The sequence below is a fragment of the Paenibacillus sp. N3/727 genome, assembly GCF_022637315.1.
Taxonomy (GTDB): domain Bacteria; phylum Bacillota; class Bacilli; order Paenibacillales; family Paenibacillaceae; genus Paenibacillus_AQ; species Paenibacillus_AQ uliginis.
The window spans coordinates 2,490,529-2,605,871 of record NZ_CP093336.1; the positions used below are offsets into that span (position 1 = coordinate 2,490,529).

At 45.1% G+C, this 115,343-nt stretch carries 113 protein-coding genes, 1 pseudogene, 1 riboswitch and 1 other annotated feature (2 of these 116 only partly in view); of the genes and pseudogenes, 94 read left to right on the forward strand and 20 right to left on the reverse strand.

Annotation, left to right across the window (positions count from 1 at the left end; translation table 11 throughout):
- A protein-coding gene (locus MNQ98_RS11230) for a DUF1405 domain-containing protein (RefSeq protein ID WP_241933240.1) crosses the window boundary here: on the forward strand, nt 1–623 show its 3' portion. 13 nt of this gene lie to the left of the window's left edge; the window shows 623 of its 636 coding nt (coding positions 14–636); its start codon lies off the left edge, out of view; the stop codon is at nt 621–623.
- 57 nt (nt 624–680) lie between these two features.
- Nucleotides 681–1,538, forward strand: a complete 858-nt coding sequence (locus MNQ98_RS11235) for a sporulation protein YpjB (RefSeq protein ID WP_241933241.1) — start codon at nt 681–683, stop codon at nt 1,536–1,538.
- A 21-nt stretch (nt 1,539–1,559) separates the two neighbouring features.
- On the opposite strand, the gene MNQ98_RS11240 is transcribed toward MNQ98_RS11235, so the two are convergent.
- A complete protein-coding gene (locus MNQ98_RS11240) occupies nt 1,560–2,429 on the reverse strand; it encodes a YitT family protein (protein WP_241933242.1) in 870 nt (289 codons plus the stop codon).
- A gap of 195 nt (nt 2,430–2,624) precedes the next feature.
- On the opposite strand from MNQ98_RS11240, the gene MNQ98_RS11245 reads away from it, so the two are divergent.
- The 23 genes from MNQ98_RS11245 to MNQ98_RS29840 all read left to right on the forward strand — a co-directional run bounded on the left by MNQ98_RS11245 (nt 2,625) and on the right by MNQ98_RS29840 (nt 24,741).
- Nucleotides 2,625–2,954 (forward strand): nucleotide pyrophosphohydrolase, encoded by a 330-nt coding sequence (locus MNQ98_RS11245; RefSeq protein ID WP_208914523.1) that lies wholly within the window; start codon nt 2,625–2,627, stop codon nt 2,952–2,954.
- A 51-nt stretch (nt 2,955–3,005) separates the two neighbouring features.
- Complete coding sequence (locus MNQ98_RS11250; protein WP_208914522.1) at nt 3,006–3,545, forward strand: tetratricopeptide repeat protein; 540 nt, start codon at nt 3,006–3,008, stop codon at nt 3,543–3,545.
- 19 nt (nt 3,546–3,564) lie between these two features.
- A complete protein-coding gene (gene dapB, locus MNQ98_RS11255) occupies nt 3,565–4,368 on the forward strand; it encodes a 4-hydroxy-tetrahydrodipicolinate reductase (RefSeq protein ID WP_241933243.1) in 804 nt (267 codons plus the stop codon).
- A 20-nt stretch (nt 4,369–4,388) separates the two neighbouring features.
- Nucleotides 4,389–4,811 carry a methylglyoxal synthase gene (mgsA, locus tag MNQ98_RS11260; RefSeq protein WP_208914521.1) on the forward strand — a complete coding sequence of 141 codons (423 nt, stop codon included), beginning with the start codon at nt 4,389–4,391 and terminating at the stop codon, nt 4,809–4,811.
- A complete protein-coding gene (gene bshB1, locus MNQ98_RS11265; protein ID WP_241933244.1) occupies nt 4,808–5,515 on the forward strand; it encodes a bacillithiol biosynthesis deacetylase BshB1 in 708 nt (235 codons plus the stop codon). The genes mgsA and bshB1 overlap by 4 nt, the downstream gene beginning before the upstream one ends.
- Nucleotides 5,516–5,548: 33 nt before the next feature.
- Nucleotides 5,549–6,715 carry an N-acetyl-alpha-D-glucosaminyl L-malate synthase BshA gene (bshA, locus tag MNQ98_RS11270; protein WP_241933245.1) on the forward strand — a complete coding sequence of 389 codons (1,167 nt, stop codon included), beginning with the start codon at nt 5,549–5,551 and terminating at the stop codon, nt 6,713–6,715.
- Nucleotides 6,716–6,756: 41 nt separating this feature from the next.
- Nucleotides 6,757–8,055 carry a CCA tRNA nucleotidyltransferase gene (locus MNQ98_RS11275; protein ID WP_347272249.1) on the forward strand — a complete coding sequence of 433 codons (1,299 nt, stop codon included), beginning with the start codon at nt 6,757–6,759 and terminating at the stop codon, nt 8,053–8,055.
- Nucleotides 8,042–9,025 carry a biotin--[acetyl-CoA-carboxylase] ligase gene (locus tag MNQ98_RS11280; protein WP_241933246.1) on the forward strand — a complete coding sequence of 328 codons (984 nt, stop codon included), beginning with the start codon at nt 8,042–8,044 and terminating at the stop codon, nt 9,023–9,025. Before MNQ98_RS11275 ends, MNQ98_RS11280 begins: the two co-directional genes overlap by 14 nt.
- Nucleotides 9,026–9,302: 277 nt before the next feature.
- A complete protein-coding gene (gene panB / locus MNQ98_RS11285; protein WP_241933247.1) occupies nt 9,303–10,181 on the forward strand; it encodes a 3-methyl-2-oxobutanoate hydroxymethyltransferase in 879 nt (292 codons plus the stop codon).
- On the forward strand, nt 10,178–11,068 hold the full coding sequence (gene panC / locus MNQ98_RS11290; RefSeq protein WP_241933248.1) for a pantoate--beta-alanine ligase: 891 nt from the start codon (nt 10,178–10,180) through the stop codon (nt 11,066–11,068). Before panB ends, panC begins: the two co-directional genes overlap by 4 nt.
- Nucleotides 11,061–11,444 carry an aspartate 1-decarboxylase gene (panD, locus tag MNQ98_RS11295; protein WP_241933249.1) on the forward strand — a complete coding sequence of 128 codons (384 nt, stop codon included), beginning with the start codon at nt 11,061–11,063 and terminating at the stop codon, nt 11,442–11,444. The genes panC and panD overlap by 8 nt, the downstream gene beginning before the upstream one ends.
- 115 nt (nt 11,445–11,559) lie before the next feature.
- Complete coding sequence (locus tag MNQ98_RS11300) at nt 11,560–12,189, forward strand: tetratricopeptide repeat protein (RefSeq protein ID WP_241933250.1); 630 nt, start codon at nt 11,560–11,562, stop codon at nt 12,187–12,189.
- 135 nt (nt 12,190–12,324) lie between these two features.
- Nucleotides 12,325–15,189 (forward strand): ATP-dependent DNA helicase DinG, encoded by a 2,865-nt coding sequence (dinG, locus tag MNQ98_RS11305; protein ID WP_241933251.1) that lies wholly within the window; start codon nt 12,325–12,327, stop codon nt 15,187–15,189.
- A gap of 45 nt (nt 15,190–15,234) precedes the next feature.
- Entirely contained in the window at nt 15,235–15,888 is a 654-nt protein-coding gene (locus MNQ98_RS11310) for a redox-sensing transcriptional repressor Rex (RefSeq protein WP_208914512.1), read from the forward strand.
- Nucleotides 15,875–17,176 (forward strand): amidohydrolase, encoded by a 1,302-nt coding sequence (locus MNQ98_RS11315; RefSeq protein WP_241933252.1) that lies wholly within the window; start codon nt 15,875–15,877, stop codon nt 17,174–17,176. The genes MNQ98_RS11310 and MNQ98_RS11315 overlap by 14 nt, the downstream gene beginning before the upstream one ends.
- A gap of 28 nt (nt 17,177–17,204) precedes the next feature.
- Nucleotides 17,205–17,723 (forward strand): cell wall elongation regulator TseB-like domain-containing protein, encoded by a 519-nt coding sequence (locus tag MNQ98_RS11320; protein WP_241933253.1) that lies wholly within the window; start codon nt 17,205–17,207, stop codon nt 17,721–17,723.
- Between the two features lie 243 nt (nt 17,724–17,966).
- On the forward strand, nt 17,967–18,500 hold the full coding sequence (locus tag MNQ98_RS11325) for a hypothetical protein (protein ID WP_241933254.1): 534 nt from the start codon (nt 17,967–17,969) through the stop codon (nt 18,498–18,500).
- Entirely contained in the window at nt 18,493–19,995 is a 1,503-nt protein-coding gene (locus tag MNQ98_RS11330; protein ID WP_241933255.1) for an AAA family ATPase, read from the forward strand. The genes MNQ98_RS11325 and MNQ98_RS11330 overlap by 8 nt, the downstream gene beginning before the upstream one ends.
- Before the next feature lie 135 nt (nt 19,996–20,130).
- Nucleotides 20,131–21,003, forward strand: a complete 873-nt coding sequence (locus MNQ98_RS11335) for a 3-hydroxyacyl-CoA dehydrogenase family protein (protein ID WP_241933256.1) — start codon at nt 20,131–20,133, stop codon at nt 21,001–21,003.
- The gene (locus tag MNQ98_RS11340) at nt 21,000–22,214 is read left to right on the forward strand and encodes an acetate/propionate family kinase (protein WP_241933257.1); all 1,215 of its coding nucleotides are present in this window, start codon (nt 21,000–21,002) and stop codon (nt 22,212–22,214) included. Before MNQ98_RS11335 ends, MNQ98_RS11340 begins: the two co-directional genes overlap by 4 nt.
- A gap of 19 nt (nt 22,215–22,233) precedes the next feature.
- On the forward strand, nt 22,234–23,529 hold the full coding sequence (gene asnS / locus MNQ98_RS11345; RefSeq protein ID WP_241933258.1) for an asparagine--tRNA ligase: 1,296 nt from the start codon (nt 22,234–22,236) through the stop codon (nt 23,527–23,529).
- A 15-nt stretch (nt 23,530–23,544) separates the two neighbouring features.
- Nucleotides 23,545–24,306 carry a DnaD domain-containing protein gene (locus MNQ98_RS11350; protein WP_241933259.1) on the forward strand — a complete coding sequence of 254 codons (762 nt, stop codon included), beginning with the start codon at nt 23,545–23,547 and terminating at the stop codon, nt 24,304–24,306.
- A gap of 297 nt (nt 24,307–24,603) precedes the next feature.
- A complete protein-coding gene (locus MNQ98_RS29840) occupies nt 24,604–24,741 on the forward strand; it encodes an IS3 family transposase (RefSeq protein WP_208914500.1) in 138 nt (45 codons plus the stop codon).
- A gap of 265 nt (nt 24,742–25,006) precedes the next feature.
- On the opposite strand, the gene MNQ98_RS11355 is transcribed toward MNQ98_RS29840, so the two are convergent.
- Nucleotides 25,007–25,165, reverse strand: a complete 159-nt coding sequence (locus MNQ98_RS11355; protein ID WP_241933260.1) for a hypothetical protein — start codon at nt 25,163–25,165, stop codon at nt 25,007–25,009.
- 628 nt (nt 25,166–25,793) lie between these two features.
- On the opposite strand from MNQ98_RS11355, the gene MNQ98_RS11360 reads away from it, so the two are divergent.
- The 16 genes from MNQ98_RS11360 to MNQ98_RS11435 all read left to right on the forward strand — a co-directional run bounded on the left by MNQ98_RS11360 (nt 25,794) and on the right by MNQ98_RS11435 (nt 38,272).
- A complete protein-coding gene (locus MNQ98_RS11360) occupies nt 25,794–26,315 on the forward strand; it encodes a GNAT family N-acetyltransferase (protein ID WP_208914499.1) in 522 nt (173 codons plus the stop codon).
- 769 nt (nt 26,316–27,084) lie between these two features.
- A complete protein-coding gene (locus tag MNQ98_RS11365) occupies nt 27,085–27,795 on the forward strand; it encodes a response regulator transcription factor (protein ID WP_241933261.1) in 711 nt (236 codons plus the stop codon).
- Nucleotides 27,792–29,192: a sensor histidine kinase gene (locus MNQ98_RS11370; RefSeq protein WP_241933262.1), complete on the forward strand. Its 1,401-nt coding sequence runs from the start codon at nt 27,792–27,794 to the stop codon at nt 29,190–29,192. Before MNQ98_RS11365 ends, MNQ98_RS11370 begins: the two co-directional genes overlap by 4 nt.
- Nucleotides 29,193–29,276: 84 nt before the next feature.
- Nucleotides 29,277–30,035, forward strand: coding sequence for a PepSY domain-containing protein (locus tag MNQ98_RS11375; RefSeq protein WP_241933263.1), 759 nt, complete (start codon nt 29,277–29,279; stop codon nt 30,033–30,035).
- Between the two features lie 147 nt (nt 30,036–30,182).
- The gene (locus MNQ98_RS11380) at nt 30,183–30,782 is read left to right on the forward strand and encodes a PepSY domain-containing protein (RefSeq protein WP_241933264.1); all 600 of its coding nucleotides are present in this window, start codon (nt 30,183–30,185) and stop codon (nt 30,780–30,782) included.
- 237 nt (nt 30,783–31,019) lie between these two features.
- Nucleotides 31,020–31,733, forward strand: a complete 714-nt coding sequence (locus tag MNQ98_RS11385) for a YjjG family noncanonical pyrimidine nucleotidase (RefSeq protein WP_241933265.1) — start codon at nt 31,020–31,022, stop codon at nt 31,731–31,733.
- Nucleotides 31,730–32,389, forward strand: a complete 660-nt coding sequence (locus MNQ98_RS11390; protein ID WP_347272250.1) for an HAD family hydrolase — start codon at nt 31,730–31,732, stop codon at nt 32,387–32,389. The genes MNQ98_RS11385 and MNQ98_RS11390 overlap by 4 nt, the downstream gene beginning before the upstream one ends.
- A 94-nt stretch (nt 32,390–32,483) precedes the next feature.
- Nucleotides 32,484–33,077: an HAD-IA family hydrolase gene (locus tag MNQ98_RS11395; protein WP_241933266.1), complete on the forward strand. Its 594-nt coding sequence runs from the start codon at nt 32,484–32,486 to the stop codon at nt 33,075–33,077.
- Between the two features lie 24 nt (nt 33,078–33,101).
- Nucleotides 33,102–33,572 (forward strand): DinB family protein, encoded by a 471-nt coding sequence (locus MNQ98_RS11400; RefSeq protein WP_241933267.1) that lies wholly within the window; start codon nt 33,102–33,104, stop codon nt 33,570–33,572.
- 506 nt (nt 33,573–34,078) lie between these two features.
- Nucleotides 34,079–35,014 (forward strand): cysteine synthase A, encoded by a 936-nt coding sequence (gene cysK, locus MNQ98_RS11405; protein WP_241933268.1) that lies wholly within the window; start codon nt 34,079–34,081, stop codon nt 35,012–35,014.
- A 124-nt stretch (nt 35,015–35,138) separates the two neighbouring features.
- Nucleotides 35,139–35,267 carry a GNAT family N-acetyltransferase gene (locus MNQ98_RS11410; protein WP_481856747.1) on the forward strand — a complete coding sequence of 43 codons (129 nt, stop codon included), beginning with the start codon at nt 35,139–35,141 and terminating at the stop codon, nt 35,265–35,267.
- 121 nt (nt 35,268–35,388) lie between these two features.
- The gene (locus MNQ98_RS11415; RefSeq protein WP_241933269.1) at nt 35,389–35,982 is read left to right on the forward strand and encodes an RNA polymerase sigma factor; all 594 of its coding nucleotides are present in this window, start codon (nt 35,389–35,391) and stop codon (nt 35,980–35,982) included.
- Nucleotides 35,979–36,437 (forward strand): hypothetical protein, encoded by a 459-nt coding sequence (locus tag MNQ98_RS11420; protein WP_241933270.1) that lies wholly within the window; start codon nt 35,979–35,981, stop codon nt 36,435–36,437. Before MNQ98_RS11415 ends, MNQ98_RS11420 begins: the two co-directional genes overlap by 4 nt.
- A 39-nt stretch (nt 36,438–36,476) precedes the next feature.
- Nucleotides 36,477–37,589 carry a hypothetical protein gene (locus MNQ98_RS11425; RefSeq protein ID WP_241933271.1) on the forward strand — a complete coding sequence of 371 codons (1,113 nt, stop codon included), beginning with the start codon at nt 36,477–36,479 and terminating at the stop codon, nt 37,587–37,589.
- Nucleotides 37,573–37,977 carry a LiaF transmembrane domain-containing protein gene (locus MNQ98_RS11430; protein WP_241933272.1) on the forward strand — a complete coding sequence of 135 codons (405 nt, stop codon included), beginning with the start codon at nt 37,573–37,575 and terminating at the stop codon, nt 37,975–37,977. Before MNQ98_RS11425 ends, MNQ98_RS11430 begins: the two co-directional genes overlap by 17 nt.
- Nucleotides 37,964–38,272, forward strand: coding sequence for a hypothetical protein (locus tag MNQ98_RS11435; RefSeq protein WP_241933273.1), 309 nt, complete (start codon nt 37,964–37,966; stop codon nt 38,270–38,272). The genes MNQ98_RS11430 and MNQ98_RS11435 overlap by 14 nt, the downstream gene beginning before the upstream one ends.
- A gap of 62 nt (nt 38,273–38,334) precedes the next feature.
- Here the strand turns inward: MNQ98_RS11435 and MNQ98_RS11440 are convergent, their stop codons facing one another.
- The 8 genes from MNQ98_RS11440 to MNQ98_RS11475 all read right to left on the reverse strand — a co-directional run bounded on the left by MNQ98_RS11440 (nt 38,335) and on the right by MNQ98_RS11475 (nt 46,114).
- A complete protein-coding gene (locus MNQ98_RS11440) occupies nt 38,335–38,628 on the reverse strand; it encodes an SdpI family protein (protein WP_241933274.1) in 294 nt (97 codons plus the stop codon).
- Nucleotides 38,629–38,733: 105 nt separating this feature from the next.
- Nucleotides 38,734–39,402, reverse strand: coding sequence for a methylthioribulose 1-phosphate dehydratase (locus MNQ98_RS11445; RefSeq protein WP_241933275.1), 669 nt, complete (start codon nt 39,400–39,402; stop codon nt 38,734–38,736).
- Nucleotides 39,403–40,080 carry a 2-hydroxy-3-keto-5-methylthiopentenyl-1-phosphate phosphatase gene (locus MNQ98_RS11450; protein ID WP_241933276.1) on the reverse strand — a complete coding sequence of 226 codons (678 nt, stop codon included), beginning with the start codon at nt 40,078–40,080 and terminating at the stop codon, nt 39,403–39,405.
- On the reverse strand, nt 40,077–41,297 hold the full coding sequence (locus MNQ98_RS11455; RefSeq protein ID WP_241933277.1) for a 2,3-diketo-5-methylthiopentyl-1-phosphate enolase: 1,221 nt from the start codon (nt 41,295–41,297) through the stop codon (nt 40,077–40,079). The genes MNQ98_RS11450 and MNQ98_RS11455 overlap by 4 nt, the downstream gene beginning before the upstream one ends.
- Complete coding sequence (gene proC / locus MNQ98_RS11460; RefSeq protein WP_241933278.1) at nt 41,294–42,163, reverse strand: pyrroline-5-carboxylate reductase; 870 nt, start codon at nt 42,161–42,163, stop codon at nt 41,294–41,296. The genes MNQ98_RS11455 and proC overlap by 4 nt, the downstream gene beginning before the upstream one ends.
- 23 nt (nt 42,164–42,186) lie before the next feature.
- Entirely contained in the window at nt 42,187–43,434 is a 1,248-nt protein-coding gene (locus tag MNQ98_RS11465) for a glutamate-5-semialdehyde dehydrogenase (RefSeq protein ID WP_241933279.1), read from the reverse strand.
- Nucleotides 43,435–43,456: 22 nt separating this feature from the next.
- A complete protein-coding gene (gene proB, locus MNQ98_RS11470; RefSeq protein ID WP_241933280.1) occupies nt 43,457–44,560 on the reverse strand; it encodes a glutamate 5-kinase in 1,104 nt (367 codons plus the stop codon).
- An 81-nt stretch (nt 44,561–44,641) separates the two neighbouring features.
- Nucleotides 44,642–44,857: a binding site (T-box leader), on the reverse strand.
- Between the two features lie 63 nt (nt 44,858–44,920).
- Nucleotides 44,921–46,114, reverse strand: a complete 1,194-nt coding sequence (locus MNQ98_RS11475; protein WP_241933281.1) for a pyridoxal phosphate-dependent aminotransferase — start codon at nt 46,112–46,114, stop codon at nt 44,921–44,923.
- A gap of 213 nt (nt 46,115–46,327) precedes the next feature.
- Here MNQ98_RS11475 and MNQ98_RS11480 point away from each other — a divergent pair, with 213 nt between their 5' ends.
- Together MNQ98_RS11480 and MNQ98_RS11485 are read left to right on the forward strand one after the other, a co-directional pair.
- Nucleotides 46,328–47,116: a carbon-nitrogen family hydrolase gene (locus MNQ98_RS11480; protein ID WP_241933282.1), complete on the forward strand. Its 789-nt coding sequence runs from the start codon at nt 46,328–46,330 to the stop codon at nt 47,114–47,116.
- A 74-nt stretch (nt 47,117–47,190) separates the two neighbouring features.
- Complete coding sequence (locus tag MNQ98_RS11485) at nt 47,191–47,376, forward strand: hypothetical protein (RefSeq protein WP_241933283.1); 186 nt, start codon at nt 47,191–47,193, stop codon at nt 47,374–47,376.
- An 87-nt stretch (nt 47,377–47,463) separates the two neighbouring features.
- On the opposite strand, the gene MNQ98_RS11490 is transcribed toward MNQ98_RS11485, so the two are convergent.
- A complete protein-coding gene (locus tag MNQ98_RS11490) occupies nt 47,464–48,399 on the reverse strand; it encodes a LysR family transcriptional regulator (protein WP_241933284.1) in 936 nt (311 codons plus the stop codon).
- 512 nt (nt 48,400–48,911) lie between these two features.
- On the opposite strand from MNQ98_RS11490, the gene leuC reads away from it, so the two are divergent.
- The 9 genes from leuC to MNQ98_RS11535 all read left to right on the forward strand — a co-directional run bounded on the left by leuC (nt 48,912) and on the right by MNQ98_RS11535 (nt 59,387).
- Entirely contained in the window at nt 48,912–50,336 is a 1,425-nt protein-coding gene (gene leuC / locus MNQ98_RS11495) for a 3-isopropylmalate dehydratase large subunit (RefSeq protein ID WP_241933904.1), read from the forward strand.
- Between the two features lie 20 nt (nt 50,337–50,356).
- Nucleotides 50,357–50,959 carry a 3-isopropylmalate dehydratase small subunit gene (leuD, locus tag MNQ98_RS11500; RefSeq protein WP_241933285.1) on the forward strand — a complete coding sequence of 201 codons (603 nt, stop codon included), beginning with the start codon at nt 50,357–50,359 and terminating at the stop codon, nt 50,957–50,959.
- Nucleotides 50,960–51,165: 206 nt separating this feature from the next.
- Nucleotides 51,166–52,617 carry an N-acetylmuramoyl-L-alanine amidase family protein gene (locus MNQ98_RS11505; RefSeq protein ID WP_241933286.1) on the forward strand — a complete coding sequence of 484 codons (1,452 nt, stop codon included), beginning with the start codon at nt 51,166–51,168 and terminating at the stop codon, nt 52,615–52,617.
- A gap of 36 nt (nt 52,618–52,653) precedes the next feature.
- Complete coding sequence (locus tag MNQ98_RS11510; protein WP_241933287.1) at nt 52,654–53,355, forward strand: GerMN domain-containing protein; 702 nt, start codon at nt 52,654–52,656, stop codon at nt 53,353–53,355.
- Nucleotides 53,356–53,567: 212 nt separating this feature from the next.
- Nucleotides 53,568–54,938, forward strand: a complete 1,371-nt coding sequence (locus MNQ98_RS11515) for an N-acetylmuramoyl-L-alanine amidase family protein (protein ID WP_241933288.1) — start codon at nt 53,568–53,570, stop codon at nt 54,936–54,938.
- 30 nt (nt 54,939–54,968) lie between these two features.
- Complete coding sequence (locus MNQ98_RS11520) at nt 54,969–55,508, forward strand: GerMN domain-containing protein (protein ID WP_241933289.1); 540 nt, start codon at nt 54,969–54,971, stop codon at nt 55,506–55,508.
- Nucleotides 55,509–55,587: 79 nt separating this feature from the next.
- Entirely contained in the window at nt 55,588–58,314 is a 2,727-nt protein-coding gene (locus MNQ98_RS11525) for an S-layer homology domain-containing protein (RefSeq protein ID WP_241933290.1), read from the forward strand.
- An 86-nt stretch (nt 58,315–58,400) separates the two neighbouring features.
- Nucleotides 58,401–59,087 carry an endonuclease III gene (gene nth, locus MNQ98_RS11530; RefSeq protein ID WP_241933291.1) on the forward strand — a complete coding sequence of 229 codons (687 nt, stop codon included), beginning with the start codon at nt 58,401–58,403 and terminating at the stop codon, nt 59,085–59,087.
- 27 nt (nt 59,088–59,114) lie between these two features.
- Entirely contained in the window at nt 59,115–59,387 is a 273-nt protein-coding gene (locus tag MNQ98_RS11535) for an NAD/NADP transhydrogenase alpha subunit (RefSeq protein ID WP_208914468.1), read from the forward strand.
- Between the two features lie 45 nt (nt 59,388–59,432).
- On the opposite strand, the pseudogene MNQ98_RS29845 reads toward MNQ98_RS11535, so the two are convergent.
- Nucleotides 59,433–59,975, reverse strand: a pseudogene (locus tag MNQ98_RS29845) (transposase); the annotation flags it as partial.
- A gap of 520 nt (nt 59,976–60,495) precedes the next feature.
- On the opposite strand from MNQ98_RS29845, the gene MNQ98_RS11545 reads away from it, so the two are divergent.
- The 22 genes from MNQ98_RS11545 to MNQ98_RS11650 all read left to right on the forward strand — a co-directional run bounded on the left by MNQ98_RS11545 (nt 60,496) and on the right by MNQ98_RS11650 (nt 90,062).
- Nucleotides 60,496–64,152, forward strand: coding sequence for a dynamin family protein (locus MNQ98_RS11545; RefSeq protein WP_241933292.1), 3,657 nt, complete (start codon nt 60,496–60,498; stop codon nt 64,150–64,152).
- A gap of 375 nt (nt 64,153–64,527) precedes the next feature.
- Nucleotides 64,528–66,306 carry an ABC transporter ATP-binding protein gene (locus tag MNQ98_RS11550; RefSeq protein ID WP_241933293.1) on the forward strand — a complete coding sequence of 593 codons (1,779 nt, stop codon included), beginning with the start codon at nt 64,528–64,530 and terminating at the stop codon, nt 66,304–66,306.
- A gap of 14 nt (nt 66,307–66,320) precedes the next feature.
- Nucleotides 66,321–68,168: an ABC transporter ATP-binding protein gene (locus MNQ98_RS11555; protein ID WP_241933905.1), complete on the forward strand. Its 1,848-nt coding sequence runs from the start codon at nt 66,321–66,323 to the stop codon at nt 68,166–68,168.
- A 134-nt stretch (nt 68,169–68,302) separates the two neighbouring features.
- Complete coding sequence (locus tag MNQ98_RS11560) at nt 68,303–68,758, forward strand: GNAT family N-acetyltransferase (RefSeq protein ID WP_241933294.1); 456 nt, start codon at nt 68,303–68,305, stop codon at nt 68,756–68,758.
- Between the two features lie 240 nt (nt 68,759–68,998).
- Nucleotides 68,999–70,111, forward strand: a complete 1,113-nt coding sequence (locus MNQ98_RS11565) for an amidohydrolase/deacetylase family metallohydrolase (protein ID WP_241933295.1) — start codon at nt 68,999–69,001, stop codon at nt 70,109–70,111.
- Nucleotides 70,077–71,180: a DgaE family pyridoxal phosphate-dependent ammonia lyase gene (locus MNQ98_RS11570; RefSeq protein WP_241933296.1), complete on the forward strand. Its 1,104-nt coding sequence runs from the start codon at nt 70,077–70,079 to the stop codon at nt 71,178–71,180. The genes MNQ98_RS11565 and MNQ98_RS11570 overlap by 35 nt, the downstream gene beginning before the upstream one ends.
- 1 nt (nt 71,181) lies before the next feature.
- Complete coding sequence (gene dagF / locus MNQ98_RS11575; RefSeq protein ID WP_241933297.1) at nt 71,182–71,937, forward strand: 2-dehydro-3-deoxy-phosphogluconate aldolase; 756 nt, start codon at nt 71,182–71,184, stop codon at nt 71,935–71,937.
- Nucleotides 71,930–72,946, forward strand: a complete 1,017-nt coding sequence (locus tag MNQ98_RS11580; protein ID WP_241933298.1) for a sugar kinase — start codon at nt 71,930–71,932, stop codon at nt 72,944–72,946. The genes dagF and MNQ98_RS11580 overlap by 8 nt, the downstream gene beginning before the upstream one ends.
- A 9-nt stretch (nt 72,947–72,955) precedes the next feature.
- Nucleotides 72,956–73,669 (forward strand): GntR family transcriptional regulator, encoded by a 714-nt coding sequence (locus tag MNQ98_RS11585; RefSeq protein WP_208914459.1) that lies wholly within the window; start codon nt 72,956–72,958, stop codon nt 73,667–73,669.
- Nucleotides 73,670–73,855: 186 nt separating this feature from the next.
- Nucleotides 73,856–74,554, forward strand: a complete 699-nt coding sequence (locus tag MNQ98_RS11590) for a CAP domain-containing protein (protein WP_241933299.1) — start codon at nt 73,856–73,858, stop codon at nt 74,552–74,554.
- A 184-nt stretch (nt 74,555–74,738) separates the two neighbouring features.
- Entirely contained in the window at nt 74,739–75,611 is an 873-nt protein-coding gene (locus tag MNQ98_RS11595; RefSeq protein ID WP_241933300.1) for a GDSL-type esterase/lipase family protein, read from the forward strand.
- Nucleotides 75,612–75,635: 24 nt separating this feature from the next.
- Nucleotides 75,636–76,607: an ABC transporter ATP-binding protein gene (locus tag MNQ98_RS11600; protein ID WP_241933301.1), complete on the forward strand. Its 972-nt coding sequence runs from the start codon at nt 75,636–75,638 to the stop codon at nt 76,605–76,607.
- Nucleotides 76,600–77,589 (forward strand): ABC transporter permease, encoded by a 990-nt coding sequence (locus tag MNQ98_RS11605; RefSeq protein WP_241933302.1) that lies wholly within the window; start codon nt 76,600–76,602, stop codon nt 77,587–77,589. The genes MNQ98_RS11600 and MNQ98_RS11605 overlap by 8 nt, the downstream gene beginning before the upstream one ends.
- Before the next feature lie 83 nt (nt 77,590–77,672).
- A complete protein-coding gene (gene parE, locus MNQ98_RS11610) occupies nt 77,673–79,652 on the forward strand; it encodes a DNA topoisomerase IV subunit B (RefSeq protein ID WP_241933303.1) in 1,980 nt (659 codons plus the stop codon).
- Between the two features lie 11 nt (nt 79,653–79,663).
- Nucleotides 79,664–82,123 carry a DNA gyrase subunit A gene (gyrA, locus tag MNQ98_RS11615; protein WP_241933304.1) on the forward strand — a complete coding sequence of 820 codons (2,460 nt, stop codon included), beginning with the start codon at nt 79,664–79,666 and terminating at the stop codon, nt 82,121–82,123.
- Between the two features lie 229 nt (nt 82,124–82,352).
- On the forward strand, nt 82,353–82,931 hold the full coding sequence (locus MNQ98_RS11620) for a GNAT family N-acetyltransferase (protein WP_241933305.1): 579 nt from the start codon (nt 82,353–82,355) through the stop codon (nt 82,929–82,931).
- A gap of 261 nt (nt 82,932–83,192) precedes the next feature.
- Nucleotides 83,193–83,615 (forward strand): MarR family winged helix-turn-helix transcriptional regulator, encoded by a 423-nt coding sequence (locus MNQ98_RS11625; protein WP_208914448.1) that lies wholly within the window; start codon nt 83,193–83,195, stop codon nt 83,613–83,615.
- Between the two features lie 259 nt (nt 83,616–83,874).
- A complete protein-coding gene (locus MNQ98_RS11630) occupies nt 83,875–84,894 on the forward strand; it encodes a LacI family DNA-binding transcriptional regulator (protein WP_241933306.1) in 1,020 nt (339 codons plus the stop codon).
- Between the two features lie 123 nt (nt 84,895–85,017).
- On the forward strand, nt 85,018–86,007 hold the full coding sequence (locus tag MNQ98_RS11635; protein WP_241933307.1) for an ABC transporter permease: 990 nt from the start codon (nt 85,018–85,020) through the stop codon (nt 86,005–86,007).
- Nucleotides 86,008–86,031: 24 nt separating this feature from the next.
- Nucleotides 86,032–86,916 carry a carbohydrate ABC transporter permease gene (locus MNQ98_RS11640; RefSeq protein ID WP_208914445.1) on the forward strand — a complete coding sequence of 295 codons (885 nt, stop codon included), beginning with the start codon at nt 86,032–86,034 and terminating at the stop codon, nt 86,914–86,916.
- 85 nt (nt 86,917–87,001) lie between these two features.
- On the forward strand, nt 87,002–88,648 hold the full coding sequence (locus MNQ98_RS11645; protein WP_241933308.1) for a type 2 periplasmic-binding domain-containing protein: 1,647 nt from the start codon (nt 87,002–87,004) through the stop codon (nt 88,646–88,648).
- A 55-nt stretch (nt 88,649–88,703) separates the two neighbouring features.
- The gene (locus tag MNQ98_RS11650; protein WP_241933309.1) at nt 88,704–90,062 is read left to right on the forward strand and encodes a glycoside hydrolase family 30 protein; all 1,359 of its coding nucleotides are present in this window, start codon (nt 88,704–88,706) and stop codon (nt 90,060–90,062) included.
- A 193-nt stretch (nt 90,063–90,255) separates the two neighbouring features.
- On the opposite strand, the gene MNQ98_RS11655 is transcribed toward MNQ98_RS11650, so the two are convergent.
- From MNQ98_RS11655 to MNQ98_RS11675, 5 genes are all read right to left on the reverse strand, one after another.
- Nucleotides 90,256–91,341 (reverse strand): lytic polysaccharide monooxygenase, encoded by a 1,086-nt coding sequence (locus MNQ98_RS11655; RefSeq protein WP_481856748.1) that lies wholly within the window; start codon nt 91,339–91,341, stop codon nt 90,256–90,258.
- A gap of 352 nt (nt 91,342–91,693) precedes the next feature.
- Entirely contained in the window at nt 91,694–92,422 is a 729-nt protein-coding gene (locus MNQ98_RS11660; protein ID WP_241933310.1) for an RluA family pseudouridine synthase, read from the reverse strand.
- A gap of 3 nt (nt 92,423–92,425) precedes the next feature.
- Entirely contained in the window at nt 92,426–93,289 is an 864-nt protein-coding gene (locus tag MNQ98_RS11665; RefSeq protein ID WP_241933311.1) for a class I SAM-dependent methyltransferase, read from the reverse strand.
- Between the two features lie 125 nt (nt 93,290–93,414).
- The gene (locus MNQ98_RS11670) at nt 93,415–93,930 is read right to left on the reverse strand and encodes a GNAT family N-acetyltransferase (protein ID WP_241933312.1); all 516 of its coding nucleotides are present in this window, start codon (nt 93,928–93,930) and stop codon (nt 93,415–93,417) included.
- Between the two features lie 14 nt (nt 93,931–93,944).
- Complete coding sequence (locus tag MNQ98_RS11675; RefSeq protein WP_241933313.1) at nt 93,945–95,984, reverse strand: endonuclease MutS2; 2,040 nt, start codon at nt 95,982–95,984, stop codon at nt 93,945–93,947.
- A gap of 610 nt (nt 95,985–96,594) precedes the next feature.
- Nucleotides 96,595–96,735, forward strand: a riboswitch (cyclic di-AMP (ydaO/yuaA leader).
- Nucleotides 96,736–96,742: 7 nt separating this feature from the next.
- Here MNQ98_RS11675 and MNQ98_RS11680 point away from each other — a divergent pair.
- Complete coding sequence (locus MNQ98_RS11680) at nt 96,743–97,612, forward strand: C40 family peptidase (protein ID WP_241933314.1); 870 nt, start codon at nt 96,743–96,745, stop codon at nt 97,610–97,612.
- A gap of 147 nt (nt 97,613–97,759) precedes the next feature.
- On the opposite strand, the gene MNQ98_RS11685 is transcribed toward MNQ98_RS11680, so the two are convergent.
- Nucleotides 97,760–98,032, reverse strand: coding sequence for a GNAT family N-acetyltransferase (locus tag MNQ98_RS11685; protein ID WP_241933315.1), 273 nt, complete (start codon nt 98,030–98,032; stop codon nt 97,760–97,762).
- A 129-nt stretch (nt 98,033–98,161) separates the two neighbouring features.
- Here MNQ98_RS11685 and MNQ98_RS11690 point away from each other — a divergent pair, with 129 nt between their 5' ends.
- From MNQ98_RS11690 to MNQ98_RS11730, 9 genes are all read left to right on the forward strand, one after another.
- Complete coding sequence (locus tag MNQ98_RS11690) at nt 98,162–98,494, forward strand: hypothetical protein (RefSeq protein ID WP_241933316.1); 333 nt, start codon at nt 98,162–98,164, stop codon at nt 98,492–98,494.
- Nucleotides 98,495–98,750: 256 nt separating this feature from the next.
- Nucleotides 98,751–99,701: a carbohydrate ABC transporter permease gene (locus MNQ98_RS11695; RefSeq protein ID WP_241933317.1), complete on the forward strand. Its 951-nt coding sequence runs from the start codon at nt 98,751–98,753 to the stop codon at nt 99,699–99,701.
- A 57-nt stretch (nt 99,702–99,758) separates the two neighbouring features.
- On the forward strand, nt 99,759–100,628 hold the full coding sequence (locus MNQ98_RS11700) for a carbohydrate ABC transporter permease (protein ID WP_241933318.1): 870 nt from the start codon (nt 99,759–99,761) through the stop codon (nt 100,626–100,628).
- 42 nt (nt 100,629–100,670) lie between these two features.
- Nucleotides 100,671–102,050: an extracellular solute-binding protein gene (locus MNQ98_RS11705; protein ID WP_241933319.1), complete on the forward strand. Its 1,380-nt coding sequence runs from the start codon at nt 100,671–100,673 to the stop codon at nt 102,048–102,050.
- A 16-nt stretch (nt 102,051–102,066) separates the two neighbouring features.
- Entirely contained in the window at nt 102,067–103,029 is a 963-nt protein-coding gene (locus tag MNQ98_RS11710) for a Gfo/Idh/MocA family protein (protein ID WP_241933320.1), read from the forward strand.
- Nucleotides 103,030–103,212: 183 nt separating this feature from the next.
- Nucleotides 103,213–103,746 (forward strand): HAD-IIIA family hydrolase, encoded by a 534-nt coding sequence (locus tag MNQ98_RS11715; RefSeq protein WP_241933321.1) that lies wholly within the window; start codon nt 103,213–103,215, stop codon nt 103,744–103,746.
- 133 nt (nt 103,747–103,879) lie between these two features.
- Nucleotides 103,880–104,362, forward strand: a complete 483-nt coding sequence (locus tag MNQ98_RS11720) for a hypothetical protein (protein WP_241933322.1) — start codon at nt 103,880–103,882, stop codon at nt 104,360–104,362.
- A gap of 308 nt (nt 104,363–104,670) precedes the next feature.
- Nucleotides 104,671–105,333, forward strand: a complete 663-nt coding sequence (locus MNQ98_RS11725) for a hypothetical protein (RefSeq protein ID WP_241933323.1) — start codon at nt 104,671–104,673, stop codon at nt 105,331–105,333.
- A 158-nt stretch (nt 105,334–105,491) separates the two neighbouring features.
- Nucleotides 105,492–105,845 (forward strand): hypothetical protein, encoded by a 354-nt coding sequence (locus MNQ98_RS11730; RefSeq protein WP_241933324.1) that lies wholly within the window; start codon nt 105,492–105,494, stop codon nt 105,843–105,845.
- A gap of 536 nt (nt 105,846–106,381) precedes the next feature.
- Here MNQ98_RS11730 and MNQ98_RS11735 read toward each other — a convergent pair.
- On the reverse strand, nt 106,382–107,443 hold the full coding sequence (locus MNQ98_RS11735; RefSeq protein WP_241933325.1) for an acyl-CoA dehydrogenase family protein: 1,062 nt from the start codon (nt 107,441–107,443) through the stop codon (nt 106,382–106,384).
- A 203-nt stretch (nt 107,444–107,646) separates the two neighbouring features.
- Nucleotides 107,647–108,183: a DUF4242 domain-containing protein gene (locus MNQ98_RS11740; RefSeq protein ID WP_241933326.1), complete on the reverse strand. Its 537-nt coding sequence runs from the start codon at nt 108,181–108,183 to the stop codon at nt 107,647–107,649.
- A 129-nt stretch (nt 108,184–108,312) separates the two neighbouring features.
- Here MNQ98_RS11740 and MNQ98_RS11745 point away from each other — a divergent pair, with 129 nt between their 5' ends.
- From MNQ98_RS11745 to MNQ98_RS11790, 10 genes are all read left to right on the forward strand, one after another.
- Nucleotides 108,313–108,765, forward strand: coding sequence for a winged helix-turn-helix transcriptional regulator (locus MNQ98_RS11745; RefSeq protein WP_241933327.1), 453 nt, complete (start codon nt 108,313–108,315; stop codon nt 108,763–108,765).
- Between the two features lie 193 nt (nt 108,766–108,958).
- Nucleotides 108,959–109,750: an ABC transporter ATP-binding protein gene (locus MNQ98_RS11750; protein WP_241933328.1), complete on the forward strand. Its 792-nt coding sequence runs from the start codon at nt 108,959–108,961 to the stop codon at nt 109,748–109,750.
- A gap of 17 nt (nt 109,751–109,767) precedes the next feature.
- Nucleotides 109,768–110,748 carry an ABC transporter substrate-binding protein gene (locus tag MNQ98_RS11755; protein ID WP_241933329.1) on the forward strand — a complete coding sequence of 327 codons (981 nt, stop codon included), beginning with the start codon at nt 109,768–109,770 and terminating at the stop codon, nt 110,746–110,748.
- A gap of 45 nt (nt 110,749–110,793) precedes the next feature.
- Entirely contained in the window at nt 110,794–111,558 is a 765-nt protein-coding gene (locus MNQ98_RS11760) for an ABC transporter permease (protein WP_241933907.1), read from the forward strand.
- A 144-nt stretch (nt 111,559–111,702) separates the two neighbouring features.
- Nucleotides 111,703–112,506: an alpha/beta fold hydrolase gene (locus MNQ98_RS11765; RefSeq protein WP_241933330.1), complete on the forward strand. Its 804-nt coding sequence runs from the start codon at nt 111,703–111,705 to the stop codon at nt 112,504–112,506.
- A gap of 167 nt (nt 112,507–112,673) precedes the next feature.
- Entirely contained in the window at nt 112,674–113,624 is a 951-nt protein-coding gene (locus MNQ98_RS11770; protein WP_241933331.1) for a LacI family DNA-binding transcriptional regulator, read from the forward strand.
- Between the two features lie 292 nt (nt 113,625–113,916).
- The gene (locus MNQ98_RS11775) at nt 113,917–114,471 is read left to right on the forward strand and encodes a GNAT family N-acetyltransferase (protein WP_241933332.1); all 555 of its coding nucleotides are present in this window, start codon (nt 113,917–113,919) and stop codon (nt 114,469–114,471) included.
- Between the two features lie 112 nt (nt 114,472–114,583).
- A complete protein-coding gene (locus MNQ98_RS11780; RefSeq protein ID WP_241933908.1) occupies nt 114,584–114,739 on the forward strand; it encodes a YHYH domain-containing protein in 156 nt (51 codons plus the stop codon).
- A gap of 96 nt (nt 114,740–114,835) precedes the next feature.
- Complete coding sequence (locus tag MNQ98_RS11785) at nt 114,836–115,123, forward strand: antibiotic biosynthesis monooxygenase family protein (RefSeq protein ID WP_241933333.1); 288 nt, start codon at nt 114,836–114,838, stop codon at nt 115,121–115,123.
- A 177-nt stretch (nt 115,124–115,300) separates the two neighbouring features.
- Nucleotides 115,301–115,343, forward strand: the 5' end (the start) of a protein-coding gene (locus tag MNQ98_RS11790; RefSeq protein WP_241933334.1) for a Nif3-like dinuclear metal center hexameric protein. Its footprint extends 713 nt past the window's final position; only the first 43 of its 756 coding nucleotides appear in the window; the start codon lies at nt 115,301–115,303; the stop codon falls past the right edge of the window.

Consider the following 115,343-nt stretch of genomic DNA (forward strand, 5'->3'; position numbering starts at 1 on the left):
ATTTGTGGAGTCGGGAGTTTTTATCGAAGAGACTTATCTTATGGATTTTATTGATCAGTAACGCTTTGGGCACGGTTTACGGTTATATCTGGTATGGGGGACAGCTCTATAACACAGCTATGGAGCATCCTTGGTGGCAGCTCGTTTTCGTGCCTGACAGCCCGACAGCGAGTCTGTTTTTCAGTCTAGCATTGATTATGCTGCTATATCCCCCCAAACAGTTAGCGGGAATGTTCTTTCAACAACTGATTGAAGCATTGGCTGTCGTTACATCGGTGAAATATGGAATATGGGCCGTTGCCATGATTTTTGCAGGGGCATCGCAAGGAAGTGATTTGGTATGGCAGGACTGGATGCTTGTTGCCTCACATACCGCCATGGCTGTTGAAGCACTGATCTTTGTGAAACTGTTTCATATCCGATGGACAGCTTTAACGGCAGCAATCGCATGGACGCTACTTAATGATACCGTTGATTATACGTATGGTGTATTTCCGTATCTTCCGGGTCCACTCTACGACCATCTGGGGGCAGTTGAAGGCTTTACGTATGGATTGACGTTATTTAGTGGGTTTGTGGGGTGGATTGCTGTCAAACGGTCTCTTAGCAAACCTCTAGGTTAGACAAGTTGTTCTATGGTCATCCCTTCTGCCATACATTATGGGTAGGAGGGATGTCCCATGTTGCGGAGATTATTTCAATGGTCAGCGGGTGTGTCCGCTTTCTTCTTACTGTTCGGATTATGTTATGGTACAACAGCTTGGGGAAGTCCGGATCAAATAGAAGATAAAACCTCTCCAGCTGCTTCCATTCAAGCGAAGGCGTTAAACCGTGAGGTGGAGACGTTATATAGACTTGTGGAAGAAGGCAATCTGCAGGGTGTTAACGAGTCCCTGAGGCGTGTACAGAGCTTGTTCGAGTCCTCCTCTTTTCAGGGGCTGACAAGTGTAGAAGGGATTCATGTGCTCGCTGAAAGTATTGTGGAAATGAAAGAGACGACAGCCATGGCGAAGCTGGACCCGAAGCAGTGGATGATGTCTGCCGGCAAGCTTCGCCTTGCAGTCGACAGTCTCACGCATCCCAAAGATGGCATTTGGCTTCAATACTATAAGGTCATCCGTGAAGATCTTCAGGTGATGGAGCAAAGTGCTGCCAAGTCGGACCGTGAGGGGATCAAAAAAGCATACGCCAGCCTGCAGGATCATTATGAACTGATCCGTCCTTCGCTCGTTATTCAGCGCAAGCCGGAGGAAGTATCGATGATTGAATCGTGGTTGTCCCATGCCGGAGGGGTGGTATCCACCGCAGATCCTGCGGAGATAAGAAGGATCGTACCTCAAGGTGAAGTGGTCGTAAATATGCTGTTCGGTAAGAAAAAAGACGAGCCGGCAATAGCGCAATTGGGTGAAGTACAAGGGCCTTGGTTCGGACAGTTGCTCATTGCAGCTTTTATCTTTTCAGCACTGACCTTTGCCGCTTATCGTAAATACAGAGGACTGAAAAACAGATATCATCCGCTGTTCCCCAAAAAATTATAAAGAATAGCCCGGGAAACTGGGCTATTCTTCTTTGAATCCTTCTCCGTGAACATCGCTGACATCATTAATAATGATGAAAGCGCGTGGATCCACGGATTTTGCTATTTCGCTCAATCGGCGTATTTCTTGTCTTGAGACGACGCAGTAGATCATATGTTTTGCCTGTTTGGAATAGACGCCGATCACAGGAACCAGTGTAACTCCGCGTTCGAGCTCTACAGTGATGCGATCAGCCATTTCGGGCGCCTTGTCGCTTATAATGGTAAACGCTTTGGCAGCATACGCACCTTCTTGAATGAAATCAATAACCTTGGAGGCGATGAATACGGCGACAAGCGTGTACAATATTTTCTCAAGAGGGATAAACAGCAATGATAAGCCGAGAATGATGATGTCCAGCGCCAAAATTACCTGACCCATGCTATAACCGAATTTGCGGTTGAATATCCGTGCTATGATATCCGAACCACCAGTCGTCCCTCCGAATCGGAATACGATGCCTAAACCTGCTCCCAAGGTTACCCCTGCGTACAGTGAGGCGAGGATGTAATCATGCTCAGTCTGGAACGGAATAATCCAGCCATGTTCAATGAGTTCCTCAAGGAGCCACAGAAATAAGGTTAAGGACCCGATTCCAATGCCTGTATAGATCGATTGGCGACCGCCTAATATTTTTAATCCAATTAAAAACAATGGAATATTGATTATTAAGGTCGACAAGGATGGAGAAATATTAAACGCATAATTGAGGAGAACCGTAATACCGGTAACGCCGCCTTCCATCAGCTGGTTCGGAATTATGAAGTAGAGTAATCCGAAGGCATATATGGCCGTGCCGATAATGATGGGGATGACCGTTTTAAGCTGGTTTATAAGTCTGGATGTTTTCATGATATCCCTCGCTGTTATATCAAAATGGTTCTCTGACCATAATGTTCGGTTCTTTTACGAAGTATATACCTATTAAATGGTGTAATAAAAAATATTTGTTTTCAAATCGGCTTTACGATAACATAGTTGTAAAACGCTGCCGTTTAATTTTTAAGGAAATAATCGGTAGACTGCACAAGGGAAGGAGTGCCAATTATGGAAAAATCAATGGCCGAAATGCAACGTGAAGTCGACCGTTACATATCGCAATTTAAAGAAGGTTATTTCAGCCCGTTGTCCATGATGGCGCGGATGTCGGAGGAGGTAGGGGAGCTCGCCCGAGAAGTAAACCACCAATTCGGAGAGAAGCCCAAGAAGCCGGATGAAGTTGATAATTCCATTGAGATGGAGCTTGGAGATATATTGTTTATTGCTATATGTTTCGCTAATTCGCTAGGGATTGATCTGGCGGAAGCTCATGATAAGGTCATGCTTAAATTCAACACAAGAGATGCAGATCGCTGGACGAAAATAAACACGGATTAGGCTGTGAATACATATGCTGTACCAAAACCCGCTGCGGGGGAGGGACAGCCAGTGAAACAAGACGACTATATACAGAAAGCTTATCGTTGCATTTTGCAAAATGATTTTGAAGAAGCACTTCGTTGGTTTGAGGCGGCTATAGCTGCTAATCCTGGAGATGCAGAGGTCCATTACCGCTGCTCCATCACGTATGGCCGCAGCGGCAGGCTGGAACAAGCGATCCATCATGCGGAGGAAGCAGTGAATCTTCTGCCGGACAAACCGGATTATCATCTGCATTTGCAGCATGTAAAGGCTTTGCAGCTCGTACAGCAAGCCAGGAAGATGGTTGAAGGAAAGACTGGTGCTGTGCCTGCTGAATTATATCAGGCAGTATCGCTTTTGAAATCTGCCATAGCCATGGACCCTTTATATCCAGAAGCTTACGTATGGCTCGCGCTGGTTTACAGTGAATTAAACGAGCATCCGCTGGCGATAGCCACTTTAAAGGAGGTTATCGGCTTATATCCTCAGGAGAGCGGGCTTCAACATATAATGGAGGAATTGAAAAAGCGATTGAAATCATACATGCTGGATGAAGCAACAGAATGAGAGTGGAGGAATGTTGAATATGTCGAAAGCTATCCGAGTTGCGGTCGTTGGAGCAGGCGGCCGCATGGGCAAAGAAGTAGTGAAATTGGTATTGCAGGATCCTGATCTGGAACTGGTGGCTGCCGTAGGTCTCCACGATAGTGGTACCGATGCAGGTACGCTTGTAGCACTTCCTGTTTGTGGAATAACGGTAACTTCAGATCTCGAAATGGCACTCGTTGAACACAAACCTGACGTGATGGTTGATTTTACAACCCCGCAATCGGCATACACGAATACTTCCTTAGCCGTTAAACATGGGGTTCGTCCAGTCATCGGAACAACAGGATTCACTCCCGAACAAATCGAAGAGTTGGACAAGCAGTGTCAGACGCGCGCTATCGGCGGCCTGATTGCTCCTAACTTTTCGATCGGCGCGATCTTAATGATGAAATTTGCTGCACAGGCGGCTAAATACTTGCCTCATGTAGAAATTATCGAGACACATGGAGATCAGAAACTAGACGCTCCATCGGGGACGTCGATTAAGACAGCCGAAATGATTGCTGCCAACCGTGAAGAGCTTCGCCAAGGAAATCCGAAGGAAGAAGAGATAATTGAAGGAGCACGGGGCGCTTACTACAACGGATTCCGGATTCACAGCGTTCGTCTTCCGGGGGTATTTGCGCAGCAGGAAGTTATTTTTGGCGGTTATGGCCAAAGTCTAAAGATTCGACACGACTCTTATGAGCGGGCTGCTTATATGCCTGGTGTGAAAATGGCAGTCGAAAAAGTAATGGGTTATACAGGTATGATTTACGGCTTCGATCACTTCATCGACTAGAGAGAAAGAGGAGACGCGACATGATGAAAATTGCATTCATAGCACATGACCGCAAGAAAGAAGAGATGGTTAACTTTGTAATTGCTTATGAGCAGGTTTTTGAGGGACATGATCTTTACTCAACTGGAACGACAGGAACCCGGATCATGGATCAGACGGATCTACGTATTCACCGTTTTATGTCTGGTCCGCTTGGGGGAGACCAGCAGATCGGGGCGCTTGTTGCTCAAAATGAAATGGATCTTATCATTTTTCTACGTGACCCGTTGATGGCTCAGCCTCACGAGCCGGACATTAACGCACTACTCCGTCTTTGTGATGTTCAAGGGATACCGCTTGCAACAAACATTGCTACAGCTGAAATTTTGGTTAAAGCCCTCGACAGAGGTGACTTGGGCTGGAGAGAACTTGTTGATAAATATAAACCCGGTACGGATCTATGAGCCAGAAGCTTGATATATTAATCTTTGGTGCACATGCGGATGATGCTGAGATCGGCATGGCAGGCACGATATATAAGCATACTTCAGCAGGCGCTTCGGTGGGGATATGTGATCTGACCGCAGCAGAAATGTCGTCTAACGGCACGGTTGAGCTTAGAAAGCAGGAAGCGGATAAAGCCGCTCAGGTTCTAGGACTGTCGGTTCGCAGTAATCTGGGTCTGCCTGACCGGGGGTTGTTTGTAACACCGGAAAATATTGAGAAAATAACGGCAGAGATACGGAAGTATTCTCCATCAATCGTGTTCGCTCCATATTGGGAAGACCGCCATCCTGACCATATTGCCTGCAGCAAGCTGGTGGAGGAAGCTGTCTTTAATGCGAAACTTCGGCGCTATATGCCGGATCAGCCAGCGGTAAAAGTGGACGAGCTCTATTTTTATTTTATTAATGATCTTGGACAAACAGATCTCGTGGTTGATGTTTCAGCTAACTATGAGATGAAGGAAGAGGCGCTTTCCTGTTATCGGTCTCAATTTGTAAAAACAGACCATAATTCTGTCTCAACTCCATTAACAGAAGGGTACATCGAACGTGTGCGTGCCAGGGATTCGCTGCTTGGACAGCGCAAACTCATTTCCTATGCGGAAGGGTTTGCGACTAAAACTCCGCACATGGTTCATCTATTTATCTCCAAAGAGGCATAATAATAGGCATAAGCAATCGTAAGGAGGCCTCATATGAAAAAACAGCAGCCGCTAAAAATAGGCATTACCTGCTATCCCTCTCTGGGCGGCTCGGGCGTAGTTGCTACCGAACTCGGAAAGCTGCTCGCTGAACAAGGCCACCAGGTGCATTTTATAGCACACAGCATTCCCTTTCGCTTAGGGAGCTTTCATAAAAACATTTATTATCATGAAGTCGAAGTAAACGATTATTATGTATTCCGATATCCGCCTTATGATCTTTCACTCGCTACTAAAATGGCTCAGGTTGTCAAAATGCAGCAACTGGACGTCCTGCATGTTCATTATGCAGTTCCTCATGCCGTGTGTGCCTTTCTGGCGAAACAAATGGTAGGAGATCAATTGAAAGTGGTGACCACTTTGCATGGTACGGATATTACCGTACTGGCACAGGATGAATCTTTGAAAGATTTGATCAGGCTTGCAATTAACGAAAGTGATGCTGTGACAGCCGTATCACAGGATCTGATCCGGGAAACACGGGAAGTGCTCGATATCAGCCGTGATATCGATTTAACTTATAATTTCGTGGACCACCGTGTTTATTATCCGAGGGATTCCGCTTCACTAAGGCGTGATTTTGCGGATCCTGATGAACGGATCATCATGCATATATCCAATTTCCGGCCGGTCAAACGGGTAGGCGATGTTGTTGACATTTTCGCTGAGGTGAACAGCCAAGTCCCTTCCAAGCTGCTGCTTGTAGGTGAAGGGCCTGAGCTTCCGAAGATCCAGTGCCGCATCAATGAGCTGGGACTCAGCGACAGGGTTCATTTCCTTGGAAAGCAGGATGAAATCGCGCACGTGATCTCAATGGCGGATGTCCTTCTGCTTCCTTCGGAGAAGGAAAGCTTCGGGCTTGTCGCTCTGGAGGCGATGGCTTGCGGAGTCCCTACCGTCGGTTCCATTGCCGGTGGTATTCCGGAGCTCGTTACCCATGGGGAAACAGGTTTCCTAGCACCTATTGGCGACAGTGGGCAGATGGCTGAGTACGTCATCGATATTTTTAAGGATGATAAGCTGAATTCCAGCCTGAAGGAAGCGTGTCTTCACAGATCAAGGACGCTCTTCTGTAACGAACGGATTCGCAGCAAGTATGAAGAAATTTATTACCGAGTATTGGGGCGGGAGGTAAGTGAGCTGAATCCGATTTTCGGATAGGCTCGCCTCTCGTCCGTTTTTCGGATAGAAGGAACGGGAGAATGATGGCTGAACAGCACCAAAGTATTGTGTGGCAGCACGCCGACTCTGACATGGCAGCCGGCAGTGCTAAAGTGATTCGTACGCTAAATGATCATGGATATGAGGCGTATTGGGTCGGAGGCTGCGTTCGGGATGAGTATATGTGTCGGAAGGTAAGCGACATGGATATTACAACCTCCGCTCTCCCCGAGACGACAAGTGCGCTATTCCCCCGGGTAGTGCCTACCGGAATAAAACACGGAACGGTTACTGTTATTGAGAAGGGACAGTCCTTCGAGGTGACAACCTATCGTATTGAAAGCGGTTATGAAGACCATCGCCGACCTACCCAGGTTTTTTTTGTAAGTGAGGTAGAAGAGGATTTAAGGCGGCGGGATTTTACCATGAATGCCATGGCTCTTGGAATCGACGGGATATGGGTTGATCCGTTTGGCGGAAGAAAAGATATTGATCTGCGGATAATCCGCTGTGTCGGCGACGCGAGAGTTCGTTTTCGTGAAGATGCTTTGCGGATGATTCGCTGTATCCGTTTTGCGTCTGTTTTCGGTTTCTCCATAGCGAAGGATACCTGGAAGGGAATCTTGGCAGACCGGGAAACATTATCATGGATTGCGATGGAACGTATCCGCAGCGAGCTGGATAAAATGATGTCAGGGCCGAACCCTTTAAGGGGACTGGAACTGATCAAACAAAGCGGCCTATATGCTTCAATGAAGGTTCCTTTTCCTTTTGAAAAGCATGACCCCAATATAATAGGTGCCATCCCTGAAGTTCAATCCTCCGATCTGGACATTCGCTGGGCGCTGCTCATTCACGGATGCGGAATCTTGGTTGATGAGGCGGACAAGCTGTTGCGAGAGTGGACCTTTTCTAATAGACGGAGGGAAACGATTCTTGGATTGCTTAAATTTCAGGAGCGCTGGTTCAATGATGTTAGAGGTATTGAGCCGGATTCGGACCGTCAATTATGGATAAACCTGGTACTTGAGCTTGGTACAGAAATCGCTGAACAATGGCTCTGTATGCAGGAGGCTGTGCAAAGAGCCGGGCAACAGATCAACGCAGATGTATCTGTTGAACAAGCCCGCCATTGGCTGAATGCGATGAACGTTAGAAGTCTGAAGGATCTGCAAGTAACGGGTACTGAGCTTCTGCAAGCATTAGAGCGTCGCGGTGGTCCATGGATGGGGAAGGTGCTGCAGCAGCTGCTTGTAAAGACAGCTGCCGGTTTTCTTCCCAATGACAAAGACAATTTGATTGAAGAAGCAAAGCGGGTGATGAACCATGAAGAAGAATGAGACGTTAACGCTGCTGGATATATTTCTGGAGCAGTCCGGACAGTTTCTGTCCGGTGAGGAAATCAGCAGGCGCTTAAACATCAGCCGGACAGCTGTGTGGAAACAGATTAATAAGCTTCGAAGTGCTGGTTATGAATTTGAGGCGTTGCCGCGTCTGGGATATCGAATGACAGAGAAGCCGGAACCACTTGATCCGGCTGTGTTGTCAGCATGTTTGACCAACCGTTCATTTGGTCATCAGATCGAAATTCTACGGTCAACTACGTCTACTCAAGAAGATGCTCGCCGACTTGCCGAGGAGGGTGCTCCTGAGGGAACGCTGGTTATTGCTGAGGAACAGACCGGTGGGCGAGGACGTATGGGGAAGAAGTTTTATTCACCATTCGGCAAAGGAATATGGATGAGCTTAATCTTGCGCCCGACACAGCCGCTCCATCTGACGCAGCAATTGACGCTGTTAGCGGGTGTTGCTGTCCGTAGAGCAATCCATAAGACAACAGGTCTGGAAGCCGGAATCAAGTGGCCGAATGACCTGCTCATTGACGGCAAGAAGATATGCGGAATTCTGCTGGAGTCCGCCACCGAGGATGACGTTGTCAGATACTGTATTGCAGGAATTGGCATCAGCGTAAATCTTAAGGAAGAGGATTACCCGGATGAGTTGAAGACGATTGCGACGTCGCTTCGTATGGTCTCTGGTCATAATATTAACCGAAATGAATTGATCTGTTCGATTCTGAATGAAATGGAGTCTCTATACGGACTATATAACGAGCAAGGCTTTGAGCCCATCGCATCGCTGTGGGAAGCATCTTCCGTTACGATGAACCGTGAAGTCAGAGTCCAATCTTCAAGGGGCGTAATGAACGGAACGGCTGCTGGTTTACATCCTTCTGGAGCATTACTTGTAAGAAATGGGGACGGGGAATTGATTCCTGTTTTTTCAGGTGATATTAAGCTGCTGAAGTAAATGAAACAAGGTGAAAAAAATAAAAAGATTTGTTATACTGTGTTCAGAGGCGGTATCTTCTACGGGAAGAACTGCACTCTGGGGACAGAATTGAACTTTAAGGAACACCTTCATAACTGCTTTTGCCGGTTACGTTGGATTCTGCTCTGAGCCGAAAGGACCGAGACAGAAGGGACGATCGCGAGTGACTCTTTTTTGCCTTTCGGACTTTTTAGCGTACTTTTGCTAAAAGGTTTTTTTGTTGTGTTATACACTAAGTGAAAGGGGCTTGTGTCACATGCCAGGCAAACAACCATTAAACATTGTTAAAATGAAAAAAATGAAAAGTGAGGGCGTACCAATCAGTATGCTGACCGCATACGATTACCCTTCCGCTCAGCTCGCTGAAGAAGCTGGAGTTGATATGATTTTGGTCGGTGATTCCTTAGGCAATGTCGTCTTGGGATTTAACTCAACCATTCCCGTTACGATCGATGATATGGTTTATCACACTCGTGCGGTTGCACGCGGAGCAGAGGATACGTTTATCGTTGCGGATCTGCCGTTTATGACCTATCATGGCAGTTTGGATGAGACACTTCGAAATGTTCGCCGATTAATGCAAGAGGGCCACGCCCATGCGGTTAAGATGGAAGGCGGTGCCGAGATTGCTGATACTGTCAAGCGAATCGTACAGGCTGGCGTACCTGTTCTAGGACATATTGGACTTACTCCGCAGTCAGTAAACCAAATTGGGGGATATCGAGTTCAAGGCAAGGACACTGCTGATGCCGAACGACTGATGAATGATGCCAAGGCGTTGGAAGCCGCTGGAGCTTTTGCCGTAGTGCTAGAGCTGGTAACTGAGGAAGCGACTGCTGATATTAGTAAGGCGTTGTCCATTCCAACTATAGGTATCGGAGCAGGCCGTTATTGTGACGGTCAAGTGCTTGTATACCATGATGTGCTTAAATATACTTCTTCCTATAGAGAAAAAAGATTTGTCAAAACATATGCAGATGTCGGCACGCTGATTCGTGAAGGCATTTCTCAATATGTAAAGGAAGTGAAGGAGCGCTCTTTTCCTGCTGAGGAGCATGTCTTTTCAGCTCAGGGTACGCATAAGCCATCCTCATCCCTTTATGGAAACGAAAAAGAAAAGGTGACTTCAAGATGAAAGTAATTCGGACGATTGAGGAGCTGCGTGTAGAAATTAGACATCGCCGCAGCACGGTTTCAGGCCCTGTGGGGCTTATTCCGACCATGGGATTTCTCCACGAGGGCCATGGCAGTCTGATGCAGCGAGCTCGTGGAATGACGGGTACCGTTGTGCTGAGTATTTTTGTAAACCCAATCCAGTTTGGGCCAGGTGAAGACTTTGAAACTTACCCAAGAGATGAGAAGAGAGACCTCGCTGTCGCTGAATCTAAAGGGGTAGACATTGTCTTTATACCGGAGGTACAAGAAATGTACCCTCAGCCGATAAAAACGAAAGTGGCGGTATCTGAGCTGACTTCTCTCTTGTGTGGGGCATCTCGTCCTGGACATTTTGATGGTGTGACAACCGTCGTGAATAAGCTCTTTAATATCGTGAAACCTGATTTTGCCTTTTTCGGGATGAAGGATGCACAGCAGGTTGCCGTACTTGAACAGATGGTCCGTGACTTGAATATGGACGTCACCATCGTACCGTGCCCGATAGTCCGGGAGGAGGATGGCCTCGCCCTCAGTTCCCGCAACGTGTATCTAAATGCAGAAGAAAGGGAACAGGCGTTGGTGTTATCCAGATCACTGAATATAGCTTTGGAACAACTGGAGAACGGAGTCACAGCTACTGCTGGTGAGGTACGCAGATTGCTCACGGAGGTTATCTCCGGGGCGCCGATGGCGAAGATAGATTATGCTGAGGTACTTACATTTCCTGAACTGATGCCGATTGATAATGAAGCAAGGCTTGCCGAAACAGGTAATGACTGTATACTGGCGCTTGCTGTTCGTTTTGGCAAGACCCGCTTAATCGATAATGCACTATTCCAAACGAAAGAGGGTAATCCTCATGTTTAGAACAATGATGAAATCTAAAATTCACCGTGCAACCGTAACTGAAGCCAATCTTAATTATGTTGGCAGCATTACCATTGACGAGGATTTAATGGAAGCCGCTGATCTGCTTGAGAATGAAAAAGTACAGATTGTGAACAATAATAACGGTGCGCGTCTTGAAACGTATGTCATTACAGGCCAGCGCGGAAGTGGTGTGATCTGCCTGAACGGTGCGGCTGCACGACTGGTTCAACCAGGTGACAATGTCATTATTATTTCTTATGCGATGATGTCAAAAGAGGAATATGAGAACCATAAACCGACAGTTGTTATTGTAGACGGCGGCAACAAGCCGATTATTACCGAGCACCGTGAGATTCATGCAACGATTCGATAAAGTCGTTCACTCCAAAATGTAACGCTTGTTTCGGGAATGAAAACATCAGCTTTAACAAAAAATGAACTCAGGTCGACGAACTGATCTCATTTTTTCTAAGGGTGGGATGCACTCCATGTTTCAACATGTATTCGACGAAATGAACGACATGTTAGATGAAATTGTGAAGCATTACCCTTCTGCACATGGTCCCAAGAAACAGGCGCTGATTCATAACTGGAATATGTTGAAGAGTATGAGTGAAGGTATCATTGATGAATGGCTTCGGTTTGAAGAGAAGATGGCTATTTTCCGTGAGAGTGCAGCTTCATCACCGGTTTTTCCGCCGACCGAATCACCGGAAATGCAGCTGGATGCTTTCATACGCGGCCAAGGATACTACAAACTCCTTATGTTCAGACCTGCTCTGACCCAATTTACGGTTGCTGCTGCCATATATCCGGAAAGCTTGCTGATACGGCTCTATACGGCCATGGCTCATCTGCATTTGGGTGAGACGGTGGAGGCTTCAGGTTATCTGCTGTCGATTCTCCCGCTGGCGGATGACAAGAGATTACAGGCCATGATTTATAACGCTCTAGGCTGCATACAGGTCATTAACGGACGAACAGACAAAGCTCGGGATTATTTCACGCTTGCGATACAGAGTGACCCGACTCTTCCCGATCCGCTGATTAATCTGGAGGTTTGCCACAAGAATCGCGGGGAACTGCAGTATGGGAGTCAATTGATTTCGTTGTTATGAATATCAGTCTGTAGAAGCGATGCCCGCTCGAAGCGCCGAGTCTGTGGCATCGTCTTTTTTATGTCCATAATGTTCAAACGGCGTTACATCTGTTATGCTGTTATTTAGACTGGAATGAAAGGGATTTATACGAACATGAAATTTGCCGTATTGGATTTTGAAACTACGGGCAACCAGTCAGCCGATGAAATCATTCAAGTGGGGCTGGCCATCATCGATGAAGATCGCAGCATTTCCCGAGTGTACGGCTCTTATGTCAATCCCGGGATTCCGATTCCACCGTTTATTACAGGTTTGACAGGTATTTCGGATCAAGATGTAGCTGAAGCACCCTCCCTTGAGGAGATGATGATGGAACTGGTACCTATGCTCGATGATGTTGTACTTGTGGGGCATAATGTAGCCTTTGATTTTAATTTTTTGCAAAATGCACTCGACCGTTGCGGTTATTTACCTTTCAGCGGGCGGATACTCGATACGATACATTTTTTGAAAATATGCTTTCCATCACTGACATCGTATCAGCTGGGGATGGTGTCCTCCTATTTCGGCCTGGAGCATGACCGCCCACACCAAGCGGACAGCGATGCGCTTGCTACCGCCTATGCGCTGCTGAAATGTCTGGAAGAGCTTGATCAGCTTCCGCTGCTTACGATACAGCGTTTGAGCGATCTTTTTGCGGTTGAGGACAGTGATTTGAGCTGGTTCTTCGATGGAATGCGGGCTGATAAGGAAAATCAGGCGATTCAGGATCCGGACAACTACACGTATTTTCGTCAATTTGCTCTGGCGATCGAGGACTGGACCGATATGACACCTGCACGAGATGAAGAAGAGGTTAATCCGCTAGCCGAGCTATCCTTTGAGCAGTATATGAGCCAGGTACGTAATAATTTACGTGAGATACTTCCTCAATATGAAAGTCGGGATGCCCAGGACATTATGTTCGAGGAGGTCATGAAGGCACTAGAGGATGACAAGCATCTCCTGATTGAGGCTGGGACCGGTACAGGGAAATCACTTGGATACTTGCTACCTTCCATATACCAAAGTGTGAAACAGGAACAGAAGGTAATGGTCAGCACGCATACAATCAACCTTCAGGAACAGCTTCGTGAACGGGATATCCCGCTACTCACTAAGATAGTCCCGTTTCCATTTAAAGCCGCCGTCTTCAAAGGGAGACAGCATTATTTGTGTTTGAGAAAATTTGAACATAAAATAAATAGAAGAGATTTCAACACACCTAAAGAGGATATCATCATTGCAGCCCAAATGATCATATGGCTGACACAGACAGAAACCGGGGATGATGAGGAACTGAACCTTGGTGGACGCGGTGGGGACTTCTGGGAAACGGTATCTAGCGATTCCGATTCTTGCTTGGGACGGGCTTGCCCATGGTTCCGAAAGTGTTTCTACCACCGTGCGAAGCATGAAGCGGGTATTGCGGATGTGGTTATTACGAACCATTCCAAATTGTTTACCGATGTAAAAGCGAATCATCAGCTGTTGCCGTCGTATGAGCGGTTGGTCATTGATGAGGCTCATCACTTGGAAGATGTGGCGGGGAAGCATCTCGGGCTCCATATGAAGTATTTTACGGTGATACACACACTTACACGTCTCTACAAGGACAGCCGGAATGGACAGTTGCCAGCACTCCGTCAACTGCTTCAAACGTCGGCGCACGAAAAGGCGGGGGAATGGACAGTAGTCATTGACCGGCTATACCCTGATCTAATTACTGTCAAGGAGAGCTGGGACCGGCTCAGTGACCTTCTGTTCGGACTTCTTCCTGAACGCGGAGATGCTTCTGCGGGGGATGCAGGACAATTTACGCTTCGACTGTCACCATCCAAGAAGCCAAAAGACTGGGAAAGCTTAACGGAGTTAGAGAATCAGATTCACGTCACCTTGGGAGACGTCGTTCGCAAAGGAGATATGCTAACATCTGAAGTTCGGGAAGAACTGAATGATTATGGAGCAGATAGTTTAATTACGGATATTAACGGCCTCTTTAAGGACTTGGCTGCGCACCGGGAGAATCTGAAATTTTTCATGACTCTGAACGATGAAGGCGTGGTTTACTGGATGGAGGCGAACGGTAATTTCCGCAGTAAATCGCTGCAGATGTTTGCTGTGCCAGTTGATGTGAGCGGGCAGTTGAAAGAGCTGTTCTTCGATAAAAAAAGAAGTATCATCCTCACTTCTGCAACTCTATCTGTAGATAAATCGTTTCAGTATATGATCGATAATCTTGGGCTGCAGGATGCTTCAGATCAGGGGCAGCTGAATACCGTGCAGCTTCCGTCACCGTTTAATTACCGTGAGCAAGCATTGTTATTAATTCCAAGGGACTTCCCAAGCGTTAAGGGGACCATGGGAGATCAGAACTTTGTGAGTACACTCGTTCAATCACTTGCAGATGCCGCTAAAGCGACTCATGGACGAATGTTGGTGCTGTTTACCTCGTACCGTATGCTGCGCCAGGTGTATGATCCGCTCAAGGAAGTTCTGTCATCCAGTGATATATCCGTACTAGGACAAGGGATGGATGGATCAAGCCGAACCAAGCTGATCCGAAGGTTTCAGGACAGCAGCGCATCGGTGCTGCTTGGGACAAGCTCATTCTGGGAAGGGGTCGATATTCCGGGAGAAGCGCTGACATGCCTGGCTATCGTAAGGCTACCGTTTCAACCGCCTAACCATCCCCTTGTCGAAGCGAAGAGCGAGCTACTGCAGCAGCAGAAGAAAAATCCGTTCATGAAACTATCCGTACCTCAAGCGGTTATTCGCTTTAAGCAGGGTTTCGGGCGTCTTGTGCGAACAGCTCAAGACAAGGGTATTGTGATTGTTTATGATACCCGTGTGATTGAATCTTATTACGGAAAATACTTTTTATATTCACTGCCTGGCCCGAAAATGGAACATATGCGGACAGAGCAGATGGTTCCCCGCATTGCGGAATGGCTTCATGGGGACGAGGCGATACAATAAGAATTTAAGTTATTTATTTTGAGTTTATCATTAGGGGGAGCATGCATGAAATCGGATAAAATTTCGGAGGCCGTGGTTCGCAGACTGCCCGTATATTTACGCTATCTGAACGAACTTCATCTTCGTGAGGTTGCGACGGTGTCCTCACAGGAGCTTGGACAGAAGCTCGACCTAAATCCGGCGCAAATCCGCAAGGATCTTGCCTATTTTGGAGATTTTGGCAGAAAAGGGATAGGTTATGACGTCTCTTATTTGATCGAGAAAATCCGTCATATTCTTAAACTGGACCAGCAAATTAATGTAGTGCTTGTGGGTGCTGGTAATCTTGGACACGCCCTTTCCAATTACAACGCTTTTTTGAAAGATAATATGAAGATTGTAGCTATATTCGATGCATATACTCCCAAAGTCGGCACTAAAATCAACAATTTAGTCGTTCAGTCGATGGAAGAATTGACGGCGACTATTAAGGAGTTCGGAATCCGGATCGGGATTATTACCGTTCCTGATGTCGAAGCACAAGATGTGGCGGATAAACTGATCTCATCCGGTATTGAAGCGATTCTGAATTTTGCGCCAACGATCTTGAAAGCTCCTCCGCACATCCGGATTCATACAGCTGACTTCACGACGGATTTGCAGAGTCTGGCTTATTATTTGGATAACGGAAAGGAAGATGCCGATCATGACGAAGCGTAAATGGATGATTAAAAACGGAACCTTTGCTGTGCTTCAGAACGAAAAGCCGGTTCTGCGCGGATATATGGTCATCGAAGACGATCTCATTACCTATATCGGTGAAGAACAACCGAAGGTTGAGGAAAATACGGAGATTATCGACGGCACACATCTGTTTTTCATGCCTGGTCTTATGAATACGCATGGTCATACGGCTATGTCGCTTCTTCGTGGGTACGGGGATGATCTGGCACTTCAGGTATGGCTGCAGGAGAAAATGTGGCCGATGGAAGCGAAGTTTACAGCTGATGATGTATATTGGGGTACCTCGCTGTCTGTGATCGAAATGCTGAAAGGCGGCACGACGACCTTCCTCGATATGTATGATCATATGGATCAGGTAGCAGCCGTGACTGAGCAGTCCGGTATGCGTGGGGTACTTACTCGCGGTGTAATCGGTTTGTGTCCTCCAGATGTTCAGAATCACAAGCTGAAGGAGGCTACAGCATTTGCGAAGGACTGGCACGGTAAAGCCGATGGACGTATCACAACGATGATTTCGCCTCATGCGCCTTACACATGTCCTCCGGATTACATCGAAAAGTTTGTGCAGACTGCTTACGATCTAGATTTGCCAATTCACACCCATATGTCAGAAACAGTAACTGAAGTCGAGCAGAATGTTCGGGATTACGGGTTGCGGCCAGTAGCTCATCTTCAAAAACTTGGCGTCTTCACACGTCCGACGCTTGTTGCGCATGCTGTTCATTTAACGGATGAAGAGATTGAGATTTTGGCGGCTCATAAGGTAGCGGTATCCCACAATCCGGGAAGCAACCTGAAGCTGGCAAGCGGTGTCGCCCGGGTACCGGAACTGCTTAAAGCGGGAGTTACCGTATCACTGGGTACTGATGGTCCTGCGAGCAACAACAATTTGGATATGTTTGAGGAAATGAGACTAGCTGCTCTTATTCATAAGGGTGTCAGTGGCGATCCGACAGCAGTCCCTGCTGTTGAAGCACTTCGTATGGGAACAGAATACGGAGCGAAATCATTATTCTTAGACGGTGTTGGGACGCTGGCTCCCGGCATGAAAGCGGACTTTATCGCGTTAAATACCGATCAGGCACATTTTCTGCCTCATACGGACTTTATCTCGCATGCGGTTTATTCAGCGAGTGCCAAGGACGTGGAGCATGTGTGGGTAAATGGTAAGCAGGTTGTCAAAAACGGAGTTTGCCTTACATTGGATGAAGAAAAGATTCGCCGTGAAGCCCAAAGTGCGTTCGAGCGGCTGTTGACCCTTTAGGGAATAACAAGGGAGCGAGGAACGCAGATTGAAGAAAAAAACGAAGTGGATACTTCTCAGCATTTCCGGTTTTCTGCTCATATTACTGTTTATTCAGATTTATTATTCAAATGTAATGTCTGGTAAATGGTCGGAAGAGAACGCGGCCATCAAGGCGGCTCAGCAATATGGCGGTTTGATGAAGAAAGACAAAACTTATAAATCGGTATGGGATAAAGACAGCATTTACTGGGTCGTTACCGGTAAGGATACGGAAAACCAGGATATCATCGTTTGGGTGAAGTTTACGGAAGAGAATAAACCACTGGATGGAGCCAAAGCTGTACACAGCGAACCTCTGAGCGGTGGTATGTCGGAAGCTCAAATGCGTAATCAGATCAAGAGTGACCTGCCTGGTTCGGTAATCGAAAGGCTTGTTCTAGGTATGTATGAAGGAGAATACGCATGGCATCTGTCATACCATCAGAACAATGAGACGAAATACCGGTTTTATCGGTTTCAGGATGGAAGTCAGATCGGTGAAGACATTATTCTACCCAATCAATAACAAAATTTAACACTCCATCAAAAGGTGGAGTGTTAAATGACAAGATTTTGTGTAAGCGTTTACATAAAATATTAATAAAATAGTTTTAAATATTTTCACAGACTTGAATGAAAAAAGTATATAAGATGTGATATACTCTTATTTGTATTAAAGAGGCGGATTTGTGTGTGTGGATATATGCAATATTGATATATCGACCTTGATACATCAATAATATACATCATATAACAAGGAGGAAATACATTGAAACTACGCATTGTTCCTGTCGTTCTGACAGTCGTTATATCGGCATCGGTGCTTTTTGGCGGTTGGTTTCTGTATCGACAAATGGCTCTTCAGAATCCACTGGCCAATGTGGTATCACAGTATGATGGTGTGATAAGCTCTCAAATAGATATTAAACAGGATACAGTCACTTTGAAACTTGATTTAGAACCAGAAACGAATTTACGGGGTCTGGTCGAACATATAAACAAGGAAGGTAAGTCGGTTGTCGGTAAACGTACATTGAAGCTTGAGGTGGAAGATCACTCGTCCGAGCAGCTGAACCAATGGTGGGATGAGGCTATGTTATCAGTAGCCGAAGCGATGGATAACAAGCAGTACACCGATATACAGTCATCTTTGGATGAACTGGCAAAAAACTCACCTACGTTGAAAGCAAACGCTCAAATTGATGACCAGAACGTATATGTAAGTTTATCCGACGGCAAGTCAGGTAAGTTCATAATTCTACCACGCCAACCCGGCAAAATGGAGGTGTGGAACCATGCCTAAGTGGTCCAAGGAAGTATTGATTGGCTTCATCCCTGTGCTGTTCGTATTCCTTGCATTCATTGGCATGAATGTTGTTCCAATCCTTATTGCAGCCATGCTTGTAGGAGTTCTTCTCTTTATAGCCAAGATGAAGGGCGGAATAGCTGTAGGTGCAGGTGGTGAACGTAAACGGAAAAAGGGTAATATGGCAAAGCTGACCTTTGAAGAAATCGGAGGGCAGGATAACGCGAAGCAGGAGCTGCGTGAGGCGCTTGATTTTCTAATCCGTCATGAAGAGATCAAAAAATTCGGAATTCGCCCATTGAAAGGCATTTTGCTGACAGGGCCTCCGGGAACAGGTAAGACACTGATGGCTAAGGCGGCAGCACATTACACAAACTCGGTATTTGTTGCTGCTTCGGGCAGTGAATTTGTTGAAATGTATGTAGGTGTCGGTGCTGGCCGTATCAGGGACCTGTTTAAAGATGCCCGCACCCGCGCAGCCAAAGAAAACAAGCAGAGCGCGATTATTTTTATCGATGAGATTGATGTGATCGGCGGCAAGCGTGAAGGCGGGCAGCAGCGAGAGTATGATCAGACATTGAACCAGTTGTTAACTGAAATGGACGGTATCTTTACGACGGATGCACCGCGTATTCTTGTTATAGCAGCAACGAACCGGAAAGAGATGCTTGATAGCGCACTTCTTCGCCCTGGACGATTTGACCGCCATATTCAAGTTGATCTTCCGGACAAAAAAGGACGCGCACACATCTTAAATCTACATGCGGGTAATAAACCGCTAGATGCGGACGTTGATTTGGAAAAAATTGCGGAGGAAGCATATGGTTTTTCAGGTGCCCAGCTTGAAAGTGTTATGAATGAAGCCGCCATTTACACCATGCGTGAAAATGAGGAATTTATCTCACAGCGTCACTTGTCTATGGCAATCGATAAGGTAATGATGGGTGAACGTTCTGACCGTGAGTCCAACATTGAGGAGAAAAAGAGAGTGGCGATTCACGAGCTTGGACATGCTATTATGGCTGAGCGTGTTCGTCCAGGAAGTGTGAAGCAGGTTGCTCTCAGTCCGCGGGGGAAAGCGCTCGGTTATGTCCGCCACAACCCTCAGCAGGAGCAATATCTGTACACCAAATCGTTCCTGGAAGAGCAGATCATGATTGCTCTTGGAGGGGCAGCGGCCGAAGAAATTTATTACGGCGGACGCAGTACAGGCTCCAGTAATGACTTTGAGCAGTCTCTCAATATTGTTGAGACAATGATGAAGTCAGGATTGACATCTTTGGGTATTATTAACATGAATATGGTAACAACTGAAGAGCTGATGAGAGAGAATAATCTGATTTTGGAAGACTTGATGAACCGAACGAAACATTTGTTAGAACAAAGTCGTGCTATATTCGATAACTCTCTTGATATCCTGATGAGAGAGGAAATACTATCAGGAGAGCAATTCAGATGTCAATTTCGTGAAAATGCCCTTTTACCAGCATAAATTGTTATGCTGGTTATTTTTTTTTACTTTTTCGTCGTGCTAAGATATTATTATACTTTGTGCCTTTCTAAATGTATTTTTCGACAAAGACGGGTACAATAGAGTATAGAGATAAGGAAAGGGTGGAGCACAACTATGTACTTCAAAAAAATCGGCGTCGTTGGCGGCGGGACGATGGGACAAGGCATTGCCGAAATGCTGGCAGCCAAAGGACTCGACGTTATGCTGGTAGAGAAAACCCCCGAGAAACTGGAATATTCATACGGAATGATTGAGACAAGTCTCGACAAGCAGCTCGAGAGATGGGGTATTACGAAAGCGGAGAAGAAACTTATTCTAGGCCGTATTCAAAAAGTAACTCATTTTGCTGAACTAAGTGCCTGCGATATGGTGATAGAGACAATTACGGAGGACTTGGAAGCCAAGAAGCAGGTGTTCGCGCAGCTTGACCAAGTATGTCCTAGCAATATTATATTAGCAAGTAACACCTCCTCGCTTAGCTTGACGGAGCTTGCAAGTTCCACGATGTACCCTGAGCGGGTTATTGGTATGCACTTTATTCATCCAGTTTCAAAAGTTGATCTGGTAGAAATTATCCGTGGACTGAAAACTTCTGACAACACATTCACTGAGACAAAGCGTTTTGTAGAGGAAATCTCGGATAAAAAAGGAATCATGGTTTACGAATCTCCAGGTTTTGTATCAAGTCGTATGATTTGTCTTATGATCAACGAAGCGCTGCACCTCCTTCAAGAGGGTGTTGCTTCCGCAGAGGACATCGACGATGCAATGAGAATCGGATACAGCTTCCAGTATGGCCCGCTCGAAATGGCTGACCGTTTCGGACTTGATTCTGTATTGGCAGCTTTGGAGCGTATGTTCCGTGAATTTGGCGAGCTTAAATACCGTCCATCCATCGTGTTGAAAAAGATGGTTCGTGCCGGTCATCTCGGCGTGAAGACGGAAGAAGGCTTTTTCAAGTACGACAAGGATGGTGACCGGATATGAATATTCTCGTAATCAACGCGGGCAGTTCCTCGCTTAAATATCAGTTATATAACATGACGGATGAATCCGTTTTGGCAAAAGGTCTTGTAGAACGTATTGGTATGGATTCCTCCATACTGACTCACAAACCGACTGGCAAGCAGGAAGTGACGGAAGTGAGTGAAATTCTGGAGCATACAACGGCAATCCGGAAAGTGCTTGGTATGCTGACTCATAAGGAGCATGGTGTCATTTCTTCGATAGAAGAAATTCAAGCAGTAGGCCACCGTGTCGTACATGGCGGTGAATACTTCAAAGAGTCGGCGCTTGTTGACGGTCCGGCTAAAGCAGAAATCCGTCGTCTGTTCGATCTTGCACCGCTGCATAACCCTGCATCCATGATGGGTATCAAAGCGACTGAATTGAATATGCCGGGTGTTCCTCAGGTTGTTGTATTTGATACGGCATTCCATCAGACCATGCCGGAAAAATCTTATCTGTACGCTATTCCAAGAGTTCTTTATAATAAATATAAAGTCCGCCGTTACGGCGCTCACGGAACGTCCCATGAATACGTGAGTCAAACCGCTGCCGAATTCCTGACCCGTCCGATTGAAGATCTGAAAATCATCACTTGCCATATTGGTAACGGTGCTTCCATAACTGCAGTACAGAACGGCAACTCTATGGATACATCGATGGGGATGACGCCGCTGGAAGGTTTGATGATGGGTACACGGAGCGGAGATTTGGATCCTGCCATCGTGCCTTACGTGATGAATAAGGAAGAACTAACAGTTAACGAAGTGAATTCGATGCTGAACAAGCACAGCGGACTGCTTGCGATTTCCGGTATCAGCAGTGACATGCGGGAAATTACGGATGGTATGGAGAAGGGCGAGCCTAACTCTACACTCGCATTTGAGATGTATGAATACCGTGTACGCAAATATATCGGATCATACGCGGCAGCTATGAACGGAGTGGACGTTATTGTATTCACAGCCGGTGTCGGTGAAAATTCCGTGGTACTGCGCCAGAAAATATTGGAGCAACTGACTTTCCTCGGTGTGGAGCTGGATGAGGAATTAAACAAGGTGCGCTCTGGAGATCCGCGCCGTATTTCCACGAAGAATTCCAAAGTGGAAGTGCTCGTTATCCCAACCAACGAGGAATTGGTTATCGCACGAGATACTCACCGCATCGTGCAAGCGGCAAATAGTAAAGAGTAGTTAAGGGAGAGATTAATGCATGACCACGAAATGTGTGATTCGTCAAGTCAGCCAGCACGTCGGAGAGACAGTGACCATTGGCGCATGGATTAACAACAAACGTTCCAGCGGGAAAATTCAGTTTCTTCAGCTTCGTGACGGGACGGGCTATATTCAGGGCGTCGTGGTAAAAAGCGAAGTGCCGGAGCAGGTATGGGATGATGCAAAGAGTCTGACGCAAGAAAGCTCTTTGTATGTTACAGGTATTATCCGTGAAGAGCCCCGCAGCCAATCTGGTTATGAAATGACGGTAACGGGTGTTGAAATCATTCATCTGACTGAAAATTACCCGATTACTCCGAAAGAACATGGTGTCGATTTTTTGATGGATCACCGCCATTTATGGCTTCGTTCGCAGAAACAGCGTGCGATTATGGTTATCCGTGCTGAAATTATTCGTGCGATTCAGGATTTCTTCGACATGAACGGATTCACGCTGGTTGATCCGCCGATTCTTACGCCAACATCTGCGGAAGGGACAACGAACCTTTTCCATACGAAATATTTTGAAGAGGATGCTTACCTGACGCAAAGCGGTCAGCTTTACATGGAGGCTGCTGCTATGGCGCTCGGTAAGGTTTACTCTTTTGGACCGACCTTCCGTGCAGAAAAATCCAAAACCCGTCGTCACCTGATCGAGTTCTGGATGATTGAGCCGGAAATGGCGTTTACGGATCACGAGGAGAGTCTTCGTGTTCAAGAGCAGTTCATTAGCCATGTTGTGCAATCTGTCGTGAAGAACTGCCGTCAGGAGCTGGAAGCGGTGGGACGCGATATTTCCAAGCTGGAGGCTATCCAGGCACCGTTCCCGCGCATTACGTATGATGAGGCGATTGAATTCTTGCAATCCGAGGGCCATGATATCCCTTGGGGCGAAGATTTTGGTGCACCACATGAGACAGCAATCGCAGAGAAATACGAAAAACCTGTGTTTATTACACATTATCCTGCCAGCATTAAGGCATTTTACATGAAGCCGGATCCGAATCGTTCGGAAGTGGTTCTATGTGCTGACATGATCGCACCTGAAGGCTATGGTGAGATTATTGGTGGCTCGCAGCGTATCGATGATCCACAGCTTCTGGAAGAACGCTTTAAAGAGCATAGTCTGTCCATGGATACGTATCAGTGGTACATGGATCTCCGTAAATACGGAACGGTTCCTCATTCCGGCTTTGGTCTTGGACTGGAGCGTACGGTGGCTTGGATCTGCGGTCTGGATCATGTACGTGAAACCATTCCATTCCCTCGTACATTGTACCGGTTGTATCCGTAAGTGGTGAGAAAACCGATGAATCAAGCGAACGGTACCGGAGATTTTGTCTCCTGGGCAGCCGGTGCATCTGCAGGTATGAACCAGGGGATGACTGTAATCCCGTATGCACTGCTTCGATATTACCGTACGATCGGCTTGAACAGTAGTGAATGCATGCTGCTGATCCATTTGCTCGGGTTCCAGCAGGTGGAGCACAAAGGTTTCCCTTCTCTTGAAGAGCTGCAGCAGGTGACAGGGGCTACGACTGAAATGATAGCCATGATCTTGCAGAAGCTGATGAAAGAAGGACTGCTCGGTATTGACGAGCATGTCGACGAAGAACGGGGAATACAGTACGAACGTTATAACCTAAGTGGGTTATACGCGAAGCTCGGTCATTGCCTTGGCGAAGAGAGCAAAGGGGAGTCAGAAGGAGCGAAAGCTGCCGACAATTCCCGTAAAGGAAATAATTCAGCGGGCTTGGACACCTTCCGTTTCAACAAACCTGCTCCTTCCAATTCCGATCCCGTGGAGGAGGAACGAAATCTTTTTAGTATTTTTGAAAAAGAATTTGGCAGGCCGCTGTCCCCAATGGAGCTTGAAACGATCTCCGGCTGGGTAGATCAGGACCGCTATCCTGACGAGCTCATTCTGATGGCTCTGAAAGAGGCGGTGTTTGCGGGGAAGGTGCACTTCCGATACATTGACCGTATTCTGCTGGAATGGAGCAGAAACCGGGTACGTACTGCGCAGGACGCCAAAGCGTATACACAGAAATTCAGGAATATTGGCAGATAATTCAAGGGGGTGTCCCAAAAGGTCTATTGACCTGGGACGCCCCCTCTGTTGTGAAAAGAAAATAAAGTTATAGACTGACAATTAAAGTATTAGACTCAGAAAATATAGTTGTAGACTAAGCCAAGGTACTTTTGACTTAATCGCCATGTTCCACTGCAGCTTCTTCGTAATAATGGTGCTTAACGGCACTGTCCGACGGATCGTTCAGCAGCAAGCCTGGGCGTCACGGACAGCTTGTTTTGAAAGTTCAACATATATAGCTAAGAATCCCAGTCACGATAGTGACCTTGTCCCTGTATGAGTAGGAGTGTCAAAAAGTATGATACCTATGAAGACACCCTCAAAGACGTTAACGAATACATTCGCTATTACAACTACCGCTATACAGAGTGTTTGTGTGGCTTGCCACCTAACGAATACCGACGAGCTTCATAATGAAAAAACCTCAGCTGGGTTAACCGAGCTGAGGTTAATAAATTAACTTTTTTTGTTTTTTTCACTTTCTACTTGGCAGGGAGCACTTCATCTTTAGTTGCTACCACTGTTGGAGTCTTTAGATTCCGTTGACTTTCGCATCAGGTGCTTCGAATACCCCTCTAATTGAGACTAGAGTCGCACCTTACTTAACAATTGCGGGTTGACTGAAGTTTTGATCCTTACCGTTAATAATAACGGTAGCTTCTTCATAGTAAGGTCTCGCTTATGCTTTAATAACTTCAACCTTTTTATCCCCTGCTGTCTTCGCTACCTCTAACGTTGTTTTACCTTGGGCAGCGATTATCACGCCAGTAGCCAGCATAGAGACGATTAAAGCTGCGCTGAGGGCTGTGAAAATTTTCTTTCTATTGCGATTGACCATAACCATACCTCCGATATCTATTATGTAATAAGCGGCTCAAGACTATGACGAGCCGAGGGTGACTACATGACTGTGAAAAGGAGATAGTCCAACCTAAATTTACATGGTGTCCATCACCCAACACTATGTTCCGTTAATCAATATCAGTTATTACTTAGACTTCACTAATTAATTACAATATTTAACTTTTTTTGTTGGGTAATCCATCTGGTGATTGTATTATAACGTACTGACAATGATTGTAAAAGGATTTTTTCCTTGTGTTCAAATAAAATAAAGTATTAGACTCGGAAAATAAAGTTGTAGACTAAGCAAAGGCACCTTTGACTTCATCGTCATATTCCACTGCAACTGCTCAACACTCCTAGTGTAGATTTAAAATAAAGATTGATCATTTGTAATAAAGTCCGATAATTTGTAAAAAGATGATATAATTGCATTGACAAGATGGATTATGACAATTCAACAAACGGGCCATTTTGCGGAACAAGGATTAGAAATCACAGGGGAAAAAGAGTTAGCATTGGTGAATATTTTGTGTACCCTATTTTGAGAATAATGGAAATGATATTTGGAATGTTTTAGGCCATGTGTGAAAGTGGCTTGTCTTAGGAGAGGAGATAAAAAAATGATTGAATTACGAAAAATAACCGGGGATAACATAGATGAAGTAATAGCACTTGAAGTTGGAGAAAACCAGAAAGACTTTATAGAAACTACTAACCTCAGAAGCTTTGCAGACGCTCATATGTTGAACGCAGACGGGATACCAGCGACTCCCATTGCCATTTATGCCGATGGAGTTGCGGTCGGATTTTTGATGTATATTTATGATACGTTGGATCATGAATCATTTGAAAATGAAGTTTTTTACGGGAAGAAGAGCTATTTTATATGGCATATTATGATTGAAAAGAGTTATCAGGGGAAAGGATATGGCAAACTTGCCTTTGAAAAAATGTTGATGGATATTGAAAATATGCCATATGGGGAAGCAGAATATGTAGCCCTCTTTTATCGAACAAGTAATGTCAAAGCTAAAACATTATACGCTTCATTTGGTTTTGTAGATACAGGCATCATTCAGGATAATTCGATGTTGGCGATTAAAAATCTAGATGAGAAAATAACAGAATCCATAGTAGAATAGGATCTCTCGGAAAGAAATGTTAGCTATCAACGTCTCGACCCATAATAAACACAAATATCCAGAAGAAAAAACCGATTTTGTTAACTCTGTCTTAGCAAAAATATAATATTTATACCGCAATCGGGCGCGATTGTTTTAGAATTACTAGGTAGAAAATGATCAAACTTTATTAAAAAAATCGCATAGTATTTCACAAAGAATTAACCCGTTTTGATCAATCATTTTTCAAAACGAGTTCTTATCATTTAACTTAAAATATGGATTTTGGGGATATTTTAGATCAAACTTTATTCCAAACCAACACCTAGTGCTTGAGGGCACTGTCCGGTGGAACGATCGGCAGCATGCCGGTGCGCCGTGATCAGTTTGCGTAGTCTAACACTTTATTTTGATCTAACATCTGTCTGTTATGAGACGCTACGTGTACGAATCGCTCATCCAACCGCTCTTGGTCCCGAATTTCTCGAATTGTTTTTTAACTGAAGAAATTCGTCATCGTCATTATCGCTGTGCGAGTTTTGAAGCTGCCTGCTCAAACCCTCTTGTACGAAAGCGAGATTCGAGTCAGTCTCGCCCATAATCTAAATTAACAAACCCGGTACCGTATTGGTGCCGGGTTTATTATATACTGGGGAAAATAAGAAGTTAAATGAGCTTTTCTAAAGTGATATTTTTATATCGTGAAAGCGGAGCGTAGGAGTGGCCGCCGTTGTACAAAATAAGACATAGCATGTATAAATAAGGAAGGAAAAGCAGGGGGGAAGATGGTGTGAACGAAGCGGTACTAGTAATAGAAGATGAAGATAAAATTGCGCGTTTGCTCGAAATTGAGCTCGAATATGAGGGTTATCGTGTAGGAAAGGCCAGCAGTGGTACAGAAGGGCTTGAAGCTTATCGTTCCGGTAGCTGGGACTTGATCCTGCTCGATATTATGCTTCCGAATATGAGCGGAATCGAAGTGCTGCGCCGTATACGTCAGCAAAATGTAGTAATTCCCGTCATTTTACTTACGGCCAAGGACTCGGTAGAAGATAAAGTTTCCGGCCTTGATCTGGGGGCGAATGATTATGTGACCAAGCCGTTTCAGATCGAAGAGCTGCTGGCCCGTGTCCGGGCTGCCTTGCGACTTAGCCGTGCCGTTGAAGTAACCGCTCCATCCGGTTCTATACCGGATGAGGAGTGGCTAAGTGCTGCCGGACTGCGACTTAACGAGCAAACCAGGGAGGTCATTCGCGACGGTGATATGGTTGAACTGACACCTCGTGAATACGATCTGCTTACGTTTCTACTCAAGCATCAACGTCAGGTATTGACACGAGAACAGATTCTACAGGCGGTGTGGGGATATGATTATTACGGGGATACTAACGTTGTGGATGTGTATATCAGATATGTCCGTAAGAAGATTGACTATGGCCGGTCACCGGAGCTGATCCATACGGTGCGTGGTGTCGGATATGTCTTGAAGGAGCAGATATGAGGCTGAGAAGCAAAATTTATTTATATTCCTCAGTCTTGTTTTCGGTACTGCTCATTGCTGTGAACCTGTCGGTCTATATTCTGTTTGATCATATGTCTTTAAGTAACGAGATGGAACGGGTCGAAGCGGAAACGGAGTCGATTGTAAAGGGGGTACAGCGGTCCGCAGGCTCGATTCCGCCTGATGATTTACTTCGGGTGTATGCTCCGCTGGATGGAATGCTGCGCATTGTAAAACCGGACGGAACAAGCTCGCCTCCTGTAACGACATCTTCAGAACAGAAGTTAAGCGAACTGAAATACGTTTATGAAGTGGATCGAAAAACAGAACGCATTCGGGTAAATCAGACCGGTTATGTATGGGTCTCGGTCCCGGTGATCTGGCCAGATGGTGAAGTCGTTAACGTGCAGGTCGTGGAAAGTATGGCCGAAACGGAGAGTCGTCTCAAAATACTGCGCTCGGTCCTCATCGGGGTGACCCTGATTGCACTGATTCCCGCTATCTTGTCGAGCCGCATTCTGGCCGACCGGTTGATGAAGCCGATTACCTCGATGATCCGAACGATGAAGGACATCCTACGGAGCGGGCGTTTCAAACGGTTGAGTCTAGGAGGGCCGTCTAAAGATGAACTAACAGAGATGGGGGAAACGTTCAACCGGATGATCGATATGTTGGAGTCTAGTTTTGAACGCCAGGAGCGCTTTGTATCAGACGCTTCACATGAATTTAAGACACCGCTGACGATTATCGAGAGTTATGCCAGCCTGCTGAAGCGCCGGGGCCGGGAACGGCCGGAGCTTTTTGATGAGGCGGTTGAAGCTATTTTGTCTGAATCTGTCCGTATGCGTGAGATGACTGAACAATTGTTGATGCTAGCGAGAAAACCTGAGCAATGGAATGTAACTCTAGAAGCGGTCGATTTGGCAAAACTAGCGGAAGATTCGGTTCGTGCGTTTCGAAGTGCATATCATCAAGAAATATCATTAATAGCAGAGAAACCTCTCTGGCAGAATACAGATCCGAGCAAGCTCAAGCAGCTCTTGTTTATTCTGCTGGACAATGCACGTAAATACAGTGAAGCTGCCATTACGGTTAGTGTCGGCGGCAACCATCGCGAACAGTGGATTACGGTAACGGATAAGGGAATCGGGATTCCTAAAGAAGAGATGAACAAAGTGTTTGACCGATTTTACCGGATTGATCCAGCTCGGACGCGAATGTCAAGCGCAGGAGGTTCCGGACTGGGACTTTCTTTGGCAAAAGATATTGCGGGAGCTATTGGAGCGAGAATTGAACTAGAAAGTGAGGAAAATAGGGGGACGACTGCATCTGTTATTTTTCCGATAGATGGTGAACCTGGTCTCGTGAATAGACTTCCAGCTAAATCCCGGAGCTAGACAGCAGTTCTTCGTTTCTCATGAAATTCTCATCTTCCTTCGATATACTGGATGAACGGTAGTAATGACAAAGAGGTGATGTCGATGAAGTCACGACGACGCTGGGCATGGATTGCCGGGATTATCGCAGTTGCAGCTGCTGCGCTGCTGATGGTATGGTTGCCCTTCAGGTCCGAAGATCCGATGCTGACAGCACAAGCGGCGGAGCAGGCTGTGCTTGAACAATACCCGGGAAAAATTGAAGAAACCAAGCTTGAAAACGGATATTACGAGCTGCAGCTTCGCTCCGAGACGGGTCTTTACCATGTCGTCCTTGACGCCCGATTGGGTACGGTGGATTCTATTCGGCAGGTTGAAGTGACGGAGGAGAAGAAGCCGAAAACGCTTCAGAGCCGGGAGCAGGTGAAGGCAGCACTGCAGAAAAGGACAGATGGAAAAATTGATAAATTGGAACTCGTCCAACAAAAAGGTAAGCAGGTATATGAGGCAGTCATTAAGCAGAAGGACGGGAGCCGTCAGGAGGTTATTGTTGACCCCTATACAGGTGAGACGCTCTCAATCCGCAACATTCAACCTCAATCTAAACCTCCTGGTAAGGATGATAAAGACGACAAAACTGCTCAATTGCTGACAGAAGCAGAAGCATCCAAGCTTGCCCTTGCCAAAATTCCCGGTGTGGTGGATGATGTGGAGCTTCGCCGTAGAGACAGTGAAATACCTTATTATCTGATCGAAATCAATCTGAAAGACGGCCGGGAAGCGACAGTAGAGATCAATGCCATTTCAGGTGCAGTTCGTTCGGTAACTTGGGATGACGATGAACCAGATGATGATGATGAATAGTAAGCTGACTGTAGTTTTGGACTTTCTGTGAGTGTTCATACCGCTTTCTCATCAAATTCTAATGTTTCTCTTTCCAGTCTCTCATTCGTACAAGGTAATCTATAGGTGTAGACAACAATGAGAACTAGAATCTGAAGGAGGAACAAGATGATGTTGAATCGAAAGATGTGGATTGGTACGTTGTCCGCGGCGCTGCTGCTTGGAGGTACGGCGGTTGCTGCAAGCGGCACTGCAAATGGAGAAAGTGCAGACAGTAAGGCTGAAACTGGGAAGAGTTCCTATATTTCTGTAGCACAGGCTAAGAAAGCTGCGTTAAAGGTAGCGAATGGCCGTGTCGACGATGTGGATTTGGAACGAAAAAATGGTAAGGCATACTACGAAGTGGAAATTGAACGAGCAAAAGGCGATGTGGATGTGCATATCGATGCGGTGAGTGGAAAAGTGCTGGCTGTATTGGATAGGGAAATCGATAACGATGATGATGACGACTGGGATGATCAGAACAGCGCCAAACCTACAGATGTTAAGATTACATCTGAACAGGCATCTGCTATTGCAACCATGGCCGCAGGCGAAGGGAAAGTTATCAAAATCGAATTGGATGAGGACGACAATCGATACATCTATGAAGTTGAACTAAGAACTTCGAAGGGTGAAGCTGATGTGGACATCGATGCTGTGACAGGAAAAGTGCTGTCTGTCGATCATGACCATGACCATAACGATGACCATGACGATGAAGATTAATAACTTCATATCTTAAGAACTTTTTGCAGTTGAATGAATGTTTTATATATAGCTTGCCCAGATGTTTCAGGAGCAAGTGTAGCAGGAGGACCTTGAGGTGATGATTCCTTAGATAGGGATTAGATGCCTTTAGGTCTTTTTGTTGTATATTGTTCCATACTAATGAATTTGATATTATCAAAATTCCTATGGAGACGAAGAATCAGTTAGGTTATGATTTGTTGAGGAAGGAGATGGATGAGGGTGAATTATAAGGCAATTATTTTTGATTTGGACAACACACTGCTGGATTACGATCAGAGCGAGCAGAACTGCATGAAACAGGCGCTTGCTGATCACCGGCTGAATGATGACTTGGAGTGGGATGAATTCTGGACCGTCTTTGGACCGATCAATTTTAAATACTGGATGGACAGAAATTTGAACAATCATAAGATTCATCAGGTGCTGGAACATTCCTTTACGGATACGTTTCAAGCGTTGAAGCGGAAAAACACCGAACCGCAGGCCATTTCGAAAACATATTGGAATTTATTTTGCAGCACATGTCATTTGGAACCGAACGCAGATGCAATTTTGGAGTCACTCCACGGGCAATATAAATTAGGTGTGATTTCAAACGGGATAGGCGACGCGCAGAGACAGCGACTGAAAGTAGGGGAGCTTTATCAATATTTTGATGCGCTTATTATTTCGGACGAGGTCAACTGCTGGAAGCCGGATCACCGTATTTTTGAACATGCTCTTGAAGCGTTGGATGTCCGTGAGAACGAGGTATTATATATTGGTGATTCTTTGACCGACGATTATATGGGTGCGACCAATGCGGGAATAGACTTTTGTTTCTATAATGGACGGGGACTGACACTTCAAGGGGATCAGAACCCCAAGTACATGATTAACGATCTCATGGAAATTATGAAACTGTTGGAGAGTGGTGTGAAAGTATGATGAGATATCAAAATGTATTGTTCGATCTCGATGGAACCCTGACCGACCCCAAGATCGGAATTACAAAATCCGTTCAGTATGCTCTTGCCAAGTTCGGTATTCATGAGCCTGACCTGACTAAATTGGAGTTTTTTATTGGACCACCACTGCAGAACACTTTTATGGAAACCTATTCCTTCTCTTCGGACAAAGCCTGGAAAGCCGTAGAATATTATAGAGAATATTTTAGGGATCACGGGATATATGAAAATAAGCTGTATGGTGGAATGCTCGAAGTGCTTGAGCTTCTACGTTCCCAAGGTAGGACACTGTTTGTCGCTACGTCCAAGCCATCTGTATTTGCACATATGATCCTGTCCCACTTTCAAATGGATTCTTTCTTTACCTTTGTCAGCGGAGCTGAATTGGATGGAACACGTTCAGATAAGTCCGAGATCATTAAACATATAATAGATAATTATCGATTAGATCCATCGGATACCGTGATGATCGGGGACCGGAAGCATGATTTAATTGGAGCTCACAATAACAACGTACATTCCATCGCCGTCAGTTTCGGATATGGATCGGAAGAAGAGCTTATGGCCGCTGATCCAACTTATCTTATACATACTGTGCAGGAACTTTTACAGTCATTTAGCATGGTTGAGGTATAGTGGGATAAATAAAATTCCTGTTCGCATCATTACCAATACCGTATCCAAGTCACCTTGGGAGCTGTCTGGGCTGCTGGCTTTACAGGGGATACATATGCCCCCAGAACATATCATTAATCCTATATCTGTGCTGGATGAATATTTGAATACGCATCATATCCATACATTCTTCTTTGTCGGACCGGATACTTTTCAGAGTCAAATGAAGACAAGAACATCATCATATGAAACTCCTGAAGCTGTTATTTTGTGTGACTTTGAGTACATTGAAACCGACTACAAGCTGTTAAACCGCATATATCACTACTTGATTCAGGGCTCTGTCCTGATTACGACCAGCTATTCGGAATACTACTTATCAGACGGAGTAAGAAAGCTGGATACCGGTTCATTTACGAGAATGTTTGAACAGGTTTCGAGGCAAAAGGCAGCAGTGCTTGGAAAACCGTCTCGTACGATCTATGAGACAGCAGTAAAGCAGCTCGGTTGTCTACCTTCAGAAATAATCAGCGTTGGGGATGATATTCTGACCGATGTGCCTGGCGCTAAAGAAGCCGGACTGAAGCCTGTGCTGGTGCGTACGGGAAAATACAGACCTGAGGATGAACTAGGCAGCGATGATTGCGTCGTAGTTAATGATTTGTATGAGTTCATTGCGAGAATAGAAAATGCAACATTAAGCATTTAATTTAACAGAGGGGGTTGATCTAAAGTGTATTCATTATTTTTATACAATTGGCAGGTAAGGGATGAGTGGATTGACGTTCTACAGACACGATCGCATGAAGAGTTGACAGCAGAGCGAATCGGGGGAGTAGGATCTATCTTAAAAACCTTGTTTCATATCGTGGATGTTGAGTACAGCTGGCTGCGTGGAATTGAAGGTTATAACGACCCGGAACCTGTTTATGAGGAATATCCAACCTTACAGTCTGTTAAACTCCTATCGGATAAATACAGGGAAGATCTGAAGATCATCCTGCAATCTTTAACTGATGAAAAGGAACAAAGAGTGGTTAAAGTACATTGGAATGAGAAATCTTTTGTGTACGGTGAAATACTGCGCCATGCTGCAGCCCACGAAATTCATCATATGGGACAGCTCTCTGTTTGGGCGAAAGAGCTCGGTATGGAGCGAGTGTCAGCTAATTTTATTGGCAGGGGACTAGGGGCAAGCATATAAGGAAACTGAAAAATCAACACCCATTCCTTCATAGAAATGCTGTATTCTAAATGTTGACTATTTTGATTTTTTCTTCACATAGATGACTAAGTTTCTCTAATTCTAAGATTGTGTCTTCAATTTTAGCACCGCGAAAAGTCTTCCTTCGAAAATCTTGGTCCACTACTTGGTTCGGAACAATATCCGGCAGCTTGAGAATAATTTTTCCGATGCCAAACTTTCTCCTAATGAACTTACTCTACAGGTGGAAAATATGTATAAGGATGGGAAGAGTTCATGCGAACATACCTGCCGAAAAAAACGTGAATCTATATAGATTGAACTAAAGAAAATACCCACTACAAGAGCATGGAATAAATGAAAAGGCTCTGAAGTCGCTTTATGATATAACGTAATGGAATGAACTGATTTGATCGAAAATATTATCCATGCGGGGGCTTTTTGTTTTTTGTTACTATGAATGGTAAAGTGAAAGTTAGAGATTACAATTAAATGGAGGTCACACCATGTCAGGAATAGCCAAAAATTTAACGGATCTTATTGGAAATACTCCGTTACTTGAACTGTCCAACTTTAATGAAAGTCATCACCTGCAGGGCAAGGTGATTGCTAAATTAGAATATTTTAATCCGGCTGGAAGCGTGAAAGACCGGATTGGATTCGCGATGATCAAGGATGCAGAGGAGAAGGGCTTATTGAAACCCGATTCCGTCATTGTTGAACCGACAAGTGGCAATACGGGTGTCGGTCTCGCATTTGCCGCGGCTGCGCTCGGATATAAGTTGATTATCACGCTTCCAGAAAGCTTTAGTATGGAACGTAGAAAATTGCTGGCTGCTCTTGGAGCAGAGCTCGTGTTAACTCCCGCTAATGAGGGAATGGCAGGTGCCATTAGCCGCGCGGAGGAGATTGCTGCTTCCACACCAGGCTCATTTATTCCTCAACAGTTTAATAATCCGGCTAACCCAGCCGTTCACAGGAAGACTACAGCCGAAGAAATCTGGCGGGATACGAACGGCGAGGTGGATATTTTCGTAGCGGGGGTAGGTACTGGCGGAACGATATCAGGCGTAGGCGAAGTACTGAAGCAAAAGAACAGTAATGTAAAGATTGTTGCTGTAGAGCCTGCTGATTCACCGGTACTGTCCGGAGGACAGCGCGGTGCTCACCAGATTCAGGGGATAGGCGCGGGCTTTATCCCTGGTAACTTCAACAAGGAATTTGTTGATGAGATTGTAACGGTAACCAACAACCACGCGATTGAAACGGCAAGAGAACTTGCTAAATCCGAAGGATTGCTCGTAGGAATATCGTCCGGAGCAGCTGCTTATGCAGCCATGCAGCTCGCGAGCAAGCCTGAGAACAAGGATAAGAACATTGTTGTCCTCCTGCCCGACAGCGGAGAGCGTTACTTATCTACGAATCTTTACGAGGAAATATAGTTCATTACTACATGTTCTTAAGTTGAACAGAAAGAGCAGCTTCCGGCAGTGAAGCTGTTCTTTATTTTTGTCTAGTCATCTGAACAATTCTGTCCGAAGTTATGTTATTCTAAGTTATATATTTATGGTCAGAAGAGCGATTTCTCTATATCAATCGGTTGGTTTTGAAGTGGAGGGCGTCAAGAAGCATTCCATTGTCATTGATGGAGAATATATCGATGAATATTATATGTCGAAACTTCTTACCGTATAAAATCGTTCTAGATGGTAACCGATGAAGGAGATATATACAGACTTTCATTCTTAGAGGAACGTCGGATGACGTTCTTTTTTCATTTTTTAATAATTTTTTTGAAAAAGTGCAGGGGGCGGGTATGTGTCTTGCGTCTATTCATTACGGGAAGGAGGAGAGAGCTATTGAGACAGAAAGATTAATCACACGCATACTGCAGGGCGAGCAGGAAGCCTTTCGGGAGCTGGTAAACCTGTACAGCCAGCACGTGTTCCATACGGCATATTCGGTCCTGCGGGATGCCAAGGAAGCGGAAGATGCGTCACAGGAAGTGTTTATCCAGGTGTTCAAAGCTCTCCCCCAGTACCGTTCTGAAGGATTTAAGACATGGATCACCCGCATAACGCTTAACAAATCGATCGATTTGAAACGTAAGATTACGCGTCGGTCCCCCGAACAGCAGGGAGAAGACGGTGAAGCACTTGAACGGATTCCTTCCCGGGACCCAGATACACTTGCTCATTTGATAAACAAGGAAAAGAAAGAAGAGTTGAGACAAAAAGTAAACAGTCTTCCGAATAATCATCGTGAGGTTGTCACCGCTTTTTACCTGGAGGAAAAAAATTACGAACAAATTTCCGTCGAGCTCGGAGTCACCATTAAAACGGTTGAGTCTAAGCTTTACAGAGCCAGACAGTGGATCCGAAACACATGGAAGGAGGATGAATGGAAATGAATAAGCCGAATTCCAATTGGAGATTACAGGCAGCCAGCTACATAAAAGGAGAATGCTCTTCCGAAGAAGCATCTTCATGGGAAGCATTAATGCTTTCTGATGATGCTGCTTTGGATGTATATATGCAGGTCATGACTGAAATTGATAGTGAGCTTCCTGCGTTGGGAAATTCTGAAGACTTTGCTGACGGAGTGTTGTCTAACGAGGAAATTATTCCTTACCGGAACCGGGTAGTTCCGATTTCATCCGACCGGCCGCGTCGCTGGTATGAGCGTCCGTTGTTTCATTATACGGTGGCCGCTTCCATTACGTTGGTGCTGATGTTCTCAGGTGCGTTTGACCGATTGTTTCCAGAAGATACACACCATACAGCTCCTAAACTATCCCAATCTACATCTTATAGTAAACAATTGATGGAAAAAACGACAAGCTGGCTTGACCGGCTGAAACCTTAATAAAGTTGAGAATGACAAAATGTGAAAGGATGATGCATTGTGCAACCACAACGCAATAAAGGGCTGGCCTTTATCATGAATGTGATTCCCGGGTTGGGCCACTACTACTGGGGCAGAAGAGGACGGGCTCTTTTGTATCCGCTGATGTTTTTCGGTATCCTGATGGGCGGATTTATTCTTGCTTTCGGAACGGGTGAAGAGGGTCCATTAATTCTCGGCATATTCGTTGCGTTATTAATATGGGGGATCAGTATGATCGATTTGTTGGTGGCCTTGTTGAGATATACACCGACCATAGTGATACACGATGAATATGGCCGCCCGATGACAGTACCTCTGGATAAAAGTGAAGACAGCGAACGTTTCTATACAATTTTGCTGTCGTTTATTCCTGGATTAGGGCATTTCCAGCTGGGCCTCATGCAGCGGGGATTATCCTTCCTCATCTCCTTTTTCGGCTTGGCGACGATTCTGATGTTTCTTACGGGGCTAACGAACGAGTCTGTGTTTCTGGTGTTTTTCGGTATGCTGCCAATCATTTGGCTGTACTGCATGTTTGATGTCGTTCAGCTTGTTCACCGCAAACAGGCAGGTGAGTTTATCCAAGATCGGACGTTGTTCGAGGAATTAGAATCAGGACGCGATGAAAGCCGGCGCAGTAAAGTGTTCGCTACATTGCTCTCTGCTTTTCCAGGAGCAGGCCAGATGTATCTTGGGCTTCAAAAACGTGGATTTCAGATGATGGTTATGTTTCTGGGCAGCATTTATGTAATGGACGTGTTGAGACTGTCGCTGTTTATGTTTCTTATCCCGTTGATCTGGTTTTATTGCTTCTTTGACGGACTACAGCAGATAAGCCGTTACGGCCGTGAACCTCTTCGTGATAAACCAGTAATTGAAGGTTTTGTCAATCATCAGAGATGGGTTGGACTAGGTCTGCTCATACTCGGTCTATATTTTATCTTTACAACGGCTGTTCTTCCTTACCTAGAGAGCATGTTCCCAGAAGTGCCAATCAGCTACCACATTCGTAACTATGTGAAGACCGGGTTAGTTTCTCTTCTGCTCATTGGCGGCGGGATCAAGTTAATGTCCGGTTCGAAAAAAGAAAAGCGGAGAGAGGAGTATCCTTTCCATGAATCAGATCAATAATCCGTCAGGATACGAACCGGTCCCGGCAACAACAGTACGACAGTGGAGAGTTGGGACGCTATCGATGGGAGTCTCACTGCTATTACTAGGCCTGCTGGTGTTAACTTCCCAGTTGAAGGGGACAGAGATATTTGATTCTGCTCTGAAATGGTGGCCGATTGTATTTGTACTGCTAGGGATAGAGATTGTAGGATATACGCTCTTTTTCCGAAAAGGAGATTATGTCAAATATGACGTGTTCAGCATACTCTTAATCGGACTTCTGACCTTTGGGTGTATCGTAATGGCTGCTCTCACTTCAACGGGTTTGATGGATCAGATTCGCCGTGAGATCGGCGCGGTATATAAAGACCGTGCAAATACCGGACATCAACATGGATGTGCCTAAAGGGGTTACTAAAGTCATTGTACAAGGAAGTCATTTGTACAATGTAAAGAGTGACTCCACTAGCTCAGAAGATCTGCTCGTATTTGGAAACTTGCGCACAACCGAAGAGGAATTGAAAGGGGATAGTTTGTCCTCTCTCATACAAACGAAGCAGTCTGGTAATGTGCTGTACATTAACTTGTCCGAGCCGCCACGCTACGGAATGAATAGAGGCTCACAGCAGCTCGATGTGACGGTATCAGCTCCTTCTTCGTTAAAAGTTATTGTACGAGACTGGAGCGGGAATGTGCGATAGCACCAAACAAGAGCATAATAGTGTGTGAATAAAAAATGTAAAACGAGGCATTTGAGCCCGTTTTACATTTTTTTTAGTTTATTTTCGATCAAAATATTAATCAATACGAAGGAAATGATAGTACCAACGGCAGTTGTCGCAAAATGACCAGTTATTGCAGCAATGCTCAGTAGAATGATGCCAAATATCATCATTAGTTGACTGCAGTATCGGTTCGCAGTTTTCCAACTCCATTCATTTTTCATCGAGGAGTAGGTCCGGTAGCCGTAAAATGCATTTATCTTTTTAGGTGGAAATAAAAACAACACAGCGCCTGTAATGAATAAAATAGCGCCCAAGGTAAGACTTAAAAGCATAATTTCAAACCCTTTCTTGAACCGAAAGACAAGGCGTGTCAATTATGAAGGCAAGTTTCAATATTGACTGCCTTGAATGTTCTGGTTCTATAGGTGCAATAGTTATTACAATGCTGAAGGCGCAGCTTGAGCCCCATTCAGAAGCAGACGCCGATACGTGTACTCAAAAATAAATTCAAAGGCTTCCAGATGGCGTTTGGCTTCAAATGCATTTTGTCCCCAGGCGTAAATGCCGTGATTCCGGAGCAGGATGCCAGGAATGGCAGGATCAAGCGCTTCGGGAACAAGCTCAGCGATTTTAGGAATATCCGCATAGTTCGGGAGGATCGGAATACGGATGGCCGCATCTTCTTCCCAAATATTAAAAGCTTTAATCAATTCGATCCCTTGAGCGGGGACGTAACCCTGCTCACCATACCAATCGCTGATCAAGTTATTATCGACCGTATGTACATGGAAAATAGCTCCGCACCCGGTTTTACGATAGATCTCACAGTGAATGAGTGTCTCGGCGCTCGGTTTCAAACCGGTTGTCTCACAAGGACGTCCGTCTTGATCAACGAACAGGTAATCCTCCGGTGTATGTACAGATTTGTCCTTGCCGCTGGCTGTTACAGCAAAATGGAACTGCTCAGGTAGGTAGTCCCCAACCCGAACGGAAAGATTACCGCTTGTGCCAGGGAACCAGCCGCGAGACGCGAACAGCTCTTTGACGTCACGAAGCTCGCTTAGCGCTGCTTGTTTTTGCTCCAATTTAATTTCTGAAAAGTTCATTTACAGCACCCCCTGGCGTCTTTTAAGTTTCATGTCCTCAATGATTTCGGTAAAAGTTTCAAAAGGAACGTGATTCACACCAAGCTCCTTACACCGCTCCGTAAGGGTTGATCTGGAGTAGACAAGGTCAGCCTGTTTTGCCCCTTCAAAGTCTGTAATGCTGTCCCCGATCAAAACTCGGGTGTAGGTCTCGGCAGGGAAGTCGTTCATCACGGTCACCTTGCACATACCACAGTTATTGACACACGGTTCCTGACAAGGATGAGGCCATGTTATCTCGATATGCTCACCTTCAAAATCAGCACCATTGCAATAGACATTCTCCTCTGGAATACCGAATGGCTCAAGCAGTGGATCAACAAAAAAATCGATGCCGCCGCTGGTAACATAAAACGGAATGTTCTCTGATTTCAGGTAGTCTAGAAATTCACTAAACCCTTCCCGAATGATTGCTTGATCCAGTACGTATGAGATAATTTCAGCTTTGCGGGAGGATGGGAACAAAGCGAACATGCGGCCAACGCCTTCCCGGATGGAAATGCTCCGGTCCAGTACGGCTTCCATGACTGCCTTGTAGCCCTCCGGCTTAAAATGCTTCATAATCGCAACGATATTGTCGTTGGCCGTTATCGTTCCGTCAAAATCGCAAAAAATGATCGGTTTTTTTCCTGATGTCATGCTTCTCCTCCCCATAGTTCAAGTGCAGCTTTCAATTCTGGATGTGCTGCAGCATAATCGGTAAGCGGTGTCCGGTCTATGGCCGCTTGAATAGCTTGTACAAAAGCACGGCCACCCGCCTCAGTCCCCATCGGATGACCGTGGATACCTCCACCAGCGTTGACCACCACATCCAAACCGAAGTCACGGATGATCTTGGGAACAAGACCAGGGTGAATTCCGGCAGATGGGACCGGCATACTGCGCTTGACTCCCATATCCGCCTTGTGCAGCTCATCCCGGATTGCGAGGTTCTCATCACGGGGCATCGTGACAGATCCGTAAGGGGATGGGAAGAGTACCAAATCTGCTCCCGCAAGACGCATCAATTGACCAAGCAATACTGGCGCAGCTATTCCGTAGTGTGGTGATGGATAAAGAGCACCAGCCAGTGCGGGGTGAGCGGCGATCGGTACGCTGATCTCCGGATCTGAGCTGAGCTCCTGAAGGACATCGTAACCATAAGAGAGCACATTGAAGAGCAGTGCATTCGCACCTGCGTCAATCGCCCGCAGTGCCTGCTCCCGAAGGCCGGAAGTGCGTCCGGTCAGATTGGCTGCATACAGAAGTTTCTTGCCAGTCTCCAGTTCCGTTTCGGCAGCAGCCTGCATGCACAGTTTCACCCGGGTGGCAATCGGCGTGAGTTCATTTTCAAACAAAATCTCATCGTCCTTGATCAGGTCTACGCCTCCGCGTGCCTGGCGAATAAACTGTTCTCTCAGCTCGTCCGCATTTAATCCGATGACGGATTTGAAAATGCTCATAAGAAGTGGGCGGTCAAATACACCGAGCTGTTGACGGACACCCTCAATGCCGAACTTTGGACCTGGGAAACCAGTAAGAAAATCGTCGGACAGATCAAGCGACATGAGCTTAATTCGCCCATCCATCGATATTTTGCCGAACACCGTTACTAAGAGAGCAGGGATATCCCGCCTAAAGTTGATGTCAGGGTAAGCGATTCGGATATCAGCATATCTGCCTCCAGGCTGGCCGTGTTGAGATTCATGAATCTCAACAGCATAAACTTCACCCAGATGTTTTTTCAGAGACTCCCGTTTGGCCTGCGGTAGCTCCGTCCAGCTGCCGACGGTCATACCGACGGCAATCGACTCAGCTTTTTTGCGGAAATCGGCATGGTCGTCATGGATACGGTATGTCGCTATGCATCGGCTCATGAGATTTGTCCTTTCAGAACAGCACCCATTTCACGGGAGCGTTCGGCACAACGGTTTACAGCAGAGATGACCGTTTCAAAAAAGTCCCCTTGATCAAGTCTTTCAAGTGCTGCTTGCGTTGATCCGTTTGGCGATGTTATCTTGGCCCGCAATGCAGAAGGATGTTCTCCGGTAACCTGCACCATACGGGCAGCACCCATAATGGTCTGCAGCGTAAGCTCTCTGCTCTGATCGGCTGTGAGACCACCCCGGATGCCGGCGGCAGTCATCGCTTCCATCAGATAGTAGAAGTAAGCCGGACCGCTTCCGGAAATGCCGGTCAGAATATCCATCTTCTCCTCTTCAATAACAGTGACATCTCCGACTGCTTCGAACAAGGTCAATACAAGCTGCCGTGTATGATCATCGATTTCCTTTGAGAAGGAAATACCGGTAGAACCCATTCCAATAGAACTGGAGGTGTTCGGCATGGTACGTGCGATCGGCTGCTTTTTGCCAAGAAGATTTTGAGTGGTCTGGATGGATAGTCCTGCAATGACGGAGACGAGCAGTTGGTCGTCGGACAGAATCGGTCCGAGTTCTTTCAAAGCCTTAGCAGCGTCTTTGGGTTTCATAGCAAGCACGATAACTGGGGAAGTTTTCAGTATTTCTAATTTCTCCTGAGCATCATTGCTGACTTTCACACCATATCGATCCTGCAGCTCCTGCAAGCGTAAAGAGTTGCTTCGATTCAGCATGGTAATGTCCTCTGGACGCATAACTGAACGGCTCGCGAGACCGCGCACAATGGCTTCAGCCATGGATCCTGCACCGTAGAAGGTGATTGCCTTTTCAATCAAAGGCCGATTCTGGGGAGATTGACACATAAGTTGTTCCTCCTTCTTGGATTTTATTGTCGGATTTGACCATTGCCATGAATGACATATTTGGTGGACGTGAGAGATGGGAGCCCCATAGGACCGCGGGCGTGGAGCTTTTGCGTACTGATGCCGATTTCAGCTCCGAAACCGAATTCGAAACCGTCAGTAAAACGGGTTGAGGCATTGTGATACACGGCTGCAGCATCCACACCCTGCAAAAAGCGTTCAGCATTGTCCTGTGACTCGGTAACGATACATTCCGAATGCTTCGTTCCATAGGCAGCAATATGATCCATGGCATCGTCCAGATTGTTTACAAGCTTGACGTTAAGTATATAATCATTGTACTCCGTTGCATAATCCGCTGACGAAGCTTGAATCACCCATGAAACTAGCTTTTTAGTTTCCTCACAGCCTCTAAGCTCCACACCGGATTCCCGGAACTTCACCGCGAGCTCTTCCAAATGTGACTCGGCAAAATTCTTATGAAGAAGCAACGTTTCCATCGAATTGCATACGGAAGGACGCTGTACTTTGGCGTTGATACAGATGGCTTCTGCTATAGCAGGATCGGCGGATGCATCGATAAACGTATGACAGATGCCTGCTCCTGTTTCAATGACCGGTACAGTCGCATTCATAACGACATTTTGAATAAGCGAGCTGCCACCGCGAGGGATAATGACATCGAGCAGTCCATTCAATTTCAGCATCTCGTCAACGGAAGATCGGTTCGGATCCTCGATGAGCTGCAATGCATCTTTGGGAAGAGCGGTATGTGTCATAGCTTCGTGAAGCACCTCAACGATTTTGCGGTTGGAGGAGAGGGCGGAGGAACCGCCGCGCAGAACAACGGCATTACCGGTTTTGAGGCACAAGCCAGCCGCATCAACGGTTACGTTGGGACGTGCTTCATATATGATACCAATTACACCGAGCGGAACGCGAATTTTGGTAATGTTTAGTCCGTTCGGGCGTTCAATGACTTCAAGTGTATCTCCGACCGGGTCTGGTAGCTTAACGATCTGACGCAGCCCTTCGGCAATGTCCTCAATCCGGGATTTATTCAAGGCCAAACGGTCCAGCAGGGAAGGGGAAGTTCCTTGCTCTTTACCGCGGCGGAGATCTTCAGCGTTGGCTTCAATGATATCCGCCGATCGGCTGACAAGCGCATCAGCCATAGCTAACAAAGCCTCGTTTTTCTGGGTTGTGTTCAGTTTATTCAGTATGGAGGACACACTTTTGGCAAGTCCTGCTTTACTTCTTACTTCACTCATGGTTTCTTCCTCCTTCAATATTTTATTTTAACGTAATCCATTCATCGCGGTGAATAACCTCAAGCCGGTGTACCTCACCGATTGCGGAAATAACGTCTCCGCTTGGCAGACCGAGAATGGTCTGTAGCTGATCTTCGTCATAATTGACAATTCCTCGTCCAAGCCTTTCATTGCTGCTGTTAATGACTTCAACAACGTCTCCGGCATGGAAGCTGCCTTCCACTCGCTTGACGCCGACGGGCAGCAGACTGTGGCCGCCGTGGAGCAGCGCCTCTTGTGCACCGTCGTCCACAACAATCCGTCCTATCGGAGAAGACATAAATCCGAGCCATTGCTTCTTCATCGGCAGGGAGGAGAGGTGGGTGGCGAAATACGTGCCCTTACCTTTGCCTTCCAATGCGGTCATCAAATCTCCGAATTCGTTTGCTTTACCGATAAAGACAGGAACTCCGCCGCGTGTGGCAATTTTGGCTGCATCAATCTTGGATCTCATGCCCCCTGTCCCCACACTTGATCCAGCACCACCAGCGAGAGTGTATATCTCATCGGTAATTTCTTCTACCTCTTCAAAACGCACGGCTTCAGGTGACTTACGCGGATCGGCTGTGTACAGCCCATCCATGTCGGTCAAAATAATCAACTGACGCGCCCGGACCAGATTCGCAACAAGGGCAGACAGCGTATCGTTGTCGCCGAACTTGAGTTCGTCAATTGAAACGGTGTCGTTCTCATTGATCACGGGAATGACACCTTGCTTCAGCAGTTCATCGATCGTCATGCTGGCATTATTCATCCGTTTTCGGTTGGCAAAATCGGTCCGCGTCAATAAGATTTGCGCTGCGATCAACCCCCGGGCTCCAAAAGCATTCTGATATGAACGCATAAGCAGGGACTGGCCGACAGCGGCAGCGGCTTGCTTCTCATGCAGTAGCCGCGGGCGGATCGGATAACCGATCTTGCGGAAACCTGCGGCAACCGCTCCAGAAGTCACGAGCAGTACTTCGTGCCCTGCTTCGCGGAGGGCGGCTAGCTCCCCGGCAAAAAAGTTGATGGCTTCCAGATTTAAACCACCCTCGTCACTCGTTAATGAGCTGCTTCCGATTTTTACGACGATGCGTGACGGCATCGCTATCACTTCCTCTGTTAAAAGTCAATTATAAAACCTATACTTTCTTATATTTAAATAAAAAAACTTTCATCCTTTAATGTAAAGGACGAAAGTTTCACTTCCGCGGTACCACCTTTATTGATGAAAAATTCTCATCCGGCTTGAGCCTTGTAACAGAAGGCACTGTCCAGCCTGTTAGGGCAAGCCGCTCGGGGGTAGGATTCGGAAAGATGCCACGGCAAATTCTCACAGCCTACGGAATTTGCTCTCTTATCGCGTCATTGTCTTTCTTACTGGTCCCGTCATCACGTTTATTTATCGTGTTCTTATACTACTTGCAAGAATACCACAAGCATCCATTGATTTCAAAGAAAAACCCTACCGGAACAATCCTAGCTTTCCGATTCGTTCTGCAGCTTCACGTAAGCGGTCTTCGCTGCTCAAGAGTCCAATCCGAACGTAACCTTCTCCATACGTACCGAACCCGATTCCGGGAGCAACCGCGACATGCGCTTTTTCCAGCAACAGATTGGAGAAAGAAACGGAAGTGAATCCTTCAGGTACGGGAAGCCAGCTGAAAAAGGAGCCCGCAGGTTTCTCCGCGTTCCAACCGATGTCTGAAAGAGCATCAAAAAATGCGTCCCGCCGGGACTGGTATTGACGAACTAGATCATCCACACAATTTTGAGGCGCCGTCAGCGCTTCCGCTGCCGCAGCTTGAATTCCGCCAAAGAGACTTACGTAAATATGGTCCTGCAGCTGGTTAATCAGGGATATGAGCTTCGCGTTTCCGAGCGCAAACCCGACACGCCATCCAGCCATATTATACGTCTTGGACAAGGTGTAGAACTCAAGACCAACTTCCTTCGCGCCGGGCGTTTGGAGGAAGCTGATCGGCCGCTCGCCGTCAAAGCCGATTGCACCATAGGCGAAGTCGCTTGCAACTACAATTCCATGCTCAGCCGCGAATTGAACGGTTTCTTCATAGAAAGAGAGTGGGGCTGTTGCCGAAGTAGGGTTGTTCGGATAGTTTAGGAACATCAGCTTCGCTTTCTCCCTGTCGGACGGGGATATTGAGTTGTAATCAGGCAAAAAGTTATTCTCTGCGGTAAGCGGCATGAAGCTCATTTTGGCTTGGGCCAATGCGACGCCTGACCAATAATCCGGATATCCTGGGTCCGGAACGAGACATAGATCACCGGGGTTAAGTAATATTTGAGGAAGCTGAACAAGACCGGTCTTCCCGCCGAACAAGATCGCGACTTCACTTTCCGGGTCCAGGTCTACGTTATAATCTTCTTTATACCGTTTGGCTATGGCTTCTTTCAAAAAAGAATAGCCAGTGAACGGAGAATATTTATGATACAGCGGATTCTCAGCGGATTCCTTCAACTTGTTGACGATATGAGAAGGTGTCGGCAGATCGGGGTTGCCTTGGCCCAAATTAATAACATCGTGGCCTAGTGCGACCTGCCGGTTGACGTTGGATACAAGTGTGGCGAAAAATTGTGTCGGCAGCTTGGACATGATTGAAGCAGGTTGTATTTGAAAAGGCTCTTTCGTCTTGGCCATAGTTAGATCACTCCGGTTCTGAATGTGTATGTGCGGGATGTGTTCATGAATAATAATCCGTTAGAATTTAGAAATAATTTAACATGATTTATCCGGGCTGTATAGAGGGATTTCGGCTATTGGTATTGAAATTGATAGCGCCCGAGGCTATGATGACTACAAATCACAATGAAGGCAGCAGTATAACATGAATCTGAAAGGGGAAAAGTCATTATGAATATTGCGCTTATTCAGTCTTATATAGAATTGGGTGATCCCGTAGGTAACCGGAAACGGATCTTTGATCTGATGGAAAAAGCGGTGGGCGTTAACCCGAAACCTGATATTATCGTTCTTCCGGAAATGTGGAATACGGGTTATGCTCTTGATCGGATTCATGAGCTTGCCGATCAGGACGGGCGTGAAACGAAGGATAGTCTGAGCGCTTTTGCCCGTGAACATCAGGTTCAGATTGTCGGCGGTTCAGTTGCAGAAAAAATCGGTGAACGTATTTATAACACGATGTACATATTCAACCGGCAAGGGAACCAAGTTGCGAGTTACTCCAAAATGCATCTGTTTCGTCTGATGGATGAAGAAAAACATCTCCATGCAGGGGATCAAGCCGTAACGTTTGAGCTGGAAGAGGGACTTAAAGCGGGAGCTTCCATTTGTTATGATATCCGTTTTCCAGAGCTTGCCCGAGGTCTTGCTTTGGCTGGTGCCAAGGTGCTGTTCGTCCCAGCAGAGTGGCCACACCCACGTTTAAATCATTGGAGAACCCTTTTGACGGCCAGAGCTATTGAAAACCAGATGTATGTGGTTGCGTGTAATCGAGTAGGCATTAGCGGAGATACATCCTTTTTCGGTCATTCGATGATTATCGATCCTTGGGGAGAGATTGTCGCCGAAGGAGGGGAGGAAGAAGCTATTATTACTGGAAACCTCGATAGCTCACTCACGGATACCGTACGTCAGCGGATTCCTGTTTTCGAAGATCGGAGACCTAATTTGTACGTATAAAAATGATAAAATTTCGGTTTCATCTCCTGATGAGCGGGTATACTACTGGTAATTCCTTTAAAGGAGGTTGAAATATGGCAGATAATAACGAAACCAACAACAGAGACCAAGATCATTTGAAAGAGCAAAAAGATCAGTTTCGTAATTTTGTAGAGAGTGTGACGGGTGAAAACAACAGGTTTGATGCTGTGAATCAGGATACGTCCCATAATACGGATCAGCAGAATCGGTTGATCGATCAGCATAACTTACGTAAATAATCGGTGTACCAAAAAGAGGCTGCTCCGCACGGGATATGCGAAGCAGCCTCCTTTGTTATGGTCAAGTATGGTTCTTAATTATTCATGTTACAGTTTATCTTTTACTCCTTCAGATGCAAGCACATCCATAACCTCTTTGAAGGTTTGGATGAAGGCTTCAGCGGCTTTGGACAAATAACGTCCGTTGCGGTAGGCAACAACCAAAGTACGGCTCGGAACCGGTTCCGCCAGGGGCAAAAACACAGGAATAAACTCGCTTCGCTTTGCCCGCGCGATAAAATGCGGAACGAGAGTAACACCCATGCCTGTCGCTACAAGAGATTGGATCGTCTCGATGTTGCTGCTCTCAAAAACGACGTTTGGTTCAAAACCGGCTTCCCGGCACAGGTCGAATGTAAGCTTGCGAAATCCTTGTCCTTTTTTCAAAACGATAAATGCCTCATCTCTCAGTTCCTGCAGAGAAATAGGTTCAGCAGGATGGTGTTGTGCGCGAAGTGCGAGGTGGTGCTGTGGAGGCACAGCCAAATCTATCCTCTCCTCACCCAAGGGAACCCAGGAAAGAGATGGTTCGACAAGCGGAAGGGACAACAGACTGAGATCGGCTTTACCGCTGGCCGTTAACTTCTCCAAATTTAAAGAGGAATCTTCCATTAATGTAATCTCAATATCAGGATATGATTCTTTAAATGCCGGAAGCACCCTGGGCAGCAAGTGAGAACCGGTAATCGGCATACTGCCAACAACGACTTTACCTTTACGGAGCTGTGAAATATCGGACATCTCCTGACGGAGTTGCTCAACGGCATCCATTATTTTTTGTGCGTGCTCCACAAAGCTTGCACCTGCATGGGTAAGCTCGACCGTGCTTGTATTGCGCTGAAACAGCAGGACACCGAGCTCCTTTTCCAGCTTGGATAACTGCTGGCTAAGTGAAGGTTGGGCAATGTGCAGCTTCTCGGCGGCCCTTGAAAAGTTTTTATCTGCAGCGATCTGTAAAGTATATTGTAGCTGTCTAAATTCCATTCGTATCACTCCGTTTATAGGCGTTTCCTATTATTATAACTGTATTATATAGGTTTATTCCCTTTTTTGAAAGATTAAGCACTTATAGAGGTTGTTCAAAAAGTCCGCTTTTGATCACGAAGTGAATCAGGAAGTGGGCTCGGCATCGAATCTTGAATTCAGCCGGTCCTAGCATATGCTTACGAAGTATGTTTCCTCCAGAAACATCTTAGGTGCTCACGTACCCAAAACGTATGATGCTTCCGAAGACGTTTTCTACGAAAACGTGTAGCTCCGCTCCTCAGTCCCTAGCTTCATCCAACTGAAGCGTTTGAAAAAACGCACATCGGAAGCATAAGCTTCGGTGCTGAAAACCGACCTTTTTGAACACGCACTTATAGTTGATACCTATTGCTTTTATAGATTTTATATCTTGGAACAATGAAGCGGGAGATGATATAGTACTATCAATCGAAAGGGAAGGTAATATCTTTCTTTTCACTTTGACCGAATGAATTAATGGGGTGATTATGATGAGTAAAAAGACGATGTTCGAAAAAATTTGGGATAACCACGTCATTCATCAGGAAGAGGGTAAGCCCGGTATATTGTATATCGATCTGCATTTGGTTCACGAAGTGACCTCGCCGCAGGCTTTTGAAGGGCTTCGTCTTAGTGGACGCAAGGTGCGTCGTCCTGAGTTGACGTTTGCGACGATGGACCATAACGTTCCGACGAAAGACCGTTACAACATTACTGATCCAATCTCCAAACAGCAGATTGATACACTGACACAGAACTGCCGTGATTTTGGTGTGACGCTGTATGATCTGGATACGATTGATCAAGGTGTAGTTCACGTAATGGGTCCTGAACTCGGCTTGACGCATCCTGGTAAAACGATTGTGTGCGGTGATAGCCATACCTCTACACACGGCGCGTTTGGCGCTCTCGCATTCGGTATTGGTACCAGTGAGGTTGAGCACGTCATGGCTACACAATGTTTGCAGCAGGCCAAGGCGAAGACGATGGAAGTTCGCTTTGTAGGTAAGCGCAATCCTGGTGTCACGGCGAAAGATATGATTCTTGGTGTTATTGCTAAGTATGGTACAGATTTCGCTACAGGATATGTGATTGAGTATACAGGTGAAGCAATTCGTGAATTAACGATGGAAGAACGTATGACGGTATGTAACATGTCCATCGAGGGCGGTGCTCGAGCGGGTATGATCGCACCGGACGAGACGACTTTTGATTATCTCCGTGGACGTCAGCATGTGCCGCAGGGAGAGGACTTTGACAGCAGAGTGGAAGCATGGAAAGATCTTGTAACTGACGAAGGCGCTCAGTTTGATACCGTTTTGGAATTTGATGTGGAATCTTTGATTCCGCAGGTAACTTGGGGAACGAGCCCGGGAATGGGTACAAACATTTCGTCTTCTGTACCAAATCCTGCTGATTTTGCAACAGAAAATGAACGTAAAGCTGCTGAAAAAGCACTTGAATATATGGCTCTCGTACCTGGAACGCCTATTTCAGAAATTCCAATCGACTACGTCTTTATTGGCTCTTGCACAAACGGACGTATTGAAGATCTTCGGGCAGCAGCGGCTGTAGCGAAAGGACATAAGGTGTCTGAGAAAGTAACGGCAATTGTGGTTCCTGGTTCCGGACGTGTTAAGATCCAGGCTGAGAAGGAAGGTTTGGATAAAATCTTTGTCGAAGCGGGATTTGAATGGCGTGAAGCAGGCTGCAGTATGTGTCTTGCGATGAACCCGGATGTGCTGAAACCTGGACAGCGCTGCGCATCCACGTCCAACCGTAACTTTGAAGGTCGTCAGGGACGAGGAGGCAGAACGCACCTCGTATCGCCTGCCATGGCTGCTGCGGCAGCAGTTAAAGGCCGGTTTGTCGATGTGCGTGACTGGAATTTTGTCAGCGAGGAAGCTGCAATCTAAGAAGGGACGGGGAGAGACCTATGCAAGCATTTACTAAATTAACCGGTATCGTTGGACCTGTGGATCGGGTAAACGTTGACACGGATGCAATCATTCCAAAGCAGTTTCTTAAGCGTATTGAACGGACAGGATTCGGACAGTTTCTGTTTTATGAATGGCGTTTTGATGAAGAGGGGGCTGTCATTGACAGCTTCCCATTAAATCAGCCGCGTTATCAGGGGTCTTCCGTACTGATCTCCAGAGCTAATTTTGGCTGCGGATCTTCGCGTGAACATGCTCCTTGGGCAATTATGGATTACGGATTTCGGGTCGTTATTGCACCGTCGTTCGCTGATATTTTCTATAATAACTGTTTCAAAAACGGTATTCTGCCAATTAAACTTTCTGAAGAGCAAGTGGAAGACCTGTTCCAGCGCACCACTGCCAAGGAAGGCTATCAGTTAACCGTGGATCTGGAGAATAAGAGCATTACTGATGAGCAAGGTCTGCGCATTGATTTCGATCTCGATGAGCATCGCCGTCAGTTTCTGCTTCAAGGATTGGATGATATTGGTCTGACGCTTCAGCATGAAAGCAAAATAGATGCTTACGAGAAGGAACATGGAGATCGTTTGTTCGCCTAATCTATCAATTCTTTCAACAAAAGATTACAAGATTATTAAACTTCCATTTCCGGTGTAGGAAATGGAAGTTTTTTCTGTTATTATGGATGTAATATACAGCTTCTAGATTGGGCGGATTTATTACAATGTCGGTATATGTCCGAAAACGGCCTGCAGCGGAACGCTGAATTGCATTTGCGAATACATAGGATAATAGAGGTGGATTCATGAAGAAGTTAGGCTTTCTGATGTTTTTAGTTGTCTTCTTGCTAGCGTTCCCAAAGGTGGGGGATGCATCCTCGGGTAGTGCCAAGATATTTTTGGACGGGGAGCAGTTGAATTTGACGTCCGGTGTTAAGGTGGCCAACGTAAATAACAATATTTTAATACCGATTCGTGTGGTGTCTGAAAACTTAGGATTCAAGGTGGATTGGGAAAAATCAAGCCAATCCGTAACGGTACAAAACAGCAATACAACGGTAAAGATGGTCGTTGGTAGCAATACAGCAGAAATTGACGGATCACAAGTGAGCATGAACATAACGCCAGTGTTGAATGGCCAGACCACGCTGGTGCCGCTCCGTTTTGTGAGCAGCCAGATGGGGATGGACGTAAAATGGGACAACCAGATGAAGGCTGTATTCCTGTCTTCGAATGGAAGTATGACTGATCCTGGCGCGGCGACACCATCCGAGCCGGATCCTGAGGTACCAGGTACACCGATCGATCCTAATGTTCCTTCCGTGCCAGGTACACCAGGGACTCTAGCTACGGTGGATGGGATCAGCTTCAGTGAGGACCGGTTGATGATCGCAACAAGCGACTCCGTTACGCCAAGCGTATTTAAATTGAGCGGACCAGATCGTATTGTCGTTGATTTACCAAATACGGCATTTTCAGAATCCTTTGGATATGAACATACGCTAAACACCCAAAACAGTGGGGAACTGAATGTAACGGGATACCCGGAAGTGTCTCAGATTCGATATGCACTTTTTAGCGATTCTCCATCTACAGTACGGGTTGTTATTAATTTGACAGCGGCTAAGAATTACACCGTTTCTACAGAAAATGCGGGCCTTATATTCGTTGATCTTAACGCGACAGATACGGACCCGGCACCTGATATCGGTTCAAGCGGTAAAAAAGTTGTAGTTATCGATGCAGGCCACGGTGGTGGTCAACCAGGTGCACTCAGTGTTACCGGGAAATATGAGAAGACGATGAATCTTTCGATTGCCAAGAAAGTAGAAGAACTCCTCAAGAAAGAGAAGAGTATTGATGTCGTTATGACTCGAAGTGATGATTCAACGATGAGCCTTAGCGACCGGACGAAGATAGCAAACAACCTGAAATCCGATATTTTTGTATCGATCCACGGTAACAGCAATACTTCCAGCACTCCGAATGGAACAGAAACATATTATACACGGGAGACAAGCATTGAGCTTGCCAATATCATTCATAAACATCTCGTCAAAGCGACGGGGCTAAAAGACCGTAAAGTTAAACCAGGAAACCTTCATGTTACTAGAGAGACAAAAATGCCTGCTGTTCTGCTAGAAATCGGATTTTTGAGCAACAGTAGCGATGAATCACAATTGTTTAACGAAGATTTCCAAAATCGTGTTGCACAAGGTATCGTAGATGGTATTAAAGAATATCTTAAAGTACAATGATGGATACAAGATTTAAACTACAGAGGGGGACAATCAATGAACAGGAAGTATTTAGTCACAGGTCTGTTGGCACTTGTCCTGGCTGTTAGCACCGGTTGCGGTCAGAAGCCAGCAGCGGCCCCTAGTGAGCCGAATACGCAATCGTCCGGGGAAGTTGAAGCTCCAGAGACGGTTAATAAAGAGGTACCACCTAACGAAAATAATGAGAATGAGCAGCCTACAGGAAGTACTGGTGGGACTCAAGGAGAGTCGGCTGAGAAGCAAAATACCGGAACTCAAGGAGGCTCGACTGATACCGGAACTCAAGGAAGTCCGGCGGGTAATAAAGATACTGCCCCTCAGGAGAAGAAGGCTACGATTGAGCTCTATTATACGGATCCGGAGCTACTGGATCTGAAAAAAGCTTCTCGCGAAATTACGTTCACTGATGAAGAGAATAAATATGTTAAAGCATTTGAAGGGCTACAAAATAGCGGAGATGATCAGCTGGTGCCATTATGGCGTGATTCAATCAAGTTGACATCCGTGAAGTTTGATCAGGGAGCTTTGACACTGGACATCGTGAAGCCAGATGAGGCGAATCTAGGATCTGGTGGAGAATTGTTTGCTATTGAAGCCTTAAGAAATACGTTCTTTCAGTTTGAAGAGGTGAAATCGATTCAGCTGTTGGTTGATGGAAAGAAAGTCGAAAGTCTTATGGGACATGTACTGTTGGATCAGCCTATGACTCGTAATTAATGCTTTTGCATTAGGAATTATTAATAATTTCATATTTATGAAAGACTAAACTCCTATTTCTTTTTAAGAAATAGGAGTTTTTTTGGTAAAAAGGGTATATTTTCGCAACTTTCAGAAACTGGGCGCGTCTATAGTTTGTCAGGTAATGTCGGACAGGCCGAGTTGCAGAAACGCCAATCTATGGCAAAATAATAGGATGGTAGGGGTGAAGGATGAAGAAGTTCGGTTTTTTATTGTTTCTGTTTGTCATTATGGTGGCTTTTCCTAAGGGGGCGGATGCTAGTTCATATAGCGCCAAGATCTATCTTGACGGTAATGAGTTGAGCTTGTCCTCAAACGTGAAAGTGGAAAATATCAGCGGGACGGTTATGGTACCGATCCGCGTGATTTCCGAGAACTTAGGTTACTCTGTAGGTTGGAATAAATCGACTCAAACGGTTACCGTCAAAGAAAGCGGAAAAACGGTTGAGATGGTCATCGGCAATAAGTATGCGATGATTAATGGTCAGCGTACAGAGATGACAAAGGCTCCGATTTTGCGTGGCGGCACGACGATTGTACCCATCCGTTTTGTCAGTGAACAGATGGGCTTAAACGTCAAATGGGATAATCAAAAGAAAGCAGTATATCTTATTACCCCGACAACTGGGGGCGGTGAAGATGGTAAGTTATCCACCGTGAACGGTATCAGCTTTAGTGATAATCGTCTGATGGTAGCTGTATCGGGCAACGTGAAGCCTAAAGTCTCGAAGTTGAGCAGTCCTGATCGGATTGTAATTGACGTTGAAAATGCGAAATTTTCCGAATCGTTCAGCAGCAACAACAGTATCAATGCTAACTTGAACGGAGAACTAATCGTTACCGGTTATCCAGACGTAAAGAAGGTCAGATATTCGCTGTACAACAGTAATCCTTCCACTGTACGGATTGTAATTGATCTTAATTATGCGAAAAATTATACACTTCAGGGGACGGAGAGCGGTTCGAGCTTGTTCATAGTGGATCTTAATACTTCCACAGTACCTGGACCAGATCCAGGTACCGGAGGCAAAAAACTGGTAGTCATCGATGCTGGACACGGTGCTCATGACCCGGGAGCTATCGGTGTAACCCAAAAGAAAGAAAAAGACTTTACTCTGGCTCTTGCTTTGAAAGTAGGAAAGCTGCTGGAAAAAGAGCAGAACATCGATGTCGTATTGACACGAAGTAATGATACTTTCCTTGAATTGAAGGATCGGGTTAAAATCGCTAACGATTTGAAGGCGGATGCCTTTGTATCCATTCATGCGAACAGCGGGCCTTCTGCAGCAACAGGTACAGAGACTTATTACCAGAGAGAGGCTAGCAAATCGCTGGCTAATGTCTTACACAAACATATAATCGGAGCTACGGGGCTCAAGGACCGCGGTGTTAAAAACGGCAATTTCCATGTTATTCGTGAAACCAACATGCCGGCTGTCTTGCTTGAGGTTGGCTTTCTAAGTAACACAAATGATGAAAGCAAGCTGTTCAACACAAACTTTCAAAACGCGGTGGCTGAGTCTATAGTAGTCGGATTGAAGGAGTATTTGAAAGTTAAATAATGGATACAGATGATTTCAGGAGGTGGGCACATGAACAAGAAAATATGGTCCGTTGGATTGCTGGCGGCGGTTATGGTGCTTGGGGCTGGTTGCGGACAAAAGCCAGGAGCTGCTCCTGGTAACACATCGGAACAAACGGGATCGACGAATGGAGCTGGCGGCAGCAGCCAAACGCCGGAAGAAACAACAGAAACGATTACGGTATATTATACCGATCCGGAGCTTCTGGAGCTGCAGAAGGGTTCTTCAAAAATCATGTTGAAGAAATCTAGCGAGAAGTATGAAGCCACATTTGAAGCGTTGAAAAAGAGCGACAGCGCTGAAATGGTTTCATTATGGGAAAAGGCTGAGCTGAACTCATCAACATTCGAGGACGGGAAATTGACGCTTGATCTTCACATTCCGGATGAAGCCAGGTTAGGTTCTGGAGGAGAATTATTCGCTGTTGATGCTCTCAAAAAAACTTTTTTTCAATTTGAAGAAGTAAAATCGCTTCAATTGCTCGTTGACGGTAAACAGGTAGAGAGCCTGATGGGGCATGTAGAATTAGAAAATCCTGAAACTCGGTGATGACGGTTTGAAGGAGATCACGATCTGCTGTCGAATAAAGTAATGTTGAGGAAACAGCAGTTAGGAGAGGGGAAACAAAATGGTATCTAGACAAAACAAACAATATCATTCCAAAAAAGTGGTCTCCGCCGTCATGGCCGGACTCATGGTAATGGGAGCAGGAGCTTCCACGGTTGCAGCGGAACAAGCGTCGGCAGTGACAGTGGGTGTTAATGCTTCCACATCCAGTGTCTTTAGTGACGTAACATCAGGTTATTGGGGAGAAAAGTATATTTATCAATTGGCGGCACAGGGAATTGTTCGAGGAGAGAACGGCAAATTCCGTCCGAACGATCCTGTGACCCAGCAGGAAGCTGTTACGATGGCGATCCGTTTCTTAAATAAACAGGTGAATGACAGCACCGGCACGTCTACGGCATTACCGACAAATATGAACGTAAGTAGTTATGCAGTTCCGTACGTGAAATTGGCGCTTCAGCAAAACCTGCTCGACAAGAAAAAGGAATCCGGCTATTCGGACACCAAAGTTACCTGGGGTGCGAAAAAAGCGACCCGCGAATGGGTTCTGGAAGTTTTGGTACGATCCATTGGACGAACGTCCGATGCGAATGCAGCGATGAACAAATCGACGGGTTTTGCGGATAACGCCAAAATTTCTCCAGACCGGATTGGCTATGTCAGTGTAGCTGTCGATCTCGGACTGGCACAAGGCGTCAGCGCTAATAAATTTGATCCCCAGGGTGCGGTAACCCGTGCCCAGTTGGCAACTTTTTTAAGCCGTGCGCAAGCACATATCGATGTTAATTATGACAATCAATATGAAGGCTATGTTTCAACTGTAGACAGCGGAAAGCTTGAAATTTATATTGATGGAAAGCCAAGCACGTTTACTCTTGACGGATCAACAGCCTATTTTGAAAAAGATTCGGCCAAAAGGTTGTCTGTCTCTGATATCAAACCGTACACCAAAGTTATGGTTATCGGTAAGAACAATAAAGCGGATTATGTTGAAATTATTGATCCAACACAGAAAGTAGAATCGTTTGAACGAATTTATGCCCGATTGTCACCAAACAATGTGATCTGGTTTGATTCCAACAACACGTTTGAAGAATTGTCATACGATGCCAATACGTTGTTCCTGGATCAGAATGGTAACAAAATCGATCCGAGTACGATGGCTTCCGGTAGTGTAGTGACTGTCGAGCGCGAAACCTTCAGTCCGCAAAAACGTGTTGTAGCGATTCGTGTGAAAAACGGTCTCGTCAATAAAACAGCTACAGGAGCTGTACAAGCTGTAGATACCGTTAACAAGACGATATCCATTAAAGACGGGTCCAATAACACTGTCGATACATTTAAGTGGGATGACGGAACTTTGATTCAATATCAAAACCAATTGATGAGTCCTTCAGAGTTAAAAGCAGGATCTGTTGTAACTTATACCGTAAAGAACAGCATTCTGCAGAAGATAGAGTTAAGTCAAAGTGTTGACCATACGGTTGCAGGTATGCTTTATAACGTCGAGAGCAATGGCAAAACCATTACGTATAAACGAAACAACAGCAGTCAGCTGGAAACGAAGTTTATGGTTGAAAAGCCCGAGATTATAATCAACGGAATGGCTAAGCCGACTCTTGATGATCTTATCGCGGATGCGACCTCAGGTGATAAAATCGAGCTTACGATCAATGGGGAAGATAAGGTTTCCAAAATTCAAGTGGTGGGACGTCAAACGGACCGCATTAACGCTGCAACTATCGTTTCTTATGATACCAAAAAGCGTTGGTTGACGGTTAGTGATGATAAGAGCCTGCCTAGAGTTATTGTTTTGGATGAAAAAACCAAGTTTGATTCCTCTGCCGGAGTCACATTAGCCTCCATTGAAAGACTTTTGGAACCAGGACGCAAAGTTGATGTAAGTTATATCGGTAATCGCGCTATATCGCTGGAAGTGGTCTACAAATACGAAGGTAAAGTTATAGCGATTAACGCTGCAACCAGAATTCTGACGATTCAGACGGATGGTGGACAAAACATCAACATTCCTTATAGCATTCCAAGAGTGGAGCTCTATGGAAAACCGGTTGCTTCCATGTCCGATATTAAAATCGGTGATGAGGTGTCTGCACAACTAACCAATAGCCAGGATAGTTTGTCCAGCCTGAAGATGAAATCTTCACTCCAATTTGAGATCATATCCACTGAGCCGACTTTGAACCGAATAAGGGTCAAAAACGAAGGGATTACGAGCGAATTTTACGCAGATAAAGTAATACTTACGGATGAGAACGGGCATAGCATTCGTGTAAGTGATCTTCGTCCGGGAACACTGATCAATGTCAGCTTTGTCGGAACAACGCCAACAGCAGTACAGACCGTTAAACTGACACTCGGTCAGATTACGAATGTGGATTCAGCAGGGAACAAGCTGACCATCAAGGATTTCAATGGTACCAACCAGACGATTGATACTGCTGGTAAAGTGAAAATTAATCGCGGAGGCGTAATTTCCACGAATTTGAACAGTATTCCTGTCAATGATCGTGTAGAAATCCGTAAGGATGTTGACGGAACAACCATTGTAAAAGTTCTGGATACCATTAGCCGTTCTTACTGGCGATATGAAAACGGTGATGTTTTTGTAAAACGTAAGAATACTACGGAAAATTATCGTTTCCCAGCGGCTTCGAATTTATATGTTCATCAAGGAGATCAGAACTTGTCCGTGCAATCCCTTAAAGAAAATGATAATATTGTACTGTATTTCAACAACGGAGCCGTTGTAGAGATCGTGAAACAATAGTTATCACTTTGGAAATACACGAGAAACACCGTCTTGATGCGGGGCTTTGTCGCATCAAGACTTTTTTTTTGCGGGAGGGACCTGAAATGAACTCGGCTACGGTACGGCATATACTTGATACGATGGAAAACATGTTTCCGGATGCTCATTGCGAATTGCTTCATGAGAATGCATTTGAACTGACGATTGCTGTTTTGTTGTCGGCTCAGTGTTTGGATGCGACAGTTAACAAGGTGACGAAGGATCTGTTTCATAAATATAAAACACCGCAGGATTATGTTTCGGTATCGATTGAGGAACTGGAACAAGATATCCGGCGGATTGGGTTATACCGTAACAAGGCGAAGCACATCCACAATCTGTGCCGGATATTGATTGAACAGTATGGTGGTGACGTGCCTGAAGCCCATGATGAGTTGGTGAAGCTTCCAGGTGTCGGACGAAAAACCGCGAATGTGGTCGTTTCAAACGCTTTTGGCGTACCTGCCATTGCAGTGGACACCCATGTAGAGCGTGTGTCAAAGCGTCTTGGCCTTGTCGGCTGGGATGACAGTGTACTTGAAGTGGAGAAGAAGCTGATGAAACGAATACCGCGTGAAGAGTGGACCTTAACTCATCACAGGCTTATTTTCTTCGGCAGGTATCACTGCAAAGCCCAAAATCCGCAATGCCAGGTATGTCCGCTTCTCGACGTATGTCGTGAAGGGAAGAAGCGTATGAAAACGTCCAAGGTCAGGAAGAATAAGGAACAGACCGCAACGAGCAAGAAATAGACAAGAAGAAAGAGGATGGGATCAAACATGAAATGCATCTCGGTGTACACGGATAACTTTGAATTGTTTTCCGATATTTTTGAGCAAGTGGTAGAGAGCCAACTGGAAGAAAACGAAGAAAAAGAAGTGGAAGGCGTAACATTCAGCAACTCGGGAGAAGCTCCAGAGCATTATTTGGAACGGATGTCCCAGAAACCTGAGGTTGTTGTTATGCGTGATAAATCAAGAGGTTTGACCATCCTGCAGCATGGCAATGTCTTTGAAATTCTGATTCCGGGAGCAGAGAGCGCAGCCTTGTAATAAACCATACGTAACATTCAAGAGATCGGTCCCGAAAGGGGCCGTTTTTTTTTGTTCGGCAGAATGGTGATTTCGCTTGAGGGATAGCTCACTTTCCAAGTAGGCGTAGTTCTCTTCGCCACCATATCTGCATCTGAAATGACCGTTCCTGGCAGCTTACATGGAGCTGTTTTCACCTTCTCTAGATGTGGTTTCAAGCAACGTGTGTATCCGTGGGACGTTGATGAAGGCTATAACCGATAATGAATTGATGTTCCGTACCGACCTGTACATTGTAACCAGGCTTAGCTGACCGTTTCGCATATAATCTTCTTTCATCCGCATCAATACTGCAGTGAAGGCAGTTTTGAGTACCGTCTTCATTCGCTCAGAACGGAATCGGTTAATAGTACGGAAATCCGGTCGTTGTCTTTCTACAATCCACATGAACATGACATTTTCGCGAACCGCCTTGGCGATTTTCCGTGAGGAGTAAATGGCTGGGTGTACGCATAAATAATGACTTTAGTCAGCCAAAATGATTTAACAGAATGCTACTTCCAAGTCCATTGGTATACAGAGTTGGTCCATGGTATATGGAATGTACAAAGAAAACCGTCCTTTTCGTAAGTGGTTGTGTGGTAACTCCCTTTTACTAAAGAACGGTTTTTTTTACAGTGGATGTATGCACGTAGCGCCTTACAACAGGCAATCGAGGTGTCCCAGTTCAACGGATCTTTTAGGACACCTCCTTTCTCGCAGAAACGGCCACGTCTTTAATGGACGGCAAAGCCGTTTCTACTTAGTTGTTCGGCAGAATGGTGATTTCTTTACAGGCCGGGTGGTGATACAATAAAATGATCTGAGAATATGTGACATTCATTATAGTACGAGTTCAAAAAGTCAGATTTTCAGCACCGAAGCATATGCTTCCGATGTGCGTTTTTTCAAAACGCTTGAGTTGGATGAAGCTAGGGATTGAGGAGCGGAGCGTAGGTAGAACCTACGTGAGCACCGGAAGGCCCGGCTGAATTCAAGATTCGACACCGAGTTACTTCCTGAATCACTTCGTGATCAAAAGCGGACTTTTTGAACAACCTCTTAATAGAAAAGATGGACAGGAGCGAGGATGACATTGAAAGTAATGACTGAACATGAAACCGGATACAGCACCAGCGGGTTAGAGGCTGTCCGAGATCGTTTTGTGGAATGGAATGATGAGTCGTCCGCGGCTCTGATTGAAGATTTAATACGCAAACAGGCTACTGGTGAACTGACACTTGCATTTTGTGGGCATTTCTCGGCGGGTAAATCAAGTATGATCAATGCACTGTGCGGTAAAAAGGTGCTTCCATCAGGCCCCGTTCCGACGAGTGCTAATGTGGTTACGATCCGAAATGGTGCTTCCAAGGCTGTCATTCATCGTCCGGACGGCGGTCTGGGTGAAACGCTGAATGTGAGTACGGAGGAGCTAGCAGCTTACTGTAAAGAAGGCGGGGAGTATTCCGCGATCGAAGTATGGGATGACATTTCAATTCTGGGCGGTCACGGAGTGTTGATGGATACACCTGGTGTTGATTCCACGGATGACGGACACCGGCAGGCGACTCATTCGGCTCTTCATATGGCGGATGTTGTTTTTTATGTGATGGATTACAATCATGTGCAGTCCGAAAGTAATCTATTGTTTGCGAAAAGTTTGTCGGATTGGGGCAAACCGTTGTATTTAATCGTGAATCAGATTGACAAACATCGCGATGAGGAACTGTCATTATCGTCTTATTTAGATGATGTAAAAAAGGCATTTGCCCAGTGGAAGGTCCGTTATAGCGGACTGATGTGCGTTTCTTTGAAAGTGTGGGACCATCCTTACAATCAGTGGAATGAGTTGAAGACCGTTATAGGCAAGCTGCTCGTCAGCCGGGAAGCGCTGCTGGATTATAGTGTGGCATGCTCCGCACGTCATGCTGCAGATCATCATGCAGAAGCATATGTTCGGAGTCATCAGGAAGAGAAAGAACAGCTGCTGGATGAAATGGGAGGAGAAGCAGTCGCCGCGGCTTTACATGCCCGAGTGAGAGAATTGGAACAAGAACAAAATACGCTCAGCCAGCTTCCGGACGAGGTGAGAGCCGAGCTCCGTCGTGAAGGAGATCATCTGTTTGCGAATGCCAATCTGACACCAGCAAATATTCGGGATTTGGCGCTGTCCTTTTTGGAGAGCCGCCAGCGCGGGTTTAAAAAAGGATTTCTGTTCGCCTCTGCGAAAACGGAGGAGGAACGGGCAAAAAGGCTTGAGGTGTTCCATCAGCGGCTGACAGAACAAGTAACAGCCCAAGTGGATTGGCACGCTCGAAATTTGTTCAGATCCTTTGTGGAACGATTTGAACCATGGAATAAGAAATGGGAAGGGGTGGTGGATGACCTCCTTCCGACTCTCTCTAAGGATCGTATCACCAGCACAGTCAATCCAGAGGCAGTCATTTCTGGTGAGTACGTGCTCAATTACTGCAAGTTGCTGTCCGAGGAAATCAAGGACAGCTATCGCCGCGCCGTGTCGGAGCTCGCCGACCGGCTGCGGGCTCTGGCGGTGGACGACACCGCCGTCCGCCTGGAGGCGCTGGAGCGCCAGCACGCGGAGCTACTGGCGCAATCGTCAGCTTCCGCCCGCTACGCTGCTTTGCAGCGTGCGGAAGCTGACCGTGCACTGGCTGCGGCACAGCTCGTGCCGCAGCTTACCTCCCTCACCCCCGGCCTCCTGCCTGAGGTGAGGGAGCCGGCTGCGCTGCCGAAGGCCGCAGCCAGCGCGGGTTCCCCTACTGCGCAGCAGGGGAACGGCGGCCCTGCGCCCCAGCGCAGCGCGCCGCAGGGCGCGGGCGGTGGCCGGCGCCAGCGGCTGGAAGCCGCGGCAGCGGAGCTGCGGGCCGCGGCGGCGCTGCTGGCGCCGTATCCCGCGCTGGCCTCGCCCGCGTGGGATTTGACCGCTCGTGCGGATGCGCTCGCGGGCGGCTCGTTCACGCTGGCGCTGTTCGGGGCGTTCAGCGCAGGTAAGTCTTCTTTCGCCAACGCGCTGCTCGGCGAATCGGTTTTGCCAGTGTCACCGCATCCAACGACAGCTGCGGTGAACCGGATTGTCGTTCCGACAGCTGAGCATCCTCACGGGACTGCCGCTGTGCGCATGAAGACGAGAGAGAGCTGGTGGGATGACCTCAAATATTCCTTCAGTGTGCTCGGTTTACCGGAGCCGGATCAGGATAGCTGGAGAAAGACGGCGGAAGGACTGACGCCAGAAGGTGTCCATCCTGCCGGTCTGCCACATTACGGTTTCTTAAAAGCCGCAGCGGCCGGGTGGGATGGTATGAACGGTAAACTCGGTACGACTGAGTCCGTTGGCATGGAAGAGTACCGTGGCTTTGTAGCTGACGAGACGAAATCATGTTATGTCGACGGTATTGATCTATATTACAGCTGTCCGCTCACAGAGCAGGGAATCGTGCTGGTCGATACACCGGGAGCGGATTCACTCCATGCCCGTCATACGGGGGTAACTTTCAGCTATATTAAGAATGCAGATGCGATTGTATATGTTACGTATTACAACCATGCCTTCTCTAAAGCTGATAGGCAGTTTCTGTCTCAGCTTGGACGGGTGAAGGACAGCTTTTCGTTAGATAAAATGTTTTTTGTGGTCAATGCCGCCGACTTGGCTTCTTCCCCTGAAGAGCTGGATGAAGTGGTCGCCCACGTCCGCAGCAATTTGGTTACCAGCGGTGTTAGCAGTCCACATATTTTCCCTGTGTCCAGCCTGTTAGCTTTAAGAGGTAAGTTTAGCGAGAATGAAGAAGAGCTGCATGCATCCGGTTTTATGCCATTTGAGAAATCGCTGGACCGATTCGCACTGGAAGACCTGCCAGGGTTATCGCTGCGGGCAGGTTATGACGAAATATCATCTGCAAGACGGCGGGCTGAAGCCTGGGCTGAGCTTGCCGAGCAGGATGAAGATACGCGCAGCCGCCGGATCGAAGGTCTTGAATTAGTAGGTGTAAAGGCGCTGGAATATTTCAACACCTTAAAATCAATAGATATGTCGCGGGAAATTGCTCAGGAATGTGGAGAGCTGCTCTTTCATGTCCGTCAGCGGCTGGATTATGCGCTGGGGAGATTTTTTCAAGAAGCATTTCATCCTTCTGTACTCAGGGAAGATGCCGGAAACTTGAAATCTGCATTTGCCGCATGCGGCCGGGATCTGCAGCGTACGCTGTCTGTAGAGCTTGATCAAGAGTTTTGGGCGACCACCCTGCGACTGGAGCAAAAGGGTCGTGTATTAGCGGAAGAAGCTGCCCGGCACACACTGCATGAAATCAGCAGTCTGACAGAAGGTTTGGAACTCTCCTTGCGTCAGGACAGGGAGTGGTCAACTCCTGAGTTGGAAGAGACCAAGCTGATTGTGGAAGGGAGCTGGCTTTCATACTGGTCTCACTTCAAGAATCCGAAACATTTTTTCGAAGGACACGGAAGCCAGAAATTACGTGAAGCGGCTGAACCGAAAGTCAAGGACGCGGCAGCTACCGTAGTCAAACAGCGTGAAATCCTTCTTGCAGCCCACTACGCGGAGGAAATTAAGCAATCACTTGAAATGCATTCTAATGTGCTACAAGAACAACTGGAGGAATCCGTCAAAGCGATGGTTGTGTCCTTGCAGGACGGACAATCACCTGATATGTGGCGTAATCTCTCTGAACGTCTTTTGGAGTTGGAACAGAGGTTGCCAAAAGTCGGCAAATAGAAAAACAATGTCAAAAGGGAATCCGGATTTTTTTCGGGTTCCCTTTTAATGTATGGGTTTGCAGATGGTGGTGATGCACCAAGGTGGTCACTAGTCTCTTATTAACATAAAAAGTAAGAAATACGAGCTGTAAAAAACTAAAAAATGACTGTTTTTTCGTGTTCTGATATGTAAAAAAGAAGCCGTTTCCATATCGTCAGGATTAACGAGAATTTCTGACTATTTAATTATGAACGTATGAAAAGTTGCACTAAATGCCTAGTTAAGGACGCATTGGCTGATTTATGACGGTTTATTCTCTTTGCCGCCTTAACAGGTCGATGATAAACTTCATAAATGCTACATAACTGATCGTAAATTTAAGGGAGGAAAAACATGAATGTTCTCAGGCAACTGCAGGTCTTCTTCTGGGAGAAACGAAGCTATCTCTTTCTTTCCATACTGTGTTTGGCGATGGCGACCGCACTTGGCCTCGTGTACCCGCACCTGCTGCAGCGGCTGATTGATGATGCAATCAAGCCGAAAAATTTCAGTCTCGTACCACAGCTAGCCCTAACGGTCGTAGGGGTAGTAACACTCAAAGCTTTCTTACAGTTTTTACATGGATTTTTCGGAGGACGACTCGGTAACTTTTTGGCTTATAAAATGCGGAATGCCTGCTACGAAAAGCTGCAGTTCCTGTCTTTCCGTTATTATGACACCGCTCGTACCGGAGATCTAATGTCCCGTTTAACGGGTGACCTCGAAGCGATCCGGCAATTTATCGGCTTCGGTTTTGCCCAGATTTTGAACGTTGTGCTGATGGTCGCTTTCGGATCGGCGATGATGCTCTCCATCAGTTGGAAGCTGACTCTGATTACACTAGTATGTATGCCGTTTCTCGTAGTAACAGCGCTAAAGTTCGAATCCAAAATCCATCCGGCTTTCCAGGAAATGCGGCTCGCGTTGAGCTCGCTCACAACGTCGGTTCAGGAGAATATTACAGGCGTACGTACCGTCAAATCGTTCGCCCGCGAACCGCATGAAGTAGAGAAGTTTTCCGGACGAAACGAGCGGTACAAATCCAATCAGATTTTTGCCGCGACTCTATGGGCACGCTTCTTCCCGTTGATGGAGTTGTTCGCTAACATCAGCGTTGTTATCCTGCTGCTGGCAGGCGGGATTATGGTTATAAACGAAGAGCTCACATTAGGTCAACTGGTCGCTTTTTTCAGCTTGATCTGGTACATTATCGGACCGATGTGGAGCATCGGATTCCATATCAACAACTACACGCAATCGAAGGCATCCGGTGAGCGCGTATTGGAACTGCTGAACCAACCGATTGATGTCGAAGATCGGGAAGATGCCGTCACATTAGACCCGTCCCAAGTGAAGGGGCATGTCGTTTTTGATAGCGTAACATTTGCTTACGGCAACAAGATGGCTGCTGTTAAAAACATTAATTTGAACGCGCCACCGGGCTCGGTTATCGGTCTGTTGGGCGGTACAGGTTCCGGTAAATCGACGATCATACAGCTGCTGATGCATGCTTATAATGTGAATTCTGGCAGTATCACGCTGGATGGTGTCAATATTAAGGATATTAAAATCCGCAGCCTGCGCAGCCAGGTTGCCACGGTGTTCCAGGAGACGTTCCTGTTCTCCTCAAGTATCCGCAACAACATTGCATACGGTATGAAGGATGTGTCTATGGATGACATTATCCGAGCTGCAAAACTGGCCAAAGCCCATGATTTCATTATGGAGATGGAGCATGGCTACGATACGATCGTCGGTGAACGCGGCATGGGGCTCTCCGGCGGACAAAAGCAACGGATCGCCATCGCGCGAGCGCTGCTGAAAGATCCGAAAATACTAATCTTGGACGATGCGACCAGTGCGGTCGACATGGAAACCGAGCACGAAATCCAGTCCGGTTTCCAGGAGGTTATGAACGGGCGTACGACGTTTATTATCGCTCACCGGATTTCGTCTCTAAGGCATGCGGATGAAATTCTAGTTCTCGATGAAGGCCGTGTTGTGCAGCGCGGTAAACATGATGAATTGATCATGGAAGAGGGTCCTTATCAGGATGTTTACAAAATTCAATACGCTGACCTGATTGCCCGCCGTGCTGCTTCGGGCAACGTGGAAGGGCAGGTGCAGGCATGAGTGCGGAATTAAATATGGAGAGAAAACCGAAACAGAAGGCTCCACAGGGTGGAAAAGCAAAGGGAGTAACGGGCGAGCGGTTTGTGTATCAGGATGACGAAGCGATTGAAAAGCAATTTAACTGGAAACAGCTGACGCGGCTCATATCCTATATGAAGCCGTATGCCAAACAAATGGTGCCGCTGATCATCGTGCTTATGATCATCGGTACCGTAACGAAGCTGACCGTACCTTATTTAACGGGTACGGCGATCGACAAGGCCATTGCGCCGGAGTCCGGCAGCCCGAACCTCAATCTACTGTATAAGATTACGATTGCTGTCCTGGTGCTCTATATCATCCAGTACATCACGGGTATTTTCCGGATAAAATACACAAACATTATTGGCCAGCGGGTTATTTATGACCTGCGGACAGACCTGTTCCAACACATTCAGCGCTTGTCATTTAACTTTTTTGACAAACGTCCGGCAGGCTCCGTTCTGGTACGGGTAACCAATGACGTCAATTCCCTGCAGGACCTGTTCACGAACGGTGTGGTTAACCTGCTAATTGACTGCGTTCAACTCGTCGGGATCGTCATTATCCTGCTTGCGATCAACTGGAAGCTAGGTCTTGCCGTTATCGTGACGGTACCGGTCATGTTCTTCATCTCTACGACCCTACGGGTCCGAATCCGCCGGGCGTGGCAGGATGTCCGCACGAAAAACTCGCGGATCAACTCCCACTTGAACGAGTCGATCCAAGGAATTCGGGTAACCCAAGCTTACACACAGGAAGAAGAGAACATGAAATTCTTCGACCACATGAACATGGACAGCAAAAAATCGTGGGATAAAGCGTCCGCGATGAACCAAGCCTTCGGTCCGTTAATTGAAATTACGGGCGGTGTTGGTACGTTGATCTTGTTCTGGCTGGGGGCAAGTTTGATTCAGAGCGGGGAGCTGACGATAGGTCTACTTATTGCGTTCTCCAACTACGTCGGAAACTTCTGGGAGCCGATCAACCGTCTGGGGATGATGTATAACCAGCTTCTGGTGGCAATGGCTTCCTCAGAACGAATTTTTGAGTTTATTGACGAGAAGCCTAGCATTGATGACGCAGCGGGTGCGCAAAAGCTGCCAAAAATTAAAGGTGACATCAAACTGCAAAACGTTGTATTTGAATACGAAAAGGGCCGTCAGGCGTTAAAAGGGATCAATCTGGACGTTAAAGCCGGACAGTCAATTGCGTTGGTCGGTCATACCGGCTCGGGTAAGAGTACTATAATCAACTTGCTCAGCCGGTTCTATGATATAACCGATGGCGATATTACGATCGATGGCCATGATATTCGCAAGGTGACGGTAGAAAGTCTGCGCAACCAGATTGGCGTAGTCCTTCAGGATACGTTCATCTTCTCGGGAACGATTCGGGATAATATTCGTTTTGGGCGGCTGGATGCAACGGACGAAGAAATTGAAGCGGTAGCCAAAGCCGTAGATGCCCACGATTTTATCGTGAATATGCCGGGTGGATACGATACTGAAGTTGAAGAGCGTGGTAATATGTTGTCCATGGGGCAACGACAGCTGCTCTCATTCGCCAGAGCACTTCTTGCAGATCCCCGGATTCTCATTCTGGACGAAGCGACCGCATCCATAGATACGGAGACGGAACTTAAAATCCAGGATGCGCTGAAGGTGCTTTTGAAAGACCGAACATCCTTTATTGTCGCACACCGACTGTCCACGATTCGTCATGCCGACCATATCGTTGTTTTGGACCACGGGCGCGTAATTGAAGAAGGGAATCATAGCCAACTTATGAAAATACAGGGAACTTATTACGGGCTGATTGAAGCCCAATACAAGTTTTTGTAAAATTCGGGAGAAGAAACCTGACTGATTAAGGAGAATTTTGTCGTTCAACTCTTGCAATCTTCTTCAGAAACTACGAAAATAGATAGAGTGGAGTTGAAATCATAGAAGAAGGGAAGCATGAGGGTATAATGAGCATGGAAAGCGTCTTATCTGCGCCTGCACTGCTGGTTCGAACGTTTGAGAAGAAAGATTTGGAATCTGTCACGTCTCTGTTGCGTGAATTAAATTATCCGACTACGCTGAATGTTATGCGTGAACGGATGGAGACGATGGCATGCAACCCGCTGCACTGTAACATGATTGCAGAGCTTGATGGCAAGGTAGTTGGTATGATGATGCTTCGTCAAGTCAAATCTTTCGTAAGGACCGAACCGGTCACTCAAATCACTTCGTTGATTGTAACCTCAAGCTGCCGCAGCCAAGGAATCGGCAAACGATTGGTACGCGGAGCAGAGACATGGGGAAAACAGCAAGGAAGCGACCTCTTGTTTCTCACAAGCGGCAACCGGGAAGGCTTAGCCCCGGCACATGCATTTTTTGAACATATTGGATTTGAAAAAGCGGGTTATCAGTTCGTTAAACAGCTGTAGACTCCTCTTTTTCTCCAGCCCGCTCCTGACCTTTGGGATCGGGCTTCTCTTTTTTCACAGGATACATAGTCATCGCAGGAACGGTTTGCTCTTCAACAGTTGAAGGCAAGTCGTTTTTGTTATTTTACAGCTTGAAGGATAATGTGAAGAATTTCAAACATTATAATGTTTTGATTTACAATACGCCACTCCCGTGCTATCGTAAACATTATAACGTTATATCATAAAAAGGTGAGAACAGTGAATGAAAAATTCGTACTACGTCGCGTAAAACACGTAAACGGAGAAGAGATTGATATTGAGATCGAGAATGGAAAAATTGCCGGAATCACTTCTGCCGGAGAGGGATACGGAACGCATGTTGTGGATGGTTGCGGTGCCTATGTGTCCAGCGGTTGGATTGATATGCACGTTCATGCTTTTCCTGAGTTTGATCCCTACGGCGATGAGATGGATGAGATTGGAATTAAGCAGGGTGTCACGACGATTGTGGATGCCGGAAGCTGTGGTGCCGATCGAATTTCCGAATTGGCTGCACACAGAGAACAGGCAAAGACCCGAGTATATGCATTTTTAAACATTTCGCGCATCGGATTGGTCAGAATCGACGAATTATCGAATCTCGAATGGCTTGATCGGGAATTAGTCAAACAGTCGGTCCAAGCTCACAGTGATTTCATTGTAGGGTTAAAAGCGCGGATCAGCAGAAGTGTGGTTGGTGCAAGCGGGGTAGAGCCGCTCCGTATAGCTCGGGAACTTTCCTACGATACAGGGATGCCGTTAATGGTTCACATCGGATCAGGACCTCCGGATATACGGGAGGTAATTTCTCTCTTACAGCGAAATGATGTAATTACACATTACCTTAATGGAAAGAAGAATAATCTGTTCGATGCTGAAGGCAGACCCCTTCAGGAATTCAGCGATGCGATTGGCAGAGGGATTCACCTTGATGTTGGTCACGGTACAGCCAGTTTTTCCTTTAAAGTGGCTGAAGCAGCTAAACAGCACGGTATTGGATTGCATACGATCAGCACGGACATTTACAGGGGAAATCGACTGAATGGTCCAGTGTTCAGTATGGGAAATGTTCTTTCCAAATTTTTGTACTTGGGGTACTCCCTTGAAGAAACCATTGCTGCTGTCACCACACACGCAGCCGCTTGGCTGGGTAAACCGGAGCTTGGGCGAATTCAGGTAGGTGACCGTGCAAATTTGACACTGTTTACGCTGGACAATAAAACAGTCGAGCTCATCGATTCCGAAGGGGAACGCAGAGTTACGAATCAAGCCATTGAAGCAAAGGGAGTGATTGTCGATGGGGAATTCATTGAATGCGAAGTACGGTCTTAAACGGGTCATTAATGCCAGTGGACGCATGAGTATACTGGGGGTGTCTGCTCCGACGAATACCGTGATGGAGGCGATGAAGCAGGGCGGACAAAGCTATGTAGAAATTGCAGATTTAGTTGATAAAGCAGGCGATTACATAGCACGTATTCTCGGTTCAGAGGCAGCTGTCGTTGTAAACTCGGCTTCCAGCGGTATCGCGCTCTCTGTAGCTGCTATCGTTACACGTGGAAACCGCCGCCTAAGCGAACGTCTTCACCAGGAGGATATTTACAAAAGCGAGATTATCATTCTTAAAGGTCATAACGTGCAGTATGGAGCTCCCGTTGAAACGATGGTTTATTTGGGCGGTGGAAAGTTAGTCGAAGTCGGTTATGCCAATGAAGGCCGGACAGAACATATCGAAGATGCCATAACGGACAAAACTGCGGCTGTTCTTTATGTGAAATCGCACCATGCTGTCCAAAAAAACATGATCTCTGTAGAAGAAGCGTGGGAAGTTGCACAGCGTAAAGGCGTTCCACTGATTGTTGATGCGGCAGCAGAGGAGGATATCCAAAAATACGTGAAATACGCCGATCTAGCGATTTACAGCGGGTCTAAAGCCATCGAAGGTCCAACATCAGGAATTGTTGGCGGGAAGCGGACTTATATTGAATGGTTAAAGGTACAGCTTCACGGAATCGGACGCAGCATGAAGGTCGGCAAGGAGTCAACGTTTGGGCTGCTGCAGGCACTCGATGAATATATCGTCAAAAAAGATAACAGTGAGCAGGAAAAAGATGAGCTTCAGAAGCTGATCCCACTAAATGAAGTTCCAGGTGTGCGAGTATCGATTGTGCAAGACGAAGCCGGCCGAGCTATCTATCGCGCAAGGGTTCAGATTGATCCGGTTCAGACAGGAACAACGGCGAAGGAAATCGCGGAGGGACTCCAAAATGGAGAGATCGCGATCTACACGCGGGATTACGGTGTAAGGCAAGGTTATTTCGATATCGACCCACGTTCGCTTATGGGTGATGATATTGTTGTTATACAATCCAAAATACGTGAATTAGCAGGGGGAAAGTAATATGTCACAAATATCAAAGCGTTTTTATAGAGACCGTGTTGCATTGAATGTATTAACCAAAGGTATTGAGAACGCTAAAGACATATTTGAAGCGGCAGAGGGATATGTACTGGTCGGCGTATTATCCAAAGATTACGCTTCTGTTGAAGAAGCCGTAACTGCAATGAAAATGTACGGAAAGGAAATAGATGATGCTGTATCCATCGGACTTGGCGGTGGCGACAATCGTCAGGCGGCAATGGTAGCTGAAATTGCTAAACATTATCCTGGCAGTCATATTAATCAGGTGTTTCCAGCTGTAGGAGCGACACGGGCCAACCTGGGTGATCAGGATAGCTGGATTAACAGCTTGGTGTCTCCTTCCGGACGACCTGGGTTTGTAAATATCTCGACGGGTCCGATTAGTTCCACACATAGCGAACATGCCGTGGTACCGATTAAGTCGGCGATAGCTCTTGTACGTGATATGGGCGGTAATGCATTGAAATATTTCCCAATGCAGGGATTAAGCCGTGAAGATGAATTCCGTGCTATCGCGAAAGCTTGTGCTGAAGAAGGATTTGCGTTGGAGCCTACCGGTGGTATTGATAAGGAAAATTTTGAACCTATCCTCCGAATTGCTCTGGAAGCCGGCGTGCATAAGGTCATTCCGCATGTGTATACTTCAATTATGGACTCGGAAACAGGTAAAACCAATATTGAAGATGTTCGTGAACTGGTTGGAATTATGAAAAAGTTGGCGGATGATTATGCCTAAGAGAATTGCAGCTTTCGGAGAGGTTATGATGCGGCTCCAAGTGCCCGGATATGATCTGTTGTCACAGAGTAACATATTGAACTATACATTCTCCGGCACCGGCGTAAACGTTGTTTCCGCTTTGGCGCGCTTTGGGCATACAGGGCACCTCGTTTCCCGTTTGCCCGGAAATTCGTTAGGGGACGCAGCAGCAGCATATTTAAGAAAATTGGGCATTGCCTCATCTTTAATTCATCGGGGCGGCAATTATTTGGGAATGTATTTTTTGGAGAACGGTTTTGGCGTTCGGCCGAGCCGAGTAACGTATAGTAACCGCTTGGAGAGCAGCTTTAATACAGCTCTGGTCGGAGAGTATGATTATGACGATATTGCAGCTCAGATTGATGCAGTACATTTCTGCGGAATCTCACTGGCGATGAATGATGGTGTCCGTCATCATATAAAGTCTCTGGCCCGAGCTGTTAAGCAGCGTGGCGGAAGTGTAATCTTTGATTGCAACTACCGTCCCTCCCTTTGGGGGGAGGATGGGTATGTGAAGGCCAAACCGCATTATGAGGAAATGCTTCACCTCTCTGATATTGTCATTATGAATGAAAAAGACGCTATTTATACGCTTGGAATGGTTACAGAGAAAACGGATCGTAGAGAGCAGCTTATGGAGCTGATTCCTGCGGTTGCGAAGCAGTATCAGGTTCAAGTCATTGCAGGAACACACCGGTCCATCAACAACGATAATACGCATACACTGCGCGGATTTTTATTCAAGAATGAATGCTTCAGCTTTTCTGATCAGCTTACGTTTTCCGTCTATGATAGAATAGGTGCTGGAGATGCCTTTGCGAGCGGAATTATTCATGGTGAGATGGAAGGATTCCCACCGGAAAAGACTGTACGGTTTGCAGCGGCAGCCAGCATGCTGGCGCACACTGTGTCCGGGGATACTCCTATGGCATCGGAAATGGAGATCGTCCGGGCAATGACCGAATCTGTAGGCGATGTAGAAAGGTAGTGGAAAGTTGTGAGCTTATCCCGTAAAGATAGGCCCTTATATTTGCAAATCAAAAATATATTAAAGGATCGTATCCTATACGGCGTTTATCCGCTCGGAACCCAAATTCCTTCCGAACCTCAGTTGGAGAAGGAATTTGGTGTGAGCAAAATTACGGTCAGGGGTGCCATTCAAGAACTTGTTCAGGAAGGTTATTTGGAGAAGGGGAGTGGTAAAGGGACAAAAGTGATTCGTATTACGTCCACATCCAAACTATCCAAATGGAAACGATTCACAGAGATTCTGGTTGAAGAAGGACATCAGATTCAAAAGCAATGGCTACGTGCCGAAATGGAGCAGACCGAAGCGGGTACGGAGCCTCATCGTTTGTTTGGCGAGAGCTGCCTTAGGCTGGAGCGTGTGTATTTACTGGATGATGTTCCCTACATTTATTATACGCACTATTTGACAAATACGATCGGTGATTTGGATCTGTCGGATTTAAACGCCCAATCACTGTATGGCTTGCTGGAGGATCAGAACATCTCACTGGATAAACTGCGAGATGAGTTTGATGTGGCTGCTCCTCCGGAGCACATAGCGACGATGCTTCAGATCAGCACAGGAAAGCCGTTGTTGAAAAGATCGCGTTATTCCTATGATGAGCAGGGAAATGTGAGAGAATACAGTATTGGCTATTACAATACGGAGCTTCAAAACTACGTAGTAAATTACGAGGTGTAGTTAGCTCAAGCCGTAGTTAAGGCTATCTTCCAACGTTTTTTGTTGGTGGTTAGCCTTTTTTTGCGTTGCCCGCAAATTCATTTCCAAGATTTGAAGGGTGGCTTGAGGTTTCAAACATGTTACACTGTGTTTGCGGTTGATTACAAAAATGTAACTAATTTTTTTACTATAAGGAGATGTAAATTCATGAAAAAACCGATGATAAAAAAGATAGTTAGCACTGGTTTCGTAGCCGTTTTGTCCGTAGGTATTATGCTTCCTGCATCTGCATCTGCAGCAACACCGACAGAAAGTGCACAGAGCTGGCAGCAAAAGATCCAACAACTCTTGGAAAGTCAAGGCTGGGGTGGGAACTTAAATTGCGTTGTTCAAAAACCGGATTTCAAACCGCAACCGGAAAAACCGTCAACTCCAGCAGTGGAAAAACCATCAACTTCTACACCATCGACCAGTAAGCCTGCAGAGCTGGCACAGCCATCGAAGCCGTCAACACCTGCAAATACGACAGATAAATCTAATTTTGCAAGCCAAGTTGTAACTCTTGTGAATAAAGAACGTGCAAAAGCCGGTCTAAAAGCTTTGACTGTTAATGAAAAACTAACAGGTATGGCTGTAGACAAGGCTAAAGATATGAATAATAACAATTATTTTGATCATACTTCCCCAACCTATGGTTCTCCACTTGATATGATGAAGCAATACGGTATCTCTTACAGTTATGCTGGTGAGAATATCGCTAAGGGTCAGCGTACGCCGGAGGAAGTGATGAATTCTTGGATGAACAGTGAAGGTCACCGTAAAAACATCATGTCTCCTAACTTTACGATGATCGGTGTCGGTTACTATAACGGTTACTGGGTACAGGAATTCATCAGTCAGAAATAATTCAGATTATAGTATAAAGAGCAGGAGGGATTACCTCCTGTTTTTTTGTGCATGGATGTATTAAAGTCCAACTCATTTGCAAATTTCACATAGAAGTTTTATGTTTATGTACATATAGTCATGGAGTTGGCCGAAATACTATAGTAGAAGTTGTCATCAATCATTTAACCGGGGGAGGATCCTCTTGAATTCTTCAAAATGGATATGGCGGATTACCGCATCGGTCTCCGTCATTGTTACTATTGTTCTTTTTGTTGGTTTTATTTATGCCATTCAAGATATTAATTCGCCTCAGGCGGCTCCGTCTTCCGCTAAACCATCGGCTCCCGCTCAGATTGAGGGTGATACAGTTGTGAATACGCCCGAATCGGCACCAGAAAAGGACGCTGAAGCCAAAGTGCTTCCTCCTTTACCAGAACAATTAAAGGTCACTGCCATTGGAGATTCCTTGGCGAAAGGTACGGGCGACAATACGGGAAGTGGTTTTGTGCGCCGAAGCATTCAAATATTGAATGACAACGGACGCCAAAGTGAACTTCTTAACAATCTTGCTATTAACGGCTTGACCACAGAGGCACTTTTGCCGAAGTTGGAAGAAAAGGGCATACAATATGCGCTGCAGCAGGCAGACCTCATCCTTCTGTCTATTGGAGGCAATGACTTATTTAAGGGAAGCGGTCTGTTGGAGAACGCTCAGGCTGGCGAGGTCGAATTGGATCCGAAGCAGTTCATGGAGGCGGTGCCCCAGGCAACGGAACGCTTGAAACAAATTTTAGAGCAGATCCGGGTGATTAATCCAGAGGCGAGAGTTGTTTATATCGGTCTCTATCATCCTTTTTCAGACCTAAAAGAACTGCTTCTGCCTGGGAATATCGCTGTTTCAACTTGGAACCATGCGGCACAGCAAGTTGTGAATAGGGACCCTAATATGATGATGGTTCCGACTTTTGATCTGTTTCAAGGAAAACTGGATGTTTATTTATCCTCTGATCATTTTCATCCGAATAGCAATGGCTATCAGGCGATTGCTGAACGGATTTCGCAAGGCATCCTCTAGTGTGATGTGAAAGGAGTAGAAGGGATGGTCACAGATCAACAGCAGGACATTGTACTGTCAGTGCAGCATGTGAAAAAGAAAATCGGACGAAAATGGATTATACAGGACGTCACCTTTAATGTCAGGTCGGGAGAGATTTTCGGCTTTCTCGGACCGAACGGCGCGGGTAAGACAACAACAATTCGCATGCTGGTCGATCTCATAAAGCCTACAGAGGGAATCATCAAAGTGTGTGGCTTTGATGTGAACCGGCAGCAAGAGCAGGCGCTTCGCTATATCGGCTCTATTGTTGAGAATCCTGAGGTCTACACCTATTTAACCGGATGGGAAAATCTCGAACATTTCGCTCGTATGCAGCCGGGCATTGATGAGGATCGTATCCGCGAAGTTGTTGATATTGTCCGGATGGACAAACGGATACATGACAAGGTCCGTACATATTCGCTTGGTATGCGCCAGCGGCTTGGTATCGCACAGGCACTCTTGGGCAGACCGAAGCTCCTGATTCTGGACGAGCCGACGAACGGTCTGGACCCGAAAGGAATCAAGGAGATGCGGGAGTTTATTCAAAGGCTTGCCAGGGAAGGCTTGGCAGTATTCGTATCCAGTCATTTGCTCAGTGAGATCCAGCTATTGTGCGACCGGGTGGCGATCATAAGCCGGGGTAGAGTTTTAGCGGTCGGCGGCGTAGAGGAACTTATTTCAGGCAGCACGGGATATGTGGTGTGGGATTTGCATCCTGCAGATGCGGGTGATTCGGTTCTTCGGAAGCTGCAGCGCTGTGAAGTGATGGATAACCCGGAGGTATTGCTGGATGATTCAATACTCGCTGGAATGCCGCAGGGCGCGGTGGTTACCCGCATTCAAGAAGAAGACACGGCTTCTGCAGTAAAGCAGCTGGTTTCAGCAGGAGTGGAAGTCCGGGGCGTTAGTCGCATTAATCCAACACTGGAACAGCTATTCCTTCAGATGACGGAAGGTGAGAGCATTGAGTAACATACTGCCGCTTGTGAAGAACGAAACGATTAAAATCGTTAAGAAAAGACGTTTTTACGTAATTTTGTTGGTGCTGCTTGTTCTGGTGCCGATGTTTACATACGCGCAGATGAAGTCAGCAGAACGCAGTCAGGGTAAATTTAACGGAGACTGGCGTCTAGAGCTGCAGCAGCGGATTACGGATAACGAGAACTCTCTAGGGAGCGACAGGGTGCCGGAAGAGTGGAAGAGGTATCGACAAATATTTATCCAGCAGATGCAATATTATTTGGAGCATGATATCAATCCGAATGAGCCGAACGCTGTTAATTTTACCCGGGAATTTATGAACAACGCTGTGTCTTTGTTTATCCCGCTGCTTATTATGGCTATAGCTTCCGATATTGTTTCAGGGGAACGGACAACCGGTACGATCAAAATGCTGCTGACCCGCCCTGTGAAGAGGTGGAAAGTACTGCTCAGCAAGCTGATCGCCTTGGTTATGTTCGTCTCGCTGATCATTATGGCGACATTTATAATCGCATACTTGATATCCGGTCTAGCTTTCGGTTATAAAGGATTTGAGCTGCCGGTGTTTACCGGGTTCAAAATTGTAGGCTCAGACGTCGATATGTCTGCTGTTCATGCAGTTCCCCAGTGGAAGTATTTACTCATGCAAGGAGGACTGATATGGTTTGTCAGTCTGGCAGTGGCGATGCTGGCATTTATGGTGTCTGTGCTTGTTCGCAGTACAGCGGCGAGTATTGTCGTCATGATGGCTGCGTTGATTGCAGGTACGATATTAATGAATATGGCATCCGCTTGGAATAGCGCCAAATATTTATTTATGGTTAATCTGAAACTCACAGATTATTTAGCAGGAAATTTGCCTCCGATTGAAGGAATGACACTTAATTTTTCCCTTGGCGTTCTGGCGGTTTGGGCTGCTGTGGCAGTAATCATTTCATTCACCGTCTTTACGAAACGGGACATTTTGAATTAAAATGGACGAGGTATACAAAACATTTGTTTGCATTTTGGGGAGAAACAGCCCCGGTATAAGCGAAATATGAAGGAGGAGCATGAATGGTCGAACAGATCGATAGGTTTGCAGAGTCATCACAGAACGGCCCAGATGGCCGCTCGGGATACGATGCTGACGACATTCAAGTGCTCGAGGGCCTTGTTGCGGTACGCAAACGGCCAGGCATGTACATAGGCAGCACAAGCTCGTCAGGTCTGCATCATCTGGTGTGGGAAATCGTAGATAATGCGGTCGATGAGCATCTTGCGAAGTACTGCTCGAGAATAGACATCACTTTACACAAAGACAGTTCCATTACAGTATATGACAACGGTCGGGGGATCCCTACGGGGATGCATAAAACCGGTATTCCGACACCACAGGTCGTGTTCACGATTTTGCATGCCGGCGGTAAATTCGGCGGATCGGGATATAAAAAATCCGGTGGTCTTCACGGCGTCGGTGCTTCGGTAACGAACGCGCTGTCTGAATGGCTTGAGGTGGAAATATACCGTGATGGTAAAGTTCACCGTCAGCGTTTTGAATATTGGCAGGATAAAAAAGGTATTGAGCATGTTGGAGAGCCGGTAAGCGGGCTTGAAATCATAGGCAATACGAACAAGACAGGTACGAAGGTAACGTTTAAACCGGACGCCCGTGTCTTCCCTTCAGGAATTCAATTGAATTATGACACGCTTGCAGAACGGCTTCAGGAAATTGCATTTCTGAACTCGGGCCTGCGGATCGTGCTGAAGGATGAGCGCAGCGGTAACAACGATGAATTCATCTATGAAGGCGGAGCCAGCCAATTCGTTGAATTTTTGAACGAAGGTAAAGACGTTCTGCATGAAGTGATTCACTTTTATGCGGAAAAGGAAGAAGTTGAAGTAGAGATTGCTCTGCAGTATAACGCAGGATATACCGAAACGTTGGCTTCGTTCGTAAACTCAATTCCGACACGGGGCGGGGGTACGCACGAAACAGGCTTCAAAACGGCCTATACTCGTGTCATGAATGATTATGCCCGTAAGAACAACCTCCTGAAGGAAAAAGATAAGAATCTGGAAGGTAATGATCTTCGTGAAGGCATGATGGCTGTCATCAGCGTCAAGATGTCCGAGGTGGAGTTTGTTGGTCAGACCAAGGACCAGCTCGGCAGTGCTTCGGCCCGCAGTACAGTAGACAGTATCGTTACCGAGAAAATGCAAATTTTTCTGGAGGAGAACCCGCAGATTGCACAGACTCTCCTAAAGAAAGCAATACAAGCTTCCAGAGCCCGTGAGGCAGCTCGTAAAGCCCGGGATGAAATGCGTACCGGCAAAAAGCGTAGCGAAAGCTCCAATCTGGGAGGAAAGCTGACACCGGCCCAATCGAAGGATTTCACTCGTACCGAGTTATTCATCGTGGAAGGTGATTCCGCTGGCGGTTCGGCGAAGCAGGGACGTGACTCTAAGCTACAGGCGATTTTGCCGCTGAAGGGAAAACCGCTGAATCCGGAGAAATCCAAGCTTGCGGATATATTGAAAAATGATGAATACCGTGCAATTGTAGCTGCAATCGGTGCCGGAATTGGTACTGAATTTACGGCTTCAGACAGCAATTATTCAAAAATTATTATCATGACCGATGCGGATACTGACGGAGCACATATTCAAGTGCTGCTTCTTACGTTCTTCTACCGGTACATGAAGCCTTTGATAGATGCCGGCCGTGTCTACATCGCGCAGCCGCCGCTTTACAAAATTTCAAGTAAGTCAGGCAAGCTGCAGACAGTGAGATATGCCTGGAGCGAAGAACAGCTGGCGAATTACTTGAAAGAGTTCAAAACGTATGAATTGCAGCGCTATAAAGGTCTTGGTGAAATGAACCCTGATCAGTTATGGGAAACGACGATGAATCCGGAATCCCGGACGCTGTTGCAGGTTCAGATTGAAGATGCTGCGAAAGCGGAACGGCGGGTATCGACACTGATGGGGGACAAGGTTGATCCCCGGAAGCGCTGGATCGTTGAAAATGTCAACTTTGCAGAGTTTGAGGAATAGAAGGTGAAAGCATGAGTTTATCAGAACAATTTTTGCCGGCTTTTCTGGAAGAGATTGTGGGTGACCGTTTCGGCCGGTACTCTAAATATATTATTCAGGATCGTGCAATACCGGATGTCCGTGACGGCTTGAAGCCGGTTCAGCGGCGTATACTTTACGCCATGTATGATTCCGGCAATACGCCGGACAAGCCATATCGAAAGTCCGCTAAAACCGTCGGGGATGTTATGGGTAATTATCATCCTCACGGTGACTCGTCCATCTATGAGGGTATGGTCCGTATGGCGCAGCCATGGAAAATGGGACATGTTCTCGTGGATGGACACGGCAACTGGGGTTCTCAGGATGATGACCCAGCAGCAGCGATGCGTTATACTGAAGCGCGTCTGTCACCCATTTCGATGGAATTGCTGCGGGATATTGAGAAACGAACCGTATTGTTTAAGGACAACTTTGACAATACGGCGAAGGAACCGGTTGTTCTTCCTTCACGATATCCGAATCTGCTTGTTAACGGAACGAGCGGAATATCAGCTGGTTTTGCAACGGAAATTCCACCTCATAATTTACGAGAAGTGATTGACGCTTGTATTGCAGTCATGCAAAAGCCGGACATCGAGCTAAATGAAATTATGACCTTTATTAAAGGCCCTGATTTTCCGACAGGCGGCATCATTATGGGCGGAAGCGGAATTCAGGACGCTTACCAAACAGGTAAAGGCCGTGTTTACCTGCGTTCAAAGACTGAGATCGAGTCATTGCGGGGCGGTAAGCAGCAGATCGTTATTACCGAAATTCCTTACCAGGTTGTTAAAGCCCGTCTTGTAACAGCTATGGAGAACATTCGCCTTGAGAAAAAGGTGGACGGCATCGCCGAGGTAAGGGACGAAAGTGGACGTGAGGGTCTACGAATCGTTGTGGAGCTGAAAAAGGATGCGGATGCCAACGGTATACTCGCTTATCTGTTCAAAAAAACAGATCTGCAAATCACATATAACTTTAACATGGTTGCCATTGTAAATAAGACACCTCAGCAGCTTGGACTAAAGGCCATTATAGAGGCTTATATCGCTCATCAGCGCGAAGTTGTCACGTTCCGAACCCAATACGAGCTGGAACGTGCGGAAGATCGTGCTCATGTGCTGGAAGGGCTCGTGAAGGCTCTCAACATTTTGGACGAGGTAATTGCGGCGATCAAGGCATCCAAGAACCGCCAAGATGCACAAAATAACTTGCAATGGATGTTTGGATTTACTGAACGCCAAGCCGATTCAATCCTTACACTCCAGCTCTACCGGCTGACGAACCTCGAAATTCATTCACTCCAGAAGGAATTGGATGACCTAATGAAGAAGATCGAGGGTCTGCGTGCCATTTTGGACAATGACAAGAAGCTAATCTCCGTTATCCGTAAAGAGCTGATGGAAATCCGTGATAAGTACGGAATCGACCGTCGTTCACTGATTCAGGAAGAAGTGGAAGAAATCAAGGTGAATCTTGAGGTGATGGTTGCCGCTGAGGATGTACTGGTGACACTCTCCAAGGACGGTTACATTAAGCGGACAAGCATGCTATCATTTACACGCTCAGGCGGTGAGCCTGATAGCTCGGGAGTCAAGGAAGGCGATTACGTAACCCGTCTGCTTGAGGTTAATACCCTTGATAACCTGCTGATCTTCACGCAGAGGGGACAATACTTCCTACTACCGGTTCACCAAATTCCGGAATACAAATGGAAGGACGCCGGTACTGCGATTGTGAATGTCATTCAGCTTCCGAAAGAAGATGAGATCGTCTCAGTCATTCCGGTATCCAGCTTCGAAGAGGAAGGGAAGACTCTCGTGTTTGTTACCCGGCATGGTCAAGTGAAGCGGACGGAGCTGAAGGATTACGCCACCAAACGGGCAGGGGCTGTAGCGGCCGTGAAGGTATCCGGTGATGACAGTGTGCTTACGGTAGAGTTAAGCGATGGCAGTAAGGACATTATGTTAATTTCTAAAGAAGGCATGAGTATTCGCTTCCGTGAGCAAGAGGTTAATGCGATGGGCCGCGTTTCCGGCGGTGTAAGAGGCATTCAGCTTCGTGATGGAGATGAAGTGATGGCCGCTCTGTGGGTCATGGAGGATGAAGGTGAGATCCTGACCATAACCGATCTTGGATACGGAAAACGTACCTTGCTACTCGACTATCCGACCCAAAGCAGAGGCGGAAAAGGAATCGTCACATTCGAATTTAAGGAAGGCAAGCGGGTAAAACCGAATGGAAGCCGCATAGCCGGAGCTTTCTATTGCCGGGAACCGCTACACATTATTGCATATAGCCTCGAAGGAACTGCTTTTGCTTTTGATTCAGAGAAAGCTCCGATTAGCGAACGCAAGTCGATTGGGAAGCTGCTTGCCGACGTGGGCAAAAAAGGTGAAATCACAGATTTAATTCTGTCACCAGAACTGAAGCAAACTTCGACGGAATAACAGTAACTGAATAATGGCTACTTTATGATTAGAAGTCTTCAAAGACATCCGACTCTCCTTGAGAAACGGGTGTCTTCTTTTGTGTTATAAGGTCAGCCAGATTCTGGTTGGCCTAATAACACGAATACATCTAATAATCTAAGATAAGAAAAAGATGAAATAAACATCATAGAAAATCAAGACAGAATAACTTATATAATATGTATCAATTGTAGGAGAGGTGAGTTCGATGATAATCAAGTGTTTTATTCCATTTCCTATATTAGAAACAGAAAGATTAATTCTTCGTTTAGTTGAGGATAGAGATGCGGAGCAGTTATATGAAATATTAAGTGATGCTGAGGTAGCAAAATTCGATTATTTTTACCCCGTAACCTCAAAGGAACAAGTACTGAAATTTATAGAAAGATACAAGAAAGAAATAGAGGAAAATGAAGAAATCACATGGGGGATTATATTAAAAGAGACAAATAAATTAATCGGGACATGTTGCTTGGGAAGTTTTAATGAAGGAGCTAGAAGGGGAGAACTTGGTTATGACATCGCTCAAGTAAAATGGGGTAAAGGATATGCAACAGAAGCATTAGAAGCAGTTATTGATTATGGGTTTGATATTATGAATTTGAATAGGATTGAAGCTACAATCACACCTGGGAATGATGCATCTGTTAAAGTATTGAGCAAGCTGAATTTTATTCAGGAGGGAGTAGTCAGGGAAAGGGATTTGATCAAAGGGAAACTAGAGGATGGAATAATGATGTCCATTCTTAAGAGAGACTATATAAAAAAAGACAGATTGCTCGATTGAGCGATCTGTCTTTTTTTGCGGTGTTCATGGTGAAGAGTCGCGGCTCTTGTCGAAAGTGTGAGATGTCTGAAAAAGCTTGTCATTACAGGCTTAGCGGCATTTGTCGTATGCTTAGAAATTATATTTTTTAACGAAAATAGCAGGAAAAAGAGGTTGCTGGCACGAAAGTTAATCATATAAAATACCGGAATTTCAACGTGTTGAGTCTGTCATCATTTAAGCGGAACAGTTGTATTTTTCTCAGAGAGGAAGGGGTTAACGATGCATACGAACGAATTTGCAAAAGTATGGTCCAAGCTGGCTAAGGATTATAAACTTCATATGGAGAATGGACTTGCGCCTGCTTTGACCGAAGCCCAGCTCACAGTGCTCGAAGTGTTGGAGGAGCAAAAGAGAATGAAGCCGTCTGATTTTATACCTTATCTGGCAACGAGTCCGGCTGCGGTAACGATGCTGCTTGACCGGATGGAGAAGAATGGTCTGATCATCCGAGAACGTGATGAAAAGGACAGACGTATTGTATGGGTTACGATCTCAGATCGAGGACGTCAGGAAGTATTACGGGGAATACAGGTTAGAGAGGATTATTTGTCCCATGTATTAAATCGGATCTCGTCCCATAATCAGCAGCTTCTTGTATATCTTCTCGGGAAAGTTAGCGCTGCTCCCCAGGAAGCAGGCTAAACAAGAGTTATATGCTAAAAACCTGTTCCTGCCTGCAAAGGCAGGAAGTTAAAAAGGGGTTGTCCAACAAGTAGTTTTTTACTACTGGGACAGCTCTTTTTCCTTAAGAATCGCACAGAATAGCCAAGAAAATTCTCCTAGGAGTTATAAGTGGAAAAAATTATTTCATGTTTCTCTAAAAAAGCATTGTACTGAAAACGTTTTTATGCTAACTTATGTTTATAAATAAAAACGTTTTTATAGTAAAGGGCGAATTGATATGGGAAAGGTAACCATCAAAGACGTTGCAAGAGAGGCGGGGGTCTCCATTTCTACGGTTTCCAATGCATTAAATGATGTAGATGTATTGAATCCGGAGACAAAATCACATGTACTGAGCGTAGCGAAGCGATTAAATTATGTTCCGAACTTAAACGGAAAACTGTTAAAGTCGGGGAAGACCAAGATGCTCGGTTTCTTTACAACAAGCGTATCGGGGCCGTATTTTTATATACTGGTTGAATCTATGTCACGTGAATGTGATCGTCTTGGTTACGGATTGAATGTTTTTGTTACGAAGGATAAGCAGGTCATAATGAGTAATATTTTGGGCGGGCGTGTGGATGGCGCCATTATATTTGAAGAATTGCAAATCAACCCAAAAGACATTGCTGCCATGGAAAAAGGTAAAATTAAAGCGGTTTTTCTGGATCGTGTTGTTCAAAACGAGACGATGGGAAGCATCATTTTTGACTCCTATATAGCTGGTTATGAAGCAACCAAATACCTGATCAGCCTGGGACATAAGAAAATTGCCTATATCTCTGGCGTGGATACGATGTTTGATAGCGTTCAGCGGAGGGAAGGATATTTAGCTGCACTGCGTGAGTTTCAGTTGCCGATTGATGGAGACTATATCTTGCAGGGTTATTTTGAAGAAGAAGGTTCCTATAATGCCGTCAAGTCGTTCCTTCACCTACACCCTGGAAAAGTGCCGAATGCTTTTTTGGCCGGTAATGACGTGAGTGCAATTGGATGTATACGGGCATTGAAATCCCATGGATATGAAGTCCCACAAGACATTAGTGTAGTAGGTTTCGATGATATTGATATCGCGCAGTATTTTACACCGCCTCTAACCACCGTAAGAAATCAGATTGCGAGACAGGGAATGTTGGTCGTTGAACATCTGGTTCGTATGATTCAGAAGAAAGAGCAAGGCAAGGTTCAGAAATTGGCGGGTGAGCTTGTTGTACGTGGTTCAAGTCATGTAAAGATCGAACGGAATGATCCAGTATAATTAGGAAATATGATCATTCCGGATATGCTTTTTTAATGAAATGAGATATTTGGGCATTATTTTGGCCAAAAATAAAAACGTTTTTATTGTTTGGTTTTTAAGTTCTAAAAGGAGGCGAAGCAGGTGAGCAAAACAGCTACAGTTCATTCAACCGGCACAGGAACGGTTCAGCCAACCGGAAAAAAGCCGAGGGGGCAAAGAGTGAGGGAATTCTTGGTTGATTATAAGCGACAATGGGAGCTTCAATCAATGATCCTTCCAGGCATTATTTTTATGTTTATCTTTTGCTACGTACCGATTTACGGTTTGACGATTGCTTTTAAAAACTATACCGTCATTGATACGTTGGATTCCGCTCCATGGGTTGGCCTGGACAATTTCAAAATTATTTTATCCGACAAATATTTTTGGGACTCTGTAGTCAATACGCTGGGAATCAGCTTTCTGAAATTAGCGATCGGATTTGTCATTCCGATTATTCTAGCGATTATGATTTATGAGGTAAGTATGGGACGGTTCAAAAAGTTCGTACAAACCATCTCATATCTGCCGCACTTTTTATCCTGGATCGTTTTGGGTGGTATGCTGATTACCTGGTTCTCGACATCCGGATTGTTAAACGAAATTCTGCTCAGCTTAGGGTTAATCTCGCAGCCGCAAAATATTTTACTGGATCCGAATAAGTATTGGTGGATTGCAACGTTATCGGATATTTGGAAAGAGGCTGGCTGGGGAACGATTTTGTACTTGGCAATTATGGCTAAAATTGATCCTACATACTATGAGGCCGCTAAAATAGATGGTGCAAGCCGGCTCAGACAAATTTGGAATATCACGATTCCTAATATGAAGATGATTATCAGCTTGAATCTGATACTAACTGTAAGCGGTTTACTCGGCTCGAATCTGGACCAAACCTTAGTCTTGATGAACTCGCAAAACCGGGAGAAAGCCGAAGTCATCAACTCCTATGTATATCGTATGGGGATGACACAGGGTGACTTCTCTTATGCTACTGCCGTTGGTTTAGGTGTCTCCATTGTGTCTGTGATTCTACTCGTTACGGCCAATAAAGTAACCAGCAAATTAAATGATGATCAATCCGTCTTATAGGTCATACAGAGAGGAGGTATTACGGTGAATTTGAAAGCAGCTAAAGGGGATCTGGATAGTCGAATCTTCGATACCATCAATATCATTTTGCTGGTTATGTTCACAATTATCATCGTTGTGCCATTATGGAATGTTATCGTTTCATCCTTCAGTTCGGGCAGGTCCCTTGCAGAAGGCGGGTTTATATTTTGGCCTACTGAGTTTTCTCTGGAGAATTACGAGGCCGTATTTAGGGATGCAAGCATATGGCAGGCTTTCTTTATCTCGGTTGCCAAAACCGTGATTGGGGTGGCTACACACGTATTCTTCTGTGCCATGGTTGGTTACGGTTTAAGTAAAAAGTACGTACGCGGCCGCAAGTTCTATGTCACGATGGGTGTTATCACCATGTTTTTCTCAGGCGGTATGATTCCGACCTATTTATTGATCAAATCACTCGGTCTATTAAATAGCTTTTGGGTTTATATTATTCCGGCTCTCTTAAGTTTCTATGATGTAATTATTCTGATGAACTTCTTCCGAAATGTGCCGGATTCACTGGAAGAGTCAGCGAAGATCGATGGCGGGGGAGACTGGAGAATTTTCTTAAGTATATTCATACCTCTTTCCATGCCGGCCATGGCTACTATTGCGTTATTTAATGGGGTCGGGCAATGGAATGACTTTATGACAACTAAATTATACATCACGGATCAATCACTCTATCCTTTACAGATGATGTTGTATGAAATTATCGTGCAGTCACAGACGCAAACCATGCAAAATATTGGCTCGGTTGCGATCGAGACGACTACAAAAGGGGTCCAACTAGCAACAATTGTCGTTACGACTTTGCCGATTGTTGTGATGTATCCAATACTTCAAAAGTACTTTATCTCTGGAATGATGCTGGGGGCGGTCAAAGAGTAAAAATTTCATTTTGAGATGGAAAGAGAAGACAAACATTTATGCAGGGTCATGAAGTAAGCGCTTTTATTAAAGGGAGGGTTACAGGATGATTAAGTTGAACAAAGCTTTTGGCAAAAAGGGGTTCACACTTCTTACAGCATTGATGGCTGTTGTATTGGTTGTTAGTGGTTGTGGATCGGGCGGTGATTCCGGCTCGAAGAAGGAAAACTGGATTTCAATAGAAGATCGTTATACACCGGATCCAGAAAAACCGGCTTGGCAGCTGGATAAAAAAGAAGAGACGACAGACCTGACTTGGTACGTGAATGCCGATTGGTGGAACACGGATTTTGGCAAGGATGTTGTAACCAAAAAAATCAAAGAAGATTTGAACATCAATATCAAATTTATTACAGGTGACGACACCAAATTGAATACGTTTTTTGCCGGCGGCGAAATGCCGGATTTGATCACGACATTTGATGCCAATTCCCCGGTTGTGCAAAAAGCGGCTACATGGGCGCTGTCGTTAAATGATCTTGCTGAGAAATATGATCCTTATTTCAACAAGGTTGCAGCACAAGATACGATAAACTGGTTCCAGTTGAAAGATGGCAAGACTTACGGATATCCGAACTATTCCAATACTCAACAAGACTATGATAGCGGTAATATCCCTGCGAAAACCGCGTTTATCATTCGCAAGGATGTCTACGAAGCTTTAGGTAAGCCTACCATGGGAACGCCGGAACAATTTCAGGCTGTTCTTGGCGACATCAAGAAACAATTCCCTGCGCTGATTCCTTTTGGATTTAACTCCGTCGGTCAAGGCACCGGATCGCTCGGCGATGCGTTACAGGATTTCATTGGGGTACCGCTTGAAGATGAGAACGGCGGATTCTACAATCGCAACCTGGATGAAGATTATTTATCCTGGGTGAAGACATTAAATAGCGTATACAGAAACGGAGCTATTAGTGATGATAGCTTTGCGGATGACGGAACAGCTTTTGAAGAAAAAGTGAAAGCAGGCAAATATGCAACGATGCTGTTAGATGGAACGCCGCAACAAGGCGGTAATCTTCAAAGCTTCTTCAGTGGGAATAAAGGCAAGGAATACATCGCTATTGATGGACCACAAAGTACGGTTGGAAATGCGCCGACCTTGAATCAATCTGGTATCACGGGCTGGATGATTAGCTTTATCACTAAAAATAATGCAGATCCTGCCAAATCCATTCAGCTCTTCACGTACTTGTTAAGCGAAGAAGGACAAATGCTGATGAACTATGGTATTGAAGGCGAGACCTATCAAGTTAACGCGGATGGTGCAGTTGAGCTCTTGCCTGCGGTGAAGGATCTTCAATTGAATAATCCGGATACTTTTAAAAAAGATTACCGTATGGGTGAATTCATGTTCTTTGGTCATGACCGTCATAAAGCGCTAAGTGGAGATGCATTCCCGGATGCAATCAAGCAATTGCAAGAGTGGGGTAAAGGGAAATTGAAACCGCACTTCATTCTGGAAAATATTAAACCTGACCAAGGGACTCCTGAAGCCCGTGCCTTAAGCGCCATCGATACCAAATGGAATTCAACACTGGTAAGTATGGTTCGTGCCAAGGATGATGCTGGATTCGACAGTGCCCTGAATGAATATAAGGCATTCCTGAAAGATAATAACTGGGATAAAATCGTGGAAGTTCGCAATGAGAAGATGAAGTCAAACAAGGAAAAGCTGGGGCTGAAATAAAGATAAGTTTCATCACGGGATAGGAAGCCAAAAAGAAACCTTGGAGGGAAACAGCATGCTGAACATTACAATCTATCAATCAAATGGTGAAGAAGAGTTATTCGTAAAGAAAACGGTGCAACAATTATCCTCTGTATCTCCGAAAGCAAAGATGAATACGGTCACCATTGATGAGGACCAGACGTATCAGGAGATGGACGGCTTCGGCGCATCCTTTACGGATTCCTCAGCTTTCTTGATTCATCAAATCTTGGAACCGGAACAGAGAGCGGAGCTCATGACAAACTTATTTGATCCGAAGGATGGGATCGGCTTGTCGGTATTGCGCAACCCGATGGGAGCGTCCGATTACGCTCGGGACTTTTACAGTTATAATGATTTACCGGCAGGTGAAACCGATGTGGAGTTAGAGCGGTTTTCGATTGCACACGACGAAGAAGATATCATTCCACTTCTGCAAGAAGCTATACGTTTAAATCCTGAAATCAAGCTGATGGGTTCACCTTGGAGTCCACCGGGGTGGATGAAAACAAGCGAGTCAATGATTGGCGGGGAACTGAAACAACAATATTATTCGGTTTATGCGGGCTATTTTGTACGATATATTCAGGCGTATGCCGTTAGCGGTCTGCCGATATATGCCGTCACTCCACAAAATGAGGCGCTGTATTCTCCGGGTCATTATCCCGGCATGATCATGCTACCCGAGGCGCAAAGTGAATTTATTAAAAATCATCTGAAGCCGCAATTCGTCAAGCACAATATTGATACCAAAATCTTCTGCTATGATCATAACTGGGATGAGCCAGACTATCCTCGGACGGTGCTGAAGCAAGCGAATGCGGAGGTAGATGGTGTTGCATGGCACTGGTATGGCGGAATGCCATCAACGCAATCGGAGGTTTTTGATGCTTTTCCTGACAAGGAGGTTCATTTCACGGAAGGATCAGGCGGGGAATGGATTCCACCGTTTGAACAGGCTTTTTCCAATGTCATTCGAACAGGGATTGAGATTCTTAGAAATTACAGCAAGTCCCTTGTATTGTGGAATATGGCATTGGATGAGAAGAATGGTCCAACCGTACCAGGATTTGGAAACAGCACCTGTCGCGGTATAGTGACAATCAATCAGCAGACCAAGGAGCTTACGTATACGCTGGATTATTATGCGCTGGCACATTTTAGCAAATGTATACGTCCGAAAGCGTTGCGCATTGCATCTTCCTCAAGTAATGATCTCATTCGTTCAGTAGCTTTTAAAAATACAGATGGATCGATGGCAATCGTTTTGTTTAACGATGGTCAGGAGTCAGAGAATGTGGCTTTGAAGCTGCAAGGAGCAGATATTTTAAGCTTTCAACTAGAGTCTAAAAGTGTAATATCTATTATGATGCAGGGTGATTATTCAGCATAAAAAGGACATTACCATAGCATAAAAGAGCACCGATAAGGGGCTGTCCCAAAGCAGTTTTTAACTGCGAGGATAGCTCCTTTTTCTTATAAATCATTACGCTAAAAAGCCCTCTGTTCCATCAGCTCTAAAATGGCTAAAGATCAGAGGGCTTCTTATTTAGATCAAAGATTATGTAAATCGTTTTACAAGCGTACTATTTCAAAGACCACAATGCGGTCACATTTGTTGGCTCCCATCCGACAAGTGAGGTATGTGGCTGGAGGCACTCGTAAGTGTTACCGTTGTAAGTGACCAACGCTCCGGTTTGATAAGCTGTATTGGCTGCCCACTCCGCTGCGCCAGGATTGGGATTGGTTGGGCTGGAAGTAGTCGTAGCGCTTACACTATTACTAGCTGTAGACACGTTACCGGCTGCGTCTTTTGCTTTTACCGTGAAGGTATAAGGTGTATTTGCAGTTAATCCAGTGACTGTATAGCTAAGTGTAGAGCCAGATACGCTACCAACCAGCGCAGTCCCGCTGTAAATGTCATAGCCGGTGACGCCTACATTATCATTCGCTGCATTCCAAGCCAGCGACACGCTGGAAGTTGTTGTACCCGTAACACTCAGACTTGTAGGAGCTGTTGGTGCCTGTGTATCGCTGCCATCTCCACCTCCGGAATTATTCAAATTTACGTCAATCACTTGGTAGAAAGCGTTGCCTGTGTCGGCAATTTCCCATACGCCGAGGATCAGGTTGTAACCACTGCGATCTGTCGGTACGTTGCATGTGTGCGATACTGTGACATCCGGTTTCTTGCCGCCGTCATCGAAGTAACAGAACAGCTCCAGATCAGCGCGGGCGAGAGGTTTGCTTGAGTCCCAACCTTTCTTCGTAATGTAATATTTCCATTCCTTAGTCGCATGATTTGCAGTTAAATGCCAGGTGAATGTGTTGGCTCCGCCATTCATGTCTACTTTTGCCCAGCGGGTTGGTGTTTGCTCGTACAACTCAGGAAAAGCGCCTGCACCTGTAATCTGACCGTCAGCAGGGCCAGCAGCCGGGAAGTTCCCTGGGGCTTCCAGCGATTGAGGCTCATATTGGATACTTCCGCAGTCTGTATTTGCGCCGCTCTTGCACAGAACAGCACGGCTTGTAGGAGATTCGATATATCCGTGGGCCGAGGCGCTGCTCGAAAAAATCATCATAGCAGCAATAAACATGAATGAGAAACCAAGAACCATGTACAGTGGCTTCAAATGAAAGCGCTTGTAATTGTGACCAGACGTAAATGTCATTAACAAAACCTCCCTGGATTATAAAAATTTGCTTCAAGTGAACATCATCTTACTAATATGTATACAGTTGTGATATCACCTCCTAGAAATCTATGAGTTGTAATCCTGCTATATAAACTCTACTAGAGTCTATACCATACCCAACATACCCAACTATGGATTCATTTGGTATTTATAATAACTATTTTTAGATAATCACTAAAAAATGTAAAGGGGAAATTTGTCTTTCTGAGGGAGACAATCTTGTAGTATAGAGTGAATAATGATGTGGAGGGAAATATGTTAACACATTAAGCTGCATGTCAAAAAAAGCCGAGATCCATGAAACGGATCTCGGCTTTGTATTGATTTATCAATAGTTTTTAATCTCTCTGATCAAACGGCCAGAAGGGAAGAGATTCCACGGATGCAACGTCGGTGGCATGGATTCAATCCTAATTTCTTCCTTGCTCACAGGATGCGGGAAACCGACAAATACCGACCATAGTGCAATCTGTTGACCTGCCTTATTAAGGCCGTTGCCATATCTTTGATCACCGTACAATGGCCAGCCTGCATGGCTTAACTGAACACGAATCTGATGAGGTCTCCCTGTATGAAGCTCCACTAGAACGAGACTCATACCGTTCTCAGTCGCAAGCACCGTATAATCGAGTATCGCTTCCTTGGAGCCTTCTGTTCCTTTAGGGACAACGCGAACCGTGTTGCTGCGGCTGTCTTTGTACAGCGTATCTACCAGTCTTCCCGAAGGCTGCTTGGGCTTGCCATGCACTACCGCTGCATACAGTTTGCGGAAGCTTCTGCTGCGGACAGACTCCGATAAGCGGGAGGCCGCTTTGGAGGTTTTGGCAAATACCATAGCACCACCGACAGGTCGGTCCAGTCGATGTACGAGTCCAAGGTATACGTTACCTGGTTTGTTGTACCGGACCTTGATGTCATCTTTAAGAATCGTGAGCATATCCGGATCACCGGAGGCATCCTCCTGTGAAGGGATGTTTACGGGCTTGCTGACTCCAAGCACATGGTTATCCTCATAGACAATCGGTACATCAGGATAATTGGCTTTCTGATCATTCATACTCTACGACTCCCAGCGTCCCAAAATTCCACAAGGCAGATTAAGTCCGGAGTTGGTGATCGGCAGGCCAATCTCACCCGCGCTGATGCTGCCGCCGTATCTTGGCTGCATGGTCATGGACAGCATATTTTTAAGTACGGTAGGTGAAATACCCGTTGTATAGGAGTTAATCAGCATGAAGAGCGGATTATCTGACAGGATATCGAGGCAGCTTTCCAAGAATGGATACAGGCTTTGCTCGAGCTTCCAAGTTTCTCCGCTTGGACCCCGGCCGTAGGATGGGGGATCCATAATGATAGCTTCATACTTGTTTCCGCGGCGCTGCTCACGTTGTACGAATTTGAACACATCATCCGTAATGAAGCGGACAGGGCGGTCTGATAGACCGGACAAAGCCACGTTTTCCTTCGCCCACTGTACCATGCCTTTCGCTGCATCTACATGAACTACCTGTGCGCCAGCATTGGCTGCAGCAACGGTTGCTCCTCCAGTGTAGGCGAACAGATTGAGGACACGGATTGGACGACCGGCGTCTGCAATTTTGTTCATCATCCAGCGCCAGTTAGCAGCTTGCTCGGGGAAAAGACCAGTATGTTTAAAGTTCGTTGGACGGATGTGAAATTTAAGCTGGTCATAGGAGATGCTCCAACGTTCAGGAAGTTGCTTCTTCATGTCCCAGTTTCCGCCGCCTGACGAACTGCGGTGATAATGGCCGTGAACGTTTCTCCATACTCCGTTGTCATTGTTGAGCGGCCAAATAATTTGCGGATCCGGGCGGCGCAGAATAACATCACCCCAACGTTCGAGCTTTTCTCCGCCCCCGGTATCTATAACTTCATAATCTTTCCAATCATCAGCTACATACATGTTGAAAACCATCCTTCAAATTGTCATTTAAGCTTTATTGTACAACATTTACCGCGGACATTGCCACAAATCTGGTTACGGCGATGATCGATGAGGGACAGTCGTTATCGATTTTGAGAAGTAAGTCATTCCAAGTCCAAAAAGGCGTCGGAATAGCGGAGCTCACCCTTGAGACTTTTTAGAGCACCTTCCTCTATTTCGGAAACCATAAAGACCTCTTCTGGAACTTCAAACTGTTTCAATTGAAAGCCGTAACGACCAGCCTTAACAAAACCGAATTGCGGATAATACGAAGGATGCCCGATCAGAAATACTAACGGAATGTTGAATTGCTGGCATCTGTTCAGAGCTTCTCGGATTAACGCCCCGCCAATCCCTTTACGCTGTAAGGTCGGCTCCACAGCGAGAGGAGCAAGGCAGGCCACTCGATATGACTGATCATCGTCTAATACTTCAGCTACGCTGAGCATGATGTGCCCGGTAATGTGTCCATCCGTCTCGGATACTATGGACAATTCCGGAATAAAGATTACGGAGCTACGGATACGTTCAACAAGTCGAGGCTCGGCCTCACTCTTAAACGCGCTTTTTAGCAGTTGTTCCACTTGGGAGTAATCTTGGATTTCTTCTGTTCTTATCATAGTTATGTCCTCCTTTAAGATTCAGGTTTTATTTCAATGGTTAGCCCCTCGACATGCTTTCGGTTCATCAACTTCCGTTTCTTGCGGTTCTCTTTACTCTCAAAAACGATATCCATGTCATAGTCTTCAGGATACAGATCTTTACCTGCAATATGCAGTGTGAGGCGTTTGTGGTTGATTTTGATCTTTTGTTTTTGGATCATCACGCCAACCATACCGCGCGAATCTTGAGCTTCACAGACGATACCAGTCCTGTTCAAGGACGATACGTACACGCTGTCCCCAAGCTGATAAGCAGGGGTTTTTGGGCTATGATTTTTCTCTTGATTTTGATCTTCGCTGCAAGCTGTTTTTTCGGGTATACCTTCTAAACTCTGGCTTTCCTGAACAGAGAGAGTGTCAGAATCGTGGGTTTCCCGACCTGATAAATCATCCGTATCGCATTTGCCAGCAAGTTCATGAGTCTCATCTGTATGAGATTCATTCGTGGTGACGTTGTAACTGGGGAACATCGTATTTTCATGACCTACTCCAGCTTCAGATATTTCTCGGGAACGTGCAATGATTGCTGAAGGAATCCCCAATTTCTCGGCAATGACAAATGCATAGCTTTGTCCGGCTTCCCCGATTTTCAACCGGTATTTTGGTTCAAGTGTCTCCGTGTCAAACTCCATCCGCGCGTTTTCGAACCCAGGAGTTATACGTGCAAAATTTTTGATTTCTGTAAAGTGAGTCGTAACAACAACCGTAGCCCTGCGGCGATGCAGCTCTTCCAGCACGGCGATCGAGAGGCCGATACCTTCTCCAGGGTCCGTGCCTGAAGCCATCTCATCCAGTAATATCAGTGTTTTGTCATTGGCGGTTTGTAATATGTGATTGACGTTTCTTATATGAGCCGAAAAGGTGCTAAGCGCATGTTCAATACTTTGACCGTCTCCGATATCGACTGAAATCTGTTCATATATGCTGCATTGACTGCCTTCTTGAACAGGAATGAGCAGACCCGACTGAACCATCATGGTTAACAGACCAACGGTTTTGAGTGTTAATGTCTTACCGCCTGTATTCGGACCTGTTATGATCAGGGACTTGTAGTTACGACCGATTGCAAAATCCAGTGGGACCATACCCGGCCCCAACAGAGGATGGGTGGCCTGCTTGAGCGCAATGATCCCTTGATCATTAAGTTCGACGTTTCGTCCGCTGATGGACAGGGCGTATTTACCTCTAGCGATAATGAAATCGTACATTCCGACAGTATCTGCATTCAGTTTCAATTCGTGACTGTATTTCTCAGCCATTTCGGTCAATGCACTGAGTACTTTGGTCTCTTCCCGGGCTTCTTCGGTTTGCAGAAAGCTCAGTTCCTGCTGGAGGCTTGTGACATCGCTCGGCTCGATGTAAACCGTCTGTCCGCTTGCCGATTCATCCAGCACGACCCCGTTAACTTGCTTGCGGTGTTCTTTCTTGATGGGCAGAACATACCTGCCGTTACGTTTACTGACCAGACTTTCCTGCATGATGGCTCGGTGTTTGCTGAGTAAACTGTCGAGTTTTCGCTTGACTCGCTCTTCAGATACAGCGATTTTTTTGCGGACTCTCGCAAGTTCCTTACTTGCACCATCAACAACACGGCCGCTATAAATACAGCGTTCGATTTCTGAGAGCAATGAAGGGAGTTCATACATTGAAGAGGCGTATGAGGCTACCATTGGAGCAATTTCGCTCTTGGTGGCCATATAACGTATGAGCTGTCTGCAGCTGCGCAGAAATTGCTGAATATGGCCGAAGTCGCGTTCAGTAAGCACATAACCAGTCCCGAGCAGTTGCTGGACAGGTTCTATCCCCTCTAAGGAAGGGATCGGTATACTTGCCCCTGCACGGAGCAGTGTACTAGCTTCAGAAGTTTCATCCAGCCTAAGCCGGATTGCTTTAATCTGGGTGAGAGGGGTCATCTCACGAATGTGATTTTTCCCGAGATATGAGACGGCAAAGCGTTCCAGTTCGGTTTGGACCTTGTCGTATTGCAGCAATTTCATTGTAGCTAAATTCATTTGGGATCAAACTCCTTTGTATTGGTGTATATTTGCCTGAAAGAGCCCGTGAAAAACAAAAAAAAGGCAGAGAATGAACGTAGGTTCACTCTCTGCCTTTAGTCAGTCCGCCTTGAAGTTGATCGTCTCCACAGGAAATAAAGCTGCCAGCACTTACTGTACGCAGTCCTATTTACCAAAAAATCCGTGCTGAACTCAGCACGGATGAAAAGACGCCAAAACAGGATAGACCTCCCGGGCTTCAATTGATATCCGTTGTTCTTAACTAATTACACAGATGGAAAAAACCATAAGAAAATAAACATAGCCTTTTCAGGCCATGAAAAAAAGGAATTTTCCAATCGTATGAAATTTGGTTAGTTAAGAACGACCACCGACATCAAAATCTCTCCTTATTAAGAGGGTATGACATTAATATACGGTTTACTTTTGGAAAAAGTCAAGCTAGAATTCCCATGGGAAATTTTATATGTGACTAAATAGTAATATAAGTATCGAAAAAGTATCAATTCCGCTCCAAAAGTTACAATCTGTTCATAATTTCATAAAATAGACACAATTTCGACCTATATCAAAGAGCTGGGTATGTTACTTTAAAATAGTTAGCTTGGTTTATTTAGTGCTGAATCCAGACGAGCATAACGTTTGGTACGGGGGAGCTTTATATGGGGTGAATGTTTCTTCTTGTAAACTAGGAAATACCTCTTTCCGAATCCGTCAACTAACCTCGGAAGCAACAGGGAGGATAACATAACATCATGAATAACTTACTGAAATCGGTATTACTTTCAGGGGCGATTGTCGTCTCAACATTAGTTCTTAGTCCTGACTACGTGAGCGCTGCTACTTCTTCAATTAAGGTACAAATTAACGATTCCTTAGTTTCTTTTCCAGACGAGCAACCTTTTGTTGACAGTAAAGGATTCACTCAGGTACCTATTCGAATGATTGCAGAGAAGATGGGCTCTACCGTTGAGCATGAGAAGCTTAGTTCTTCAAGATCCAAAGTAACGATTAAAAAGGGAAGCAAGACTATCGTACTCAAATCCGGCTCCAATATAGCTTTAGTTGGTTCTAAGCAAGTTGTAATGGACACAAGCATGCGGGTCGTTGATGGCCGTTCTTTTGTGCCTGTTCGGTTTGTCTCGGAAGCGTTCGGCTATTCTTTGAAGTGGGATTCTAGAAATAAAATTGCGATCATCAGTACTGATGGCAAAAATCATGCTCCTGCATGGACAGCACCAGTACATAACAGCTCCAAAGGAAATCAGGTTGTTTCGATTGCTAAGCAGTATCTTGGAACCAAATACATATGGGGAGGCGCCTCGCCATCCACCGGATTTGATTGTTCCGGTTATGTGAAATATGTGTATGGCAAGATGGGTGTCAGTCTACCTCATAGCTCCGTATCGATGCATAACAATTACGGAACTCCAGTGTCAAAGAGCAATCTAAAACCAGGGGATCTCGTATTTTTCATTACCAACAAAGTTTCAACATCTCATGTAGGCATTTATATCGGTGACAATAAATTTATTTCTGCCACTAGCAGCGGAGTAACGATTGCCAGCATAAACAGCTCCTATTGGGGACCTAAATATAACGGCGCAAATCGGATTTTTAAATGATCTCTCATAACAAAAAAAGGGGTTGTCTTCTGGTCATCTGTGATGACTTTCGGGACAGCCCCTTCTTTACGTCCATACGACAAATCTTTTCCCAAATTAGGAGACGCTAAAAGACTAAATCGTTTTTTTATTACGAAAACAGAACATTTATTGTAATACATCACGATCTTCTGGAAACTTGTCGAAATGATGCTCTGCATAAGAACAAGAAGGAATAATCTTCAGATTCTCACTGCGGGCGTGGCTGATGACTCCACGGATTAGCTGCTCTGCAATTCCTTTTCCGCGCAGCGATGGGGATACAAATGTGTGGTCGATACTGATGACCTGAACTCCCATCGGTGAAAATGAAACCTCGGCTGTTGTAGTTCCTTTCTCCTCGAAATAAAAACGCCCATTCTCTGATCTCATTTCGGACATATAATCTCCTCCTTTATTGGGACTACTTTACCCTAATCTGCCTGCCCTTAAACGAAAAACAAATAGGCATACACCCTGTATCTGGCATATGCATACAATGAGGGTAAGGACGATTAAAGGAGTGAACATATGACAACAACATACCCGAGTCACCATGTCGTTTACCAATGCGATGAACATACCGCACATTCGATGAAACAACATATGGAAAAAGTACATCATGCGATGAAAAACGTGGTTAATCGAAAAGTGCAAGTCCACACGGTGCACAATGAGATTATCGTGGGTGTCGTAGTAGGGGTGGATGTGAATTTTGTGTATTTGAGTATGGATCCACCTGATAGCATGCGTGGTTTCTATCCAGGATTTTCCCCCGGTTTCAACCCGGGACCTTATGCGCCTTTCAATCCTATTCTACCGTTGGCCTTGTTTAATTTGCTGACAATAAGCCTGCTGTTATAAATAGGTCCGCAGGATGGAAGGAATTGCAACCAGAACCTGCGGAAATCCCGCAGTTTTTTGGTTTTTTTTCGAAGAAACGCTCTTCATCCTTATGTAGGATGCCAGATACGTTTCTTCTTGCGGTAATAAATTGACGTATAAAAAAAACAACATATTCCGGATTCGTCCACATAACCATTTACAGAATGGATTAGAGCGAGCGTGCATCCATTCGTCATTCAATCCGGATCTCAATCTAGAGAGGAGGAGGGGCTGTTTGTCATCCACCCCAGAAGGGAAATACCTTTCCAATCAAAGGACTATGTCTAAGAGGAAGTTCAGATTTACACGAAATGATTGGATGGGTTACTTGTTTAGTGCTCCTTTGATTATCGGTGTGCTTGCTTTTGCCATTTATCCGATGTTTGCTGCTCTGTTTATGAGTTTTCACCAGACATCAGGTCTTGCTTTGAATGGAAAATGGGTAGGTATGAGTAATTACAGTTATGCCTTAGAAGATTCTTTATTTTGGCAAGCGCTTACAAATACGTTTATGATGGGCATCTGGTCTGTACTGCTTGGTATTGCCTTGTCGTTCATTCTCGCAAGTCTGATTAACAACTTGAAATGGCATCTGGGAAAAAATTTTTTCAAAGCGGTCTACTTTCTTCCTAATGTAGTATCTGGAGTCGCAACAAGCCTGTTATTCTCATTCTTGTTTTTTCCTTCAAAGGAAGGGTTGATCAACTTCGTGATCAGTTTTATCGGTCTCGAGCCGGTTGGCTGGTTTACGAATCCGGAAGTTTCCCGGTACAGCATTGTGTTGATGAGCCTATGGGGTGCGCTTGGCTATAACACAATCATTTTTTTGGCTGGATTGCAAAGTGTTCCCCGTGATCTATATGAAGCTGCAGAAGTGGATGGAGCGGGTACGTACCGTAAGTGGCTCTATATTACCATTCCTTACTTGCGGCCCATATTTGTCTTTATGCTCATTATGGGAACTATCGGCGGTATGAAAAGATTTACAGACGTTTGGCTGATCGGAGGTACAGCCGGTAATCCGGGAGGCAGTCTGATGACGGTCGTGCTGTATATTTACCGCAATGCATTTCTGGCTTCACAGATGGGGCTTGCCACGGCGGTGTCTTATCTGCTGTTCCTGATTATCCTCGTGCTGACGGTATTTCTCATGCTTCTTAACCGGCGTAAAGACAGTCTGGATTAACACAAGGACCGTATTTGAATAAGTGAGACCGTCAGTAAAAAGGATAGGAGGGAAATCATGGCCGATACAGTAATACCCAAAGTAACCGTTCGCCGCAAAAGGATATCTTTAAGTCAGCTTATACTGACCATTGTTCTGTTTTTAGGTTCGTTTCTTATGATTGTGCCGTTTCTCTGGATGCTTGTAACGAGCTTCGATTGGGGGGCGCGGCTTAATATATCGTTTCCACCCAAGATTTGGCCCGAGGAACCGTCGATTAGGACATTCGAAGCGGCTTTCACCAATATTAAAATGTTCAAATATATCGGCAACTCGGTCTTTGTCAGCGGTGGGGTCATTATCATTAGTTCGCTTTCAGCCTTGTTGTCGGGCTATGCCTTATCCAAGCTCCGCTTCAAAGGGGCGAACCTGGTGCTGTTGCTCGCGCTGAGCACGATGATGATTCCATTCGAGATGACGATGATTCCACAGTATTTGCTCTTCAGCAAGTTAGGTCTTGTTGATAATTATCTCGCATTTTATCTTCCTGCGATGAACTATGCATTTGGAACATTTTTGGCCAAAGCGTTCTTTGACCAGTTGCCGAGCAGTTTAAGGGAAGCAGCCGTACTGGATGGAGCCAAGGAAATCACCGTGTTCAGCCGGGTCTACTTGCCGCTGTGCACACCTATTATTGCAACCATGGTCATTTTACTGTTTCTTGGTGTCTGGAATGATATGTTGTGGCCGCTGCTTATTTTGAAGACTGCTGCTAAATACACCATACAAATCGGTTTGGCTATGTTCACGTACAACAATGGTATTAATCAACAACCGGCTATCATTATGGCCGCGACGACGATAAGTCTTATTCCGGTCGTTGTCGTGTATTTATTCCTTCAGCGTTATATCATCGAGAGCATTGCTTTATCCGGCATCAAGCAGTAAAGAGCAAATAGAAAGTCTATTACTTTTGGAGGTGTAAAGGTTATGAAGAAGGCTTTGTTACTCATCATGTCCTTCATGCTCGTGTTTACAATGGCCGCATGCTCGGGTAGCTCAGGGAAGGATGTAACTGGCGGCGTCAAAATTGAAAAAGTGTCTGACATGTCAGGCACGGTTCGCGTTGCATTGGCCGGCTGGCAGCTCGAAAACGGAATTGATGCATTGACAGGAAATCCGACGATTGGCCTGAATGAGTATCTGGATAAAACGTTCAAAATCATGTACCCGAACATTAAGCTCGAGATTTACCAGATTCCGTGGGAGAACGTGAAGGCGAAACAATCGGCGATGCTGCTCTCTGGAGATGCGGATATACTCTATACAGGCGGAGCTTTTGCCTCCCAGTGGTATCAGGAAGGACTGCTGCGCGATCTGGATGATTTGATCGAAAAAGATAAATCATTTGACCCGAAAATTTATTTGGAAGGCATCATGAACAACTCCTATAGTACCAAATCACCTGATGGAGCTAAACAATTCGGCATTCCTGCAGTTCTTGGGCGGAGAATGACGATCTACGACAAAAAACTGTTTGAAGATTGGGGAATCGAAGCGTTATCTGCGAAGGCGACTCCAGAAGAAATATTGGATAAGGCTAAAAAAATGACCGGTAAAAATCCAAAAACGGGAGAAGACAACTTTGGAGTGTACTGGAGTGGTAACTCGCTCAATGGATCGACATTCGTAGCTCTTACCTTGGCTTTTGGCGCAAAGGGTGCAGAAGGTTCTCTGAAGGACACCAAGAATATTAAGTGGCATTTGAATACACCAGAGATGGTAAAGGTGATGGAATGGCTCAAAGAAGCGGCAGCACTTCCGCCAGCAGGCTTTGTGAATGCTCAAGGTGCTGAAAACTTTGGTCTGGAAAAGAATAATATCGCCATCGCCCTGGATTCTACGGGTGGTTCTACGATGAGTGAATACCGTACCAAACAGAATAAGGAGCTGTTAGACCGTTTTGAACCGGTATTGAATATGGGACCAAAGGGTGAAGGCTGGGTTGCTGTGGATCCGTTTGTCATGGCGAAAAATGCAAAGGATACAGATGCTTCATGGGAAGTGTTAAAATTCCTTTCTGGTTATATGACTCAAAAATATATGTATGAGACTTTCTCTTATACGCCTACCCTTAAAAATGCTGATTTTGTGACAGCGGAAGATAAATTTGTGAAAAAGGCACTCGAGATTGCAGAGGTCGGTCATTCTGAATTGATGGATGAGGCCAATCCATTCTATATGAGCGATATTGCGCCAGCGGTAAACGGGTTTATCAGCCAGGCAGCATCAGGTAATGCACCGGATATCCAGAAGTTCCTGGATGACTTGCAAGCACGTGCAGAAAAATGGTCGGCCAATCTGAAATAACCAAGGGGGACTGTCAATGATTCGCATAGGCGTTGTCGGTGCAGGGGTTATCGCTGCAGAACATTTTAAGCATATTCATGCAAATGAGAGAGCAGAGTTGGTCGCCATATGCGACATCGTACCGAATCTGGCTGAAACGGCTGCCAATCAATATGGAGCCGCGGCTTACACTCAGGTGAGCAGCATGTTGGAGAAGGAGAACTTAGATGCGCTGTTTATATGTGTACCTCCATTTGCGCACAACGATATCGAAGAACAGGCTGCACGAAAGGGTATCCATCTCCTTGTGGAAAAGCCGCTTGGTCTAAACATGGCACAGGTGAGACAGAAAGCAGCCGTCATATCGGAAGCGGGAATACTGACAAGTACAGGATATTGTCTGAGATACATGGAAACAGTGCAGCGTGCGAAACAGTATCTAGCTGGAAAAGAAATCGGTATGGTTCGTGCACACCGTTTCGGCGGCTTACCTCCTTCAGCTTGGTGGATCAACCATGCCAAATCGGGCGGGCAGCTTGTCGAGCAGACGACGCATAATGTGGATCTGATGGTGTACTTGGCTGGTGGAGTTCGAAAAGTGTATGCAGATATGGCCTTGTTGCTGAATCGCGATGTTCCGGGTATTACCACGCCGGATGCCGCCTCCGTTAATCTAGTCTTCACATCCGGAGCGCTTGGACATATCGATACCGGCTTTCTACCGCAGCCGGATGACCGGTCGTCCTTCGAGATTATGGGCCGGGATTTCCGCCTCTCCATTGACGGCATGAAGCTTACGATAACAGAACCGGGAAGAACGATAACGTGGCAGGGAACAGGAAATTTTTATAAGCAGCAGGATGATGCATTTATTCGTGCTATTGAGACTGGAGATAACAGTCTGATCCTTGCTTCGTACGAAGAAGCTATGCATACACTTGAAGTAACTCTGGCTGCCAATGAATCAGCGGAGACTGGCTTACCAGTGATGATTATATGAGCTACTTTGCATAATATTCCATTAATAAGAAAAAGTGACGAACATATTTCTTATTTCCGGCCTAAACGGCCGGTTTTTTTGTGCATACCGATAAGTTTTGAAACAATGTATAATCGATGGCGAGGGGAAAACAAAGCTCGGTATTCGCATCTTTCAATAGCTATTCCATGGGAGGTATATGTGATGAATTGTTATCAAGCTGTATTTATCGATCGAGATGGTACTATTGGTGGAACGGGGCATTTTATTCATCCGAGAGATTTTACAGTGTACCAAGGTGCTCAAGAAGCGATTCACGAACTGAAAGAAGCAGGGTTAAAAGTATTTGCTTTTACGAATCAGCACAGGATCTCACGAGGACAAGCTACCATAGAGGAATTTAAACGACAGTTTGATGAATACGGCTTTGATGATGCTTTTATATGCCCACATGGCAGCAACGAAAAATGTGATTGTAAAAAGCCGGGTACAGGGATGTTACGAACAGCAGCTGAAGAGTATGGATTGGATTTGTCCAGATGTGTTGTCATAGGTGACGTGGGAGACACGGATATGATGGCTGCACATGCTGTTGGAGCTAAGAAAATACTCGTAAAGACCGGCTGGGGGGAAGAATCACTGAATACGTATAGAGACAGATGGATAGATGTTGAACCCGATTACATTGCAGATCATATCCGAGATGCTGTGACATGGATTCTTAGGAGCGATACATAATTTAATTCAATCAGATACAGCGAAATAAAGGCGGAGGACATGTATTTCTGTGGAATGATTTCTCTGATGATGCTTGGTTTGTTAATTTTGGCCCATTATAGTATTTAAGAGGTGAAAGGAGCCAAAATGATATATGGGAAACACAATATCGTTGCCTAAAAACCAACGGGGTATCGTGGATTCGATATCGATGTCTAACGGATTAATGTCAGTATTCATTGAAGTCCTTGTAATAAGCGGATCAATCATTGCTGAGAGTAATCGTGAAAGAGAGCTGATCATTTGGTTAGCTCAACGAGATCAATCGGTTGTAGGAATAGGTACGGTTGGTTTTGATATTGATGAGATGCCGTGGACTTTGGATCATTTCATATCCGAAAAGGAGTTTCTGGTTCGAACCATTACTGCTGCTACTCGTGGTATGGGGTGGGATCGATTAAGTTATGAGCCACGAAAAGATTGGGTAATCGATAAACTTGATCATTTTAAGACAATGATAGACGCGTTTAATAGACAGTTTATTAATATGAATCATTATTTTGAGTGGTCAAAAATTGATGAGGACGATGAAAATCCAACCATACCTTATGATATCCTAAATGTGAGAAGCATTTAGTATACTTGTCGTGTCATGGTTGTATTTTGTGTAATAACGAGAGTTAGAGACAAAATAATTGATTATCAATAATATCAGTGTGGACCGCACTCTGCCTAACTTCGGATAACATACTATTAACACCGAAAATATATGATAGGAGTGAACTTTGTCCGGATCAAGTGACATGGTAAATGCCATTTTACAGGTTGGTGGATCACCGAAATTCACAACATATTCAGGGCTTAAACGAGATACGATAGTTGGGCAAGATTAATGCCATGCGTTAAATTTTTTCGATGGCAGAAATATAAAGGAGGTAAACACAATTGCCTTGGCCAATGGTTCATTTTGCAATTGCTATACGACTGTCTCTATCCAATCCTTCTCCTCATTTTTTATTGGGCAGTATTGCACCAGACGCGATACATATGAGAGAACATGTGACCAGAAAAGAAAAAGGAGTTACTCATTTTGTGAGTGAAGACATACTTCCAAGTGTCGAGGTCATAAAAGAGAATTGTTTGCGTTATTTGAGTGTTAACACGGAACAAAATTGGAGAGATTTTATTCTGGGCTACTTTGCTCATATATATGTAGATTTAAGGTGGACTGAGAATGTATATATTGAGTTCGAGAGTAATTACCTCGGAGATAGAAAAGACATTAGGCAAACATATAATCGTGAAATGAGTCAATTAGAGTTTAATTTGCTGAGATCTGAGAAGGGAGCTCACAACGCGATTCATAGATTACAGCAGTCTGAAGCATATTTAGTAGAACCATTAGTCACAGAGAATGAAGTAAATCAATATAGAGATTTAAAGATAGGATGGCTTCAGGACGTTGGGAATGAGCCTAAGATTAAGCCGATCTATTTTTCGAAAGAAGTAGTAGAGAAGTTTATTGCCAACACAACCAATGAATTAAAGGCATTATTTCATGATTGGGGCATACAGTTTCCTGGGAAAGAAACCAAAATGGATTGCTAATTTCATGGAGGAGGTTACTTATGGGAATTTATAATTCAGAAATTTAATATATATGCATTAAATCATTATTTTGATATAATAGTTAAAATATTACTTTTTAATCTGACCACATACCTTTTCTCTACTGATACTCCATAACAAGAAGGGAGGTGAATTTAGTGAAAAAAGTAGTGATGATCTTATTACTAGCGTGCTTCTCTTTCTCTACTAGCGCATTTGCTGCCTATACTGCAACATCACATGATTTGACAGTTAGCCAATCTGCTCAATATAAATTAAGTGTTGGACTTTGGAGCTCTACGAATGAAACCGTTGAGTTATCGCTTTATTCCAAAGGGCCCTCCGGTCAACTTAATAAAGTCTTCTCGATTACCGCAAATATTGGGCCAACCTCTTCAAGTCCTGTCGAGTATTCAGTAGGTTATCTTAGTCCAGGAACTTATGTCCTTAAAGGAGAATTCCAAGGATCTTATGGTAGTCTAGGACCTATTAGTTTGAATCAAGTCTATTAGTAAAATGCATAGAAATTAAAACGGCCAAGCGTATTGTTTCAATCGTTTGGCTGTTTTAATTTCTTAGTAAATAGCCATGGTCACTTATTTTCATGAAAGGATCATTTTATCTTAATTGTGAATTAAAACTCCCTTTTCTTCTACTTTATAATCTTGCTTCTAAAATACTTACCTTACACAACCCAATAAGTCCAATGCCACAACGACAGATAAGATTTTGTTTGTCTCGGATAAGATATCTTGGGAATTACCGGGGGAACATACATACCTACAAGAAATGAGAACAAAAGTGTACGAAAATGAGATAGACCAAGCTATACTGATTTATCTTAATTACATTTGGGACCAAAGAAATAAGCTAAAGTTAGTACATCCATGGTTAATACAGGCGAGGGAAGAGCTCCTCTTGAATGTCTAATAACCGAAGGTAAAAAAAGCCTGATTTCTCGCTTACAGTAGTGAGAAATTAGGCTTTAATCATTTCATGAAAGTGCTAGTTTAAAGTCCATAAAGATGATGCTACGAATGACTTTCTTTTATGAATGAAGAGCTTTTTCCAAGTGTTTCACGGTTGGTGTTAAGTTGGCAAAGAAATATGCTTCGCGGAGTCTGCGTGAGGGTGCGCTGTCTCTTAAATATCCTGCACTACCATTGTGAAGCATACTGGCTTGAACAGCTTCAAGTGTAAGATATACGGTTTCAAGGCGAATTCGAGCAACCTCTTTCCAATTCAGCGTTTCATTACTGAACAAGTCTTTAACCTTTTCCTGTAATTGACGTTCGGCCTCTTGCAAGTCACATGATTGTTTTTTTAGGAAACGATTACAGCCGTTTTGCTTTTGCCCTACTTTTTCAATCGAAGAGATTGAAGCTTGTGTCACACCGAGGCCAAGTGGAATTTGATATGAAATGAAGGCGGGCCGAATCTGTTCCACAAACGCAGATGCATTTTCAGACAAAACCAATTCATTAGGCACAAATACTTCATTAAAGGAGCAAGCATATGTTGCACTACCATTGACGCCAAGATACTCGACTTTTTCTTTCAGCTTTAATCCTTCTGCATCACAAGGGATGAAACACATAATGAGCTTGTTCTCATCAACACCCGCAATAACACCAAACCAATGCTGCTTCTCACCAAGATTGGAAACAGAGGGGAGAACACCGGAAAGAATATAACCACCTTCTGTCGGTTTCGCATTTAAGTGCAGTTTTTCAAGTCCAGCATAATATTTCATCGGGTTGGACAGGCCTGTTCCGCCTAAAATATCCCCACTCTCGAGTGATGACAGAAACTTATTTTTCAATGTTTCATTACTTGTATGGCGTACATAAGTTAGAGCAGCGAGGTGGCACCAGAGACAAAAAGCAGTGGTCATGCATATTTTTGCGGTTTCTTCTACCACACGCATCTCACTCAATAAAATTTCCTGTTGAGACTTATTCGTGGATGACAGCAATCCAGCTTCCCCAAGTTTTCTTAGAAAGCGATCTGCATAATAAGCCTCAACATCTATTTTTTTCACATAAGGTTTTAGCTCTTCTTCAATTACCCTTTCGAGCGTGTGCCTCTTTTCGACAACGTCCCTAAACATAATTACCACTCCTGTTGTGGTCAAAATAGTTATTTCCCATCAATTTAGTTGGTTTTAAGTTATTTTATTATACTGTATAGAAAAAAACAACCATCAATCCATGTTTTGACATTGAATTTTTCGAAGGAATAGCAACATTGTTGAAAATAGAGGCAGTAAATCAGATATCTGATTTACTGCCTCTATTTGGACTGCTTATGCGCTCAACGCTCATCTGTAAGAATTTCTGTAATCGAATCAATTGGTGTTTGGACAGCTTCGCGTGCTCGCTTAACAGCTGCTTCATCAGGTGCATCGTAGAAGCAGAGGCATTTTGTCATATCTTCACACACGTAGGTTCTTGCAAACGCTACTTCTGGAACTTCTTGATAATGCACAGAGTTCTTTTTCTTTCTAGCCAAATATTGATCCATCGTTATATTCTCCGGTATATTCCACTCAACCAAGTAGTTCACCACATCGTTGTTCTGCTTCACATCTTCAAGTTCTTTTCCTACAAGACGAACCTCTTTTACAAGTTGTACTGAAATACCAGCTGCATTCAATATGTCAGTCGCCGTATTTTGATCTTCCGCTTCAACAATGAAGAAAGAACGAGAGAAATCTTTCGATACTTGTAGTTCGATTAAAGATGAATTTTGTTCATTTAGTTTCGCTTGAAGTGCAGAAGCCTTTTGATTCAATTCATCTTTAGTTGACACAATTTCTTGTAATGATGATTCAATTAAGAAAAGTCCCATAGTAAACCCCTCGCTTTTATAAGATTTAGATTACTTAAAGTTATATTATTATACTCAGTTGAAAAAAACAACTTTGTTTTGATATTTAATTTTATGATAAAATGAACGAAATAATGGAGGGGTTACCTAATGAAAACGAGATATAACATTCCGTGCAACATTGCTCAGTCACTCAATATTATCGGAGATCGTTGGACCTTATTGGTTGTCCATGAAATTTTGAACGGACATACAATGTTTAATGAAATAAAAAAAGAGCTGGATGGAATATCCTCAAATCTTTTATCTGAAAGACTGAAATATCTAGAAGAAGAAGGACTTATTAAAGCAGAACTATATTCTCAGCATCCACCTCGGTACCGTTATACGTTGACAAAAAGCGGCGAAGAGTTAGAGGATGTCTTCAATTCTCTTATTATTTGGGGTAGCGGTAATTTGAAAAAATGTTATAAAAAGCTGGTTGATTCCACTACGGAAGAAGAGGTAGGCATCGCTTATTACAATAAAAGAACAGGGGAGCGCGTTGAACATATTAAAGTGATTCCCATTGAAAATAATCTTCAAAAAGCCGGAGAGCATTAGCTCCCGGCTTTTTTTAGCATTTTTTAAAATAGTTTCTCGATATGATTGAAAAAATGAACAAAGTATAATAAAATGACTTACATCGATTAAATCATACTATTCTTATGGGGATTTAAATGTTTCGTAAAGCCTCTTTATCGGATCTGGATTTTTTAGATGACTACATAGCTCGATTATCAGGGGAGGTGAAAGAGTGGAGTTACAAAAACCGCAGATTATTAAAATTGAAAATTTGAGTAAGAGCTTCAGAAATAAGAATCAAGAAATTCCCGTCCTAGCGGACATCTCGCTTGAAGTAAAACAAGGTGAAATCATATCCATTTTAGGCGAAAGCGGCTGTGGCAAGAGTACTCTTCTCAATATCATTGGAGGGTTTGAAAGAGCCGATAAAGGCCAAGTGTTACTCGACGGAGAGTTGGTGGATCAGGCAAATCGTAAATGTATCATGTTGTTTCAAGATTATGGCCTGCTACCCTGGCGATCTGTTCTTAAAAATGTTGAATTAGGTCTGGAAGGTTTGAAACTTCATTCTGCAGAACGAAAGGAAAAGGCACTTCATTACTTGGAGTTGGTGGGATTACAAGGGAAAGAAAACCTGTTTCCCCATGAGCTGTCTGGAGGAATGAAACAGAGGGTGGGCATTGCCAGAGCACTTGCACTACAACCAGAATTGATATTGATGGATGAACCTTTTGCAGCTTTGGATACGTTCAATCGCTACTATTTACAAAATGAGCTTCTGCGTATCCAGCGTCAGGAAAAAACAACGACCATTCTGGTCACCCATGATATTGATGAAGCCATTTATTTGTCAGACCGGATTTTTATTATGCATCCCAATCCGGGGCACATTCATAAAGAGATAAACATCTCTCTCTCGAAACCTCGAGACCGCAGCGACAGTGATTTTCAGCATTATCGGAATGTTATTTTTGAGGAATTCCATTTCAGTCGACCTGACAAACCAATCGAGTTTAATATTTAATCGAAAAGGAGAACTTCATGAAAAGGATTATTAAATCAGGAGCATTTCTCTTTCTATCTGCAGTTTTGCTATTTACGCTGGCTGCCTGTGGGGCGGGAGGAAACGACAAATCCTCTGGAAGTGCCCAAGGTGAACAACGAACGATTAAAATTGGATATTTGCCGATTACCCATGCGGTACCGTTGTACATTGAAAAGGAACAGGAAAAGTATAACAATTTCAATCTTGAGCTCGTGAAATTTGGTTCGTGGCCCGAACTTGTAGACGCCCTGAACACAGGGAATATTGACGGGGCTTCCATGCTTGTTACCTTGGCCATGAAGGCGAAAGAGCAAGGAATTGATCTAAAAGCAGTCGCCTTAGGCCATCGGGATGGGAACGTACTTGTAGCCGCAAAAGATATTAACAGTGTCGCAGATTTAAAGGGCAAAAATTTTGCAATACCTCATAAGTTCTCAACTCATAATATATTGTTATACCAAATGCTTAAGCAAAATGGACTAAAATACAGTGACGTAAATCCAGTTGAGATTCCGCCAGCTGAAATGCCGGCGGCCCTAGCTGAGGGCAGAATTGCAGGGTATGTAGTCGCAGAACCTTTTGGAGCAGCTTCAGTTGCGATTGATAAAGGGAAGGTGCTTTTTCAGGATAATGAGATATGGAAGAACTCCATTGATTGTGCACTAGTGCTGCGCGGTGAATTTATTGACAAAGAAAATAAGATTGCTCAAGAGTTGGTTGATTATTATGTGAAAGCTGGTGAAACAGCTGAGCTAAAGGATGCACAAACACATGAAATGTCATCACATTATATGAAAGTGAATAAAGACGTTATGGATTTATCCTTTCAATGGATCGCTTATGATGATTTGAAAATCCATGAAGAAGACTACGAGGAGTTAACAAAGAATCTTGTTGAGATGGGTTTGCAGGACAATCCGCCATCCTATGCAGATTTTGTAGACAATTCCTTGTTTGATAAAGTGAATCAACCATAGGGGGATTTACTGCCCGTTAATCTGCGATAAAGCGATGTGAAAATGATGCTAAAAACAAAAAATGTGATGAATGTAATCATTGGCTTCGTTATTTTAATAGCCGTATGGCAAGCGATTATTATGATTGGAAAATACAATTCGGCACTTTTTCCGACACCTATACAAGTATGGGAGGGAATCCTATCGCTTGTTAAAGATGGCACTTTGTTTGTTCATTTTCAAGTGAGTATGATGCGGTTTTTGACAGGGTATCTTTCGGCGGTTGTGTCCGCCATTGTTTTAGGTCTTATTTTTGGGAGAATTCCTGCATTATGGGGAGTGATCGACCCAATTGTCCAGCTGCTTAGGCCGGTTTCTCCGATTGCATGGTCACCCTTTATTGTTCTATGGTTTGGTATAGGAAATATGCCGGCCATCGTCATTATTTTTATCGCCGCCTTTTTTCCAGTATTGCTATCGACGGTGGCGGCTGTACGGAAAGTTGAAAAGACGTATTTGAAGGTTGCTCAAAATTTTGAGATTAAGAAGTTTGAGCTATTACGAAAAATCATCTTTCCAGCTGCGTTCCCTTATATTGCGAATGGGCTGCATATTGCTGTAGGAACTGCGTGGATTTTTCTTGTTGCAGGTGAGATGATTGGGACGCAGTCAGGTCTTGGTTATTTGATTGTCGATGCCAGAAATTCTTTGAGACTTGATTTGGTGATGGCTGGTATTTTGTTTATTGGAGTAGCTGGGCTACTTCTGGATAAAGTCGTAGGGCTTTTTGAAAACTGGATTAATCGTATTTGGGGAAGGGCTAGCGTTTAATAAGTTTCTGAAAAGGCCTCAAACTAGGCAGTAAAAAGATGACTTCTGAATTCAGAAGTCATTTTTTCTGCCCATTGATGACGTGTTGAGTTGTATAATACAATATATTACATGACTTGATTTTTTAGATGGAGGCTGTATGTAATGCGTAATAAGTATGAAACGATAGGGACGAACGGTTCAGAAATCCGCGGTAGTTATACGGAAAGTCTCTATACCTATAATAACTGCAGGCTGTACAGTAAATATTTTCGGAAAAGTACACCAACCGTCATCTTCATCGCCGGATTAGGTGATAGCCATGAGACATGGAATGTGGTTCAAGACCGCATATCGCAGGAAACGTCAACCTTTTCCTATGACAGAGCTGGTGTTGGCAGGAGCCAAGCGGCGTCCGTACCACGAACTTGTCATGATCTGGTCGAGGAGCTCTCCGAACTGTTGCTGGCACTTGACGTGGAACCACCCTATATTTTGGTGGGACATTCTTTTGGCGGTTTAGTCGCCAGGTTATATGCAAGCCTTTATCCGCAGCTTATTTCCGGCATAGTTCTTGTTGATGCGGCGCCTGAATATAAAGAACTAGCGTATGAAAAGGTTTTGCCAGAAAAGCTGGCTGCTGGAAATAGGGAATATTTCGAGAATCCTATGCTGAATAGTGAGAAAATCGATAAACCACAGAGTTATAAACAAATCGTTGATCATTTCCGGCAAAGCGATATTCCGCTCTCTATTATTACACGAGGCTTGCCGGATATGGGGGACGGGGAATGGCCCTCTCAAGAAATATTGGAAATTGAGCAAAGGCTGCAGACTGATTTCCAGCGACTGTCAACGTCAAGTAAGCAACGGATTGCTGGTCGCAGCGGGCATTATATTCATCACGATGAACCGGAAATTGTGATTGAGGAAATTTTAATCATGTTGAACGGGATGAAGCAGAAATAGCTACTGCTTTATCCCGTTTTTTATGTTGAGCCGACACATGGTTTAGAATAATTCGGTGCGCGAAACTGCAAAGATGGTTCATCTATGTTACATTGATAGAAGTGGCATCAGACATTCAGTGATATGAGGGTAGAAGCAGATCATTTTTACATTGGGAGAAGGTTCCTATGGCTAACATTAATGAAATAGCTAAGCAAGCAGGAGTATCTGTATCGACTGTATCAAGAGTGCTTAATAATCATCCGTATGTATCTGAGGATAAACGGGCAGCTGTTCAGAAAGTGATTGATGAATTGGATTATACACCAAATCGGGCTGCCATCGATTTAATCCGCAGGGAAACGAGAACGATTGGTGTCATCATGCCTTACAACAATAATCAGGCGTTCGATCAGTTGTTGCATGGAGTTCTCAATATGTCAATCGAACAGGATTATTCGGTTACGGTCCTGCCAACAAAATACAATAAAGATAAAGAAATCAGTTATTTGAACATGCTTAAAAATAAACAGCTAGACGGTATTATCATCACTTCACGAAGTAATGATTGGGAATCGATTGTTCCTTATACGAAATATGGAACGATCGTTGCATGCGAGTATACCGATCATCCCGAAATAGGATGTTCATATCTTGACCGTTATTCATCTTATCTAGATGTATTTCAACTGCTCAAAGAGAAGGGGCATACAACGGTAGCCTTTACAACTGCAAGAGGGCTTGAGAGCAAAAGCACACAACAAACGATTGCTGCTTACAAGAACGTGTTTGGTGAATTACGAACGGAGCTTCACATTTCGGATTGTTATAGTATGGAGGATGGGAGTAACGCAGCAAAGAAGTTGCTAAGCATCAATCCTAGTCCAACGGCCGTTTATGCTAATGGAGACGAGGTGGCAGGAGGCTTCTATCAGTACGCTCTTTCAATTCAGCTAAAAGTACCTGATGATCTAGCGATTATTGGACAAGAGAATCAGCCCATTGGAATCGCTTTAGGTCTTTCTACTGTAGATCATCAATTAGTCAAAGTGGGTGAGCAAGCTTTCAACCTCATTATTAGTAAATCCTTAGACAAGCATAAAATACCATATCGAATTATTCACCGTTTATCAATTTGAGAAACCGCTGGATATCCTTACACTGCTCCATGAAGAAGGAACTGTAACTAGGTAACCACTAATGGGATAAATCATTCAATGGTAAATACCCTTTTATTATGAAGAAAAAGTATTTTTTAAAGGTCGTCGTTGAATAAAGCAAAAAAAGAGCTATTATCAGCTCTTTTTTTGTTGTCATATAGTCACGAAAACAATCTAACTGGCCGAGTTATAACGATGAGATTGCAGCATGGGATTCATTCATTGAAAATAAATCTGCTCAACTTCAGAGCTTAAGGAAAAGAGGCTGATTATGGATATTGAACTACACTCTCAAAGATTAATACTAAAATCTATTGACGAATCTAAAGCGATGCAAGTCTTGGATTATGTCGTGAGGAATAAGGAGTTTTTAGAAAGGTGGGAAGTTGTTAGAAACGCCGATTATTACACCGCTCAAACACAAAAAGAATTAATTTTAAGCGATAAACTAAATATGGAAAAGGGACAACTGGTTAAAGTATGGATGTATAAAATAGATGAACCGGACAAAATTATTGGATCCATTACACTAAGCAATATTGTTAAGGGAGCATTTTTATCTTGTCACCTAGGCTATCGTTTGGATCAGGAAGAGAACAACCAAGGTTACATGACAGAGGGGATCAAATGCATGATCAATTATACGTTTGACGTATTAAAACTTCATCGGATTGAAGCCAATATCATGCCAAGGAACGAAGCTTCCTTGAAAGTTGTGCAAAAGCTAGGATTTTATCATGAAGGTCTTGCCCAAAAATATTTAAAGATAAACGGGACATGGGAAGATCATATACATATGGTATTACGAAATCATGAAATGGAGTAAGAGTTTTAAAAAAACTATATCCTGGATATGGAATATATTGTAGAATAGTGGGGATTGTAATAGACCCTAAAGCATAGGGTAAATACAGGGAGAAGCCATGAAAAAGATCATAATGCTATTTATAGCACTAGCCGTACTTGTCGGAACTTCATCTGCTGCTTACGCACATTCAGGAAGAACCGACAAAAATGGAGGGCATAAATGTTCAGCAAAATCAAAACAAAAAGGACTATGCACCGGGTATCACTATCACAAGAAGAAAAAATAATGCCAAAGATAGCGGTTTTAAAAAATAAACCCAGCTCAAGATAATTCTAGGCTGGGTTTGTCATTTTAGAGTGAATGGAGAAGGGAGTGGCTTACTATGATTTTAGAAGTTGCCATATTACATATTAAGAACGGGTTAACTCCAACATTTGAAACCGCTTTTAAAGAGGCGTCAGCCATCATTTCCATCATGAAGGGATATATCAATCACGAGTTACAAAAATGTATAGAAGATGATCATAAATATATATTGCTTGTAAGGTGGGAGCATTTAGAGGATCATACTATCGGTTTCAGAGGTTCCCCGGAATATCGGGAGTGGAAGAAGCTGCTTCATCATTTTTACGATCCTTTTCCAACAGTAGAGCACTATACCGTCATTTGAATTGGGGAGTTAATCAATGGAACAAGTCATTTCGTAAGGGGAAATGGCGAGCAGGTACGAAGCTAGACATAAACATGACCGGGTTCTATATACAGCGGGTAAGGAAACCTTTATTCAAGAAGTTATTAATAAGGCAGCAGAAGAGTTCGGCACAGGAAAGTAGATGGAGGACGATCAATGAACAGAGTTCAATTGAAGGAAACTTTGGAATTGCTATTCG

Bases quoted from the DNA above. Each gene is read 5' to 3' on its own strand.
- MNQ98_RS11335 (WP_241933256.1), top strand. From the start codon at position 20,131: ATGTACTTCAAAAAAATCGGCGTCGTTGGCGGCGGGACGATGGGACAA.
- MNQ98_RS11380 (WP_241933264.1), top strand. From the start codon at position 30,183: ATGATGTTGAATCGAAAGATGTGGATTGGTACGTTGTCCGCGGCGCTG.
- proC (WP_241933278.1), bottom strand. From the start codon at position 42,163: ATGTGTCAATCTCCCCAGAATCGGCCTTTGATTGAAAAGGCAATCACC.
- MNQ98_RS11700 (WP_241933318.1), top strand. From the start codon at position 99,759: ATGGCCGATACAGTAATACCCAAAGTAACCGTTCGCCGCAAAAGGATA.
- MNQ98_RS11390 (WP_347272250.1), top strand. From the start codon at position 31,730: ATGATGAGATATCAAAATGTATTGTTCGATCTCGATGGAACCCTGACC.
- MNQ98_RS11375 (WP_241933263.1), top strand. From the start codon at position 29,277: ATGAAGTCACGACGACGCTGGGCATGGATTGCCGGGATTATCGCAGTT.
- MNQ98_RS11350 (WP_241933259.1), top strand. From the start codon at position 23,545: ATGAATCAAGCGAACGGTACCGGAGATTTTGTCTCCTGGGCAGCCGGT.
- MNQ98_RS11490 (WP_241933284.1), bottom strand. From the start codon at position 48,399: ATGGAATTTAGACAGCTACAATATACTTTACAGATCGCTGCAGATAAA.
- MNQ98_RS11755 (WP_241933329.1), top strand. From the start codon at position 109,768: ATGAAAAGGATTATTAAATCAGGAGCATTTCTCTTTCTATCTGCAGTT.
- MNQ98_RS11690 (WP_241933316.1), top strand. From the start codon at position 98,162: ATGACAACAACATACCCGAGTCACCATGTCGTTTACCAATGCGATGAA.
- MNQ98_RS11620 (WP_241933305.1), top strand. From the start codon at position 82,353: ATGATAATCAAGTGTTTTATTCCATTTCCTATATTAGAAACAGAAAGA.
- MNQ98_RS11660 (WP_241933310.1), bottom strand. From the start codon at position 92,422: ATGAATGATCAGAAAGCCAATTATCCTGATGTACCGATTGTCTATGAG.
- MNQ98_RS11315 (WP_241933252.1), top strand. From the start codon at position 15,875: ATGACGAAGCGTAAATGGATGATTAAAAACGGAACCTTTGCTGTGCTT.
- panC (WP_241933248.1), top strand. From the start codon at position 10,178: ATGAAAGTAATTCGGACGATTGAGGAGCTGCGTGTAGAAATTAGACAT.
- MNQ98_RS11770 (WP_241933331.1), top strand. From the start codon at position 112,674: ATGGCTAACATTAATGAAATAGCTAAGCAAGCAGGAGTATCTGTATCG.
- MNQ98_RS11710 (WP_241933320.1), top strand. From the start codon at position 102,067: ATGATTCGCATAGGCGTTGTCGGTGCAGGGGTTATCGCTGCAGAACAT.
- MNQ98_RS11415 (WP_241933269.1), top strand. From the start codon at position 35,389: ATGTGTCTTGCGTCTATTCATTACGGGAAGGAGGAGAGAGCTATTGAG.
- MNQ98_RS11510 (WP_241933287.1), top strand. From the start codon at position 52,654: ATGAACAGGAAGTATTTAGTCACAGGTCTGTTGGCACTTGTCCTGGCT.
- MNQ98_RS11745 (WP_241933327.1), top strand. From the start codon at position 108,313: ATGAAAACGAGATATAACATTCCGTGCAACATTGCTCAGTCACTCAAT.
- dinG (WP_241933251.1), top strand. From the start codon at position 12,325: ATGAAATTTGCCGTATTGGATTTTGAAACTACGGGCAACCAGTCAGCC.
- MNQ98_RS11235 (WP_241933241.1), top strand. From the start codon at position 681: ATGTTGCGGAGATTATTTCAATGGTCAGCGGGTGTGTCCGCTTTCTTC.
- MNQ98_RS11680 (WP_241933314.1), top strand. From the start codon at position 96,743: ATGAATAACTTACTGAAATCGGTATTACTTTCAGGGGCGATTGTCGTC.
- MNQ98_RS11340 (WP_241933257.1), top strand. From the start codon at position 21,000: ATGAATATTCTCGTAATCAACGCGGGCAGTTCCTCGCTTAAATATCAG.
- MNQ98_RS11410 (WP_481856747.1), top strand. From the start codon at position 35,139: ATGGTCAGAAGAGCGATTTCTCTATATCAATCGGTTGGTTTTGAAGTG.
- MNQ98_RS11760 (WP_241933907.1), top strand. From the start codon at position 110,794: ATGCTAAAAACAAAAAATGTGATGAATGTAATCATTGGCTTCGTTATT.
- MNQ98_RS11310 (WP_208914512.1), top strand. From the start codon at position 15,235: ATGAAATCGGATAAAATTTCGGAGGCCGTGGTTCGCAGACTGCCCGTA.
- MNQ98_RS11245 (WP_208914523.1), top strand. From the start codon at position 2,625: ATGGAAAAATCAATGGCCGAAATGCAACGTGAAGTCGACCGTTACATA.
- MNQ98_RS29840 (WP_208914500.1), top strand. From the start codon at position 24,604: ATGAGTAGGAGTGTCAAAAAGTATGATACCTATGAAGACACCCTCAAA.
- panB (WP_241933247.1), top strand. From the start codon at position 9,303: ATGCCAGGCAAACAACCATTAAACATTGTTAAAATGAAAAAAATGAAA.
- MNQ98_RS11735 (WP_241933325.1), bottom strand. From the start codon at position 107,443: ATGTTTAGGGACGTTGTCGAAAAGAGGCACACGCTCGAAAGGGTAATT.
- MNQ98_RS11485 (WP_241933283.1), top strand. From the start codon at position 47,191: ATGGCAGATAATAACGAAACCAACAACAGAGACCAAGATCATTTGAAA.
- MNQ98_RS11675 (WP_241933313.1), bottom strand. From the start codon at position 95,984: ATGAATTTAGCTACAATGAAATTGCTGCAATACGACAAGGTCCAAACC.
- MNQ98_RS11450 (WP_241933276.1), bottom strand. From the start codon at position 40,080: ATGACATCAGGAAAAAAACCGATCATTTTTTGCGATTTTGACGGAACG.
- MNQ98_RS11505 (WP_241933286.1), top strand. From the start codon at position 51,166: ATGAAGAAGTTAGGCTTTCTGATGTTTTTAGTTGTCTTCTTGCTAGCG.
- MNQ98_RS11515 (WP_241933288.1), top strand. From the start codon at position 53,568: ATGAAGAAGTTCGGTTTTTTATTGTTTCTGTTTGTCATTATGGTGGCT.
- MNQ98_RS11765 (WP_241933330.1), top strand. From the start codon at position 111,703: ATGCGTAATAAGTATGAAACGATAGGGACGAACGGTTCAGAAATCCGC.
- MNQ98_RS11775 (WP_241933332.1), top strand. From the start codon at position 113,917: ATGGATATTGAACTACACTCTCAAAGATTAATACTAAAATCTATTGAC.
- MNQ98_RS11330 (WP_241933255.1), top strand. From the start codon at position 18,493: ATGCCTAAGTGGTCCAAGGAAGTATTGATTGGCTTCATCCCTGTGCTG.
- MNQ98_RS11715 (WP_241933321.1), top strand. From the start codon at position 103,213: ATGAATTGTTATCAAGCTGTATTTATCGATCGAGATGGTACTATTGGT.
- dapB (WP_241933243.1), top strand. From the start codon at position 3,565: ATGTCGAAAGCTATCCGAGTTGCGGTCGTTGGAGCAGGCGGCCGCATG.
- asnS (WP_241933258.1), top strand. From the start codon at position 22,234: ATGACCACGAAATGTGTGATTCGTCAAGTCAGCCAGCACGTCGGAGAG.
- MNQ98_RS11720 (WP_241933322.1), top strand. From the start codon at position 103,880: ATGGGAAACACAATATCGTTGCCTAAAAACCAACGGGGTATCGTGGAT.
- MNQ98_RS11280 (WP_241933246.1), top strand. From the start codon at position 8,042: ATGAAGAAGAATGAGACGTTAACGCTGCTGGATATATTTCTGGAGCAG.
- MNQ98_RS11435 (WP_241933273.1), top strand. From the start codon at position 37,964: ATGGATGTGCCTAAAGGGGTTACTAAAGTCATTGTACAAGGAAGTCAT.
- cysK (WP_241933268.1), top strand. From the start codon at position 34,079: ATGTCAGGAATAGCCAAAAATTTAACGGATCTTATTGGAAATACTCCG.
- MNQ98_RS11560 (WP_241933294.1), top strand. From the start codon at position 68,303: ATGGAAAGCGTCTTATCTGCGCCTGCACTGCTGGTTCGAACGTTTGAG.
- MNQ98_RS11525 (WP_241933290.1), top strand. From the start codon at position 55,588: ATGGTATCTAGACAAAACAAACAATATCATTCCAAAAAAGTGGTCTCC.
- MNQ98_RS11480 (WP_241933282.1), top strand. From the start codon at position 46,328: ATGAATATTGCGCTTATTCAGTCTTATATAGAATTGGGTGATCCCGTA.
- gyrA (WP_241933304.1), top strand. From the start codon at position 79,664: ATGAGTTTATCAGAACAATTTTTGCCGGCTTTTCTGGAAGAGATTGTG.
- dagF (WP_241933297.1), top strand. From the start codon at position 71,182: ATGTCACAAATATCAAAGCGTTTTTATAGAGACCGTGTTGCATTGAAT.
- MNQ98_RS11655 (WP_481856748.1), bottom strand. From the start codon at position 91,341: ATGACATTTACGTCTGGTCACAATTACAAGCGCTTTCATTTGAAGCCA.
- MNQ98_RS11240 (WP_241933242.1), bottom strand. From the start codon at position 2,429: ATGAAAACATCCAGACTTATAAACCAGCTTAAAACGGTCATCCCCATC.
- MNQ98_RS11520 (WP_241933289.1), top strand. From the start codon at position 54,969: ATGAACAAGAAAATATGGTCCGTTGGATTGCTGGCGGCGGTTATGGTG.
- MNQ98_RS11665 (WP_241933311.1), bottom strand. From the start codon at position 93,289: ATGTATGTAGCTGATGATTGGAAAGATTATGAAGTTATAGATACCGGG.
- parE (WP_241933303.1), top strand. From the start codon at position 77,673: ATGGTCGAACAGATCGATAGGTTTGCAGAGTCATCACAGAACGGCCCA.
- mgsA (WP_208914521.1), top strand. From the start codon at position 4,389: ATGATGAAAATTGCATTCATAGCACATGACCGCAAGAAAGAAGAGATG.
- MNQ98_RS11705 (WP_241933319.1), top strand. From the start codon at position 100,671: ATGAAGAAGGCTTTGTTACTCATCATGTCCTTCATGCTCGTGTTTACA.
- MNQ98_RS11275 (WP_347272249.1), top strand. From the start codon at position 6,757: ATGATGGCTGAACAGCACCAAAGTATTGTGTGGCAGCACGCCGACTCT.
- proB (WP_241933280.1), bottom strand. From the start codon at position 44,560: ATGCCGTCACGCATCGTCGTAAAAATCGGAAGCAGCTCATTAACGAGT.
- MNQ98_RS11455 (WP_241933277.1), bottom strand. From the start codon at position 41,297: ATGAGCCGATGCATAGCGACATACCGTATCCATGACGACCATGCCGAT.
- MNQ98_RS11465 (WP_241933279.1), bottom strand. From the start codon at position 43,434: ATGAGTGAAGTAAGAAGTAAAGCAGGACTTGCCAAAAGTGTGTCCTCC.
- MNQ98_RS11550 (WP_241933293.1), top strand. From the start codon at position 64,528: ATGAATGTTCTCAGGCAACTGCAGGTCTTCTTCTGGGAGAAACGAAGC.
- MNQ98_RS11360 (WP_208914499.1), top strand. From the start codon at position 25,794: ATGATTGAATTACGAAAAATAACCGGGGATAACATAGATGAAGTAATA.
- MNQ98_RS11625 (WP_208914448.1), top strand. From the start codon at position 83,193: ATGCATACGAACGAATTTGCAAAAGTATGGTCCAAGCTGGCTAAGGAT.
- MNQ98_RS11300 (WP_241933250.1), top strand. From the start codon at position 11,560: ATGTTTCAACATGTATTCGACGAAATGAACGACATGTTAGATGAAATT.
- panD (WP_241933249.1), top strand. From the start codon at position 11,061: ATGTTTAGAACAATGATGAAATCTAAAATTCACCGTGCAACCGTAACT.
- nth (WP_241933291.1), top strand. From the start codon at position 58,401: ATGAACTCGGCTACGGTACGGCATATACTTGATACGATGGAAAACATG.
- bshA (WP_241933245.1), top strand. From the start codon at position 5,549: ATGAAAAAACAGCAGCCGCTAAAAATAGGCATTACCTGCTATCCCTCT.
- MNQ98_RS11355 (WP_241933260.1), bottom strand. From the start codon at position 25,165: ATGGTCAATCGCAATAGAAAGAAAATTTTCACAGCCCTCAGCGCAGCT.
- MNQ98_RS11670 (WP_241933312.1), bottom strand. From the start codon at position 93,930: ATGATAAGAACAGAAGAAATCCAAGATTACTCCCAAGTGGAACAACTG.
- MNQ98_RS11600 (WP_241933301.1), top strand. From the start codon at position 75,636: ATGGTCACAGATCAACAGCAGGACATTGTACTGTCAGTGCAGCATGTG.
- MNQ98_RS11370 (WP_241933262.1), top strand. From the start codon at position 27,792: ATGAGGCTGAGAAGCAAAATTTATTTATATTCCTCAGTCTTGTTTTCG.
- MNQ98_RS11570 (WP_241933296.1), top strand. From the start codon at position 70,077: ATGGGGAATTCATTGAATGCGAAGTACGGTCTTAAACGGGTCATTAAT.
- leuD (WP_241933285.1), top strand. From the start codon at position 50,357: ATGCAAGCATTTACTAAATTAACCGGTATCGTTGGACCTGTGGATCGG.
- MNQ98_RS11440 (WP_241933274.1), bottom strand. From the start codon at position 38,628: ATGCTTTTAAGTCTTACCTTGGGCGCTATTTTATTCATTACAGGCGCT.
- MNQ98_RS11385 (WP_241933265.1), top strand. From the start codon at position 31,020: ATGAGGGTGAATTATAAGGCAATTATTTTTGATTTGGACAACACACTG.
- MNQ98_RS11685 (WP_241933315.1), bottom strand. From the start codon at position 98,032: ATGTCCGAAATGAGATCAGAGAATGGGCGTTTTTATTTCGAGGAGAAA.
- MNQ98_RS11555 (WP_241933905.1), top strand. From the start codon at position 66,321: ATGGAGAGAAAACCGAAACAGAAGGCTCCACAGGGTGGAAAAGCAAAG.
- MNQ98_RS11590 (WP_241933299.1), top strand. From the start codon at position 73,856: ATGAAAAAACCGATGATAAAAAAGATAGTTAGCACTGGTTTCGTAGCC.
- MNQ98_RS11630 (WP_241933306.1), top strand. From the start codon at position 83,875: ATGGGAAAGGTAACCATCAAAGACGTTGCAAGAGAGGCGGGGGTCTCC.
- MNQ98_RS11545 (WP_241933292.1), top strand. From the start codon at position 60,496: ATGACATTGAAAGTAATGACTGAACATGAAACCGGATACAGCACCAGC.
- MNQ98_RS11650 (WP_241933309.1), top strand. From the start codon at position 88,704: ATGCTGAACATTACAATCTATCAATCAAATGGTGAAGAAGAGTTATTC.
- MNQ98_RS11395 (WP_241933266.1), top strand. From the start codon at position 32,484: ATGCCCCCAGAACATATCATTAATCCTATATCTGTGCTGGATGAATAT.
- MNQ98_RS11780 (WP_241933908.1), top strand. From the start codon at position 114,584: ATGCTATTTATAGCACTAGCCGTACTTGTCGGAACTTCATCTGCTGCT.
- MNQ98_RS11785 (WP_241933333.1), top strand. From the start codon at position 114,836: ATGATTTTAGAAGTTGCCATATTACATATTAAGAACGGGTTAACTCCA.
- leuC (WP_241933904.1), top strand. From the start codon at position 48,912: ATGAGTAAAAAGACGATGTTCGAAAAAATTTGGGATAACCACGTCATT.
- MNQ98_RS11645 (WP_241933308.1), top strand. From the start codon at position 87,002: ATGATTAAGTTGAACAAAGCTTTTGGCAAAAAGGGGTTCACACTTCTT.
- MNQ98_RS11445 (WP_241933275.1), bottom strand. From the start codon at position 39,402: ATGAACTTTTCAGAAATTAAATTGGAGCAAAAACAAGCAGCGCTAAGC.
- MNQ98_RS11740 (WP_241933326.1), bottom strand. From the start codon at position 108,183: ATGGGACTTTTCTTAATTGAATCATCATTACAAGAAATTGTGTCAACT.
- MNQ98_RS11535 (WP_208914468.1), top strand. From the start codon at position 59,115: ATGAAATGCATCTCGGTGTACACGGATAACTTTGAATTGTTTTCCGAT.
- MNQ98_RS11420 (WP_241933270.1), top strand. From the start codon at position 35,979: ATGAATAAGCCGAATTCCAATTGGAGATTACAGGCAGCCAGCTACATA.
- MNQ98_RS11580 (WP_241933298.1), top strand. From the start codon at position 71,930: ATGCCTAAGAGAATTGCAGCTTTCGGAGAGGTTATGATGCGGCTCCAA.
- bshB1 (WP_241933244.1), top strand. From the start codon at position 4,808: ATGAGCCAGAAGCTTGATATATTAATCTTTGGTGCACATGCGGATGAT.
- MNQ98_RS11475 (WP_241933281.1), bottom strand. From the start codon at position 46,114: ATGGCCAAGACGAAAGAGCCTTTTCAAATACAACCTGCTTCAATCATG.
- MNQ98_RS11430 (WP_241933272.1), top strand. From the start codon at position 37,573: ATGAATCAGATCAATAATCCGTCAGGATACGAACCGGTCCCGGCAACA.